Annotated in this window: 104 protein-coding genes, 3 tRNA genes, 1 other RNA gene and 1 riboswitch (2 of these 109 only partly in view); of the genes, 70 read left to right on the forward strand and 38 right to left on the reverse strand. The window is 60.9% G+C overall.

What is annotated here, in order from left to right; translation table 11 throughout:
* From AACZ26_RS09220 to AACZ26_RS09230, 3 genes are all read left to right on the forward strand, one after another.
* On the forward strand, positions 1-616 hold the final stretch of the coding sequence (locus AACZ26_RS09220) for an ABC transporter substrate-binding protein (RefSeq protein ID WP_339620962.1). 656 nt of this gene lie to the left of the window's left edge; the window shows 616 of its 1,272 coding nt (coding positions 657-1,272); its start codon lies beyond the left edge, outside the window; its stop codon occupies positions 614-616.
* Between the two features lie 77 nt (positions 617-693).
* Entirely contained in the window at positions 694-1,584 is an 891-nt protein-coding gene (locus AACZ26_RS09225; protein ID WP_339620964.1) for a sugar ABC transporter permease, read from the forward strand.
* Positions 1,581-2,522: a carbohydrate ABC transporter permease gene (locus AACZ26_RS09230; protein WP_339620966.1), complete on the forward strand. Its 942-nt coding sequence runs from the start codon at positions 1,581-1,583 to the stop codon at positions 2,520-2,522. Before AACZ26_RS09225 ends, AACZ26_RS09230 begins: the two co-directional genes overlap by 4 nt.
* 100 nt (positions 2,523-2,622) lie before the next feature.
* On the opposite strand, the gene AACZ26_RS09235 is transcribed toward AACZ26_RS09230, so the two are convergent.
* The gene (locus AACZ26_RS09235) at positions 2,623-3,276 is read right to left on the reverse strand and encodes a hypothetical protein (RefSeq protein ID WP_339620967.1); all 654 of its coding nucleotides are present in this window, start codon (positions 3,274-3,276) and stop codon (positions 2,623-2,625) included.
* Positions 3,277-3,323: 47 nt separating this feature from the next.
* A tRNA-Ser gene (locus tag AACZ26_RS09240) sits at positions 3,324-3,408 on the reverse strand.
* Positions 3,409-3,564: 156 nt separating this feature from the next.
* On the opposite strand from AACZ26_RS09240, the gene ffs reads away from it, so the two are divergent.
* The 14 genes from ffs to AACZ26_RS09310 all read left to right on the forward strand — a co-directional run bounded on the left by ffs (position 3,565) and on the right by AACZ26_RS09310 (position 19,560).
* Positions 3,565-3,661, forward strand: an RNA gene (gene ffs / locus AACZ26_RS09245) — signal recognition particle sRNA small type.
* A 39-nt stretch (positions 3,662-3,700) separates the two neighbouring features.
* Positions 3,701-5,809 (forward strand): phosphate acetyltransferase, encoded by a 2,109-nt coding sequence (gene pta / locus AACZ26_RS09250; RefSeq protein ID WP_339620968.1) that lies wholly within the window; start codon positions 3,701-3,703, stop codon positions 5,807-5,809.
* Positions 5,806-6,927 carry an acetate kinase gene (locus AACZ26_RS09255; protein ID WP_339620969.1) on the forward strand — a complete coding sequence of 374 codons (1,122 nt, stop codon included), beginning with the start codon at positions 5,806-5,808 and terminating at the stop codon, positions 6,925-6,927. Before pta ends, AACZ26_RS09255 begins: the two co-directional genes overlap by 4 nt.
* A 574-nt stretch (positions 6,928-7,501) precedes the next feature.
* A complete protein-coding gene (locus AACZ26_RS09260) occupies positions 7,502-9,664 on the forward strand; it encodes a DNA polymerase III subunit gamma and tau (RefSeq protein ID WP_339620970.1) in 2,163 nt (720 codons plus the stop codon).
* A 3-nt stretch (positions 9,665-9,667) separates the two neighbouring features.
* The gene (gene recR, locus AACZ26_RS09265; RefSeq protein ID WP_339620971.1) at positions 9,668-10,267 is read left to right on the forward strand and encodes a recombination mediator RecR; all 600 of its coding nucleotides are present in this window, start codon (positions 9,668-9,670) and stop codon (positions 10,265-10,267) included.
* A 92-nt stretch (positions 10,268-10,359) separates the two neighbouring features.
* Complete coding sequence (locus AACZ26_RS09270) at positions 10,360-11,625, forward strand: aspartate kinase (RefSeq protein WP_339620972.1); 1,266 nt, start codon at positions 10,360-10,362, stop codon at positions 11,623-11,625.
* Between the two features lie 89 nt (positions 11,626-11,714).
* Positions 11,715-12,779, forward strand: coding sequence for an aspartate-semialdehyde dehydrogenase (locus AACZ26_RS09275; RefSeq protein WP_339620974.1), 1,065 nt, complete (start codon positions 11,715-11,717; stop codon positions 12,777-12,779).
* 77 nt (positions 12,780-12,856) lie between these two features.
* Positions 12,857-13,489, forward strand: coding sequence for an SGNH/GDSL hydrolase family protein (locus AACZ26_RS09280; protein WP_339621619.1), 633 nt, complete (start codon positions 12,857-12,859; stop codon positions 13,487-13,489).
* A 57-nt stretch (positions 13,490-13,546) separates the two neighbouring features.
* Positions 13,547-14,218, forward strand: a complete 672-nt coding sequence (locus AACZ26_RS09285) for an SGNH/GDSL hydrolase family protein (RefSeq protein WP_339620976.1) — start codon at positions 13,547-13,549, stop codon at positions 14,216-14,218.
* A gap of 20 nt (positions 14,219-14,238) precedes the next feature.
* Complete coding sequence (locus AACZ26_RS09290; RefSeq protein ID WP_339620978.1) at positions 14,239-15,714, forward strand: malate:quinone oxidoreductase; 1,476 nt, start codon at positions 14,239-14,241, stop codon at positions 15,712-15,714.
* Between the two features lie 139 nt (positions 15,715-15,853).
* Positions 15,854-17,074, forward strand: a complete 1,221-nt coding sequence (locus AACZ26_RS09295) for an ATP-binding protein (protein ID WP_339620980.1) — start codon at positions 15,854-15,856, stop codon at positions 17,072-17,074.
* Positions 17,071-18,225: a hypothetical protein gene (locus tag AACZ26_RS09300; protein WP_339620981.1), complete on the forward strand. Its 1,155-nt coding sequence runs from the start codon at positions 17,071-17,073 to the stop codon at positions 18,223-18,225. The genes AACZ26_RS09295 and AACZ26_RS09300 overlap by 4 nt, the downstream gene beginning before the upstream one ends.
* The gene (locus AACZ26_RS09305) at positions 18,212-18,895 is read left to right on the forward strand and encodes a response regulator (RefSeq protein WP_339620983.1); all 684 of its coding nucleotides are present in this window, start codon (positions 18,212-18,214) and stop codon (positions 18,893-18,895) included. Before AACZ26_RS09300 ends, AACZ26_RS09305 begins: the two co-directional genes overlap by 14 nt.
* Complete coding sequence (locus AACZ26_RS09310) at positions 18,895-19,560, forward strand: thymidine kinase (RefSeq protein WP_339620984.1); 666 nt, start codon at positions 18,895-18,897, stop codon at positions 19,558-19,560. The genes AACZ26_RS09305 and AACZ26_RS09310 overlap by 1 nt, the downstream gene beginning before the upstream one ends.
* Before the next feature lie 127 nt (positions 19,561-19,687).
* On the opposite strand, the gene AACZ26_RS09315 is transcribed toward AACZ26_RS09310, so the two are convergent.
* From AACZ26_RS09315 to AACZ26_RS09340, 6 genes are all read right to left on the reverse strand, one after another.
* A complete protein-coding gene (locus AACZ26_RS09315) occupies positions 19,688-20,419 on the reverse strand; it encodes an amino acid ABC transporter ATP-binding protein (protein ID WP_339620985.1) in 732 nt (243 codons plus the stop codon).
* Entirely contained in the window at positions 20,416-21,282 is an 867-nt protein-coding gene (locus AACZ26_RS09320) for an amino acid ABC transporter permease (protein ID WP_339620986.1), read from the reverse strand. Before AACZ26_RS09320 ends, AACZ26_RS09315 begins: the two co-directional genes overlap by 4 nt.
* Before the next feature lie 10 nt (positions 21,283-21,292).
* Positions 21,293-22,141: an ABC transporter substrate-binding protein gene (locus tag AACZ26_RS09325; protein WP_339620988.1), complete on the reverse strand. Its 849-nt coding sequence runs from the start codon at positions 22,139-22,141 to the stop codon at positions 21,293-21,295.
* A gap of 89 nt (positions 22,142-22,230) precedes the next feature.
* Entirely contained in the window at positions 22,231-22,707 is a 477-nt protein-coding gene (locus tag AACZ26_RS09330) for a cupin domain-containing protein (RefSeq protein WP_339620989.1), read from the reverse strand.
* Entirely contained in the window at positions 22,700-24,058 is a 1,359-nt protein-coding gene (locus AACZ26_RS09335; protein WP_339620990.1) for an amidohydrolase family protein, read from the reverse strand. Before AACZ26_RS09335 ends, AACZ26_RS09330 begins: the two co-directional genes overlap by 8 nt.
* Entirely contained in the window at positions 24,055-25,599 is a 1,545-nt protein-coding gene (locus AACZ26_RS09340) for an adenosylhomocysteinase (RefSeq protein WP_339620992.1), read from the reverse strand. Before AACZ26_RS09340 ends, AACZ26_RS09335 begins: the two co-directional genes overlap by 4 nt.
* A gap of 261 nt (positions 25,600-25,860) precedes the next feature.
* Between AACZ26_RS09340 and AACZ26_RS09345 the strand changes: the two genes are divergently transcribed.
* The gene (locus AACZ26_RS09345; RefSeq protein ID WP_339620994.1) at positions 25,861-27,051 is read left to right on the forward strand and encodes an IS481 family transposase; all 1,191 of its coding nucleotides are present in this window, start codon (positions 25,861-25,863) and stop codon (positions 27,049-27,051) included.
* 56 nt (positions 27,052-27,107) lie between these two features.
* Here the strand turns inward: AACZ26_RS09345 and AACZ26_RS09350 are convergent.
* The 3 genes from AACZ26_RS09350 to AACZ26_RS09360 all read right to left on the reverse strand — a co-directional run bounded on the left by AACZ26_RS09350 (position 27,108) and on the right by AACZ26_RS09360 (position 30,727).
* Positions 27,108-27,181 (reverse strand) — tRNA-Pro (locus tag AACZ26_RS09350).
* A 28-nt stretch (positions 27,182-27,209) separates the two neighbouring features.
* Positions 27,210-28,184: a metallophosphoesterase gene (locus AACZ26_RS09355; RefSeq protein WP_339620996.1), complete on the reverse strand. Its 975-nt coding sequence runs from the start codon at positions 28,182-28,184 to the stop codon at positions 27,210-27,212.
* Positions 28,175-30,727, reverse strand: a complete 2,553-nt coding sequence (locus AACZ26_RS09360) for a transglycosylase domain-containing protein (RefSeq protein ID WP_339620997.1) — start codon at positions 30,725-30,727, stop codon at positions 28,175-28,177. Before AACZ26_RS09360 ends, AACZ26_RS09355 begins: the two co-directional genes overlap by 10 nt.
* Before the next feature lie 54 nt (positions 30,728-30,781).
* Here AACZ26_RS09360 and AACZ26_RS09365 point away from each other — a divergent pair, with 54 nt between their 5' ends.
* From AACZ26_RS09365 to AACZ26_RS09375, 3 genes are read left to right on the forward strand one after another with little or no spacing between them, the layout of a single operon-like run.
* On the forward strand, positions 30,782-30,943 hold the full coding sequence (locus tag AACZ26_RS09365; protein ID WP_339620998.1) for a hypothetical protein: 162 nt from the start codon (positions 30,782-30,784) through the stop codon (positions 30,941-30,943).
* A complete protein-coding gene (locus AACZ26_RS09370; protein ID WP_339621001.1) occupies positions 30,943-31,404 on the forward strand; it encodes a RidA family protein in 462 nt (153 codons plus the stop codon). The genes AACZ26_RS09365 and AACZ26_RS09370 overlap by 1 nt, the downstream gene beginning before the upstream one ends.
* Positions 31,401-32,918 (forward strand): UDP-N-acetylmuramoyl-L-alanyl-D-glutamate--2,6-diaminopimelate ligase, encoded by a 1,518-nt coding sequence (locus AACZ26_RS09375; protein WP_339621003.1) that lies wholly within the window; start codon positions 31,401-31,403, stop codon positions 32,916-32,918. Before AACZ26_RS09370 ends, AACZ26_RS09375 begins: the two co-directional genes overlap by 4 nt.
* A 73-nt stretch (positions 32,919-32,991) precedes the next feature.
* On the opposite strand, the gene acs is transcribed toward AACZ26_RS09375, so the two are convergent.
* A complete protein-coding gene (gene acs, locus AACZ26_RS09380) occupies positions 32,992-34,956 on the reverse strand; it encodes an acetate--CoA ligase (RefSeq protein WP_339621005.1) in 1,965 nt (654 codons plus the stop codon).
* A 353-nt stretch (positions 34,957-35,309) separates the two neighbouring features.
* Between acs and AACZ26_RS09385 the strand changes: the two genes are divergently transcribed.
* The 19 genes from AACZ26_RS09385 (at position 35,310) to AACZ26_RS09475 (ending at position 53,607) form a co-directional block, all read left to right on the forward strand.
* Positions 35,310-35,801: a MarR family transcriptional regulator gene (locus AACZ26_RS09385; protein ID WP_339621006.1), complete on the forward strand. Its 492-nt coding sequence runs from the start codon at positions 35,310-35,312 to the stop codon at positions 35,799-35,801.
* Entirely contained in the window at positions 35,801-36,223 is a 423-nt protein-coding gene (locus tag AACZ26_RS09390; RefSeq protein ID WP_339621008.1) for an organic hydroperoxide resistance protein, read from the forward strand. Before AACZ26_RS09385 ends, AACZ26_RS09390 begins: the two co-directional genes overlap by 1 nt.
* 121 nt (positions 36,224-36,344) lie before the next feature.
* Positions 36,345-37,436 (forward strand): TadA family conjugal transfer-associated ATPase, encoded by a 1,092-nt coding sequence (locus tag AACZ26_RS09395; protein ID WP_339621009.1) that lies wholly within the window; start codon positions 36,345-36,347, stop codon positions 37,434-37,436.
* On the forward strand, positions 37,433-38,350 hold the full coding sequence (locus tag AACZ26_RS09400; protein ID WP_339621012.1) for a type II secretion system F family protein: 918 nt from the start codon (positions 37,433-37,435) through the stop codon (positions 38,348-38,350). Before AACZ26_RS09395 ends, AACZ26_RS09400 begins: the two co-directional genes overlap by 4 nt.
* Positions 38,351-38,454: 104 nt before the next feature.
* Positions 38,455-38,736, forward strand: a complete 282-nt coding sequence (locus tag AACZ26_RS09405) for a DUF4244 domain-containing protein (protein ID WP_339621014.1) — start codon at positions 38,455-38,457, stop codon at positions 38,734-38,736.
* A gap of 4 nt (positions 38,737-38,740) precedes the next feature.
* Positions 38,741-39,106, forward strand: a complete 366-nt coding sequence (locus tag AACZ26_RS09410) for a TadE family type IV pilus minor pilin (protein ID WP_339621016.1) — start codon at positions 38,741-38,743, stop codon at positions 39,104-39,106.
* 32 nt (positions 39,107-39,138) lie between these two features.
* On the forward strand, positions 39,139-39,504 hold the full coding sequence (locus AACZ26_RS09415) for an Rv3654c family TadE-like protein (protein ID WP_339621018.1): 366 nt from the start codon (positions 39,139-39,141) through the stop codon (positions 39,502-39,504).
* 82 nt (positions 39,505-39,586) lie between these two features.
* Complete coding sequence (gene topA, locus AACZ26_RS09420) at positions 39,587-42,409, forward strand: type I DNA topoisomerase (RefSeq protein ID WP_339621020.1); 2,823 nt, start codon at positions 39,587-39,589, stop codon at positions 42,407-42,409.
* A 1-nt stretch (position 42,410) separates the two neighbouring features.
* Positions 42,411-43,040, forward strand: a complete 630-nt coding sequence (tmk, locus tag AACZ26_RS09425; protein ID WP_339621022.1) for a dTMP kinase — start codon at positions 42,411-42,413, stop codon at positions 43,038-43,040.
* Between the two features lie 9 nt (positions 43,041-43,049).
* Positions 43,050-44,216, forward strand: coding sequence for a DNA polymerase III subunit delta' (locus AACZ26_RS09430; protein WP_339621024.1), 1,167 nt, complete (start codon positions 43,050-43,052; stop codon positions 44,214-44,216).
* The gene (locus AACZ26_RS09435; protein WP_339621026.1) at positions 44,213-45,754 is read left to right on the forward strand and encodes an alpha/beta hydrolase; all 1,542 of its coding nucleotides are present in this window, start codon (positions 44,213-44,215) and stop codon (positions 45,752-45,754) included. The genes AACZ26_RS09430 and AACZ26_RS09435 overlap by 4 nt, the downstream gene beginning before the upstream one ends.
* A 16-nt stretch (positions 45,755-45,770) precedes the next feature.
* A complete protein-coding gene (locus tag AACZ26_RS09440) occupies positions 45,771-47,339 on the forward strand; it encodes an alpha/beta hydrolase (RefSeq protein WP_339621028.1) in 1,569 nt (522 codons plus the stop codon).
* A 79-nt stretch (positions 47,340-47,418) separates the two neighbouring features.
* A tRNA-Thr gene (locus tag AACZ26_RS09445) sits at positions 47,419-47,491 on the forward strand.
* A 319-nt stretch (positions 47,492-47,810) separates the two neighbouring features.
* The gene (locus AACZ26_RS09450; protein ID WP_339621031.1) at positions 47,811-49,079 is read left to right on the forward strand and encodes a GDSL-type esterase/lipase family protein; all 1,269 of its coding nucleotides are present in this window, start codon (positions 47,811-47,813) and stop codon (positions 49,077-49,079) included.
* 216 nt (positions 49,080-49,295) lie between these two features.
* Positions 49,296-50,117, forward strand: a complete 822-nt coding sequence (locus tag AACZ26_RS09455) for a hypothetical protein (protein ID WP_339621034.1) — start codon at positions 49,296-49,298, stop codon at positions 50,115-50,117.
* Between the two features lie 45 nt (positions 50,118-50,162).
* On the forward strand, positions 50,163-51,587 hold the full coding sequence (locus AACZ26_RS09460; RefSeq protein WP_339621036.1) for a D-alanyl-D-alanine carboxypeptidase: 1,425 nt from the start codon (positions 50,163-50,165) through the stop codon (positions 51,585-51,587).
* Positions 51,588-51,627: 40 nt separating this feature from the next.
* Positions 51,628-52,212 (forward strand): isochorismatase family protein, encoded by a 585-nt coding sequence (locus AACZ26_RS09465; RefSeq protein WP_339621038.1) that lies wholly within the window; start codon positions 51,628-51,630, stop codon positions 52,210-52,212.
* An 8-nt stretch (positions 52,213-52,220) separates the two neighbouring features.
* Positions 52,221-52,805 (forward strand): hypothetical protein, encoded by a 585-nt coding sequence (locus AACZ26_RS09470; protein ID WP_339621039.1) that lies wholly within the window; start codon positions 52,221-52,223, stop codon positions 52,803-52,805.
* A gap of 1 nt (position 52,806) precedes the next feature.
* Positions 52,807-53,607: an RNA methyltransferase gene (locus AACZ26_RS09475; RefSeq protein ID WP_339621041.1), complete on the forward strand. Its 801-nt coding sequence runs from the start codon at positions 52,807-52,809 to the stop codon at positions 53,605-53,607.
* Between the two features lie 3 nt (positions 53,608-53,610).
* On the opposite strand, the gene AACZ26_RS09480 is transcribed toward AACZ26_RS09475, so the two are convergent.
* The 10 genes from AACZ26_RS09480 to AACZ26_RS09525 form a co-directional block, all read right to left on the reverse strand.
* Positions 53,611-55,482 carry an ABC transporter ATP-binding protein gene (locus tag AACZ26_RS09480; protein WP_339621042.1) on the reverse strand — a complete coding sequence of 624 codons (1,872 nt, stop codon included), beginning with the start codon at positions 55,480-55,482 and terminating at the stop codon, positions 53,611-53,613.
* 159 nt (positions 55,483-55,641) lie between these two features.
* Positions 55,642-56,115, reverse strand: coding sequence for a 6,7-dimethyl-8-ribityllumazine synthase (gene ribH / locus AACZ26_RS09485; protein ID WP_339621044.1), 474 nt, complete (start codon positions 56,113-56,115; stop codon positions 55,642-55,644).
* Positions 56,112-57,407: a 3,4-dihydroxy-2-butanone-4-phosphate synthase gene (ribB, locus tag AACZ26_RS09490; protein WP_339621046.1), complete on the reverse strand. Its 1,296-nt coding sequence runs from the start codon at positions 57,405-57,407 to the stop codon at positions 56,112-56,114. The genes ribH and ribB overlap by 4 nt, the downstream gene beginning before the upstream one ends.
* Entirely contained in the window at positions 57,404-58,027 is a 624-nt protein-coding gene (locus AACZ26_RS09495; RefSeq protein ID WP_339621048.1) for a riboflavin synthase, read from the reverse strand. The genes ribB and AACZ26_RS09495 overlap by 4 nt, the downstream gene beginning before the upstream one ends.
* Positions 58,028-58,029: 2 nt before the next feature.
* Positions 58,030-59,082 (reverse strand): bifunctional diaminohydroxyphosphoribosylaminopyrimidine deaminase/5-amino-6-(5-phosphoribosylamino)uracil reductase RibD, encoded by a 1,053-nt coding sequence (gene ribD / locus AACZ26_RS09500; RefSeq protein ID WP_339621050.1) that lies wholly within the window; start codon positions 59,080-59,082, stop codon positions 58,030-58,032.
* Positions 59,083-59,180: 98 nt separating this feature from the next.
* Positions 59,181-59,335, reverse strand: a riboswitch (FMN riboswitch).
* Positions 59,336-59,432: 97 nt separating this feature from the next.
* Positions 59,433-60,242 carry an HAD family hydrolase gene (locus AACZ26_RS09505; RefSeq protein WP_339621052.1) on the reverse strand — a complete coding sequence of 270 codons (810 nt, stop codon included), beginning with the start codon at positions 60,240-60,242 and terminating at the stop codon, positions 59,433-59,435.
* A complete protein-coding gene (locus tag AACZ26_RS09510; protein WP_339621054.1) occupies positions 60,208-60,774 on the reverse strand; it encodes a GNAT family N-acetyltransferase in 567 nt (188 codons plus the stop codon). The genes AACZ26_RS09505 and AACZ26_RS09510 overlap by 35 nt, the downstream gene beginning before the upstream one ends.
* Positions 60,774-61,784, reverse strand: a complete 1,011-nt coding sequence (trpS, locus tag AACZ26_RS09515) for a tryptophan--tRNA ligase (RefSeq protein ID WP_339621056.1) — start codon at positions 61,782-61,784, stop codon at positions 60,774-60,776. The genes AACZ26_RS09510 and trpS overlap by 1 nt, the downstream gene beginning before the upstream one ends.
* 12 nt (positions 61,785-61,796) lie before the next feature.
* Positions 61,797-62,657, reverse strand: coding sequence for an exodeoxyribonuclease III (locus AACZ26_RS09520; protein ID WP_339621060.1), 861 nt, complete (start codon positions 62,655-62,657; stop codon positions 61,797-61,799).
* A 70-nt stretch (positions 62,658-62,727) separates the two neighbouring features.
* Entirely contained in the window at positions 62,728-63,792 is a 1,065-nt protein-coding gene (locus AACZ26_RS09525) for a YihY/virulence factor BrkB family protein (protein ID WP_339621062.1), read from the reverse strand.
* 55 nt (positions 63,793-63,847) lie between these two features.
* Here AACZ26_RS09525 and ptsP point away from each other — a divergent pair, with 55 nt between their 5' ends.
* Positions 63,848-65,494 (forward strand): phosphoenolpyruvate--protein phosphotransferase, encoded by a 1,647-nt coding sequence (ptsP, locus tag AACZ26_RS09530; RefSeq protein WP_339621064.1) that lies wholly within the window; start codon positions 63,848-63,850, stop codon positions 65,492-65,494.
* 441 nt (positions 65,495-65,935) lie between these two features.
* Complete coding sequence (locus AACZ26_RS09535) at positions 65,936-67,567, forward strand: sigma-70 family RNA polymerase sigma factor (RefSeq protein WP_339621067.1); 1,632 nt, start codon at positions 65,936-65,938, stop codon at positions 67,565-67,567.
* A gap of 205 nt (positions 67,568-67,772) precedes the next feature.
* Here AACZ26_RS09535 and AACZ26_RS09540 read toward each other — a convergent pair whose 3' ends face one another.
* The 5 genes from AACZ26_RS09540 to AACZ26_RS09560 all read right to left on the reverse strand — a co-directional run bounded on the left by AACZ26_RS09540 (position 67,773) and on the right by AACZ26_RS09560 (position 72,582).
* Positions 67,773-68,531: a succinate dehydrogenase iron-sulfur subunit gene (locus tag AACZ26_RS09540; protein ID WP_339621069.1), complete on the reverse strand. Its 759-nt coding sequence runs from the start codon at positions 68,529-68,531 to the stop codon at positions 67,773-67,775.
* Positions 68,531-70,345, reverse strand: coding sequence for a succinate dehydrogenase flavoprotein subunit (gene sdhA / locus AACZ26_RS09545; RefSeq protein WP_339621071.1), 1,815 nt, complete (start codon positions 70,343-70,345; stop codon positions 68,531-68,533). The genes AACZ26_RS09540 and sdhA overlap by 1 nt, the downstream gene beginning before the upstream one ends.
* Entirely contained in the window at positions 70,346-70,792 is a 447-nt protein-coding gene (locus AACZ26_RS09550; protein ID WP_339621073.1) for a succinate dehydrogenase hydrophobic membrane anchor subunit, read from the reverse strand.
* A 2-nt stretch (positions 70,793-70,794) separates the two neighbouring features.
* Positions 70,795-71,178 carry a succinate dehydrogenase, cytochrome b556 subunit gene (gene sdhC / locus AACZ26_RS09555; protein ID WP_339621621.1) on the reverse strand — a complete coding sequence of 128 codons (384 nt, stop codon included), beginning with the start codon at positions 71,176-71,178 and terminating at the stop codon, positions 70,795-70,797.
* Between the two features lie 273 nt (positions 71,179-71,451).
* Positions 71,452-72,582, reverse strand: coding sequence for a glycosyltransferase family 1 protein (locus AACZ26_RS09560; RefSeq protein WP_339621075.1), 1,131 nt, complete (start codon positions 72,580-72,582; stop codon positions 71,452-71,454).
* A gap of 89 nt (positions 72,583-72,671) precedes the next feature.
* Between AACZ26_RS09560 and AACZ26_RS09565 the strand changes: the two genes are divergently transcribed.
* The 8 genes from AACZ26_RS09565 (at position 72,672) to AACZ26_RS09600 (ending at position 82,509) form a co-directional block, all read left to right on the forward strand.
* Positions 72,672-73,793, forward strand: coding sequence for a mannose-1-phosphate guanylyltransferase (locus tag AACZ26_RS09565; protein WP_339621078.1), 1,122 nt, complete (start codon positions 72,672-72,674; stop codon positions 73,791-73,793).
* 88 nt (positions 73,794-73,881) lie between these two features.
* The gene (locus AACZ26_RS09570; RefSeq protein ID WP_339621080.1) at positions 73,882-75,021 is read left to right on the forward strand and encodes a BMP family ABC transporter substrate-binding protein; all 1,140 of its coding nucleotides are present in this window, start codon (positions 73,882-73,884) and stop codon (positions 75,019-75,021) included.
* 123 nt (positions 75,022-75,144) lie between these two features.
* Positions 75,145-76,659, forward strand: coding sequence for an ABC transporter ATP-binding protein (locus AACZ26_RS09575; protein WP_339621082.1), 1,515 nt, complete (start codon positions 75,145-75,147; stop codon positions 76,657-76,659).
* The gene (locus AACZ26_RS09580) at positions 76,656-77,927 is read left to right on the forward strand and encodes an ABC transporter permease (RefSeq protein WP_339621085.1); all 1,272 of its coding nucleotides are present in this window, start codon (positions 76,656-76,658) and stop codon (positions 77,925-77,927) included. Before AACZ26_RS09575 ends, AACZ26_RS09580 begins: the two co-directional genes overlap by 4 nt.
* Positions 77,927-79,207 carry an ABC transporter permease gene (locus AACZ26_RS09585; RefSeq protein WP_339621087.1) on the forward strand — a complete coding sequence of 427 codons (1,281 nt, stop codon included), beginning with the start codon at positions 77,927-77,929 and terminating at the stop codon, positions 79,205-79,207. The genes AACZ26_RS09580 and AACZ26_RS09585 overlap by 1 nt, the downstream gene beginning before the upstream one ends.
* A 4-nt stretch (positions 79,208-79,211) precedes the next feature.
* Positions 79,212-79,628 carry a cytidine deaminase gene (locus tag AACZ26_RS09590; protein WP_339621089.1) on the forward strand — a complete coding sequence of 139 codons (417 nt, stop codon included), beginning with the start codon at positions 79,212-79,214 and terminating at the stop codon, positions 79,626-79,628.
* Positions 79,585-80,937, forward strand: coding sequence for a thymidine phosphorylase (locus AACZ26_RS09595; protein ID WP_339621090.1), 1,353 nt, complete (start codon positions 79,585-79,587; stop codon positions 80,935-80,937). The genes AACZ26_RS09590 and AACZ26_RS09595 overlap by 44 nt, the downstream gene beginning before the upstream one ends.
* 81 nt (positions 80,938-81,018) lie before the next feature.
* A complete protein-coding gene (locus tag AACZ26_RS09600; protein WP_339621091.1) occupies positions 81,019-82,509 on the forward strand; it encodes an MFS transporter in 1,491 nt (496 codons plus the stop codon).
* On the opposite strand, the gene AACZ26_RS09605 is transcribed toward AACZ26_RS09600, so the two are convergent.
* Positions 82,506-83,453 (reverse strand): nucleoside hydrolase, encoded by a 948-nt coding sequence (locus AACZ26_RS09605; RefSeq protein ID WP_339621092.1) that lies wholly within the window; start codon positions 83,451-83,453, stop codon positions 82,506-82,508. The two genes, AACZ26_RS09600 and AACZ26_RS09605, sit on opposite strands and share 4 nt — an antisense overlap.
* Before the next feature lie 48 nt (positions 83,454-83,501).
* Here AACZ26_RS09605 and AACZ26_RS09610 point away from each other — a divergent pair, with 48 nt between their 5' ends.
* From AACZ26_RS09610 to AACZ26_RS09630, 5 genes are read left to right on the forward strand one after another with little or no spacing between them, the layout of a single operon-like run.
* Complete coding sequence (locus AACZ26_RS09610) at positions 83,502-84,680, forward strand: adenosylhomocysteinase (protein WP_339621093.1); 1,179 nt, start codon at positions 83,502-83,504, stop codon at positions 84,678-84,680.
* Entirely contained in the window at positions 84,680-85,378 is a 699-nt protein-coding gene (locus AACZ26_RS09615; protein WP_339621095.1) for an IclR family transcriptional regulator, read from the forward strand. The genes AACZ26_RS09610 and AACZ26_RS09615 overlap by 1 nt, the downstream gene beginning before the upstream one ends.
* 57 nt (positions 85,379-85,435) lie before the next feature.
* The gene (locus AACZ26_RS09620; RefSeq protein WP_339621097.1) at positions 85,436-86,557 is read left to right on the forward strand and encodes an adenosine deaminase; all 1,122 of its coding nucleotides are present in this window, start codon (positions 85,436-85,438) and stop codon (positions 86,555-86,557) included.
* Positions 86,558-86,559: 2 nt separating this feature from the next.
* Positions 86,560-87,009, forward strand: coding sequence for a PTS sugar transporter subunit IIA (locus AACZ26_RS09625; protein ID WP_339621098.1), 450 nt, complete (start codon positions 86,560-86,562; stop codon positions 87,007-87,009).
* Entirely contained in the window at positions 87,006-87,278 is a 273-nt protein-coding gene (locus AACZ26_RS09630; RefSeq protein WP_339621099.1) for a PTS sugar transporter subunit IIB, read from the forward strand. Before AACZ26_RS09625 ends, AACZ26_RS09630 begins: the two co-directional genes overlap by 4 nt.
* Here AACZ26_RS09630 and AACZ26_RS09635 read toward each other — a convergent pair.
* Both AACZ26_RS09635 and AACZ26_RS09640 read right to left on the reverse strand, forming a co-directional pair.
* The gene (locus AACZ26_RS09635) at positions 87,275-88,942 is read right to left on the reverse strand and encodes a phospho-sugar mutase (protein ID WP_339621101.1); all 1,668 of its coding nucleotides are present in this window, start codon (positions 88,940-88,942) and stop codon (positions 87,275-87,277) included. The two genes, AACZ26_RS09630 and AACZ26_RS09635, sit on opposite strands and share 4 nt — an antisense overlap.
* Positions 88,939-89,775 (reverse strand): purine-nucleoside phosphorylase, encoded by an 837-nt coding sequence (locus AACZ26_RS09640; protein WP_339621102.1) that lies wholly within the window; start codon positions 89,773-89,775, stop codon positions 88,939-88,941. The genes AACZ26_RS09635 and AACZ26_RS09640 overlap by 4 nt, the downstream gene beginning before the upstream one ends.
* Positions 89,776-89,939: 164 nt before the next feature.
* Here AACZ26_RS09640 and AACZ26_RS09645 point away from each other — a divergent pair, with 164 nt between their 5' ends.
* A complete protein-coding gene (locus AACZ26_RS09645; protein WP_339621103.1) occupies positions 89,940-91,376 on the forward strand; it encodes an NAD(P)H-quinone dehydrogenase in 1,437 nt (478 codons plus the stop codon).
* Here AACZ26_RS09645 and AACZ26_RS09650 read toward each other — a convergent pair.
* On the reverse strand, positions 91,373-92,413 hold the full coding sequence (locus AACZ26_RS09650; protein WP_339621104.1) for a sugar-binding domain-containing protein: 1,041 nt from the start codon (positions 92,411-92,413) through the stop codon (positions 91,373-91,375). The genes AACZ26_RS09645 and AACZ26_RS09650 overlap by 4 nt on opposite strands.
* Positions 92,414-92,555: 142 nt before the next feature.
* Between AACZ26_RS09650 and AACZ26_RS09655 the strand changes: the two genes are divergently transcribed.
* The 4 genes from AACZ26_RS09655 (at position 92,556) to AACZ26_RS09670 (ending at position 99,117) form a co-directional block, all read left to right on the forward strand.
* Entirely contained in the window at positions 92,556-94,328 is a 1,773-nt protein-coding gene (locus AACZ26_RS09655) for a glycerol-3-phosphate dehydrogenase/oxidase (RefSeq protein WP_339621106.1), read from the forward strand.
* A 68-nt stretch (positions 94,329-94,396) separates the two neighbouring features.
* Positions 94,397-95,914: a glycerol kinase GlpK gene (glpK, locus tag AACZ26_RS09660; RefSeq protein WP_339621108.1), complete on the forward strand. Its 1,518-nt coding sequence runs from the start codon at positions 94,397-94,399 to the stop codon at positions 95,912-95,914.
* A gap of 86 nt (positions 95,915-96,000) precedes the next feature.
* Complete coding sequence (locus tag AACZ26_RS09665; RefSeq protein WP_339621110.1) at positions 96,001-97,851, forward strand: CocE/NonD family hydrolase; 1,851 nt, start codon at positions 96,001-96,003, stop codon at positions 97,849-97,851.
* Positions 97,852-98,076: 225 nt separating this feature from the next.
* Positions 98,077-99,117 carry an LLM class flavin-dependent oxidoreductase gene (locus tag AACZ26_RS09670; protein WP_339621111.1) on the forward strand — a complete coding sequence of 347 codons (1,041 nt, stop codon included), beginning with the start codon at positions 98,077-98,079 and terminating at the stop codon, positions 99,115-99,117.
* Here the strand turns inward: AACZ26_RS09670 and AACZ26_RS09675 are convergent.
* Positions 99,114-100,109, reverse strand: a complete 996-nt coding sequence (locus AACZ26_RS09675) for a DUF4349 domain-containing protein (RefSeq protein WP_339621113.1) — start codon at positions 100,107-100,109, stop codon at positions 99,114-99,116. The genes AACZ26_RS09670 and AACZ26_RS09675 overlap by 4 nt on opposite strands.
* 242 nt (positions 100,110-100,351) lie before the next feature.
* Between AACZ26_RS09675 and AACZ26_RS09680 the strand changes: the two genes are divergently transcribed.
* The 3 genes from AACZ26_RS09680 to AACZ26_RS09690 are packed head-to-tail and all read left to right on the forward strand — an operon-like array spanning position 100,352 to position 102,751.
* Positions 100,352-100,564, forward strand: coding sequence for a hypothetical protein (locus tag AACZ26_RS09680; RefSeq protein WP_100389586.1), 213 nt, complete (start codon positions 100,352-100,354; stop codon positions 100,562-100,564).
* Positions 100,565-100,615: 51 nt separating this feature from the next.
* On the forward strand, positions 100,616-101,443 hold the full coding sequence (locus AACZ26_RS09685; RefSeq protein WP_339621117.1) for an alpha/beta hydrolase: 828 nt from the start codon (positions 100,616-100,618) through the stop codon (positions 101,441-101,443).
* A gap of 60 nt (positions 101,444-101,503) precedes the next feature.
* Complete coding sequence (locus tag AACZ26_RS09690; protein WP_339621119.1) at positions 101,504-102,751, forward strand: FAD-dependent oxidoreductase; 1,248 nt, start codon at positions 101,504-101,506, stop codon at positions 102,749-102,751.
* A gap of 67 nt (positions 102,752-102,818) precedes the next feature.
* On the opposite strand, the gene AACZ26_RS09695 is transcribed toward AACZ26_RS09690, so the two are convergent.
* Positions 102,819-103,526: a M50 family metallopeptidase gene (locus tag AACZ26_RS09695; RefSeq protein ID WP_339621120.1), complete on the reverse strand. Its 708-nt coding sequence runs from the start codon at positions 103,524-103,526 to the stop codon at positions 102,819-102,821.
* Positions 103,527-103,681: 155 nt separating this feature from the next.
* Here AACZ26_RS09695 and AACZ26_RS09700 point away from each other — a divergent pair, with 155 nt between their 5' ends.
* The 3 genes from AACZ26_RS09700 (at position 103,682) to AACZ26_RS09710 (ending at position 106,214) form a co-directional block, all read left to right on the forward strand.
* The gene (locus AACZ26_RS09700; RefSeq protein WP_339621121.1) at positions 103,682-104,344 is read left to right on the forward strand and encodes a DUF4956 domain-containing protein; all 663 of its coding nucleotides are present in this window, start codon (positions 103,682-103,684) and stop codon (positions 104,342-104,344) included.
* The gene (locus AACZ26_RS09705; protein WP_339621122.1) at positions 104,341-105,117 is read left to right on the forward strand and encodes a VTC domain-containing protein; all 777 of its coding nucleotides are present in this window, start codon (positions 104,341-104,343) and stop codon (positions 105,115-105,117) included. The genes AACZ26_RS09700 and AACZ26_RS09705 overlap by 4 nt, the downstream gene beginning before the upstream one ends.
* A 98-nt stretch (positions 105,118-105,215) precedes the next feature.
* Complete coding sequence (locus AACZ26_RS09710) at positions 105,216-106,214, forward strand: aldo/keto reductase (RefSeq protein WP_339621123.1); 999 nt, start codon at positions 105,216-105,218, stop codon at positions 106,212-106,214.
* A 36-nt stretch (positions 106,215-106,250) separates the two neighbouring features.
* Here the strand turns inward: AACZ26_RS09710 and AACZ26_RS09715 are convergent, their stop codons facing one another.
* A complete protein-coding gene (locus tag AACZ26_RS09715; protein ID WP_339621125.1) occupies positions 106,251-107,459 on the reverse strand; it encodes an MFS transporter in 1,209 nt (402 codons plus the stop codon).
* Positions 107,460-107,706: 247 nt separating this feature from the next.
* Here AACZ26_RS09715 and AACZ26_RS09720 point away from each other — a divergent pair, with 247 nt between their 5' ends.
* The 4 genes from AACZ26_RS09720 (at position 107,707) to AACZ26_RS09735 (ending at position 112,408) form a co-directional block, all read left to right on the forward strand.
* Positions 107,707-110,145, forward strand: coding sequence for a ribonucleoside-diphosphate reductase subunit alpha (locus AACZ26_RS09720; protein ID WP_339621126.1), 2,439 nt, complete (start codon positions 107,707-107,709; stop codon positions 110,143-110,145).
* 185 nt (positions 110,146-110,330) lie between these two features.
* On the forward strand, positions 110,331-111,329 hold the full coding sequence (locus AACZ26_RS09725; protein WP_339621128.1) for a ribonucleotide-diphosphate reductase subunit beta: 999 nt from the start codon (positions 110,331-110,333) through the stop codon (positions 111,327-111,329).
* Positions 111,326-111,805 carry a GNAT family N-acetyltransferase gene (locus AACZ26_RS09730; protein WP_339621129.1) on the forward strand — a complete coding sequence of 160 codons (480 nt, stop codon included), beginning with the start codon at positions 111,326-111,328 and terminating at the stop codon, positions 111,803-111,805. The genes AACZ26_RS09725 and AACZ26_RS09730 overlap by 4 nt, the downstream gene beginning before the upstream one ends.
* Before the next feature lie 75 nt (positions 111,806-111,880).
* Positions 111,881-112,408, forward strand: coding sequence for a hypothetical protein (locus AACZ26_RS09735; protein ID WP_339621130.1), 528 nt, complete (start codon positions 111,881-111,883; stop codon positions 112,406-112,408).
* Here AACZ26_RS09735 and AACZ26_RS09740 read toward each other — a convergent pair.
* The 4 genes from AACZ26_RS09740 to hrpA form a co-directional block, all read right to left on the reverse strand.
* A complete protein-coding gene (locus AACZ26_RS09740) occupies positions 112,405-113,160 on the reverse strand; it encodes a 3-hydroxyacyl-CoA dehydrogenase (RefSeq protein ID WP_339621132.1) in 756 nt (251 codons plus the stop codon). The two genes, AACZ26_RS09735 and AACZ26_RS09740, sit on opposite strands and share 4 nt — an antisense overlap.
* On the reverse strand, positions 113,160-114,314 hold the full coding sequence (locus AACZ26_RS09745) for a thiolase family protein (protein WP_339621133.1): 1,155 nt from the start codon (positions 114,312-114,314) through the stop codon (positions 113,160-113,162). The genes AACZ26_RS09740 and AACZ26_RS09745 overlap by 1 nt, the downstream gene beginning before the upstream one ends.
* 55 nt (positions 114,315-114,369) lie before the next feature.
* The gene (locus tag AACZ26_RS09750) at positions 114,370-115,224 is read right to left on the reverse strand and encodes a CoA ester lyase (protein ID WP_339621135.1); all 855 of its coding nucleotides are present in this window, start codon (positions 115,222-115,224) and stop codon (positions 114,370-114,372) included.
* Positions 115,225-115,322: 98 nt separating this feature from the next.
* Positions 115,323-115,343, reverse strand: partial view of an ATP-dependent RNA helicase HrpA gene (gene hrpA, locus AACZ26_RS09755; protein WP_339621136.1) — the 3' end only. 3,909 nt of this gene lie beyond the right edge of the window; only the last 21 of its 3,930 coding nucleotides appear in the window; its start codon lies beyond the right edge, outside the window; its stop codon occupies positions 115,323-115,325.

Consider the following 115,343-nt stretch of genomic DNA (forward strand, 5'->3'; position numbering starts at 1 on the left):
GGGCTACTCGGGCCTCTGGACCGGTGACACCGCATGGGATGACGCTGGAGTCGAGACCGCGATCGGCCACTACGGCGAGCTGCTCGAATACACCAACAGCGACTTCGCTGGCCTCGACTGGGATGCTGCAACGCAGATCGTTCTCGACGGCAACGCCGGGTACAACGTCATGGGTGACTGGGCTGAGTCTGCATTCCAGCAGGCTGGCTGGACCTACGACAACGAGTACACCACCTGGGCTACCCCCGGCACCGACGGAGTATTCGACTTCCTCGCTGACTCGTTCACTCTTCCGGTAGGTGCTCCTCACGAGGCTGCTTCCATCGACTGGCTGACGACGATCAGCTCGGCTGAGGGCCAGAAGGCGTTCAACCTTGCTAAGGGTTCGATCCCGGCTCGTACCGACACGGTTGCTGCTGACTACCCCGCGTACCAGCAGACCGCGATCACCTCCTTCGGTGAAGACACCGTAGTGAGCTCGCTTGCTCACGGTGCAGCCGCAAGCATTGCCTGGTCGGGAGACATCTCCTCGGCTATCGGCAAGTTCGGCGCTGACCGCGATGCTGCTTCGCTGCTTTCTGGCCTCGTTGCCGCAGCGGACAAGGCTCAAGGCTAACTAGCACTACGAGATATCAGTGGGTGGGGGCGTACAGCCCCCACCCACTACTACCGTGCAAACCAAGGAGCTCGCGCGTGAAAAAAGGATACAAAAACTGGGGGCCACCGCTCCTGTTGATAGCCCCCACGATTGTTGTTCTTGGGATATTTGTGTACGGCCTGATCGGCGCCAACATCTCGGTGTCGCTCAGCAATAGGAGCAGCCTTGTTCCTGCAACCGAGTTCGTAGGTTTCGACAACTACTTCGCGCTCTTCGCTGAGGAACGCTTCATCCACTCGCTTCAGAACCTTGGTGTATTCACCGTGTTCTTCATCGGCGGCACCATGATTTTCGGATTCTTGTGGGCGTGGATGCTCGACAAGGGTGTCACCGCTGAGGGCGTTTTCCGCTCTGTGTTCTTGTTCCCCATGGCGATCTCGTTCGTGGCATCCGGTGTCGTGTGGCGCTGGTTGCTCAACAGCGCTGAAGGCGATCGGGCATCCGGACTCAACCGCGTCTTCGAGAATCTGGGTCTCGACTTTCTGCAGAACGCTTGGTGGAACGAACCCGGCTGGGGCATGGCGGCGATCGCCCTACCCGCCATCTGGCAGCTTGCCGGCTACGTTATGGCCCTCTTCCTTTCGGGCTTCCGCGGCATTCCCGAAGAGCTGCGTGAAGCCGCCCGCATGGATGGCGCAACCGAATGGAAGCTCTACCGCTACGTGATTTTCCCGCAGCTCAGCCCCGTTGCGCTCTCCGCCCTCATCATCGTCGGTCACATGTCGTTGAAGGTATTCGACCTCATCATGGCCATCACGAAGTCGATCTACCAGACCGAGGTTCCCGCAACCTACCTCTGGGTCGCTTTGACCTCTAACGATTACGCCAAGTCGGCCACGATTGCGACGATCCTGTTGCTCTTTGTTGCCGTCGTGATCGTTCCTTACCTGATCTACACTGCCCGCGCAGAGAAGAGGCAACGATGAGTGTCGACACTGGACTCGATAAGAAGCCCGGCACATCCGCGAACTCCCGCTCTTCGGGAATGCCGCAGCAGTCGTCGATTCGTGTTCGCGCCGGAATGACGCGCACTGTCAAATACGTACTGCTCATCCTGTTCCTCGTTATCGTGCTTATGCCCGTCTACGTGCTGATCGTGACGAGTCTCAAGCCGCCGCAGGACGTGAACCCCGCCACCTCGTGGGGGTTGCCCGTTCGTTGGCCATGGGAGCCCGCGCTCGAAGGCGGGCCCACTGGCTTCGACAACTGGTCGCTCGCCTGGAACGCCCTGTCGGCATCCATCGGTCGCACGTTCTTGCTCGCGATTCCGGCCGCTCTCATCGCCTCATTCTTGGGCGCGATGAATGGGTTTGTCCTTGCACGCTGGCGCTTCCCCTACGCGGATGTCGTCTTCACGTTCATCCTGTTCGGAATGTTCATTCCTTACCAGGCGATCATGACGCCGCTCGTGCAAATGAAGACGAGTCTGGGCCTGCCGAGCGATGTGTCGACGCTGTTAGTTGTGCACGTGATCTATGGTTTGCCGATCTGTACGTTGATTTTCCGCAACTACTACGCTGGCATTCCTCATGAGCTCATGGAGGCGTCTCGCATGGATGGCGCGGGGATGCTGCGCACGTTCGGCAGCATCGTTTTGCCGCTGTCGCTTCCGGGCTTTGTCGTGACGATTATTTGGCAGTTCACCTCGGCATGGAACGATTTCTTGTTCGCGCTGTTCTTGTCGAACCAAAACGAGGGGCCCGTCTCGCTCGCGCTTAATAACCTTGCTCAGGGTGCCCAGCTCGCCAACTACGGTGCGGCAATGGCGGGTGCTCTGCTGGCATCGCTACCCACGCTTGTTGTGTACATCGTGCTTGGCAAGTACTTCATCGGTGGCCTGATGAGCGGTTCGGTCAAGAGCTAAGTTCCCCGTACGGCACTGAGCCGCGTCTTCCCGATCCGCTTTGACGGTGACGGATGGCGCGGCTCGTGTGTTTGCGGGTGCTAGCTAGTGGCCCCGAGGCCTACGTGCTGAGCATCCGCACAAGGGCTAGTGCGAGCATGAGGGTTGCTGCAGTGCCGGCGGTTGCTCCAATGGCGGCCACAACAAAGGCGGTGGGATGCCGTTCGAAGAAGTAGAGAGACTCGGGGTAGTCTTCACGCACTTCGCTGATCCATACCGTGCCGGGTATGCGCGTCGCGGGAATCGGCAGACCGGCGGCAACGGTATCGAGATGCTCGGGAGCCCAGTACTGACCCCGCATTCGGAGGAGGCGACGATTGTCGGCCCCCATCACGGTGAGCTGAGGGCGCGATTCTGAGCCGTCGCTGGTGTAGACCTCGGAGAGAAGAATGTATTCAGCTTCGGCTTTGTTGAAGTGAGTGACGCGCCCAAAAAATCCACGCTCGCTAATCACATCAGCGTCGGGGGATAGCCAGATTCCGACGCGGAAAAAGGCGATGCTGGCGCAGACAGCGACCACTACGGCGACAATCTGTGTGACAACAACTGCAAGCCACTGCCCGTCGGGGAGAACTATGAGGTAAAGAACACCGAAGACCGGGCCAACAAAGAGGATAGCTGCGGTGATACCGCGATGAAAGAGACTGCGTGGCGGAATAACCCGGTGACGAGGATCTCGTGGTGACAGATCGTAAGGATTGCCGTTCCGTGACAACGGCAATCCCTTCGTCAGTTCGCGCCGTGCGACATCATCGTTCAGTGCGGAGAATGGGGGATTCGAACCCCCGAGGGCTTGCACCCAACACGCTTTCCAAGCGTGCGCCATAGGCCACTAGGCGAATTCTCCTGACAGGTTTGCTACGCGCTAACGCAAACAACCTCAAGTGATCATAACGGGGTCGGAGGTTCAGCGGTAATCGGCGCGACGATCGGCGCGACGATCTGTGCGGATGGGCGCACTCTGGCAGCCGCGCAGTGGTGCCCAATTTTTGGGTAGACTGGGAGTGGCTCCTCGCGTGGCGCCATCCAGGCCAACTCCCCCAGGACGGAAACGTAGCAAGGGTAACCGGGCTCTGGCGGGTGCGCGAGGGGTCTTTTCTTTTGTGCTGATCAGCATGTTCGACGCGTAGGCTGAACGCGTGACGCGGAACATTTACATCACCTCCATCGAGGGCCACGCTGGCAAGTCCACGATTGCCCTCGGTCTGCTCGACACGCTCAGTCGTGAAGCGAAACGGCTGGGGGTGTTTCGACCTGTGGCGCGCACGAGTGACGAACGCGACTACGTCTTAGAGATGCTGCTTGGTCATGAGGCTGTAAACCTCAACTATGACGATGCCGTAGGCGTCGGTTATGACGATGTTCATGCCGACCCCGACTTGGCTCTGAGTCGCATTATCGAACGGTTCAAGGCTGTCGAGGCGCAGTGCGATGTCGTGGTGATCGTGGGTTCTGACTACACGGATGTTGGCAGCCCAACCGAACTGTCGTACAACGCGCGAGTGGCAGCGAATCTGGGTGCCCCGGTGCTCCTTGTCTTAGGCGGTCAGTCTGAGGATGGTGAAAGCCGCAGCCCCGACGACATGGCTCAGGTGTATTCGATCGCGCATCAAGAGTTGGATGCCGCTCACGCCCAATTGGTCGGCGTTGTAGTTAATAGGTCAGACCCCGATCATCTCGACGACATCATCGGGGGAGTGAGCGCTGCGGTCGGCGACGATACTCCGGTCTGGGCTATCCCCGAAGACCCCTTCCTTATTGCTCCGAGCCTTGGCTCGCTACTGGCCGCTGTCGATGGCGAATTGCTGCGCGGTGATGCTGACCTGCTGCAGCGTGAAGCGCTCGGCGTCGTCGTGGCCGGCATGACGATGGAGAACGTGCTGCAGCGTCTCATCGAGGGCTCGGTCGTGGTGGTTGCCGGTGACCGATCGGATGTGCTGCTTGCGACACTGATGGCGCACGCGTCGGAGACGTTTCCTTCGCTCGCGGGGATCATCCTGAACGGTGGTTTTGATCTCTTGCCGCAGATTGAGCGCCTGATGGATGGACTGGATGTCTCACTGCCCGTGATTCGTACGTCATTCGGCACGTATGACACCGCTCGCACCATTACGAAGACGCGAGGCCGCTTGGCCGCAGAGTCGCCCCGTAAGTTCGATACCGCGCTTGCGCTGTTCGAGCAACATGTGGATGCCGCCGAGCTCATGCGCCGCCTCGACTTGCATCCGCCCACGGTCGTGACACCGCTCATGTTTGAGTACGGCCTGCTCGATCGAGCCCGCCAACGCCCGCAACACATCGTGTTGCCGGAGGGCAGCGACGATCGTATTCTCCGGGCATCAAGCACGCTGCTGCGCCGTGGCGTTGCCAAGCTCACGATTCTGGGAGACGAGGGTGAAGTGCGTGGCCGCGCGGCTGAGCTCGGTCTCGATATCTCGGAGGCGAGCATCCTGAGCCCCTTTGATGAAGAGCTACGCGACCGATTCGCTACCGAGTACGTGAAGCTGCGAGCCCACAAGGGCATGACGATGGATGTCGCCCGCGAGACCGTCACCGACGTGTCCTACTTCGGCACCATGATGGTGCACTTGGGACTTGCCGACGGCATGGTCTCGGGCGCCGCGCACACCACGGCGCATACAATTCGGCCCAGCTTCGAGATCATCAAAACGAAACCTGATGTGTCAATCGTGTCAAGCGTGTTCCTCATGTGTCTTGAAGACCGCGTGCTCGTGTACGGCGACTGTGCGGTGAACCCTGACCCGGATGCGGCCCAGCTGGCTGACATCGCGATCTCGTCGGCCGCAACGGCCGAAGAGTTCGGTATTGAGCAGCGCATTGCCATGCTGTCGTACTCCACCGGAACCTCGGGCAGCGGAGCGGATGTCGACAAAGTTCGCGCTGCGACCGCTCTCGTCATGGAGCGTCGTCCCGATCTTGCTGTCGATGGCCCTATTCAATATGACGCTGCCGTGGATGCTGCGGTTGGCAAATCAAAAATGCCCGATTCAGAGGTTGCCGGCCGCGCCACCGTTTTTGTTTTTCCCGACCTCAACACCGGAAACAACACCTACAAAGCGGTGCAGCGCAGTGCAGGTGCCGTCGCGATTGGGCCGGTACTGCAGGGACTCCGCAAACCCATCAATGACCTCTCGCGCGGAGCCCTCGTGCAAGACATCGTCAACACTGTCGCGATCACCGCAATTCAGGCGCAAGCCGTGGCCGCACAAGCTCAGGAGCAAGCATGACCACCGTCTTCGTAGTGAATTCTGGTTCGTCATCCATCAAGTGGGAACTCTTGGATGCCGAATCCGGCTCCGTCTATAGCGGCGGCATCGTGGAACGCATCGGGGAACCCGGCGGAGGCGCAGCGGACCACCACGACGGAATGCGTCAGATTTTGGCTGAACTGGGAGACGAGCATCCGGCCGTTGTCGGACACCGGGTTGTTCACGGGGGAGCGGAGTTCACGGCCGCTACCGTCATCACCGATGAGGTCGAAGATCGGCTTAAAGAGATCTCGGTGCTCGCCCCGCTCCACAACCCCGCCAACCTTGAGGGGATTCGGGCGGCGCGAGCAACCTTCCCTACGGTCCCTCATGTGGCAATCTTCGATACCGCATTTCATGGCACTCTCGCGCCAGCGGCCTATACCTACGCGATCGACACGGAGCTGGCTCGTACTCACGGCATCCGTCGTTATGGCTTTCACGGCACCTCGTACCGCTATGTTGCCGAGCGTGCAGCAGAGGTGCTCGGCAAAGATCTTGCCGATCTCAAGCTGATTGTGTTCCATCTTGGCAATGGGGCTTCCGTGTGTGCCATTGATGGCGGGCGCAGCGTGGAAACATCGATGGGGATGACGCCGCTTGAGGGCCTCGTGATGGGCACGCGTTCCGGCGACATTGACCCTGGCGTGCTCTTTCATCTCGGTCGATCTGGCATGGATCTTCCCGGACTCGACCACCTTCTCAACAGAGAGAGCGGCCTGCTTGGCCTGACGGGAACGGGCGATATGCGTGACGTTCAGTCGAAAGCGGATGCCGGAGACGAACGAGCCCAAGCAGCGCTCGCCGTCTACTACCACCGGCTTCGTCACTACCTCGGTGCTTACCTCGTGGCCTTGGGCGGAGCCGACGCGATCGTCTTTACAGCCGGGGTGGGAGAGAACAACGCCAACACACGTCTCGCGACGGTTGAGGGTCTTGAATCGTTTGGCATCGTGATGGATGCCGCCGCCAATGCTGAAGCTCGACGAGATGAACGCGTGGTGTCGGCATCTGATTCCCCGATAAAGGTTCTTGTGGTACCGACGAACGAGGAGCTGCAGATCGCTCGAGAATCGGTGGGCGCAGTAACCCGATAGTTCGGCCTCTTGACCCCCTTTGTGGACTCTTGCTTTGCGGCACAGCGACGATTTAGTGTGAAGTCGAGGTCGGATCCATGCGGCATCAGCTCGGGCTAACCACTCTGCGAGTCTCTCGCAGCTACTCGAGTTGAGATGTGTGCGCAGCGCGTTCGTTGACCTTGCGGTGAGGGGGCAATTGTGGTCATCGCGAAAGTAGTTGTTCGTAGATCCGAGCGGTCTATGGCTCCTACTGGCTCCGGGCGGGCTGCTGCAAGATTTCTCGACGTCCATAGGCGGTATCGCGTGTGAATAGGGGTGACAGCGCACTGGAGCGCTGCCACCCAACCACTCGCCTCGAGAGCAAAGTGCGTGCAGGGTTTTCCATCCCCCCGGGGAGCCCTGCACGTCTATTCGGGTAACGCTTGCCACGGATCAGGTGTGGCGATGGTCGGTAACCAGCCGACCAGAGATGATTCGGAGGTGTGCGGCGAACGGTTTGGTTGAGATCAAAAATTCTGAACTCTGCCTCTGAGCTTCGCTTGTTTGCTCCGGGCGCGTTGGGATCGTCAGCGGTCACGACTACGCTAGGGGCGTGGTTGCTGCCCTATATCGCCGATACCGGCCCGAGACTTTTGCTGAACTCATCGGCCAATCTCAAGTGACCGATCCGTTGCGCACAGCGCTACGCACCGATCGGGTCAATCACGCCTATCTCTTTAGCGGTCCTCGAGGCTGCGGCAAGACGACATCCGCCCGCATTTTGGCTCGCTGCCTCAACTGCGCAGAGGGCCCGACCGACACTCCCTGTGGTGTCTGTGCGTCGTGTGTTGAGCTCTCGCGAGATGGTGGTGGGTCGCTCGATGTTGTCGAGATTGACGCTGCAAGCCACAACGGTGTTGAAGATGCCCGTGACCTGCGCGAGCGGGCTGTGTTCGCTCCTGCCCGCGACCGTTTCAAGATCTTCATCCTCGATGAGGCTCACATGGTGACGCCCCAGGGCTTCAACGCAATGCTCAAGATTGTGGAAGAGCCGCCGGAGCACGTGAAGTTTATTTTTGCGACGACCGAGCCAGACAAGGTGATTGGCACGATTCGTTCGCGCACTCATCACTACCCTTTCCGTTTGGTGCCTCCAGCCCAGATGCTCGACTACGTTCAGCAGCTGTGCGAAAGCGAAAACGTTTCTGTCGAGCCAGGAGTCTTGCCGCTCGTCGTTCGTGCCGGCGGCGGTTCAGTGCGCGACACTCTCTCGCTGCTCGACCAACTCATCGCTGGTTCTGAAACTCAGACCGTTATCTACGAACGTGCGGTTGCACTGCTCGGCTACACGCACGCTGAGCTGCTCGACGAAGTGATCGATGCCCTCGGTTCTGGTGATGCCGGGGCCGCTTTTTCGTCGGTTGACCGCGTCATTCAGACGGGTCAAGATCCCCGCCGTTTTGTTGAAGATTTGCTCGAACGGATGCGCGACCTCATTGTCGTGGCAGCAACCGCGGGCAGCGCCGCCGAAGTGCTTCGCGGCATCCCTCATGACCAGCTTGAGCGCATGGGGCAGCAGGCACACACTCTAGGCGCCGCCGAGCTGTCGCGCGCAGCCGATGTGATCAACGCGGCACTCTCGGACATGACGGGTGCCACGTCGCCGCGGCTGCACCTTGAACTCATGGTGGCCCGCATTATGGTCCCCGCGAGCGATGACACCCAGCGGGGTGCTCTTGCGCGTGTTGAACGCCTTGAGCGTCGCATTGGTATCGAAGGTGACGGATCGGCTGCTGCGCCACCAGTGACGCCCTCAGCGCGCGCAACCACTGTGCCTGCGGCACCGGCAGCTGCTGCGTCCGCACGTGTTTCTGCCCCAGCGTCCGTTTCAGAGCAGACAGCGTCTGCCGCTCAGGGTGACGCTGCTGCGGCCCCGGCAGCCAGCTCTGGGCTCTCGGCTCCCGCCGAGCCACGAACCACTCCCATCTCGATTCAGCAAGTCAAAGATGCTTGGCCTGAGATTCTTGAGGTCGTTGAGACGCTCAAGCGCTCGGCTTGGATGGTTGTCTTCACTGCCAAGCCTCTCGAACTGCGTGACGACAAAATTCTTGTGCTCTCGTTCCCGAGTGAACGAGATGTCGAAGCTCTTAAGCAGCGCAGCGCGCCAGGCGAAGGCGTTGGAGACTACCTCAAGAAGGCTTTCGTGCACGTTCTCGGCTTCGAGCCCGCGTTCATCGCCAAGGTAGAAGGAGCACCATCCACGCCGTCTTCGGGCCCGCAGACGGCTGTCGCTCCGGCACCATCGAGCCCTGAATCAGCCGCAGCAACTGCACTACAGGCCGCTGCACAGCCACGCACGCCACAGCAGACAGCGCCGGCCGTCGATGAGGGCCCTGAACCAGAAGAACCCGCGCCGGCCGAAGACCGTGAACCCGGCGGATGGGCCGTAGCCGCCATTCCGGAATCAGAGCCAGAACCCGAAACCGATCCTTCGATGGCGCGCGGTGGTGCGGCCACGAACGAAACTGTCAAGCAACAAGCGCAACGAGCCCAACAATCCAGTGTCGATCCGACAGTTGACCGCCTTGCGGCGGCAGCTGCGGCGGCACCCCCGGCGCCGCCGGAGTCGCAGGCTCGCGCAACGATGTCGGCAACCGCCGCACAAATGGACCGCTCCCGCTATGGCGAAGCGGTCGTGCGCGAACTGCTGAACGCCACCTTTATTGAAGAGCAGCAAGTGGCGCCAAAAGTAGTGCCCCAGCCGAGAGACGAGTAAGCCGTGTACGACGGAATTGTTCAAGAACTGATCGACGAACTCGGTCGGCTGCCCGGTATCGGCCCCAAATCGGCACAACGAATTGCGTTCCATATTTTGCAGACCGAAAGCTTCGATGTGCGCCGGCTGGCAGAACTGCTCAATGACATCCGCGACAAGGTGCATTTCTGCGCAATCTGCGGCAACGTCACCGAGCACGAGACGTGTTCAATTTGTCGTGATGCGCGCCGCTCGCCGGCAACGATTTGTGTCGTCGAAGAAGCAAAAGACGTCGTTGCGATCGAGCGCACCCGGGAATTCCACGGGCTGTATCATGTACTCGGTGGGGCCATCAGCCCTATCGATGGAATCGGACCTGACCAGTTGCGGATCAAACAACTGCTTGGCCGGTTGGCTGACGGCGTCGTCACAGAAGTCATCATCGCGACCGACCCCAATCTCGAAGGTGAAGCAACCGCGACCTACCTCACGCGGCTTCTCGTTCAACCCAACCTTCGAATTTCCCGCCTCGCATCCGGTCTCCCGGTCGGCGGAGATCTTGAATATGCCGATGAGGTAACCCTCGGTCGTGCATTTGAGGGTCGTCGAACGATCGACAACTAGCACTCCCGTAACGAACTTCGGCGGCAGTGCGCGCACCGTTAGACTCGCACTTCGGGCAGCATTCGCCCGCAAACACACGCTTCAGGAGAACAATGAGCCTCATCGTTCAAAAGTTCGGTGGCTCGTCCGTTGCCGACGCTGAGAGTATTAAGCGCGTCGCGAAACGAATCGTCGAGACCCGCAAGGGCGGCAATGACGTAGTCGTCGTGGTCTCTGCCATGGGCGACACCACTGACGAGCTTCTCGACCTTGCCGAGCAGGTGGTGCCTGTGCCCACCGGCCGCGAGCTCGACATGCTGCTCACCGCTGGCGAACGAATTTCGATGGCGCTCCTGGCGATGTCGATTAAAAGCTTGGGTGTCGATGCCCGCAGTTATACAGGTAGCCAGGCCGGTATGGTCACGGATGCTCAGCACGGCGCAGCTCGCATCGTTGAAGTTTCTCCTCGCCGTGTGAAAGAAGCTCTCGATGACGGCGCTATCGCCATCGTTGCGGGCTTCCAGGGCTTCAACCGGGGAACAGGGGACATCACGACCCTCGGTCGCGGCGGTTCCGACACCACGGCCGTAGCCTTGGCTGCCGCCCTCGGCGCTGAAACCTGCGAGATCTACACCGATGTTGACGGAATCTTTACGGCGGATCCCCGCATCGTAAAGTCAGCGGGCAAAGTCGATGTCGTCACGAGCGAAGAGATGTTGGAGCTTGCTGCCGCGGGCGCCAAGGTTCTTGATGTGCGTGCGGTCGAATATGCGCGCCGGCATGGCGTAACAATTCACGTGCGGTCGTCGTTTAACAACAACACGGGCACGTTAGTGGTCAATCCGAAGGATGGAGAGAGCGTGGAAGAAGCAATCATCACAGGTGTTGCCTCCGATCTGAGCGAAGCGAAGATCACGGTGGTGGGAGTTCCTGACGTTCCCGGCAAGGCTGCGCAGATCTTCACGATCGTGGCCTCCGCCAATGCCAACATTGACATGATCGTTCAGAACGTTTCTCTGGCATCCACGGGTCGCACCGACATCTCCTTCACCCTGAAGAAGTCGGATGCCGAAGACGTGCTGCGTGCACTGACCTTCCGTCAAGAAGAAGTCGGCTTCGAGTCGCTGCAACACGACGACCAGATCGGCAAGCTGTCGGTTGTCGGCGGCGGTATGCGTACCAACGCCGGAGTGTCGGCTCGACTGTTCACGGCGCTCTTCGAGGCTGGCATCAACATGGAAATGATCTCCACGAGTGAGATTCGTATTTCTGTAGTGACGCGTGCCGACACTGTGGCTGAAGCTGTTCGCGTTGTTCACACCGCGTTCGGGCTTGATGGTGACGAAGAAGCTGTCGTTCACGCGGGAACGGGCCGCTAGTTTCCCGTTGGCCTCACGGCCACCGCTTGTCGTAGATTGGGCCGTTCGGCGCTAGTGTTGCCGAACGCAGACTGTAGGTAGAGGTTTTCATGGGTAATGCAGGCATCCGTATTGGTGTTGTTGGGGCGACCGGTCAGGTCGGTGCTGTTGTGCGCCGTCTGCTCGAAGAGCGCGATTTTCCGGTAGCGGAGATTCGCTACTTCGCGTCATCGCGCAGCGCCGGCACGACTTTGCCGTTCAAGGGTGAGCAGATCACCGTTGAAGATGCCGCTGTTGCCGACCCCACGGGGCTCGACGTTGCAATATTCTCTGCGGGAGCGACGACCTCGAAGGCTCAGGCACCGCGCTTCGCTGCTGCCGGTGTCACCGTCATCGATAACTCGTCGGGCTGGCGCATGGATCCCGAGGTTCCCTTGGTCGTCAGCGAGGTCAACCCGCACGCGATCGACCAGGCCGTCAAGGGCATCATCGCGAACCCGAACTGCACCACGATGGCGGCGATGCCCGTGCTGAAGGTTCTGCATGCCGAGGCGGGCCTCGAGCGCCTGATCGTCAGCACTTACCAAGCCGTATCGGGCGCAGGCCTTGCCGGTGGCGAAGAGCTGCTCGAGCAGGCTGCGGCCGCAGTGTCGCAGAACGCGATGGGCCTTGTTGAAGATGGCGCTGCCGTCTCGATGCCCGCTCCCAATAACTTCCCCAAGAACATTGCCTTCAATGTGGTTCCGCTCGCCGGCAGCATCGTCGACGATGGCCTCAACGAGACCGACGAAGAGAAGAAGCTGCGCAACGAAAGCCGCAAGATTCTCGAGCTGCCCGACCTTCTGGTGAGCGGCACGTGCGTTCGCGTGCCCGTCTTCACCGGCCACTCGCTGTCGATCAACGTGGAGTTCAGCAAGCCCTTGAGCCCCGAGCGTGCCACGGAACTGCTGGCGGATGCTCCGGGTGTGAGCCTCAGCGACATCCCGACGCCTCTCGAAGCCGCCGGTGCCGACCCCAGCTTTGTGGGCCGCATCCGTGCGGATGAGGGCGTGCCGAACGGTCGCGGTCTCGCGCTGTTCATCAGCAACGACAACCTGCGCAAGGGCGCCGCTCTCAACGCGGTGCAGATTGCAGAACTCGTCGCAGCGAAGATCATCGCGAAGGCTTCGGTGTAGCGGGAGCCTTCTCCCCGCACTCCGCTTTCACCGCGATGCGCTTCTCCTCGATAGTGCGCGCGTTCCTGACAACCGTGATGGTTGCCGTGACGCTCGGACTTTCGGCGTGCGTATCGACGGCCGTTGCGGTGGATGATCGTGACCCTGACGCCGTGCGCGTCGCGTTCTACGGTGACTCCTACACGCGCGGTTCCGGCGCCACCGTGCAAGCACTGCGCTGGTCGACGCTGCTCAGCGAGCAGCGCGAATGGAGCGAGTTCAATCCGAGCGTGAGTGGTCTCGGTTACGCCCGCAACCGCACGATCGTGGGCGACGGAGACCTGCCGAGCCTCATTATTGCCGACAATCCCGATGTGGTGATTGTGACGATGGGCTTGAACGACAACTTCACGTTCGACTCTCAAGCCGACGAGATCCGTGCGAACATCGCGACCGATCTCACTCGGTTGGCGACAGAGCTTCCGGAGGCGCGCCTCATCGTGGTCGAGCCATTCTGGTTCAAGGATGAGCGCCCGGAGTCGGTCGAGACGATCATCTCCTGGGTGCGCGAATCTGCTGAGGCGGTCGACGCGGAATACATCGCCCACGCCTCGTACTGGCTTGAGGGTCATCCCGAATGGATGGCGAGCGATGAGCTTCACCCCAACGACGAAGGCCACGCCGCTATCGCGGGACACATGAACCGAGCGCTGCGCGTTCTGGGGTTGTAAGGCAACTGGCGGGGGAGTTCTCCCTACCGATCGGGGCACCCGCACCGAACCCTAGACATGAAGTTCGATTCTGTAACCCGCACCATTGCCGCAACCGTCGTCGTGGCGGCGTCGTTTGGCCTCGCGGCCTGCAGCACGCCCGAGCCAGCGGAAGAGCGTGATCCGAACGACGTGCGCGTCGCCTTCTACGGCGATTCCTACACGCTCGGAACAGGAGCAGCGGATGCCGACAACCGCTGGTCGACGGTGGTGAGCGAGCAGCGCGACTGGAGCGAGTTCAATCCGAGCGTCAATGGCTTGGGGTTCATCAACAATCGCACGACATTCGGTGATGGCGATCTGCCCAGCCAAATAATCGCGGATGGCCCCGACATCGTGTTTGTGACGATGGGGCTGAACGACAACTTCAGTTTCGGTGCGCGAGCAAGCGACATCCAAGCGCAGATCACGGACGACTTCGATCGTTTGACGACCGCGCTGCCGGATGCCCGCTTCATTGTTGTTGAGCCGTTTTGGTACACGGATGAGCGGCCCGACTCGGTAGAGACCATCATTTCGTGGGTCGAAGCTGCGGCCGCGGCCAGCGGTGCCGACTACATTCCGGGAGCCTCGCACTGGATCGAAGGGCACCCCGAGTGGATGGCCAGTGACGGGCTGCACCCCAACGATGACGGTTACGCCGAGATGGCAACACAGATGGATCAGGCTCTTCGCACGTTAGGGCTTTAACAGACGGCTAAAGTGGAGTTGTGAAGAAAACCGTCGACGTCGCGCTTATCGGCGGCGGAATCATGAGTGCCACCCTGGGAACGCTGTTGAAGCAACTGCAGCCTGACTGGGAGATCCAAATTTTCGAACGCTTGGGCGATTTGGCTCAAGAGAGCTCGAACCCGTGGAACAACGCTGGCACCGGACATTCCGCGCTGTGTGAGCTGAACTACACCCCGCAAAAGAGCGATGGCTCTATCGAAATTTCGAGCGCGGTAAAGGTGAATGAGCAGTTCCAGGTTTCGCGTCAGTTCTGGTCGTACCTTGTCAACGAAGGGTCGCTGCCCGAGCCGAGCTCGTTCATCAACCCGACCCCTCATATGAGTTTCGTGTGGGGCGAGACGAACGTCGACTACCTGCGCAAGCGGTTTGAGGCGCTCAAGGATCACCCGCTGTTTGCAGGCATGCAGTACAGCGAAGATCCTGCAGTGATTCACGGCTGGGCGCCTCTGATGATGCCGGGCCGCCGCAAGTCGGAGCCTGTCGCCGCAACTCACATTCCTTCGGGAACTGACGTCGATTTTGGCGCTCTTTCGAAGTACCTCGTGAGCAATCTCGTCGAGTCGGGCACCGAACTCAACACGGGAATTGTGGTCAAGAATCTTAAGCGTCAGAGCGATGGTTCATGGGACCTCAAGCTCCGCCATGATGTGGGCGGCACTCCTGTTGAACCTATCAACGCGCGTTTCGTCTTTGTGGGCGCTGGCGGTTACGCGCTCAACTTGCTGCAGAAGTCAGGCATCAAGGAGATTCGTGGTTTTGGTGGCTTCCCGGTGAGCGGTGAGTTCCTGCGCACTGATAATCCGGACGTGGTCGCGGCGCACAGCGCCAAAGTCTACGGCAAGGCTGCCGTCGGTTCGCCTCCGATGTCGGTTCCGCATCTTGACCTCCGCGTGGTCGATGGCACGGGCAGCCTGATGTTTGGTCCGTACGCCGGATTCAGTCCCAAGTTCTTGAAGACCGGTTCTGTTCTCGATCTGTTCGCCTCCATCCGCTGGCACAACCTGTTGCCGATGGTCGCGGCCGGTATCAGCAACCTCTCGCTCGTCAAGTACTTGGTGAGCCAGCTCTTGGCGAGCCCCGAGACCAAGTTCGAAGAGCTCAAGCAGTTCGTGCCGAATGCGAAGCCAGAAGATTGGTACCGCATTACCGCCGGACAGCGTGTGCAGGTCATGAAGAAAGACCCGAAGAAGATCGGTGTCTTGCAGTTCGGTACCGAGGTTGTGTCGTCGGCTGACGGCACCATCGCGGGTCTTCTCGGCGCATCACCCGGAGCATCCACGGCTGTGCCGATCATGCTCGGGCTCGTCGAAAAGTGCTTCCCCGAACGCATGAATGACTGGCGTCCGAAGATCGAGAAGATGGTTCCGAGCTTCGGTCAGCAGCTGTCTGATTCGCCCGAGCTTGCTCAGGCCACGCTCGAGCGCACGGCTAAGACGCTTCACATTAACCCGTAAGGTCGGCAATAAGGGTCATTTTGTACCCTGATTAACCGGATATTCCAGCAAACGTACCCCGTCTGCGGGGTACACCGCGTACCCCGAATGCTGCCATACTGGAGCAGTTGCATCTGCGACACGGCGAAGGGGAGCACGCATGTCTATCGGCCTGCCTGCCCACCTGCGCAAAGAAAGCGTGAGTCGAGCGTTCGCCCGAACGATCAACACGGTGGCCTTCGTCTGTTTCAGTATCGCGTTGCTGGGCGTCATCAGCCTGCAAGCGAGAGATATCGGGCTTGTCATGTGGCCGGCAGCACTCGCATTAGTGCCGCTGCTCGTCACCGTCACTCTCGTCAATCGCTACCGTACGACCTATTTCACGGTGGCCCACCTCATCATTGGAGCCCCGGCGCTCTACTGGTACACCCTGACCGTGGTTTCACAGCTCAGTCCGCTGGGACCGGTGGGGGGCTATCTCCTCAACTTGCCCGTTGTCGGCCTCATGCTGGTGGGCGGGGCAGCGCGCACTGTTCCCTGGAGCGTGCTCTGGGTCACGCTCGGGCTCGTTGCGGCGCAAGGTACATCTGCGCTGGCTGCGTGGCAGCTCACCGGCGACCCTCACTGGCACCCCACTGGCTACATCGTCTTTGCCGCCGTAGTCGTGGTTCTCTTCATCCTTCGGTCGAGCCAACGCGGCGTGCGCCGAGTGCAGTCTCACTTGCACCGGGCGGCTCGCGATGATGAATTCGCAAGTCTGCGCTACGGAATTGAGGCGACCTCGGCTGCAGTCATGCACGACACCGTGCTCAGCCATCTCGCGGCCATCGCGAACGCACCCTTCGGCGCGATGAGCGAGCAACTCCAGCGCGAGATCAAGCGTGACCTTGAAGTGCTCATCGGTGAGGAATGGCTCTCCACCGCGGCGTCGGACGAGGTCGACGATCCGCGTTTTGACTGGCAGGGCAGCCCGCTGTACACCGCCATCAGTGAAGCTCGCGCGCTTGAACTTGGAGTCGAGGTGACGGGCGACCTCGCCGCACTGTCGCGGTTGGATGCTCGAGGCGCGGCCGCGCTCGGACCGGCCGTGAAGCAGTGCCTCGTGAACGTGATCAAGCACTCGGGTGTGATGCAGGCCGAGGTCGCCGTCTTCGGTTCTCCCGACGAAGTTAGCGTGCTTGTTGTCGATGGGGGCAAGGGCTTTCATGAGGCTGAAACCGGGGATGATCGTCTGGGCCTTCGGCAGTCGGTTCGTCGCCGGATTGAACTGGTGTCGGGCACTGTTCAGGTCTGGTCCACGCCGGGCCTTGGGACCTCGGTAATGATCCGAGTGCCTACGTCGGAGAATCAGCCGGCGCTTACCGGGGCGGTGAGCGAATGAGGTCAATCGTCGACACCACCACCGTTCAACAGCTAGATCCGCTCGGAACCCTCGATGGGCGTCCCGCGGGAATCGTCGCCGTCGTCGGCTCTCTGGTCTTTAGCGTCGTGGTTACCTCTAACCGGGCGGGGCAGATTGAGGATCCGTTCCTTGCGAACGCGGCCTTGTTCTTCATCGCCGTATCCGCCGTGCTCTACATCGTGACGACGAGCCCGATTCGTCCGCCGTTCAGTGGCGGCCTGCATGCCCTCATCGTCGGTTTGCTGATCATCGCCTTCGCACTGAGCTCGGCATCCATCGGTTCAGGGGGAGCACTGCTCACCGACTTCTGGGGCCCGCTCGTCATTGGGGTGATGTGTATGGCGCTCGCGCCCTATCGTCCCATTGCCGAACTGGTGACTCTCGGAATTGTGGCGTCGATCTTCACCGGGTTTATTGGTCTAGTACAATCGTCGGTGGCCGACGTCGCAGCACCGCCGATGATCGTGGTGCTGTTCACGATGACTCCCGTGCTCACGATGTCGCTCGGCGGTGCAGCCTTCGCTCGTTCCTTGGCAAGCACTCACAAGCGCTGGGAAGCGCGTGCCCGGCGGGCAGCGCGTCGTCAATTAGACCGTGAACACGACAGCGTCGCCCGTTCTGTGCAGCAAGACCGCGTCACGATCCTCAACCGCGACGTTGTGCCGCTGTTCACCGAACTTGCTCAGCGCAGAATCGTCTCGCCCGAAGATCGCGCTCGCGCCGCTCAGTACTCGGAATCCATTCGCAGTCTGATGGTGAGCGAAGTGAACCGCAGCTGGCTCGAATCTGTGGTTGCCACTTCGTTCGGCGCTCTCGATGACGGGCGGCGAGTGCAAGACCCGCAGCGTCTTGCCGCGGCCATGACGCCTCACCAACGCACGGCGCTCCGCGCGGCCGTTCTCGCCGTTGCTTCGGGCACCGATTTGATCGCAGACACTGTGCGTTTGCGTATCGAGAAAACTCCCACGGGTGCCGCGATCACCGTAACGGGCAGCGTGGGTTCGAACGAATCCTCCTGGCGTTCGACGCTGGCGCCCTACATCGCCGTTTTGCGCGTAGTTTTTACTGGACTGCGCATTTCCTATCGATCGCCCTCCCTCACTGTTAGGTTCACGTATGACACCCCCTGAGACCCACCTCAGCGCTCACCTCGGTGACCGTCCGCCGATTCGGCTCGCCATCCTCGACGATCACGAAGTGCTGCTCGATAGCCTCAACAGCTGGATCACCAACAACGCTCCCGACTTCGACGTCGTGCTCACCGCGAGCACGTGGCTCGAGCTCGTGCACAGCGACAAGTTCCCGACCGAACTGGTATTCCTTGACTTCCAACTCAAGGAGCCCGTCTCGATCGAGGCGCGCGTGCGCACGTGCCGGGCAGCCGGAGCAAAAGTGATCGTACTCTCCAGCCTCGACAGCCGCGAAGCGCGCGATCGGGCGCTCGCTGCCGGCGCAGCAACCTTCCTCTCCAAGTCGCTTCCCATGCATGAAGTAATGGATGCTGCACGTCACATCATGGGCGTCGAAGCGGAGGGTGCGCAACAGCACGACTGGCGCCCGCTGCCCTCGGGCTCGGCCGATCAATCCAAACCGAAGCTGAGTGCTGGTGAGGCAGATGCTCTCACCCTGTACGCTTCTGGACTAAGCACACCGCAGGTCGCTGAGCGCATGAATGTTCAATACGAGACCGCGAAAACGTACTTGCGGCGAGTGCGGGAAAAGTACGCAAAGGCCAACCGGCCGGCTAGCAAAAAGGCAGACCTGATTCGTCGGGCCGCTGAGGATGGATTTCTACGCTGATGAGCAAACTGTATTTTCGCTACGGAGCAATGAACAGTGGCAAGAGCACCGCATTGTTGCAAGCGGCTTACAACTATGAAGAGCGTGGTCAACAGGTTTTGCTTGCCAAGCCTCACATCGACACCAAGGGCGACAATGCGATCGTCTCGCGACTGGGAGTCACCCGTCAGGTAGATTTCACGATCTCGCCCGTCGATGAGGTGTACGACGTTTTTGCGCGGGAGCGTGCGAAAGTCTTTGAGAAGACCGGCTTGCCCGTGAGCTGTCTCCTCGTGGATGAGGCCCAGTTCTTTAGCGAGGCTCAGGTCGATGACTTGCTGCGTATCGCTATCGTGGAGAAGGTTCCGGTGCTGGCGTACGGCATCCGCACTGACTTTCAGACTGTTGCGTTCCCCGGCAGCCGTCGTTTGCTCGAGATCGCGCATTCGCTCGAAGAGCTCAAGACCATTTGCCGTTGCGGCCGCAAGGCTGTGTTCAATGCGCGCACTGTCGGCGATGACTTCATCTTCGATGGCGACCAGGTTGCCATCGATGGTGTGGATGTCGGTTACAAGTCGCTCTGCGGAGCCTGCTACCTCGAAGAGAGCGGTGGCGTTCTCAACAGTGGCTGGCGCCCCAAGATCGAGTTCAGCTACGGAAGCGCGCCCGACGCCGACTTCTCCTAGGCACTGTTTGCCGCAGCCGCTGCCGGTGCGCCTGTAAGTTTGAGCTTTAGCGTGGGCTGCCGCTGCCGCTGCCGCTGCCGCTGCCGCTGCCGCTGCCGCTGCCGCTGCCGCTGCCGCTGCTCGCGTCCTAGTGGCGAACGCGCGAGAGAAACTGCACGGTCTCAGGCTCTTGAGGTGAGTCGAAGATCTGGGCAGGGGTTCCTTGCTCAACGATGCGGCCACCCTGCATGAAGACGATGCGGTCAGCGACTTCGCGCGCGAAGGACATCTCGTGGGTCGCCATGAGAATCGTCGAGCCGTCGGTCTTCAAGCGCCGTACGAGGTCGAGAACCTCGCCGACAAGTTGAGGGTCCAGAGCGCTCGTGATCTCGTCGAGAAGCAGCAGTTCAGGGTCTGTCAGCACTGCACGGATGATGGCTACTCGCTGTTGCTGGCCGCCGGAGAGGCGATCGGGGTAGTCGCGCGCTTTGTCGCCGAGGCCGAGCGAGACGAGCAGCGTCATCGCTCGCTCGGTGGCATCCGCCTTCGACATTCCGTGCACCTCGCGCGCGGCCAAGGTGATGTTGTCGATCACGCGAAGATGCGGAAAGAGGTTGAAGTGTTGGAACACCACGCCGATGCGGCTGCGGGCCGAGTCGGCATTCATGCCGGGGTCGGTGATGTCGTCGCCGTTGAGCAAGATCTGGCCGTCATCCACACGCTCGATGAGGTTGATTGTTCGCAGCAGCGTTGACTTGCCCGAGCCCGAGGCCCCGATGAGCACGACGACTTCGTGCTGGTTGACGGAGAGGTCGACGCCGCGCAGAACCTCGTGATCGTCGAACTGTTTGCGCACTCCGCGCACGTCGAGAACACTCATACGACGCCTCCGATCTGCTCGCGCTTAGCGAGTCGTGCGGTGAGCCAATCGGTGAGCCTGATCATCGGCCAACTCATGGCGACGAAAAGCAGGGCGGCAATCACGTAGGGCGTGAAGTTGTAGCTCTGGGCGACCTGAATCTGGGCAGCTCGCACGGCGTCCACGGCACCCAAAATCGAGATGAGCCCCACGTCTTTTTGCATAGAGACAAAGTCGTTCATGAGGGCGGGAACGACCTTGCGAACGCCCTGCGGGATCACGACGATGCGCAGGGTCTTGGCATGGCTCAGACCCAGCGAGCGGGCCGCCATGCGCTGCGACGGATGCACGGCTTCCATGCCCGCGCGCAGTACTTCAGCCACGTAGGCCGAGTAGGTGAGGATGAGGGCGATCGTTCCCCAGAACATGGCGGGCATGCGCGGGAAGATATCGAGCGCCGGCAGCCCGAAGCCGACCAGGTAGAGAACGATCAGCAGCGGCATCCCGCGAAAGAGGTCGGTGTAAATCGTTGCCGCTGCGCGGAGCGGAAAGAAAACCGGTCCGCGCAGCGATCGCGTTACAGCGAGCAGCGTGCCAAAAATGGCAACGCCGATCGCTGAGATAAAGAGCACCTGAATGTTGAGCCACAGCCCAGCGAGGATCGACGGAACGCTTGCCGCCCCCACCTCGAAGTTGAAGAACGATGCTTTGACGCTCTCCCAACCGGGGGTGTTGACGATGAGTAGTCCCACAATCGTGGCAAAAGCAATCGTGCTCACGATGCCGATGAGCACCGAACGACCGGTGGCGCGCCGGCGCACGTTCCGTCGTGACAGCTCAAGCTCGCTGGGGCGCCACGACGGCGTGCTCGTGGAGGTGCTCATCGGCGTGGTCTTACTTCAGAACAGGAACGTCGACGGCAGCGCTGAGCCACTCGTCCTGAATGGCCTGAAGAGTTCCGTCAGCAGCCAAAGCGTCGAGAGCCTCGCTCACAGCGGAGGTGAGCTCGGAGTTCTTCGGCAGCACGAAAGCGAACTCGTCGCCACCGGCGGAGGACTCGAACTGGCCGAGAATAACGCCGCCATCAATTTCAACGTTGGCGAGGTAGAACGCGCTGGGCAGGTCGATGACGAAAGCATCGATCTGACCGCTGGTCAGCGCAAGAACGCCGTCTTCGTTGGAGTTGAAGACCGAGAGGTCGTCGCCCAGAGCTTCAGCGGCGATCGTGTAGCTGGTGCTGCCGCTGGCAACGCCGACAACGACGTCCTTGAGGTCGTCGAGCGTGGTGGCGTCGGCTGCTGCCGAGCTCTCCGTCGCAATGATCGCCTGGGTGGTCGTGTAGTACGGGCTGGAGAAGTCAACGGCTTGCTTGCGGTCTTCGGTGATCGAGAACTGCTGCAGGTTGAGGTCCCAGTCCTTGGGGCCCGGTGCGATGGCGCTGTCGAAGCTCGAACGAACCCAGACAACGTCATCGGCGGTGAAGCCGAGTTCGTCGGCGAGAGCGTAAGCCACGGCAGCTTCGAAACCTTCACCGTTCGTGGGGTCGTTGTCGACCATCCACGGGGCGTAGGCGGGCTCGCCGGTAGCGATGGTGAGCTTGCCCGCGGTCAGGGTGGGTAGCGATCCGTCATCGACGGTCGAGCTCGTGTCAGCGGTGGTGTCGGCGGAGCAGGCGGTCAATGCCAGAACAGCTGCTGCTGCGGTGGCGACGAGGGCCCGACGAAAGTGCCGTGATGAGGTCATGGAAGTCTCCAGTTGCGGTGCGTGAGGTGGTTGAACAAACGTCACCCGAGCGGTACTGTGCTCGGGCGGAGAAAAGGATTACAGACTTGCTAGTTTACAAGTCGCCAGTCAGCGAAGTCGAAACCGGGCGACACAAAACAACTCACGAGCACCTCGCTGTCGGCGGTCAGTCGGCCCGCTTGCCAGACGCCGGCCGGAACAACGACTTGAGCGACGTGCCCGTTGGCGAGATCAGGGCCCAAAACGAAGCGTTGAACGTTCTCTTCGTCGGGCAGGTCACCGCTTCCGCCGAGCGAGAGCTCAAGCGTTCCGGGGCCGTGCCACATCCAAATTTCATCATTGGCTACGACGTGCCAGTCACTGTGCTCGCCAGGAACGAGCAGGTAATGGATGCAAGTGGCCGAGGGCCGTGCGCCGTTCGGAGTCTCGACGGGGCTAGTGCCGGCCCAGGTGCGACGGAACCAGCCGCCCTCGGGGTGCGCTTCGAGGTTGAGCAGCTGCGCGGTCGCCGGGCGGGTGTCATCGGCGGCATTAGCGGCGCCGGAGGCAGCAGTGGGATTAGTCATGGGCGGTTACTCCGGTCTGGTTCATGAAGGAGGTGCTGGCAAAACGTACGCGGCCGGAGACGAGCGTGGCAGCGGCGCGGCCGGTGCCGGACTCGACGAGGGCAACGATGGTGTCTTCGATTCCGGTGACGGGGATGTCAAAGAACGCGAGGTCGGCGAGCGCGCCCACAGCGAGGTGACCGGTGCGGTCGGGGCCGACGTCGATGCCCATGGCGTGAGCGCCGCCGAGGGTCGCTGCCCGCAGTAGGCGTTCGGGAAGGTCGCGCATCGTGTGCCCTTGGGAGTGCGCGATGCGGGAAAGCTCCGCGACATCCGCCATCAGGTCGAGTGAAGGGCTCGACGAGAGGGAGTCGGTGCCGATGGCCAGCGCGTTGCCCTCGGCCAAGTAGGCGGCCACGGGAGGCTCGTCGAGGCCGATAACAGCGTTGGAGCGGGGGCAGAGTGCCACGCTCGTGCCGCGAGCCCGCAGAAGGGCACGGTCTCGCGCGGTCATGTAGATGCCGTGGGCGATGTGGCAGTCGGGCCCGAGCACGCCGAGCTGGTCGACGAACTCTGTGGCGCCGGTGCCGAAACCGGCGGCGCGCAGTTCGCGAAAGCTTCCCAGTTCGCGGCCATGCCACGGGTCACCGTGCTCGTGGTGGAACTCGCGCTCGAATGCCGCTTCGCCTAGGTGCAAATGCAGGCGGCTACCGCGCTCGCGAACGATGTCCGGAATTTCGAGCAGCGGCACGACCTCGAGCGAATACGGGGCGTGCGGCGAGAGCCCGGTTCCGGGAGGCGAGGGCAGAGCATCCAGAGCAGCCTCGACCTGCTGACGGCCGGTGCGAGCCCAGTCGTCATTGGTCCAGCTCATTACTTCCCAGTACGTGATGCCGTGCAACCCGGCGTCGTGCAACGCAGCGGATGCCTCAACGTCGGTCACGATGTCGGCGACGGCGGTGGTGCCCGCTTCGATCATGAGCTGAGCGCCTGCCGCGGCATCCGCAGCCCAGTCGTGGGGCTGGTCGTACACGGGGTTGAACGCGGTCGACCAGTCGTCGAAACCGTTGTACTGCCCGCGGCCGACTTCAGCCATACCGGTGTACTGCAGGTGCGAGTGCGCGTTGACTAGCCCGGGCAACAGGACGCCGGGCCAGTGGATCTCGCGCGCACTGATGCCGCGGTCGGCGAGGGAGCGACGAACCCAGTCGCGCTCGCCGACGTGCAGTATGCGACCGTCGCGCACGGCAATGGCACCGTTCAGCAGCGGGGGAGCAGTGATGGGGATCACGAGGCCGGCGGTGTACAGCACGACTTGGTGGTCGGCATCCGCGGTGGTGCTCGCGGGTGCCTCGGGATGGAGGTTACTCATCGGGTTTCCTGATTCGGTGAAGAGCTGAGGTAGCGGCGGGAGCGCCAGTCGTGGGCCGCGGCGAGTTGGGCGTCGGCGGGGGTGTCGATGTGTTCACCGCGGGCGGCCAAGGCGGCACGGGCGACGGTGTCGTCGATGCTGGTGGGGAGTGCGTGCACTCCGACGGCCGGTCGGGTGACGACGAGTTCTTCGACGGCGGCGAGCTGAACAGCGAACGAGAGATCCATGATCTCAATCGGATTGCCTTCGGCTGCGGTGATATTGATGCAGCCGCCACGGTCGAGCACGAGGGTGCCCGCCGGATCAGCACGATCAACGTGGGCGCCGAGCGGCGTGAGTTGTTCGGCGGGATCGCCCATGAGCATTCCGTCGAGATCGAGTTCTCCGGGAACGCCGCCGGCCACAGCAACGGCCCGCGCTGTGCGGGCGAGGTCGGCGCTGATCGTGTGCGCAACGCCGGTGCTCGAGACGACCAGGGCGCCGGCACCGAGCTCGGCAGCCTCACCGATGTCGTATCCATCATGGGCAGCACGAAGCGCCAATACGGGGTCAACCTCGGCCACGCGCACCTCGGCTCCGAGCGCCGCAAGGTGAGCCGCAACGCCCTCACCCACCGGGCCATACCCGATCACGAGAGCGGGCTGATCACGCACGGTCACACCGACTCGGTCAAGAGCATCCGCAATCGCGAACACACACGACTGACCGGTGCCGTAACGGTTATCGAAACGCGTCTTCATCTGAGCGTCATTGACCGCAAACACAGCAGTGTCGAGGATGCCCAGAGCGCTCATCTGGCGAAGCGGCGTCAAGCCACTCGTCGTCTCCTCGTTCGCGCCAATCCACTGCTTCACGAGGTGCGGAGCATCTTCATGAGCAAGACGGATGAGGTGCGAACCATCGTCGAGAAGGATGTCGAAACCGCGTTCGAGGAACGCCAGCGCAGCAGCGCGCTCGGCTAGGCCGCTCAGCGTCTCGGAGCCGTCGACAGCAATACCGCGCGCCCGTAGTGCTTCCGCAACGGACGCATCGATTTCATCCGGGTGCGCGTACACCGCGACCTCGGCGCCCGCGGCGGCGAGCAGCAGTGCCAACTGGGCAGTTTTGGGTTCGAGCACCATGGCGATGCCGATGCGTAAGCCCTGGACCGAACCGCGCTCGCCGAGGCCTTTCGCTACGAGTCGCGAAACGGGCATGTGTTCGCCCGCGAAGTCGATGCGTCCGTCGGCGTCTCCGCGCGACGGCAGGGAAGCGCCACCCAGAAGGAGCATGGCGGTGATCTCTGAATCGGGGCCAGCGGCATCCAACTGGATGTCGAGGAGATGAGTGGATGCGGTGGTGATGGCGTCGTGGCGGCTAGCGGTGACCACGTGAGCACCCAGCGCGCTGAGCATTCGCGTCAGTTCGCGAGAAATGGCGGTGAGTTCAGCAGTTTCGGGCTGAGCTGCGATGATGCGCACGCTGCGGCCGGCGACCAACAGGTTGGTGTCGCGGGCGAAGCGGCGAATGATTCGTTCGGCTATAAGTGTTACGTCGGCCACTTGTCAAGAGTAGGGCACCGCTCGGGGGTCAATCGAACGCCGCCAGAGCGCTGCGGTGCCACCCAGCCGTGCACCGTGACCAAACACAAATCGCCCTCCCGAAGGAGAGCGATTAGTGAACTGCCTGAGACTCGCAATTCTGCGGCTCACAGCCAGTGATTTGTCGGGGTAGCGGTGTTCTGGTGCAGGACATAGGAATAGGGTGTCGCACGTCATCGGAATACCCTGTCGCAGGTCATAGGCATACGTTCAGGCTGAGGCATGAGCAAACAGCGCCTCGTGATCACCGCCGTTCTTGCCGGGCAAAGCCAGTCCGACGTCGCCCGCCGCTACGGTGTCTCACAGGGCTGGATCTCGAAACTTATGACTCGCTGGCGGCTCGAGGGCGAGGCCGCGTTCGAGCCCCGATCCCGGCGCCCTCACAATAGCCCGGCTGCCACATCACCCGAGACTATCGAGCTCGTGATCGCGTTACGTCGACGACTCGACAGCGCCGGTTTGGATGCTGGTGCTGACACTATCGGCTGGCACCTGACCCACAGCCACCACATCACCCTGAACCGAGCCACGATCCACCGCATCCTCACCCGACACGGCTTGGTCGAGGCCGAACCACAGAAACGGCCGAAGAGTTCCTACCTCCATTTCGCCGCCGAGCAACCCAACGAGTGTTGGCAGTCCGACTTCACCCACTACCGCCTCAACACCGGCGATGCGCGACCGGGCGCCGATACCGAGATCATCACTTGGCTCGATGACCATTCCCGCTACGCACTGCACCTCTCCGCACACCACCGCGTGACCGCCGCGATCGTGCTGAACACGTTCACCCAGACCGCTCAGAAGCACGGTTATCCCGCATCAACCTTGACCGATAACGGAATGGTTTACACCGTGCGCCTGGCCGGCGGCAAGAACAGTGGCGGCCGCACGAGCCTAGAAAACGAACTCTTCCGCCGCGGGATCATCCAGAAGAACGGCTCGCCCCATCACCCGCAAACGCAAGGCAAAGTCGAACGCTTCCAACAAACCCTGAAGAAATGGTTGCGAGCCCAACCTCAGCAACCAACCATGCTCACCGAGCTGCAACTACTGCTGGACAAGTTCGCAGACGAATACAACCAGCGTCGGCCACACCGATCACTGGAGCACCGTTCAACACCTGCGGCGGCCTACACAACCAGCATCAAAGCCACACCCAGCAACACACCACGCGATGATTCTCACCACCGGGTTCGTCACGACCGGATCGACAAATCTGGCACCGTCAGCCTTCGCGTTGCCGGCCACCTGCGCCACATCGGCGTCGGCCGAACCCACGCCGGAACCCACGTGACCCTGCTCATCCAAGAACTCGACGTCACCATCATCAACGCTGCCACTGGAGAGATTCTGCGGGAGCTCATGATTGACCTCAGTCGCGACTATCAACCCGTCGGCACAAAAAAATAGTCCGAACCCACAAAACGTGGGTTCGGACTATTCCGATGTCTTGCGACATCACATTGTCGGGGTAGCGGGATTTGAACCCACGACCTCTTCGTCCCGAACGAAGCGCGCTACCAAGCTGCGCCACACCCCGATCATCCGTCACTTGCGTGACGAACAAATCAAGAATAGCCGATATCTCCGGCGGTGAGAGTCACTACGACCGCTTCGGGCTTGCAGGCGAAGCGAACGGGGGCATAAATCGATGTTCCGAGGCCCGCACTGACGTTCAAGAATGCGGCGCGACGCAGGTGATGCCAGATGCTAAGCCCACTCGCTTGTTCGCGCGGAATGTCACAATTCGCGACTAGCGCCGCTGCCATGCCGGGAACTCGAACTTGGCCGCCGTGGGTGTGCCCGGCAAAGATCGCGTCTGCACCATTCGTGACGAGCGCATCAAGCACACGACGGTATGGCGCGTGTGTCACGCCGATCGCGACAGTTTCGGGGCCGTACGGGTCATCCGCCCAGCCAACGTTCTCGCGCATTTCTTCGACATTGGCGGGAAGGCGATCTAGTCGGTCCCAACCACGATGAGCATCAGCGGTGCCGAAGAGCTCGAGTCGGGATCCTCGCAGTTCGAGGGCACGCGCGTGGTTATTGAGCGACAACCAGCCGAGCTCGTCTTCAAAGAAAGTATTGAGGGCATCCGTGTCGAGATGTTCAACCGGACGGTGCCCCGAGGAGGGTCCAGTGAAGTAGGTGAAGGGGTTCTTGAACTGCGGACCGTAATAGTCGTTTGAGCCGTGCACGAAGACACCAGGGGTGCCTTCGAAAGGCTCGAAGGCACGCTTGATGCCGACGATGCCGTCGGTGTGCCCGAGATTGTCTCCCGTGTTGATAACAAGGTCAGGTTCGTACAAAGCGAGCGCGCGCACCCAGTCTTGCTTGCGGGTTTGCCACGGTGCCATGTGGAGATCAGAGATGTGTAGCACCGTAATATCGCGGGCACTCGGATCGAGGATCGGCAGAGTCTCATGCCGCACGGTGAACGCATTCCGTTCTACCAAGGCCCCCCACGCAAACGCGGCGACCCCAGCCGCAGCTACCGCACCGAGTGCGGTAGCTGCGGGGGAGACATGGTTACTCACGGACACGGAGTGGACTGAGCCACCGTCAGTGTCACGGCGGTGCTCGTTTTCGCGAAGGTGCCCGGGGACGGGTTCGACGCGGTGACCTTTCCGTCCTTGGGATCGGTGGGCATGACCTCTTCACAGGCCTGACTCACGTTGTTGAATCCGGCGCCGTTGAGGATGCCCTGAGCTGTTGCGAAGTCATTCGACTGGCCATCGCCTACGGCATCCGGAATTTTGATCTTGTTTCCCTTGCTCGTATAGACCGTAACGGTCGCACCAGCAGCCGATTGAGTGCCGGCCGCAGGGCTGGTCTTGACGACCTGACCCGCGGGCAATTCGGAGTCGACTCCACCGCCGTCGGCGAAGTTGAAGCCGAGGCTTACGAGCACCGACTTGGCCTGCTCTAGCGTTTGCAGGGTGAGGTCGGGCACTTCAGTTCCCGCGCCAGTGAGCAGCTTCGAATCGGGCTCGGGCAAAGCACCACCCGGGTATTTGATGTTGAGAGCAGTGTCAGTTGCTCGGGTGATGTAGTGACGGAGTCGATAGCCCTGAACATCGGCGTAGGAGACCTGACTGATGTCTTGGAATCCGGAAATGTTGCCGACCCACGTTGCCGTGCCATAGCGGGTTGTTCCGCTTGCCATCCACGTGTGAACGGCGCCGTCAGTCGTTCCGGTCTTACCGAAGATCGGGATACCGTCGTTGGGGTCCGAGTACGCAGCGTTTCCGCGGTTGAGCACTTCCTTCAGCACATACGCGGTGGTTGCCGCGACCTCAGGAGAAATCGCCTGGCGGCAGTTTTTCTCTTGCCCGCCGAGGTCATTGTTGCCAGCATCGATGGCCTTATCGATGATGATCGGCTCGCACCAGAGGCCGCCAGCACCGATCGCGGCATAAGCGGACGCCATGCTGAGCGGCGTCACGTCGTTGGTGCCGATGATGGATGACGGGAAGCTCTGAAGTTCGTCGCCGTCGGCCCGCTCGACGCCCATGCTTGCTGCAACATTGCGGATGTTGCAGAGGTCGAGCTGGGTGGCCATTGAGAAGAAAATACCGTTGATCGACTCTGCGGTGCCTTCGGCGACCGAGTAGATACCTCGTTCGTTAGCGTTGTTGCCGAACTTGACAACTCCGCCGTAGGGACCGTTGCAACTGTCTGTGAACTTGGAGCCGGGGATGTCTCGAGCTGTACCTTCGAGGCGCTCGTTGATTCCCTTGCCCTGATTGAGCCACTCAATAAGGGTGAACACCTTGTAGGTCGAGCCGGGCTGGAATCCGCTCGAGCCGCCGTAGTTGTAGCTCGTGTTGTAGTTGACGGCGGTACTTTCAACTCCGCCGCCATCCGCGGTGTCATTGAAGAGCTTGTTCTCCGCCATCACGAGTACTCGCCCGGTCCCTGACTCCACCGTGGAGGTGGCACTTCCGAGCTGGAAAGCGGTTTCTGTGTTGGGAGCGTACGTCCACGTGGCTTTCTGTGATGGAATCTGAGCATCAAGGTCGAGGGTGGTGTAGAGCTTGTATCCGCCCTGTTTCCAATTCTCGTTGCGCTCATCTTTCGTTGCGCCAAGGAACTCGAAGTCAGGAACGCTTTTGACGACGTAGTCGCAGAACCATTTCGCGTAAGTGTTTGCGGCGATGCACCCGTTGTTGGGAGCAGAGGGAACCACCGTTTCCTCATCGACAGGGATGGCGACGGCCGCGTCGTACTGCTCTTGATCGATTGCCCCGACATCGAGCATGGCGTAAAGAATCACATCTCGGCGGTCTTTGTTGGCCTCGAAGTTTTCAGGATCAGAGAGATTGCGCGTGCTGGGCTTTTGCACAATGGCCACGAGGCTAGCGGCCTGCTCAAGGCTCAAATCTCTGGCATCAACGCTGTAATAACGCTGTGCTGCGGCTTGAATGCCGTAGGTCGCGTTTCCAAAGTTAGCAATATTGAGATACGCGGTGAGAATTTCTTTCTTCGTGTATCGCTTCTCGAGGCCGATCGCGAGCTTCATTTCTTTGAGCTTGCGGTCCATGGTTTCTCGAGTGGCGTCTTCGAAAGCGGCCTTGCGCTCGTCTTCATTGGGCAGAGACTCTGCTTTAGAGATGAAGGTGTTCTTGACTAGCTGCATCGTGAGGGTGGATGCACCACTCTCGATTCCCGAGGAGACGACGTTGCCGACTGCTGCTCGAACGAGCGAAGTGAGGTCGACGCCACCGTGTTCAAAGAAACGGCGGTCTTCACCAGCGACTACCGCATCGATTGCGAACTGAGAGATGTCGTTGTAGCCGACCTCTTGGCGGTTTTGGTCGTAAATTGTAGCGATCTGGTAGTAGCCGTCGACGCTTCCTCTGCCTGTGTATTTCGCATAGATCGCATTGCGTTCGGGCTGCTGGCCGATCTCGAGGTAATCAGGCAATCCATCGAAGATGCCGATGGTGCTGGAAGCGGTGATGCCGGTGACGGCGAGCGCGGGCGCAACCATGGCGGTAACGAGCACGCCGGAGAGCGCGCTGAAGCCGATCAATCCGGCTACAGCCGAGACGATGCCGCGACGCGGAGTTTTTAGGGCAGACATATGATCAACAGTAGGGGATTATTGATAACGCAATGCTGAACGGGAGCCGCAAAAATGCCCAACTGGGAGTACCTGACTACACCGCTGATGGTGCACAATTCCACCGCCATCCTCAATAACTGGGGTTCTGAGGGGTGGGAACTTGTGCAGGTGGGCACCGGCCCTGAAGGGGGACCGGTCGCTTATTTCAAACGGATCAAGGAAGAGAGCAAGTAATGTCGCAGCTCGATGAACGGCTCGCAGAGTTGGGACTGAGCGTCCCCGAGACCTCAAAACCGCTCGCTGCCTATTTGCCAGCAATGGTGTCGGGAAACCTCGTGTACACGGCGGGCCAGCTTCCGATGGTCGACGGCGTGCTTCCTGCCACAGGCAAGGTCGGGGCTGAAGTGGATGCTGCTGCAGCCCACGAATACGCCAAGACGTGTGTGTTGAATGGCCTTGCTGCAGCGAAGGGTGCGATTGGATCTCTCGACCGCATCACGCGCGTAGTGAAAGTCGTCGGCTTTGTTGCGTCTGACCCCAGTTTTACGGGCCAGCCCGGCGTCATCAATGGAGCTTCGGAACTTCTCGTGGAGATTTTCGGCGAAACCGGGAAGCATGCTCGCAGCGCCGTTGGCGTTGCTGTATTGCCTCTCGACGCTCCGGTTGAAGTCGAGTTCGTTTTCGAGTTCGCGTGATCGAAGTGTGGTACCCCGGCCAGGCCGGGGAGAACGCGCCGCTGCGCCCGCTAGATCTTGGCCAGTGGGATGCGAAGCACCGCGGAGTCACGCTTCAGGCACGCCGCCTGGTTCAAGACAGCCGAGAAGCGGGCGCGGATGACGTGTTCGTGGCGATTGGAACGAGTGCGTCGTCGGCGCTGCCATACATCGACGCGGCGCTCGCCCAGGGTGCTGTCGCGGTGCTCGTCGACGCGAAAGCGGCCGAGGGCGTTGCACTGGATGAGCGGGTGTACGCGATCGCGGACCTGCGCGACATCATCGGCGTTCGGGCAGATGCCTTTCTCGGGCATCCGTCTGCAGCGATGGCAATGGTGGGCATCACGGGGACCAACGGCAAGACATCGACCGCACATTTGCTCACTCAGGCGTGGGCGCGACTTGGCACGAGTTCGGCCACGATTGGCACTCTCGGTGCTGGCATTACCGGTGAGCGTCGCATCAACATGGGGATGACGACTCCGCAAGTCACTGCAGTTCACCAATTCTTGGACGACTTCAGCCGTGCTGGCGTCACGAATGTTGCCATGGAAGTCAGCTCCCATGCGCTCGAACAGCGTCGCGTCGATGGTGTCGAGTTCGACATCGTGGCGTTCACGAACTTTACGCGCGATCACCTCGACTATCACGGCTCGATGGAGGAATACGCAGCGCAGAAGGCGAAGATTTTCACGCTTCCCGGCGTGACAACCGCGCTGCTCAACCTGGATGATGCTGCGGCGCTCGACCACTTCCACAACACCGTTCCGGCGGCCATGCGCGCCATCGGAATGACCTCCCACGGTCACGCCGAGGCGAGCGTGCGCGCCGACAACGTGCAACTCACGACCGAAGGACTCGAGTTCGATCTCGTGATCGACGGCGAAAGCAACCACGTGTCGAGCGGACTGATTGGTCGCTTCAACGTCGACAACCTGCTTACTTGCGCAGCAGTGCTGTGGGCTCAAGGAGTTGAGCCGCGAGCGATCGCCGAGGTATTGGAACCGCTCGAGCCGGTGCTGGGTCGCATGACCCGCATCCGTGAAAATGACCAACTTCCGTTGGTCGTTGTGGATGCTGGGCACACGCCTGATGCAGTGCGTCAGGCCGTGACGGCTCTGCGCGAGTCGGGCCACACCCGCATCGTGACAGTGTTCGGGGCAACGGGCGACCGCGACCCGGGCAAGCGGCCCGAAATGGCGCGGATTGTCGAGAGCGGTTCCGACCTTATTGTGGTCACCGATGATGACGTGCATAACGAGGATGGCGATCAGATCGTGGCGCACATTCGGGCGGGCTTCGAGCATCCTGAACGGGTAGTCGAAATTCGTGACCGTGCGACTGCGATCGCCTACGCGATCGATGCTGCGAATCCGGATGACGTGGTGCTCTTGCAGGGCAAGGGTCACGAACCGTACCAAATCATCGGCGATGAGCGCGTGCCGTTCAGCGATCTTGATACGGCAATTCGCTTGCTCAAGGAGCGCGCGAAGTAGCGGAAACTCAGTGCGCAATTTATAACAAAGGCCGGGCCCAACGCGACCCGGCCTTTGTTATTGCTCCGCGGAGTTAGTTGAGCTTGTCCGAGATGATTTGCATCACTGTCGTGTCGGCGAGCGTTGTCGTATCCCCGATCTCACGACCCTCTGCAACATCCTGAAGCAGTCGACGCATGATCTTGCCCGAACGCGTTTTGGGCAGCTCGGCGACGATAAAGATCTCGCGTGGGCGGGCGATCGCACCGATTTCTTTCGCGACGTGTTGACGAAGTAGCGCGCTTGCTTCGGCAGCGGTTTGCGCGTGCTCCTGATTCGACTTGATGATGACGAAGGCGACGACGGCTTGGCCCGTTGCTTCATCCGCTGCCCCCACCACTGCGGCTTCTGCGACGATCGGGTTAGAGACGAGAGCGGACTCGATTTCCGTAGTCGACAGGCGGTGCCCGGAGACATTCATAACGTCGTCGACCCGGCCAAGCAGCCAAATGTCACCATCCTCGTCAACATGGGCTCCGTCGCCCGCGAAATACTTGGGCGTATCGAGGTGCTCGAACTTCGACCAGTAGGTTTCCTTGAAACGCTCAGGGTCGCCCCAAATGCCGCGCAGCATCGCTGGCCACGGTTCAGACACCACGAGCAGTCCGCCGTTGGGCGGATCAACACGAGTGCCATCCTCACCGAGGATGTCGATCTTGATTCCGGGAATTGGCACTTGCGCCGAACCCGGCTTGAGCGTCGTGAGCCCCGGCAGTGCGGACACCATGATCGCGCCCGTCTCGGTCTGCCACCACGTGTCGACGATCGGTGCGGAACCGCCACCGATCACATCGCGGTACCAAATCCAGGCCTCAGGGTTGATGGGCTCGCCCACCGAACCAAGCACGCGAATCGAGCTCAGATCGTACTGCTCCGGAATCTGACGCCCCGCCTTCATGAAGGAACGGATAGCCGTCGGCGCCGTGTAAAAAATGCTCACGCCAAACTTCTGGATGATCTCCCACCAGCGGCCGGGGTTCGGGGCATCGGGGGTGCCCTCGTAGAGCACTTGCGTTGCACCGTTAGCGAGAGGACCGTAGGTCACGTACGTGTGGCCGGTGATCCAACCGACGTCTGCCGTGCACCAGTACACGTCAGTTTCTGGCTTGAGGTCGAAGACGTTCTTATGCGTGAACGCCGCCTGCGTGAGGTAGCCACCACTCGTGTGGAGGATGCCCTTCGGCTTGCCCGTCGTGCCCGAGGTGTAGAGCACAAAGAGCGGGTTCTCGGCGGGGAACGCCTGTGCCTCATGCTCGGGCTCCGCTGCCTCAATCTGATCGTGCCACCACAGATCGCGACCCTCGGTCCACTCGACTTCGTTGTCGCCGCGCTTGACGACCAACACATTCGTGACGCTGGATTCCCCGTTGGCGAGTGCGGCATCCACTGCCGCTTTGAGGGGGAAGACTTTGCCTTTGCGCCAGCCGCCGTCGGCTGTGACGACAAGCTTGGCGCTCGCGTCGTCGATGCGGCTGCGGAGGCTTTCGGCGCTAAATCCGCCGAAGACGACGGAGTGAGCGGCCCCTAGTCGCACAGTGGCGAGCATCGCGATGATGGCTTCGGGCACGAGGGGCATGTAGATCGCGACGACATCGCCCTGCGTGACGCCAAGAGCGGCCATAGCGTTCGCGGCACGCTTGACCTCTGCTGTCAGTTCCGCATAGGTGATGCTGCGGCTGTCGCCTGGCTCGCCCTCCCAGTGGATCGCGACACGGTCGCCATTGCCTGCGAGAACGTGCCGGTCGAGGCAGTTGTAGGCCACGTTGAGCTCGCCATCGGCGAACCATTTAGCGAAGGGCGGGGTAGACCAATCTAGGGTTTCGGTGAATGGCTTGTGCCAGTGGATGTACTCCCGAGCTTTATCGGCCCAGAACTCCACACGGTCCTCTTTTGCTGAGGAGTAGAGGTCGGCGCTCGCCTCCGAGGCAGCAGAAAAGGCCTCTGACGGGGCAAAACGGCGAGATTCGTGCAGGAGACTGTCGATTGAATTGCTGGGCATTTGATCCTCTTCGATCGTGTGATGACGTTTCTTGATCACGTGCTTTCTGAAAGTATTCCACCGATTCTAGAACCTCCATTGCGGGCACATAGCGTTGCGTTACACTGAAAGTCGCTGGGCGCAAGTTCAGCAAGCGGCCAATACGATTCCCCCCAATCGTCGGCCGCTGCGGCGGCGCCCTTTCCCCCCACTGGGCGCCGCCCCTCTCTCTTTAACGGGACCTCTCCCTCTTGTCTCTTTAACGAGACCCCTCCCTCTTGAGCGAGACATTGTTGGCGTGTGCTGGCTGAGAGTTTGGGGTTGTGCGCTCCCAGTGTTTTGTGCACAAAGTATTTGTATGCAAAGCTATTTCTATGGATGACACACAGAGCACGAAAGAGAAGGCACCCTCAGCCCTCGACAGCATGCTCTGCTTCGGGCTTTATGCCGCAGCGAGGGCCACCAATCGCCGCTACACTGCGCTCCTCGCCCCGTGGTCACTCACCTACCCGCAGTACTTAGTGCTCATCGTGTTGTGGGAGCGACAGTCTCTGACCGTGAGCGAGCTCGCAGACAAGCTCATGCTCGATTTGGGCACGACGTCCCCGCTGGTCAAGCGGCTCGAAGACCGCGGTTTCGTGTCGCGAGTGCGTTCCGTTTCCGACGAGCGCCGAGTGGTTGTCACGGTCACCGATCTCGGGCTGGGCCTGCACGAGCAATTGGCGCACATCCCCAGGTGCATCGCCGAAGCCACAAACATCACCATCCCCGAATTTACGTCGACGCTCTCGACGCTGCATCACGTCACCTCGAACCTCTCCAACGCACCCGCTGTTGGAGTTAATGTCATCGAAAGGCAGAACTAATGGACGCCCTTTACACTGCAGAAGCTCTCTCGACCGGCGCTGGCCGTAACGGCCACGTCACCACCACATCCGGCACCGTCGACCTCGATCTGGCTACCCCCAAGGCGATGGGTGGCTCGGGCAACGGGGGCAACCCAGAAGAGTTGTTCGCCGCCGGCTACGCCGCGTGCTTCCACTCGGCGCTTCAGCTTGTGGCCCGCACAAAGAAGATTGCCATCGAGCACTCGTCAGTGGGCAGTGCCGTGCACTTGCTTCCCACCGACGACGGCGGTTTCAAGCTCGCCGTCGAGCTCGAGGTGATCATTCCGAACCTCGCACAGGATGAAGCACAAGCCCTCGCGGATGCTGCCCACCAGGTCTGCCCGTACTCCAACGCCACGCGCGGCAATATCGACGTCACCATCACCGTCGCTCAGGACTAGTCGGCCCTGAACTTAGTGTGATGCGAAGCACTCCTCCTCCCCAACGGCGAGGGGGAGTGCTTCGTTCGTTCGGGAGGGGAGTGACGTTCGCCGGCGCCGCAGCAGTGCCTAGCGTGGCTGCGTGACTGACACTTCGCGCTCCTCCGACCCTGTCCCTTTTGTCGCTCGCCGGTTGCTCACCGCCGAACCCGGAGTTCCTCGCCACCCTCGTGCGAAAAACAGCGGGAGTCCCGGCGCCGAGTCATCGCCTGCTGCGGCCGCTCCATCCGCTCCCGTATCGGCCGCGAACTCCCTGCACGACTTCGGACCGCTCGCACCCTATGTCGGTCGCCCCAACACCACCGATGTCTTCGTCAACGGTGCCCACCATGTCTGGATCGACCGCGGAGCCGGGCTCGAACCCGCCGGCGACGTCGGGATGACCGAAGCCGACCTGCGGGCGCTCGCCGTTCGCCTCATCAACCTCGGTGGCAGGCACATTGACGAAGCAACACCGTGCGTGGATGTTCGGCTCGCCGGTGGGGTGCGCGTGCACGCCGTGCTGCCCCCGATCTCCTCCACGGGCACATTGCTCTCCATCCGGGTGCCCAGTCGAGAACCTTTCGGGCTCAAGGAACTCGACTTCGCTGGCTTCTTCAACGACGTGCCGCTCGAGCGCATTCAGACACTCATCGAACAGCGCGAGAACGTGCTTATCTCTGGCGCTTCAGGAGCAGGCAAAACAACCTTCCTGGGCGCTTTCCTCGCCGCAGCATCCGCAACAGAACGTATCGTCGCCATAGAAGACGTCGCGGAACTCCGCGTCGAGCACCCCCACTTCGTCTCGCTTGAAGCTCGTCAAGCAAACCTCGAAGGTGCCGGAGGTTACGGGCTGCCCGCCCTCGTGCGCGAGGCGCTCCGCATGCGCCCTGACCGCCTCGTCGTCGGCGAGTGTCGCGGAGCAGAAATTCGCGAACTCCTCAGTGCCCTCAACACCGGCCACGACGGTGGCGCCGGAACCCTGCACGCCAACTCCCTGCGCGACGTCCCCAGTCGGCTCGAAGCCCTCGGAGCGCTCGCCGGACTCGATGCCACCGCCATCGCACGCCAAGCGGTCAGCGCCATCGGAGCCGTACTCCACATCGACCGCGTCGACGGCCGCCGCAGGCTCACCCACCTCGGCCACCTCGAACTCGACGACAACGACCGCCTCACCATCGCCGAAACCGAATGAAAACGCCACCGAGTCAACTGCCCGACGTTGCCAGCACCACCCAACGTCTTGCCGTACTGCTGCACGCAGGCCTGACTCCCACTTCGGCATGGCGGCACGTCGCGCGCGGCAAAGCCAAGAACAGCATTGCCGCGGCGGTAGCGGTGGAAAGCAGTGAATCAGCAGGCGCACCAGAACGGATCTATCGGGCATCCGCCGACCTGCCGCTACTAGACAGGCAGGCGTGGAACTCACTCGCGGCAGCCTGGTTCGTTGCCGGGCAAGTCGGGGCTCCGTTAGCCAGCGCGCTGCGTACCCACGCGCGCGCTTTGCGGATGCTCGTGCACATCCAGCGCGAAGTGGCCACCGCCTTAGCCGCCCCCGTCTCAACCGCGCGCATGGTTCTCGCGCTGCCCGCAATCGGCCTCCTCTTTGGAGCGCTTCTCGGGTTCGACACCCTCGGGGTGCTCTTCACCACCCCGATCGGCTGGGGCTGCATTGTGGTTGGCGGTGCCTTGATTCTCGTGGCCGTGCGGTGGAACCGGCGACTCGTGCGCTCGGCGACGCCCACGCGGGCAGCGCCGGGGCTCGAGTGCGAACTCATGGCGGTTGCGGTTTCAGGTGGCGGCTCGCTCGTGCACGCCCGCGACATAGTCTCCTTGGCACTCGAGCGCTTCGAGTTGCCCGGTGATGGCGACCATCTCGACGAAGTCCTGCAGCTCTCTCACGACGCAGGCGTGCCCGCTGCCGAGCTCTTGCAGGCCGAAGCCGATGAGCTGCGACTTCACGCCGATGCGGATGCCCGGGCTGCCGCCGCCGCGCTCTCCGTGCACCTCATGCTCCCGCTTGGGCTGTGCGTGCTGCCCGCCTTCATGGTGCTCGGAGTGCTGCCGCTCATGGTCGCGGTCATCTCATCCACCGTTGAGGGGTTCTGACCGTGTTCCACACATTAGACGCGGCTGGCCCGCCTGAGGCGGGCTATCGGCAGGCTGGAAGCACTCGGCCGCAGACTGCGCGAAAGCGCGTGAAGGAGTACCCCATGAATGATCCGTACCTCGTTCCCTTGCCGACTCTCACACCGGGCCGTGTCCGTCGCCACCATTTCTTGGGGGATAAGGGGCCGGCGATGCGAGCGCGGCAGGCTCGCTCGTTCGTTCGCGGCCGACTGCGCTCCGAACGCGGTGCAGCAACCGCCGAGTACGCCATCACGACCCTTGCGGCGGTGGGCTTCGCCGGACTGCTCGTGGTCGTGTTGCGCTCCGGCGAAGTACGCGGAATGCTCACCGACATCGTTCGCAGTGCACTCTCCATCCCCGCGTGAGGACGTGCCAAATCGACGGCCCGCGTCACTGCTGATCAACGAGCGTGGCAGCGTTACCGCAGAATTTGCGCTGGCGCTGCCCGCCGTTGCTCTCGTACTCGTGTGTTGCCTCAGCGGCGTGCAACTCGCCGGGCTGCAAGTCCGCCTGCAGGATGCGGCAGCCGCGTCGGCGCGGAGCCTCGCTCGAGACGAAAGCCCCGGAACCGTCGCGGCAACCGCATCCGCCCTCGTCGCTTCTGCCCAGCTCAGTTCCTATCAGCGCGACAACCTTGTATGCGCCACTGTCAGGGCTCCCGCGCGCAATGCGCTGCTCGGGCTGTTGCCAATCACTCTCAGCGCCAGCAGTTGCGCACTCGCGGGCGGCAAGTAATGGGCGCAAGGCAAGCGCACGCAAGGGTGCTGGTGTGTAAATGGCGCGAGCTACTGCGAGAGCAACGTGGTGCGGGAACACTCCTGATGGTCGGTCTCGTTGCCACCGTGATTGCGATCGCCGCACTCGTCATTCCTCTTTACTGGGCGCTCAGCGTTCGCCACGCGCTGTCTGCTGCCACCGATGCCGCGGCTCTCGCCGCCGCCGATACCGCCAGTGGCCTGGTCGGCGGCTACCCGTGCGAGAACGCCGCACTGCTCGCACGCGTAAATGACGCCCATATAGAGGAGTGCACAGTAGATGGGCGTATCGTGACAGTTACCGCAAGTCGCCGCATCCTCGGCATACTGGTCACAACGAGCGCGACAGCAGGCCCACCCCCAACCGGGGCGGATTAGGCAACTGAGCGGTCGGTGTGTGTATTGTGTCGCTGACAGTGGCGCTGCCACCGGTCTAGTGCGTCATCATTCAAGGAGTCCCGTGTCTGGCACCAAAAAGCTTGTCATCGTTGAGTCGCCCACCAAGGCCAAAACGATCTCAAAGTACCTCGGTGACGACTACGACGTGCTGTCCTCCGTCGGCCACATCCGTGACCTCGTCGAACCGCGCAACCTGCCGCCCGAACTCAAAAGGGGATCCCTCGGCAAGTTCTCCGTCGACGTCGAAAACGGCTTTGAGCCCTACTACGTCGTCTCCGACGCCAAAAAGAAAACGGTCAGCGAACTCAAGAAAGCACTCAGCGGGGCCAACGAGCTCTACCTCGCAACTGATGAGGACCGCGAAGGAGAAGCCATCGCGTGGCACCTCCTTCAAGTGCTGAAACCCAAAGTTCCCGTCAAGCGCATGGTGTTCCACGAGATCACCGAAGACGCCATCGAAGCGGCCATCAACAACACCCGCGACGTCGACACCGCCCTCGTTGACGCTCAAGAAACCCGCCGCATCCTCGACCGTCTCTACGGCTACGAAATCTCCCCAGTGCTCTGGCGCAAAGTCGGCCCCGGACTCTCGGCAGGCCGCGTGCAGTCCGCCGCAACCCGCCTCGTCGTCGAACGCGAACGCGAACGCCTCGCCTTCATCACCGCCAACTACTGGGACCTCATCGCCCAGCTCTCGCCCGACACCGAAACCAACGGCTTCGAATCAAAGCTCGTTCGCCTCGACGGCAAGCGTGTCGCTGCTGGTCGCGACTTCGATGACCGCGGAAACCTCAAAGGCGACGCGGTAGCCCTCGACGAAAAAGCCGCTCACACCCTCGCAGACGCCCTGCGGATGCCGAGCACCACCATCACCGTAAAAACGGTCGAAACCAAGCCATACACTCGTCGCCCCGCAGCACCCTTCACCACCTCAACGCTGCAGCAGGAGGCGGGCCGCAAGCTGCGCTACTCCGCCCGCCAAACCATGAGCGTTGCACAATCGCTCTACGAAAACGGTTACATCACCTACATGCGAACCGACTCCTCGTCGCTTTCGCAGCAAGCCATCACCGCCGCTCGCACTCAAGCTGTCGCGCTCTACGGTGCCGATGCCGTGCCAGACAAGCCGCGCGTTTACGCGAGCAAAAGCAAGAACGCTCAAGAAGCCCACGAAGCTATTCGTCCCTCGGGCGACACCTTCCGCACGCCGAGCGAACTGCAGTCCACGCTGCGCGGAAACGACTTCAAGCTCTACGAACTCATCTGGAAGCGCACCGTCGCTTCTCAAATGGCAGACGCGAAGGGGTCAACGGCATCCATCACGATCGCTGCCGGTGAAGCTCCCGTTGCCGAATTCTCGGCCAGCGGAACCATCATCACCTTCCGCGGTTTCATGCAGGCCTACGAAGAGGGCCAAGACGAAGAGCGCAACGCCACGGCAGAGCCCAAAGAGGCGAAGCTCCCTCCTCTCAAGGAAGGGCAGACGCTCACACTGCTCGACCTTGAGGCCAAAGGCCACGAGACCAGCCCGCCCCCGCGCTACACCGAAGCCAGCCTCGTCAAGAAGCTCGAAGAGCTCGGCATCGGTCGTCCGTCAACATACGCGTCGATCATCTCCACGATCATCGACCGCGGTTACATCACCCCACGCGGCCAGGCACTCGTGCCTAACTGGATCGCCTTCTCGGTCATCCGTTTGCTCGAAGAATATTTCGGCGACCTCGTGCAGTACGACTTCACAGCAGGAATGGAAGACGACCTCGACCGGATCGCTGGCGGCAGCCAGAACCGTGTCGAATGGCTGCAATCGTTCTACTTTGGTGACGAAAAGTACCGGGGCCTGCGTACCGTCATCGACAACCTCGGCGAAATCGATGCCAAAGAAATCAACTCGATGAAGCTGTCGGATGACGTGACACTGCGCATCGGAAAATACGGTCCCTACCTAGAAACCCCGAGCGACGACCCCGAAAAGCCGCGTCGAGTCAACATTCCCGAAGCGCTGGCGCCCGACGAACTCACGCTCGCCAAAGCCATCGAACTGATCGACGCACCCGTCGTCGGCGACCGTGTTATCGGAGTCAACCCGGAGAACGGCAAAGAGATCGTCGCAAAGGATGGCCGTTTCGGACCCTACGTGACCGAGCTCGAACCAGAACCCGAGCCCGCTCCTGAGCCCGTCGAAGAGATCGACCCCAAGACCGGCGAAGTGAAGAAGGCCAAAAAGCCGAAAAAGGTCGCGGCGGTGAAACCGCGCACGGCATCCATCTTCAAGACCATGGATCTCGACACCGTCGACCTCGACACCGCGCTCAAGCTGCTCAGCTTGCCTCGCGTCGTAGGAGTTGACCCCGAATCTGGTGCCGAAATCACGGCACAAAACGGACGCTACGGCCCCTACCTGAAGAAAGGCACCGACACGCGCTCGCTACCGAGCGAAGATCTCATCTTCGACATCGACGTAGCGGGAGCCGTTGAGCTCTACGCCCAGCCCAAATACGGCAACCGCGCAGCATCCAGTGCTCTCAAGGAGTTTGACGCTGACCCAGTGAGCGAAAAACCGATCAAGATCAAGGATGGTCGCTTCGGTGCCTACGTGACCGATGGCACCACCAACGCCACCATCCCCCGCGGCGAAACCGTCGAAGATATCGACTTCGAGCGTGCCGTGCAACTGCTCGCCGACAAGCGAGCCAAGGGACCGGTCAAGCGCAAGACGGCAGCCAAGAAGCCCGCCGCCAAGAAACCAGCAGCGAAGAAGCCTGCAGCGAAGACTGCGGCGGCTAAGACGACGGCAACCAAGACCACGGCAACCAAGAAGCCTGCTGCGAAGAAGCCGTCTGCGTCAAAGACTGCTGCTTCGGCGCCACCTGAAGCGCAGTAGCGTGCCTGGGCTTTTCATCACCCTCGAGGGCGGCGACGGCGCAGGCAAGACCACGCAGTCGCAGCTTCTCGTGGACTGGCTCACCGAAGCTGGCCACACCGTTGTCGTCACGCGTGAACCCGGCGGCACTGAACTCGGGCTAGAACTGCGAGAGATTGTGTTGCACCGACGCGGAGACATGGACCCGCGCGCTGAAGCGCTCATCTATGCGGCCGACCGCGCCCACCACATCGCTACCGTGGTGCGTCCGGCGCTCGAACGCGGAGACATTGTCGTACAGGATCGCTACATCGACTCTTCCGAGGCTTATCAGGGAGCCGGTCGAGTTCTCGGTGCTGACGAGGTGCGCGAGCTGTCGCTGTGGGCAACGCAGAATTTGCTGCCCGACGTGACCGTACTTCTTGACCTCGACCCTGCCGACTCCCGTAAGCGACTCGACAGCGCTCGCACCCGCTACGATCGCCTCGAAGCCGAAAAGCAAGAATTTCACACCCGAGTGCGCGATGCGTTCCTCAAGCGGGCCGCTCAAGAACCCGACCGCATTCTGGTTGTGGATGCTGCCCGCGACATCACCGAGATCGCGACAGCGATCCGTGAGCGCATCCAGAATCACCTCCCGCAACCCGCCTAGACTGAACGCATGTCGTTGTGGGAAGGCCTGACGGGTCAAGCTGAAGCGATCGCCGTTCTGGAGGCTGCTGCATCGTCATCGGCGCTGGGCAGCACAGGCGAATCGTCCATGACGCATTCGTGGCTGATCACGGGACCACCCGGGTCTGGCCGCTCCAATATTGCCTACGCCTTCGCGGCTGCCCTGCTCGGCACCCGCGGTGAAGAGACCGAAGAATCGGTCTACAAACAAGTGGTCGCCCGCACGCACCCCGACCTGAGCGTACTCAGCACCGAACGAGTCATCATCTCCATCGATGAAGTACGCAAACTTGTCGCCTCCTCGCAGTTCTCACCCTCCGTCGGCCACTACCGCGTGATGATCATCGAAGATGCCGACCGCATGGTTGAACGCACCTCCAACGTGCTCCTGAAAGCCCTCGAAGAGCCGCCACCGCGCACCGTGTGGATCCTCTGCGCCCCCAGTGAAGCAGACCTCATCCCTACTATCCGCTCCCGGGTGCGCAGCGTGCGACTTCGCACACCCGCTATTGAAGATGTCGCCCAGCTGCTGCAGGACCGCGATGGCGTCGCACCCGATATTGCCCTGCGTGCCGCGCGAGAAGCGCAAAGCCACATCGGCATGGCACACCGTCTCGCCACCAATGCGGAGGCCCGTGAACGACGTGAACTTGCGCTCACCACGGTGCTCAATATCCGCACCGTGTCTGATGCCGTGATTGCGGCGTCGTCGCTGCTCGAACTGGCGAAAGCGGATGCTGCAGCCATCACCGAAGAGAAAGATGCGCAAGAGCGTGAGAGTGCTCTGCGCTCGCTCGGTGTCGCCCCCGGAGGAACAGTTCCTCCAGCGCTGCGCGTGCAGTTGAAGAACCTCGAAGAAGATCAGAAACGCCGCGCGACACGCAGCTTGCGTGACGGTATTGACCGCATCATGGTCGACCTGTTGTCGCTGTATCGCGACATCCTGTTGACTCAGATCGGCGCCCCAGGAGAACTCATTAACCTCAGCATTGTCAACAATCTCATGTCGGTCGCGAACCGCACCACTGCGCCGTCGACGCTAGCCATCATGGATGGCATCGCAGAGGCGCGTCGTCGTATCGAAAGCAACGTTGCACCAGCGCTTGCCCTTGAAGCGATGCTCGTGAAGGTGGCCGTGTCGGGGCGTGGTGCATGAGCCGTCGTGGTGTCCGCATCACGGCGATAACGGCGGCGGCGCTCTCCGTTTCGCTGCTGCTGAGCGGGTGCGTTTCGTGGTTTATGCCCACGGAATCGTCGACCACGTCGACGCCGACGGGCGAGGCCGTTGCGCCGGGCTTGGAGAAGTTCTATGCGCAGGTTCTTGACTGGTCGACCTGCGGGGACAACCTGCAGTGCGCCACGGCGATCGCTCCGGTGGATTGGCAAGCTCCCGAGGGCGACACGATCGATCTTGCTTTGGTGCGGCAAACAGCGCGCGGCAGTGACCGTCTTGGTTCTTTGTTGGTAAACCCGGGTGGGCCTGGGGGCTCTGGGTTCGACTTCATTGCAGACAGCGTGGATTACGCCACGAGTGAGGCTGTGCAGTCTCAGTTCGATGTGGTCGGTTTCGACCCTCGTGGGGTTAACCGTTCGACGCCGGTGTCGTGTTATTCCGACCCGGCTGAACTCGATGCCTACATTTATGGCATCACTCCGGGGGAGAGGGGCAGCGATGAATGGATTGCTGCCTCAACCGAAGCGTCTGCCCAGTTCGCTCAGCGATGCAGTGAAGAAACGGGTCCGCTTCTAGGGTTCGTTGATACCCCGAGTGCTGCTCGAGATATGGACATGCTGCGCGCTGCGCTCGGCGATGAGACGCTCAACTATTTGGGCTACTCCTATGGAACGTTGCTTGGGCAGGTCTACGCCGAGTTGTTCCCGGAGAAGACGGGGCGACTCGTTTTTGACGGTGCGGTCGACCCCGCGGCATCCGAATTTGAGGCAACTAAAGCGCAAGCTCAAGGTTTCGAGGGCGCCCTTGATGCGTTCCTTGCAGACTGTGCTGGCGCGAGCGATTGCCCTTTCGCCGGATCGGTTGAACAATCTCGAGCCACCATTCGCACGCTGCTTGAGCGGCTCGACAAGAGCCCGCTCACAAACGCCGATGGCCGCAAGCTTGGCAGCGGCACGATGTTCACGGCAATTATTCTGCCGCTGTACAGCCAGGCCAACTGGGCTTACTTGCGTCAGCTCTTCACCACGGTGATGCAGGGCGATGCGTCTATCGCTTTCGATCTGGCCGATAACTACAACGGTCGCAGTGATGACGGCACCTATGCCGAGAACCAAACCGAAGCCTTCATCGCTATCAATTGTTTGGATGCCCGAGAGCCAGCAGACAACGAAAGAATGCGTGAGCAGGCCGCCGAGCTTGCCGTCGCGGCTCCGATTTTTGGGCCGCAGATGTCGTTTGGCGACCCGGGTTGCGCAAACTGGCCTGCTGAGGCGAAGCGGGACCGCACTTCGATTGCTGCTCCCGATGCTGCGGACATGCTGGTTATCGGCACCACTAACGATCCAGCTACCCCGTACGAGTGGGCGGTCACAGTCGCCGATAATCTCGACTCTGGTCACTTGATCACGTATAACGGTGAGGGCCACACCGCGTACAACAAGTCGAATGAGTGCGTGAACGGTGCGGTGGAAGACTTTCTCCTCAGGGGCGAAGTTCCGGACTCCGATCCGAACTGCTAACCGCTAGGCTCAGGCCGTGAACTCCATCGCTGCTGCCCCCGCCTCTCGCGCTCGCAGGCTCGCCCTCGTGGTGCCGGCTCTCGCCCTGACGGTGTTGCTGAGTGGATGCGCGAACCTGTTGCCGGGGCTCTTTGGAGAGAGCTCGGAGCCTACGGGCGAGGCTGTTTCTGCCGAGCTGGCTCCCTACTACGGGCAAGTACTAACGTGGATTGATTGTGACAATGGTGCTGAGTGCGCGACGGCGAAGGCGCCGATGGACTGGGCAAATCCGTCGTCCGAGACCGATATCACCTTAGCGTTGGCTCGTCACAAGGCGACCGGTAAGAGTCAGGGCTCGCTGTTTGTGAATCCTGGCGGGCCGGGCGCCTCCGGTTTCGATCTCATCCACGATGACGTCGATTTCGCGGTGAGCGCGAACTTGCGCGAGAACTTTGACGTGATCGGGTGGGACCCTCGCGGTGTTGGGCGGTCTACTCCCGTGACGTGCTTCGACGATGCTGGCCTCGATGACTTCATTTTTGGCATTCCGGATGCCGCGGTGGGCAGTGATGAATGGCTTGCGGAGAGCGAGCAAGCGGCGATCGATTTCGGTCAAGCGTGCCTCGAGAACACTGGTCCGGTTCTACAGTTCATTGATACCCAGAGCACCGTGCATGACCTCGACATGTTGCGCGCGATCGTCGGCGACGAGAAGTTGCAGTACCTGGGGTACTCCTATGGCAGCGACATCGGGACGTACTACATCGAGAACTTTCCCCAGAACGTTGGCCGTATTGTGCTCGACGGCGCGACTGATTCCTCCATTTCGGTCTTCGAAGTAGGGCGCGTGCAGACGATGGGTTTCCAGCGTGCGCTGGAGAACTATCTGGCTGCTTGTCCCTCCGAGTTCGATGACTGTCCTTTCACGGGCGGTGTGGATGCTGCGCTGGCTACGATTCGCGAACTGTATGACCGTTACGATGCCTCGCCGGTTGCTGCCCCGGACGGTCGGCTGATGGATGCCGGGGTGCTCGATATTGCGATGAGCACGGCGCTCTATTCTCAAGAGTCGTGGCCGTTCCTTAATGATTTGTTCTCTGAGGCGGCGCGGGGCGAGACCGAAACAGCGTTCTTCTTGGCTGACTTCTACTACAGCCGCGACGTTGACGGCACGTACACCGACAACTCTCTAGAGGCATTCATCGCTATCTACTGCGTGGATTATCCCGTTGAGACAGACGCGGCTGTACTCAGAGAACAGCAAGAACTCATGCGTGAGGCCTCGCCTACGACCTATCGTGATTTTCCGCCGACGGGTGACCTCACCTGTCTGAACTGGCCCTACAAGTACATCGGGCCCGAGATCACCGAACTGACAGGTGAAGGCGCTCCGCCTGTGCTGATCATTTCGACAACGGGCGACCCTGCCACCCCGTACGAGTGGGGCGTCGCGCTCAGTGAGCAACTTCAGAGCGCCCAGTTGATCACCTACAACGGCGAAGGACACACCGCCTACAACGGCGGTGTTGACTGCGTTGATGGTGCGGTCGACGCCTATTTCATCAACGGTGTTGTGCCGAGCGGAGACCCGAATTGTGGCGCATAAGGCTCAGTTCGCCGAGTGGGTCATAGAACCGCAAAACTTCGGCTAAGCTTTCATGCTGTGCCTCATGAAAATGTGGCCGGCCGCCTTAGCTCAGTCGGTAGAGCATCTCACTCGTAATGAGAAGGTCATCAGTTCGATTCTGATAGGCGGCTCAATTCATCGGTCAACGTGGTGAGAGTAACCACTCCCACGGCCAAAAATTGGGTTATCGGAATGCGCGTCGTCACGAGCGCCATTGCCCGCAGAAATGCCGGTTTTTATCATGCATTATTGTGGTGCGCTGGCCGGGCTGAGCATCGCGGCTATGATAGGCCCCATCGCCAGCGCTGGCTGTCCTGTGACGGTGGTCAGCGCATCGAAAGTAGTTGAAGCATGCCCCCAAACTCATCTGAACCGTTGTTTCACCCCCAACGAATGAGAATCGCTCGGTTTCTATCGACCTATCTCTCAACATCGTTGAGCGAGGGCAACGTGCCGCGATGGCCGCTGATGCCCCTCATGCGTGCCGGAGTGGCAGCGGGAGAGGAGCGTGCGCGAAACCTTCCACGTCCCCGTGGTTATCCCAGCGGGCATGCTCCCGGAGAGGGAGTTCGGCGCCTCCTGCTCGTGGGATCTGGTCCCGCAGTGGGATGGGGTGTTGTTAGCCATGAACTTGGACTTGCCGGAGCCTTGGCGCGGGAGCTGGCCGCTCATACGAAGCACGGTTACCAAGTAGATGTTGATGCCGAGCCTGAGATGGGCACGCAGGGAGTTCTGGAAGCCATGTGCGCCGATGGGGCTGAGCGATACGACGCCGTCATTGTCACGGTCGGGGTAAATGATGCCCTCGCATTGACGCCGACTTCTGAGTGGCGTGATCAAGTGAAGTCGATGGTTGGTGGCTTTAGGGCCAATTTCCCTCGCCCCACGCCGCTTTTCGTTGTCGGAATCCCGAATTTTCAGATGATCGGCGCTTTTGGCCCATTTGTGCGAATGGTCGCTGATGATCACGCGCGGCTGCTTAACGCTGTGACGCAAGAAGTGATCAACGGTGATTTGAGGGTCACCTACCTGCCACTTTCGGTTGAGTCGCTAGAGACGCGTGATGACTCGGGCGACGCATACCGTACTTCACAGCAATATCGAATGTGGGCATCACTGTTAGCGGGCGGGATGCTGCCGCACTTGGCGGACAGGCCCAGGGAAAATAACGTCAGTGAGTTGCGCATCGCGAGTGACGAACACGAGCGACAGCATTCAGCAAAGATACTTGCGATAGATCGCGTGCGCGAGCAGCTAACCCCTCGTCTTGAGCGAATCGTGTCGCAGCTGAATAGGGCCTTCGGTTCGAGGAGCGCCCTTGTCACAGTGCTAGACGGGGAGCGCCAGTGGACTCTGGCGCATGCGGGCCTAGAGGCGGGAGAGGTTCCTCGTCATCTTTCTTTTTGCAACACGACGGTCGAGAACGACGTTGCTCTGGTTGTTCCTGATACCACGCAAGATTCGCGATTTGCGAATAGCCCTTTCGTGACTGATGGGCCCAAAATTCGTTTCTATGCTGGGTTCCCGATCGAGGCGCCCTCCGGGGTCAAGATCGGGGCGTTGTGCATTCTCGACACAGAGCCGAGAGGTGGACGGCGGGAATTTAACGAGGTTTTCCTTCGTGAGATGGCGCTACGTGCTCAACGAGAAATCTGGAGCTTGTGGAACGATATGGGCCTACCTCGAACCTCTGGTACCTCGACGGCCGAAGACGGATAGCCGCCGACACCGCGCCCCTAAACAGAGGCTCTATCTGTAGCCCGCACCCCCCCATTGACGGGTATTTCCGCATGTTTCCGCAGTTCTTTGCTTGTGTAACCGCCGCTTCGCCCCTAGCTTTGGCGATAGGAAGCAGTGGGGTGTGCATCCGATCTATTCGTCTGGGGGGCGATTTTCATGGGGAGAGTTCCGTTTTTAACGGCCTTAGTTACCGTCGTGATAGTTGGAGTAGTACCGTTCGTCGGGGGAGGCGGGCCCGGGCTCACTGAGAGTGCAACCGCTAACTCAGCGGCACGTTCGCCGCTTTTTGCTTCTACCGCTACTGGTCCGGTCGAGAAAGCTGTCGACGTCGTTGCTGTCGCCAGCGTTGAGCGCATCACAGAAGAGTCGCTCGCGGCAGACCTTAGGGCACAAGCTAAGTCACTGACGTCTGACTCTGAACACTTGGCTCAAAAAGCGGTGCCCAAGCCGAAGCCGATCGTTGTCGCTTCGCCCACCGGCGGTACGGCATCCGTTGCTCAGATTCGCGCAGCATATGCCGCGGCAGGCCAGTCGTGCCCGGGCAATGTCGGTGGTGGCGTGCCGGGTGCGCCGAGCCGCAGTTCCTCGCAGGGTGTTCCTGGAACGACATCGGGTGACCTCTCATCTTTTGCTTACGCCTACAACTCGATTCGTGTTGCAAACTGCTTGCAGCCGATTCCGCTCTCTAATTTCCGTTGGGATTCCTGCATGGAAGATCGCCTCTTCTGGATGGCGGAGTCACCCAGCTCGAACCCGCTTGACGGGTGGGGGCACAACGGCACTACGCGCTCTGATGGTGTTCCCGCTCGCGGTTGTGACGGAAACCTTGCCGGAGGCTCGGGAAACAGCGGAGCCACCGTTGCATCCAAGTGGTGGGAATCCGGTGCCCACCGCGCATCTCTTTATCGCCCCGGCGCGAGCACTGCCGGAGCGTGCATTGCTTTCGCCATGACGCACGGTGGAATCGATGAACCCTATAGCTTTACCCGCGCTGCAGCACGTTGGACGTACTGCTAGGTCGCATGCGGGCGCTGAGTGCAGTCACCCGGGTACTATAACCGGGTGACTGATTCAGCCAGCAGCGAGCCGAAAGCGCCGGGAGGAATACGCGCGTTTATAGCCCAGCACCCCACCGCATCCGCGGTAACGGTTGCAGCGGTTCTATTCGCACTACTCGCAGGAGTAGCAGTATTCGCCGGAATTTCGGTTGGCTCCGCTAACTCGGCAGCTGATGTCCCCCCAGACGAAGTCACTGCAGAGCAGCGGAGCCAACCGGATGCTATCCCCGGGGCAGTTGCTGTGCGCACCTGTTCGGTAGACCCTCTCGCTACGGCCGCAAGCTTTCCGTCGCTGGTGGGTGTGGTGACGGATGTCGCTTCGGGTGATGTGCTGTGGGGCCGTTCTGCAGATAAGGCCTCAAGTCCCGCCCACATTGTGACCGCCTTCACTGCTGCTGCTGCGCTGCAGACGTTGGGGGCAGATACTCGCATCAGCACGAAAGTTGTTGATGGTTCAAAGCCGGGTTCGATTGTTCTGGTCGGGGGTGGAGACCCCACTCTGGCGACGACGAATGCGTCGTTCTACCGGGATGCACCGCAGATTTCAGATCTTGCGTCGCAAGCGATGACTCGTTATGACGAGCTTCATCCCGGTGTGCTTCTGACGGAAATTGTGCTCGACTCTACGCTGTGGACTACCGCTGATGCGTGGGACGCGAGCTGGCCTGAGCGCGAACGTACCGGTGGCTATCACTCGTATGTCACCGCACTCATGGTGAACGGTGATCGTGCCGACCCTACTCTTGCGATCAGCCCGCGCGGCACCGATCCGGTGAAATCGGCGGGTCAAGCATTTGCCCAAGCTGCTGGCTTGCCCGCGGTCACTTTCTCAACAGGGGCAGCGGCCGGCAGCACGGTGCTGGCTGAAGTGAAGTCGCAGCCGGTGAGTGTGCTCGTGGAACAGATGTTGATCAGCGGTGACGATTCGATTGCTGAATCGTTGGCCCGCCTAGTATCCAAGAAGGCCGGATTGAGCGGTGCGGCAAGCACTCTAACGCAAGCAATGCAGGGGGCGCTATCGGATGCCGGACTCTCCGACACTGACGCGATCACTATCGCCGACGGCTCGGGTCTCAGCCCCAATAATCAGGTTCCGCCTCTTGTCGTCGCTCAGTTCATGGCGAAGGGTGCCGACGGCGACGGAGCAATTGGCGCGGCATTCTCTATGCTCCCGATCGGTGGCAAGAGCGGCGACCTCTACAACCGCTTCGAGGGGGATGCTGCTGCGGCATCCGGTCAGGTTGCAGCAAAGTCGGGTTGGACAAATCAGGAGCATTCGCTCGGTGGGGTCGTGAACGCGGAAGATGGCACGAAGCTTGCCTTTGCGTTCTATGCCATTGGCGAGGGTATCTCCACTGATGCTCGCACGGCCCTCGATAACCTCGTCGCAGGGGTTTATGCCTGCGGTGGCAACCTCTCTAACTATTAGCGCTGTTTCTGTCGGGGCCACTGCGACTTAGACTTGCCGTGTGGTTGCTGCACTCTTCATCATTGATGTCCAGAACGATTTCACCGAGGGCGGCGCGTTAGGCGTCGACGGCGGTGCCGCTGTTGCGGCCGGAATCAGCGATTATCTTCGCGCGAATCCCGAACGCTATGACGTCGTGATCGCGTCGCGTGACTGGCACGATGGCGACAACAGCAACGGCGGTCATTTTGCGACAGATGCCGCCCCTAATTTTGTTGACACTTGGCCGGTTCACTGCGTGGCTGGCACGCCGGGCGCGGAGTACCACTCCGCTCTCGATACCTCGCTCATTGGGATTCAGGTGCGCAAGGGGCAGGGCGTTCCTGCCTACTCCATTTTTGAGGGCACTACCGATGACGGCGAAACTGTGCCTGCTGTGTTGGATCGATTGCGGGTCGACACGATTGACGTAGTCGGACTCGCCACCGATTATTGCGTGCTTGCTTCTGCTCTGGATGCTGCAGGCAGCGGCCGTCACGTCTCGGTTCTCACGGGGCTCGTCGCTGGTGTCGCGCCCGATTCGAGCGACGCGGCTCTCGCCACGATGGCGCAGACGGGCATCACGCTGGTCTCTAGCGAAGCGTGATGTCGCCGATGACCGAGTCTGCTGACGCGGATCGCATGGGCGCGGGAGAACCGGATGCCGAGGAGCTTCAGCTCGCAGGTTTCGGAAGCGAGTCAGAAGTATTGCCGCCCGGGAAGGGTTTGGGCTGGCGGCTTTTGGCTCTCTTGGTCGGGCTTGGACTCGTCGTTGGAATTGCTGTGGCGGGCGGTGCCGCGGTCTTCACCGCGATCTGGCCGACAAGCGACTCGCTGTGCGATGGGTCGGTAGAACCCTGTAGCGATGTTTCGGCTGAACAGATTGCGGAATTTTCTCGAATAGCCCTTCCGGAAGGTGTCGAGGTTGAGACGGTGCAGTACGCGACCGTCGACGGCTCGCTCGGGCTGCTGTATGCCACCGTCGTGCTTCCCGATGATGCCGTCGATCCTTTGCGTTCTGGCGATTATCGTGTGGCGCCGACGCTCTCGTGGGCGTCGGAAGTGGATGTACTCATGCTCGACAATCTCGTGTTGTATGAGGGCGTCGAAGCGGTGACCGGTCCCGGTTTCGAGGCGGCAAGTGGCCAGCGTGCCGATGGACGAACCGTGATTCTCATTCGCGTGAGTCGGGACATTTAGCGTGCCCGTCATCCCCATCACCGAGCTCAGTGACCCACGGCTCGCTGACTATTCGCATCAGACCGACGTCGCGTTGCGCAAAGCTCAAGCAACCGAACACGGTCTTTACCTTGCTGAATCGGCCCTCGTGTTGCAGCGCGCCTTGCGCTCCGGCCACCGGGTGCGCTCGGTGCTCGCCCTCGGAACCTCTGTTGACGAAATTGTCGAACTCGTAGGCGATGACGTCCCGATTTTCACGGGCGACGGATCGTTGCTCGCCGAGCTGACCGGCTACGTATTGCATCGCGGAGTGATCGCGTCGATGCACCGCCCGCCGCTGCTGACGCCCGAAGCGTTATTGGTGGATGCTCGCCGAATCGTCATTCTCGAAAACGTCGTCGATCCCACCAACGTTGGCGCGATCTTCCGCTCGGTCGCCGGAATCGGGGCGGATGCGGTGTTCGTCACCGAGCAGTGCTCCGACCCGTTCTACCGCCGCGCGATCCGCGTCTCGATGGGAACTGTGCTGCAGGTGCCGTGGACCCGCATCGGCAACTGGACGGACACCCGTGCTCTGCTGGCGGCATCCGGATTTCAGATTGCTGCGCTCGCGCTTGAAGACGGTGCGGTGTCGCTGCGTGATTATGCGGCGGATGCTCCCGAAAAGGTTGCTCTCGTGCTCGGCACCGAGGGCCACGGTCTCACTCGCGAGGCCATCGATGCTGCTGACACGATTGTTCAAATCCCGATGCGTCACGGCATCGACTCGCTGAATGTTGCTGCGACCGCTGCGGTGGCGATGTTCGCGCTCGCGGTGGAGTGACCGCTACACGAGCAACTGGTGCTTGGCGAGGTCCTTATAGAGCGGGGTTGACTTGACGAGCTCGGAGTGCGTGCCCACGCCCACGACCTTGCCCTTGTCGAGTACGACGATCTGGTCGGAATCGACGACCGTCGAGAGTCGGTGCGCGATCACGATGAGCGTGCGATTCTCGGCAACAGCGTCGATGGCTTCGCGGAGCATTTGCTCATTGAGGCCGTCCAGGCTGGAGGTCGATTCGTCGAGCAGCAGAATCGGGGGAGCCGCGAGCAGCGTTCGGGCGATAGCGAGACGCTGACGCTCACCACCGGAGAGCATCACGCCGTCTTCGCCGACAGCGGCATCCAGACCAGCGGGGTTGCGTTCGAGCACACCGGTGAGGTTCACCGAAGCAAGCACAGCGATGCATTCCTCGTCGGTCGCGTTCGGCGCGCCGATGAGAAGGTTCTGGCGCAGCGTACCGGCGAGAACCGGGGCATCCTGCTCGACATAGCCAATCTGGGACCGTAGGGCTTCGCGGTTGAGCCCTCGGAGGTCAGCTCCGCCCAAGCGCAGAACACCGCTCGTGGGGTCGTAGAAGCGTTCGATGAGGGCGAGGATGGTGCTCTTGCCGGCACCCGAGGGGCCGACGATCGCGGTGCGCTCGCCGCGTTTCACGGAGAAGCTGACTCCGCGCAGCACGGTGAGGTCGATTTCCTCGGCGGCAGCTTCTGAGCCGCCGTGCTTGAGTTCGGCCAGTTCGGTTTCGACCTTCACGAGAACTGAATCGTCGGGGTAGGAGAATTCGACGTTCTCGAAAGTGATCGCGGCATCCGATTCGATGTCTGGAACGGCAACGACATCGACGTCGGATTCGAGCTCGCTGGGCAGCTTGATGATCTCTTGGATGCGACCGAGCGCACCGAGCGCTTGGTTCACGGCCGTGACCGCGCCGAAGGCTTGGCCGAGCGGCATGATCATGAGGAACAGGAAGAGGATGAACGCGACGAGGTCGGCGATCTCAATGGCGCCGCTGGCAACACGGTAACCACCTACGCCGAGCACGACAAGGAACGACACCTGCAGGGCAATTCCGGCGATCGGAACAACGAGTGCCGAGATCTTGGCAACGCTGATGCCCATCTTCCACGCGCCGAGAGCGTCATCGTTCACGGCCTCAATTTCACGCTCGGTGGCGTTGGATGCGCGCAGCGTGCGCACCGCAGAGATGGCTCGTTCTACAGCAGCAGCCAGGTCACCGACCTTGCGCTGTGCCTTCTGGCTCGCCACCCGGATGCGCTTCGACAGAGTCGTGACAGTCACGATCGCGACGGCGATGACGAGCACCGTGAGGCCCAGCAGTACGGGGTCGATGATGAGCATCGCAATGAGGGCGCCGATGAAGGTGATCGAACCACCGATAGCTTCGACGAGTCCCTGCGTGAGCACTGCGCGCAGCAGGGTCGTGTCGCTGCCAACGCGCGAGACGAGGTCACCGGTGCGGCGACGGTCGAATTCTGAGATAGGAAGGTTGAGCATCCGGCTCACCAAACGACGACGGCTCGAGAGCACGACGCCCTCGCCGGTGCGCTGGAGCAGGTAGTGCTGGTAGCCACTTATGACGCCCGAGACGACGACAAGGCCGACGAGTAGCCACACGAGGGTGCCGAGAGATTTGCCGGCCTCAACGATCGTGATGACCTGGCTCACGAGCAGCGGCTGCGCGAGCGAGGCGCCAGCACCGAGGATGCTCAAGATGATCACAAAGATCATGACCTTGCGGTGTTCAAAGAGGTAGGGCAGCAGCTCGCTGAACTTAGCGCGGGGGCCGTCGTCGGGGTTGTCGCGTGATCCGGAACGTCCGCGACGAGGAGCAGAGGTGTGTGAAGTCGAGCTCATGAAGTTTCTCGTTGTCCCAAAACTGTAGGGCGAAGGTGCCGCGAATGTTCAGCGACATCGGCATCAGCAATCAGCCTCTAAAACACTAAGCCTTTCCGCTGGATGCTGCGTACAACATCCGGGGTATCTGGTGGGGCTGAAGGTACACCGCTGAGAGTGTTACTCGCCGCGCAGCTGCCGCAGCAACACCGCGGTCGCGATGGCAGCGTTGGCTGCCTCTTCACCCTTGTCCTCTTTCGAGCCCTCTAGCCCGGCACGATCGAGGCCCTGCTGTTCGTCGTCGAGCGTGAGCACGCCGAAGCCCACCGGTTTGCCGGTCAGGATCGACACCTGCGTGAGGCCGCTGGTGGCGGCATCCGACACGTATTCAAAGTGGGGTGTTCCGCCACGGATGATGACGCCGAGAGCAACAACTGCATCCGCCCCAGCATCCAGGGCTGCCTTGCTCGCGACGGGCAGCTCGAAGCTGCCGGGAACCCGCACCTCGGTCACGTCGGCATGCGCTGCCTTGAGGGCGCGGTGGGCTCCGGCGAGCAGGCCATTGGTGATGACTTCATGCCACTGCCCGGCGATGATCGTGACCTTGAGGCCGGTTGCATCGGTAACAATTTCGGGGGATCCTGCGCCACTCATGAGAGGCCTTTCGCGGTAAGTCGTGCTTCATCGAGCACGGCGGTGGAGGGGAGTTGGTGACCCATGCGGTCACGCTTGGTTTCGAGGTAACCCTCATTGCTGGCGCCGACGCCCACAACTAGCGGCACGAGGTCGCCGACAACAACGCCACGCTCTTCGAGCTGACGCTTCTTTTCGGGGTTGTTGCTGAGCAGGCTGACCGTCGAAATGCCGAGATCCTTGAGGATGCCGACGGCAGCCCCATAATCGCGGGAGTCAGCAGGCAGGCCCAGGGCCAGGTTCGCGTCGAGGGTGTCGAGCCCATCTTCTTGCAGGCGGTAGGCCCGCAGCTTGTTGATGAGCCCGATGCCACGCCCTTCGTGGCCGCGCAGGTAAATCACAGCGCCGCCGTCACGCTGGATGGTCTCCAGCGCAGCATCCAGCTGCGGGCCGCACTCGCACTTGAGGGAGCCGAACGCTTCGCCCGTGAGGCACTCAGAGTGCACGCGCACGAGAGTAGGCCCGTCGCCCGTGTGGTCGAGGGTTCCGGGCGCAATGAACGCAACATGATCGGCGCCGGTCGAGTTGTCACGGTACGCACGAACCGTGAACGAGCCGTGCACGGTCGGGATCGTGGTTTCGACCTCGAACGTCACCCGGCTCATTTCGGGGATTGGCTCAATCGGAGCCGGGATGGTGTCGCAGCGGTTCTCTTCGAGCCAGCGCATGAGATCCAGAATCGTGATGACGAGAACGCCTTCGCGCGCGCCAAACTCGATCAGTTCGGGAAGGCGCATCATCTCGCCCGAGTCGTGCACGATCTCCGAAATTGCCGCCACCGGGCGAAGACCGGCAAGCTTCATGAGATCGACGGATGCTTCGGTGTGACCGTCGCGCTCACGAACGCCACCATCGACCGCGCGCAGCGGCAGGATGTGGCCAGGGCGGTGCAGGCTCGACGGCATCGAGAGAGGGTCGGCAAGCACTCGCAGGGTGTGAGCCCGGTCAGAGGCACTGATGCCGGTGCTGAGACGGTTCGCGGCATCCACCGAGACGGTATAGGCGGTGCCGCGGGGATCTTCGTTCACCGACACCATCGGCGGAAGCGCGAGTGCATCAGCGATTTCGTTCGTCATGGGAGCGCAAATGAAGCCTGAGGAGTGGCGCACCATCCAGGCGATCCACTCTTGGCTGGCGAGTTCGGCGGAGATAATGACATCGCCCTCGTTCTCGCGACCCTCATCGTCGGCAACGATGACGGGCCGACCGGCGCGGATCGCCTCAATGGCATCCGGGATTGTGGCGAGGCTCATGACTCGGTCCTTTCGTGACGCACGGGTGCGTCGGTGAACTCGGCCATCCGGGCCACATGGCGCGCCAGAATGTCGGTTTCGATGTTGACGGAGTCGCCCACAGCGAGCGCTCCCAACGTTGTTGCGGTGAGAGTTTCGGGGATCAGTGAGACCTCAAACCAGTTGCGGCCTACAGCGCTCACGGTCAGCGAGACGCCGTGCACCGCGATCGAACCCTTGCGCGCGACGAGCGGAGCCAGCTCTTCGCTGAGGCTGAACCGAAGGATGCTCCAACTACCCTCGTCGGTGACGCTCAACACGGCGCTCGTGCCATCAATGTGACCCTGCACGATATGGCCGCCGAGACGATCGCCGACCTGCATCGCGCGCTCGATGTTCACGCGAGCACCGGCCGCGAGCGAACCGAGCGTGCTCATGTCGAGAGTGACGCCCATGACGTCGGCCGTAAACCAGTCCGGGCCCTGTTCGACAACGGTGAGGCACACGCCGCTGACGCTGATCGAGTCGCCGTGAGCGGCATCCGATACCGCCTGCGGGGCGCGAACCGTGAGGCGAGCGCCATCATCGGTCGCGGCCAGTTCGACGACGTCGCCGAGCTCTTCAATGATTCCGGTAAACACGGTTACGCTCCTGTCTCTGCCGCCGGGCGGGCGACAATCAGTACGTCGTTGCCCAGTGGGCGAAGTTCAGTGACGCTGAGGTCTTTTGCCTCAGCCATGGTCATTACCCCGAGCTCGCCGAGCGCCACCTGGGGGCCGCCCAACAGTTTCGGGGCCAGATAGATGAGCAGTTCATCCGCAAGGCCCGCAGCGATGAAGGCGCTCGCGATAGTCGGGCCACCTTCAACGAAGACGCGACGGATGCCCGCCTCAAACAGTTCGTTCAGTGCGGCGTTAAGGTCGCTGCCGTCAATCTGACGCAGTTTCTCGGGGTGCTGGCGCAGTTGTGCAGCCGCCGGAATCTCGCGCCGACCGAGCACCACCGGCTGCGGTTGCCACTCCAGCAGTTCGCCGGCGTCGCCCCGCGCGGTCAGGCTAGGGTCATCGGCGAGCACTGTGCCCGTGCCCACGACGATTGCATCGGCGCGCGCTCGTTGCTCGTGCACGTGCTGGCGGGCGGCGGTGCCGGTGATCCACTGGCTCGTGCCATCGGCGGCGGCAGCGCGACCGTCGAGGCTGGATGCCCACTTCACTGTCACATGCGGACGCTGCAGTCGAGCAGCGGTCAGCCACGAATGCAAAAACTCTTCGGCCTCAGCCTGAGCAACACCGGCGATCACGTCGACGCCACCGGCGCGAAGTCGTTCGCTTCCACCACCAGAGTGCGGGCCCGGGTCGGACACGGCGTACACGACCCTGCTCACGCCAGCATCGAGCAGGGCTTGAGCGCAGGGGCCGGTGCGTCCGTGGTGGTTGCAGGGCTCGAGAGTCACGACGGCGGTGAGGCCCTCAGCATTGCCGCTTCGTTCGGCGGCTCCGAGTTTGGCGAGGGCATCCACTTCGGCGTGGGGAGTGCCGGCGCCATGGTGCCAGCCTTCAGCCACAATCTCGCCGGTGGCATCCACGAGCACGCAACCAACTTGGGGGTTGCCGCCGGTGATGGGGCCGTGGCCCGCCAGTGACAGCGCGTGGCGCATCAGCTTCTCCAGCTGTGCCTGCTGTTCTGGTGTGGTCATCCGGCTCTCGTCTCGTGGGACGCGCTCCGGGAAAATGGGTTCAGAAACCCGCCGTCCCGTTCTGGGAGCCCGCAATTTGGGCACCACAGAGGGTTCGGCTCGTGCTTCCTCTTATCCGGACTGAGAGATCATGCGATCTCATTACCGTCGGTCCCGGAGTTTCACCAGGTCAACCGTTTCGAAGTTTTCGCTTCGGCGCGGGTCGCGGACTATAACCGCCGGTTCGGATTCTCACCGAGCCCCGGAGCACGTTTTGCTTTGCTTAGTCTACTCAACGCGTTTCGCCGCCAACTATTCCCGCCCCAACCTCTCAGTTTGTTACGCGTCTCGGCTGAGCGTGGAGGAGCTCCTCAGTCGAGCAGCGCCGCCAATTCATCAAGCGAGTGGATGACGCTGACGCCGGACGCGCGCGCTTCGTCGAGTTGGTCGGTGGTTGCGCTGCGCTCGCGGTCGAGCCACACTCCGGTGAGTCCGGCGTTCGCGGCTCCCAGCGCATCCGTCGCTAGTCGGTCGCCGATGTAGACGGCATCGGCGGGCTCGACGCCGAAGAGTTCGCAGGTGTGGTGAAAGATGCGCGGGTCGGGTTTGGCGTGCCCGAATTCGCCGCTCGCGACGAGGTGCTCGATTCGGTGGGTGAGGCCGACCGTCTCAACTTTGCGCGTCTGAAAGTCGAGTTCGCCGTTGGTGATGATGCCGAGGCGGGTAGCAGGGGAGCGGGCCTCGAGTGCGTCGAGACAAGCGAGGGTGTCGTCGTGCAGGTGCCACGCTGCGCGATACGCCTCGAAGTAGGTGTCGAACCAGACGCTCGATTCGGCGTCGTTGAGCATCACACCATAGGGCTCGACGAATCCGCGGGCGCGCGCTTGGCGTTGGCCTTCGAAGGTCAGTTCGCCGTTGAGGTAGCGGTGATAGTGGTGTTCTTCGAGCTCCGTCCAGCGCAGGCTTTCACTGGCGTCGTCGGGCCAGATCGCGCTGCCGTCGGCGCTGGGCCCCGCAGCAAAGGCCGCGCCGAGCGTGCGCCGGTGGTTACGAATGCCGAGATCGACGGATGCCCGGTGGGCAAACAGGGTGTCGTCTAGGTCGAAGAGCGCGACGGTGATCGTCATGGTGACGGCGAGGCGGGCGCTAAACCGGCCACGGCTGGCCGGACTCGACCTCATAGCTGGGGTTCTCATCCGGGGCGGTGAGGGTTGCCCACCACGACGGCGGATGCGTGCCGCCGCGGTATTCGCTCGAGGCAGGCTCGATGCCGGTGTAGGTGAACCCGAGGCTCTTCGCGATGGCGGCAGAGGCTTTGTTGCCCACGAGGGCTTCCCAGCGCACTTCGGGGCGGCCGGTGGAGAACACCCAGCGGCAGACCTCAGCGACGGCTTCTTTCATGAAGCCTTTGCCGCGGTGGGGCGCACCCATCCAGTAGCCGATGGTGTCGTTGTAGAGACGAAAGCTGATGACGCCCAACAGTTCTGGCTTGCCGGTTTCACGGATCGCCCACGTGTATTCGTCGTCGTCTTCCCACCACTGAGCCACCAGGTTGTTGATGAAGAACTCGGCGTCTGACTGTGCGTAGGGCCAGGGGATCGTGAGGGTGTGCTCAAAGATGGGATCTTGGCAGTAGGCAGTCATGAGCTCGACATCATCGCCGGTGAGGGCGTCGAGAGTGAGACGTTCGCTGGTGAGGGTGAAGACCTGCATTAGCTCACCCGCGGCAGGAAGCCGATGCGGTCGTAGACGCGGGCCAGTGTGGCTTCGGCCATCTCGTTGGCGCGCTCAGCGTTCTTGCTGAGCACACGGTCGAGCTCGGCAGGGTCATCTAAGAGCTCGAGCGTGCGTGCGCGCACGGGCTCGAATTCAGACACCACAACCTCGGCAACCTCTTTCTTGAGGTCGCCGTAACCTTTGTCTTCGAATTGTGTTTCGAGATCAGCGATGGATGTCCCGCTAAAGGTCGAGTGCAGAGTGAGCAAGTTGGAGACGCCCGGCTTTGCTGCGCTGTCGAAACGAATCTCGCGGTCAGCATCCGTCACGGCCGATTTGATCTTCTTTGCCGTCTTGGAGGGCTCGTCGAGCAACCACAGCACGCCAGAGTCACTCGTGGCTGACTTGCTCATCTTCGACTCCGGGTTCTGCAGGTCGTAAATCTTGGCGGTCTCTTTCTGAATCTGCACTTCGGGCACCACGAGGGTGTCGCCGAAGCGAGAGTTAAACCGAGCGGCCAGGTCACGCGTGAGTTCAATGTGTTGACGCTGGTCTTCGCCAACCGGAACAACAGCGGCGTCGTAGAGAAGGATGTCGGCTGCCTGCAGAATCGGGTAGGTGAAGAGCCCAACCGAGGCGGAATCATTACCCTGCTTGGCTGACTTGTCTTTGAACTGAGTCATGCGAGACGCTTCGCCAAAACCGGTGATGGTGTTGAGCACCCATGCCAGCTGCGCGTGGGCAGGAACTTGCGACTGCACAAAGAGCACCGAGTGCTCGGGGTCGATTCCGCCCGCGATGTACTGAGCGGCGGTGCGACGAGTTTGTTGGCGTAACAGGGCAGGATCTTGCGGAACAGTAATCGCGTGCAGGTCTACAACGCAGAAGACAGCGTCATAGTTTTGCTGCATTTCGCGCCACTGCAGCAGCGCGCCAATGTAGTTACCCGCGTGAAGCGAGTCGGCAGACGGCTGCATGCCTGAAAACAGGCGAGGTGTGGGGCTCATGGGCTAATTCTTTCAGATGGAATAGTCAACAACGACGGGAGCGTGATCGCTCCAGCGCTCATCCCAGGCGCCGGCCTTGTCGATGCGGTAGTCCGCAACGGTGGCCGCAAGCGCGGGGGTGGCGACGTGGTAGTCGATACGCCAACCAGTGTCGGTGTCAAAAGCTTGGCCGCGCTGTGACCACCAGGTGTACGGGCCGTCGACTTCGCCAGTGAACTGGCGGCCGACATCCACCCAGCCGAGTCCGGGCGCGGTCGTGCCATCAACGCACTCGATCGTCTCTCCGGCGGCGCCAAAGAAGCGATCGAAGTAGGCGCGTTCTTCGAGCAAGAAGCCAGCCTTCTTGCGATTGCCGCGCCAATTCTTGATGTCGAGTTCGCGGTGACCAACGTTGAGGTCGCCGACGATGAGAGCGTGGTCGCTGTGGGCGGCAAGCTCGGGCAGACGCACGAGCATGGCCTCTAAGAATTTGTACTTCTCCACCTGCTTCGGGGTATCAACGACTCCCGAGTGAACGTAGGTGCTCACTACGGTGACGGTCTTGCCGTTGACGTCGAAGTCGGCCTCAAGCCAACGGCCAGCGCTATCGAAGTCGTCGGCACCGAGAGCCACGCGATGGGCAAGAGGCGCGGATGCCGCAGAACCCTTGCGTGAGGCCAGAGCGACTCCCGCGCGGCCCTTTGCCGTCGCGGCGTCGTGGAGGATGTTCCAGCCGTCGCCGAGCAGCCCTTCTACGTCGGCGTCGACGGCGCGAACCTCTTGCAACGCGAGAATGTCGATGTCACGGGCATCCAGCCAGTCGCCCATGCCCTTGCGGTAGGCGGCGCGAACACCATTGACGTTGACGGATGCGATGCGAAGACGTGTTGCCATGCTTCAAGACTACCGACGCGCACTGACGACAGCGCACCGGGCGCAGAATCGCGCAAAGAGCGCCAGCACACTACTTCTTCTTAGTGCGCTTCAGCATTCGAGAGAAGGTGCGTTTGAACTTCTTTTCGTCCGCGCGCGCTTGCTCGCGAGCGTTGACCTCCGCAGTTTTAGCCGCTTCCTTAGCCTCTTCGCTGGCCGGAGTCGGGGTAACCGCTCGCGGTGCATTCTCGTCACGTTTTTCGCCACTGACGTCGAGTTCAGCATCGTCAGCAGTGACAGCAATCCACGCAGCACCAATCAGAATGATTTGACAGATCAGGTTGAACCAAATCAGTAGACCGATGATTACCGCGAACGAGGCGAGCAGGGGGTTGCGGGTAGCGCCCTCAAGGAGGAAGCCTCCTCCGAATTTGAGGGCGCCAAGAGCGAGCGCCGCGATAATCGTTCCCTGAGCGAGCATCCGGAATGGAATCTTGATTCCCGAGATCACACGGTAAAAGATTCCGAGAGTTGCCGTATCGAGAATGAGAACAATGACAAGGGCAATGACTTGCGCCCCTGCCCGCGAAGCGAACGAATTTTCGTCGATCGAGAGAAGCCCAAGTACCCAGTTCAGCGCGGCCGAGCTGGCGATTGACGCTGCTGCGGAGGCCACAATGGCCAGTCCGAAGCCGATAGCGAGCCCAGCATCCTTCAATTTCAGAAGAAAAAAATTGGTCTCGGAACTTTCGAGCCCAAACATTGTGCGGATAGCGCTGCGCCCTGAAGCGATCCATCCCAGAGCGGTAAATGCCAAACCTCCAGCGGCTATTACACCGGTGATCCCTAGGATTTGGGTATCTGCAAGGGTCTCTCGAGTGATGGCGCCGTTGCCGCTCCCGTCGCCGATCAGCCCCGGAATGTTCGTCGAGATGAAGTTATAGACGGCATTCAGCAGTATTGGATCGCCCTGCACGATGAAGCCGGCGACAGCGAATCCGACCCAAATGGCCGCGAACACAGCGAAGATCGCTTGGTACGAAAGTCCGAACGAGAGCAGCGGCCCGAGCTTGTCGGAATAGTGCAAAAACACCCGTACGGGGCGCAGTCTGAGCACCCAATCGATAGCTGGCTTCAGTCGTTGCGCAAGCTGCATCCCTTAAGGATAGCTAGGCTGTCTGTGCGTAACGCATAAGAGAGGGTCACACTACATGGAACTTCAGGGTGTTGGAGTTGGACGATCGGTTGCAATGGGGAAGGTCGTGCGTATGCCCGACCCGCTTCCAGAGCCGAAAGACGCACGCCACTCGGGCGATGCCGCAGCAGAGAAAGAAGCCGCAGCGTCAGCGCTGACATTTGTGGCCGCTGATCTGCGTTCGCGTGCCGAGAAGGCGGATGCCGAAGCTAATGAGGTGCTCACAGCTACGGCGCTGATGGCGGAAGACCCGTCGATCCTCGACAGCGTGAATGAACTCATCGATGGCGGCAAAGCTGCCGAGCGTGCTGTCTTCGAGGCCTTCGCTTCATTCCGTGAGATGTTGATCTCTCTGGGCGGCATGATGGCCGAGCGCGCAACAGACCTCAGCGACGTGAGCCAGCGAGTGGTTGCTCGCCTCCGTGGCGTTGACGCCCCCGGCGTTCCGCAGCGCGACGAGCCTTTCGTGCTCGTTGCTGACGATCTCGCGCCAGCCGACACCGCGCTTCTTGAACTCGACAAGGTTCTCGCGCTCGTCACTCGCCAGGGTGGACCCACAAGCCACACGGCAATTCTTGCTCGCTCGAAGGCGATCCCGGCGATCATGGGTGTTGCCGAGGCCCTCGACCTCGCCGACGACACCGAAGTGATCGTGGATGCCGGTGCCGGCACCATCACGACAGACCCCACCGCAGAGCAGCGCGCCGCCGCCGAAGCCCGCATTGCCGAGCTCGCCGCCGCCGCGAACGCCCCCATCACCGACGGAGCTCTCGCCGACGGAACCCTCGTTCCTTTGCTCGCCAACCTGGGTAGCCCCTCTGAGGCGGCACAGGCCGTTGAACTCGGCGCAGAAGGTGTTGGGCTGTTCCGCACAGAACTCATGTTCCTCGATGCGAAGACCGCACCGACGGTTGACGAGCAGACCAAGGAATATACCGAGATGCTGCAGCACTTCTCGGGCAAGAAGGTTGTTGTTCGTGCCCTCGACGCTGGGGCTGATAAGCCGCTGAGCTTCATGGATATGGGTGAAGAAGTGAACCCGGCCCTGGGTCAGCGCGGACTCCGTTCACTTCGCGTGAACGAGCACATTCTGCGCGACCAGCTCACCGCTCTCGTCAACGCTCAAAACGCCACCGATGCCGACCTCTGGGTGATGGCCCCGATGGTGTCGGATGCCGAAGAGACCGAATACTTCGTCTCCCTTGGTCGCGAACTTGGCCTCAACACCGTCGGTGTGATGGCGGAAGTTCCTTCGCTCGCAGTGCTCGCCGATCAGGTCGCCGAACGTAGCGACTTCGTCTCCATCGGTTCTAACGACCTCACCCAGTACACGCTGGCTGCGGACCGGATGCTCGGCACCCTCGCCAAGTTCCAAGACCCGTGGCATCCCGCGGTGTTGCGTCTCGTCAAGATGCTCGGCGAGGCTGGAGCAGCTGCGGGCAAGCCTGTCGGAGTCTGCGGCGAAGCTGCTGCGGACCCTCAGCTTGCAGTTGTGCTCGTCGGTCTGGGCGTCACGAGCCTGTCAATGACCCCTGCGGCGCTCGCCGATGTGCGCGCAGAACTGAAAACAGTGACGATGGAGCAGGCTCAGGCACGCGCCGCAGCCGCGATCAATGCCACCACCGGACCGACTGCCCGCGAAGCTGCCGCTCAGGTGGGCTAAGGCAGCCCTCTGGCTGTGAGCGGATGCTTTCGAGGTACAAATACGGCGGATGACGGATCGCGGCAAATTTAGTAAGCGTCCACCTGATCGGCACAACTGGTCGACTGCTTTCCGTGAGGAAGTGGTTAAGCGCACCGAGTACGCGACCGGAATGTGGCCTGCGAGTAAGCGCTTTCGGTGCCTTCAGCACGAACAAGTGGTCTAGTGGTCGAACCGTTCTGCTGTCCGTCGCGCTCACCGGGAACCGCTAAAACGCGGGACCGTTTGGGACAGAACGATCTGTTGCCCCCAAATGGGGGCACAAATTTCTCAAAAAACTCGCTAGTCTGCGTCATAGAAAACGGGTTCCTTGGTCTCTTGAGTAAGAAGGTTTTCATTTCATAGCCTTCTCCTCGCAGGGACAGAGAGGCCCGGGAATGGATCAGGGGAATGAGCGGGATTGTGGCTTCGAAGCTAACCACTTCGGACGAGCAGCTGCTGGCGCAGGCGCGTACGGGGGTACAAAACGCCTTTGCCGAGCTCTGGAGTCGCCACTACCGCTCGGGCATCTGTGTCGCTCGTCAGTACACGTCGATAGACGCGGACGACCTCGTGTCTGAGGCGTTCGCGCGCATCTATCAGCGCGTGCTGGCGGGCGGCGGGCCACAAGGAGCATTCCGCCCCTACCTCTACACGACCATCCGCAATCTCGCCTCGACCTGGGGTGCAGCGTCCCGAGAAGTGCAAGTGGATGAGATCGCCGACTTTGAAGACCCCAGCACCCTCGATGACCCGATAGCGATCGCACTCGACCACACCCTCACTGCGAGAGCATTTCGGGAACTGCCGGAACGCTGGCAGTCAGTGCTGTGGTACACCGAAGTGGAGGGCATGGACCCTCATGAAGTGGCCCCGCTGCTCGGCATGAGCGCAAACGGCGTCGCAGCGCTGTCGTATCGCGCGCGGGAAGGTCTCCGCAAAGCATGGCTTCAGGCACACATTAACGACGCCACAGCATCCGGCGAATGCCAGTGGGCGATGTCAAAATTTGGCGAGCATGCCCGTAAGAGCCTGAGCGCTCGTGATGCCAAGAAGATCGACGCCCATCTCGCCACGTGCACGCGGTGTGCAATCGTGTGTGAAGAGGTGGATGAAGTTGGCTCGCGCCTCGCACTTGTAATGATCCCGCTGTTGCTGGGCGGAGTCGCTGGCGGCGGCTTCCTGAGTGCCTTCGGACACGGCGGCGCAGCATCGTTGACCGCAGCGGCAGCTCCTGCGATGCCCGCTGCGGTAGTGGCGTCGACCCAGCTTGCCGGAGCGGGAACGGCGGCAACGGTCGCGGTCGGCGGAGCGGGCGCAGGGGCATTGCCTGTCGCAGTTGCCGGCTCCTTAGCTGCGGCACTCGCTCTGGGCGGCACGGTCATTGCGCTTGCCCCTAGTTCCGCAGATTCTCCGCACGCGGAGGGCACTTCATCGAGCCAAGCGACAGACTCCTCCGGCAGCGCTTCCGCGAATGCGTCGCTCGTGGATGATAACTTGGGCGGCGGTCGCGACGACCCCAGCAATTTGACGATTCCCACCGTTCCCGAGTTGGGCGTTGCAACGGAGGCGAGCGGCGATGGCTCTGGCGCTCTCGGCGGCGTCGTCGATGGAGTCGGTGGTGTCGTCAATGGTGTGGGTGACGCCGTCGAGGGGCTCGTGGACGGCATCGTTGGCACCGTTACCGGGGGAGCGCCTCCTGAGGGGCATATCGCGTCGGGTGGCGTCGCAGCCGCCGATATCGATCTCCATCTTGTGGGCACGGCAACGCCGGGAGCCCATCTCTCGCTTCAAGCTGGAGGCCTGGTTTACGCAACAACCACCGTCTCAAGCAATGGAACGTTCGCTCTCAACGTCACTGGCATTCCTGGGGGTCTCTCGTCGCTCGATCTTGTGCAGACAGTTGATCGCGACTATCTCGCAGGAATCGTCGGAGACGGCGGATTGCTTGGCGGGATTGTGGGCACCCTCGACGGTCTTATCAATGACCTCATCAAGCCACTGAGTTTGTCATCGGGCAATACTCAGGGCCTCAACATTCGACTCCTGAACTAAACCCCACTTCTAGGGTAAACAGCTCGTTCTTGCGTCATAGCTGCGCCACTTTTCGGTCTCTTTACGTGGAGCAACTCGAATGCTCACTGAGCAACCCGAATGCTCGTCGTGCGCGGCCGCGTGAATCACAGTTGGCCGCAAACAAGTCGCCCCCGTCACGACCGAAGTCGTGACGGGGGCGATCTCAACTAGTGCTGGAGAGCTGTTACGGCTTTCCCTTAATGATTGCTTGCTTCACTTCAGCGATCGCCTGTGTGACTTGGATGCCTCGGGGGCATGCGTCGGTGCAGTTGAAGGTGGTGCGGCAACGCCACACGCCCTCTTTGTCGTTGAGGATGTCGAGGCGAACCTGCGAACCCTCGTCCCGCGAGTCGAAGATGAAGCGGTGAGCATTCACGATCGCGGCAGGACCAAAGTACTGTCCGTCAGTCCAGAACACCGGGCAGCTCGACGTGCACGCTGCACACAGGATGCACTTGGTGGTGTCGTCGAAGCGCGCGCGCTCAACGGGGCTCTGCTTGCGTTCCTTGCCGCCCTTGGTGGCGCCAGCCATCAGGAACGGGTTGATCTCCTTGTAGGAGTCGAAGAAAGGCTCCATGTCGACGATCAGGTCCTTCTCTAGCGGCAAACCCTTGATGGCTTCCACATAGATCGGCTTGGTGATGTCGAGATCCTTGATCAGGGTCTTGCAGGCCAGGCGGTTGCGGCCGTTGATGCGCATTGCGTCTGAACCACAAATTCCGTGAGCGCACGAGCGACGGAAAGTCAGCGACCCATCCTGTTCCCACTTGATCTTGTGCAGAGCATCGAGCACGCGGTCGGTCGCGTACAGCTCGACATCAAAGTCTTCCCAACGCGGCTCTTCGTCAACATCCGGGTCGAAACGACGGATGATGAGCGTCGCAGTAAAGGTCGGGATGACCTCGGGTGCGGTGGGCTTGGTGTCAGCGACAGCAGTGCTCATTAGTACTTTCTCTCCATCGGCGGGTAGTTGGTGATGACTACCGGCTTCCAGTCGAGACGGATGTGGTCACCCGCCTCCTCTGATTCGGGGTCGCCCGTAAGGTACGCCATCGTGTGAACGAGGAAGTTCTCGTCATCACGGTTGGGGTAGTCCTCACGCATGTGGCCACCGCGGCTTTCCTTGCGCGAACGTGCCGAAAACACGAGGACCTCGGCGAGGTCAAGCAGGAAGCCAAGCTCGACTGCTTCGAGCAGGTCGGTGTTGAACCGCTTGCCCTTGTCGTGCAGTTGGATGTTCTTGTAGCGCGCGCGGAGCTTTTGGATGAGCTGAGTGACCTCTTCAAGGCTCTCGTCTGTGCGGAAGATCTGCGCGTTGCGGTCCATCGAGTCTTGCAACTCTTTACGGATCACGGCGATGCGCTCAGTGCCATCTCCGGAGCGAACCATGTCAAGAATCTTCTGCACTCCGCCAGCGGGATTCTCGGGCAGCGGCACAAACTCCGCCGTCTTGATGTATTCGACGGCCGACTTGCCTGCACGCTTTCCGAAGACGTTGATGTCGAGCAGGGAGTTGGTGCCCAAGCGGTTGGAACCGTGAACGGAGACACACGCACATTCACCAGCGGCGTAGAGGCCCTTGACGACGTCGGTGTTGTTGCGCAGAACTTCAGCCTGAACGTTCGTGGGGATGCCGCCCATGGCGTAGTGCGCGGTAGGCAAGACGGGAACCGGCTCGGTGTACGGTTCCACGCCCAAGTAGGTGCGAGCGAACTCCGTGATGTCGGGCAGCTTCTCGTCAATGACGGCCGGTTCGAGGTGGGTGATGTCGAGGAACAGGTAGTCCTTTTCTGGACCAGCTCCGCGCCCTTCGCGAATCTCGGTCGCCATGGAACGCGCAACGATGTCTCGCGGAGCAAGGTCCTTGAGCGTCGGCGTGTAGCGTTCCATGAAGCGCTCGCCCTCGGCGTTACGGAGGATTGCACCTTCGCCTCGTGCCGCTTCAGAGAGCAAGATACCGAGACCGGCCAAGCCTGTGGGGTGGAACTGGAAGAACTCCATGTCCTCAAGCGGCAAGCCCTTGCGCCAAATGATTCCAACGCCGTCACCCGTGAGCGTGTGAGCATTAGATGTGGTCTTGAAGATCTTGCCGAATCCACCGGTGGCGAAAATGATCGCCTTCGATTGGAAGACGTGCAGCTCGCCGGTCGAGAGTTCGTAGGCAACGACTCCGGAGGGCTCTTCAACACCATTGACCTCGGTCATGACCAGGTCGAGAACGTAGAACTCGTTGAAGAAGTTGATGCCGAGCTTGACGCAGTTTTGGTAGAGCGTCTGAAGGATCATGTGGCCCGTGCGGTCGGCGGCGTAGCAGGCGCGGCGAACCGGCGCCTTGCCGTGCTCACGAGTGTGACCACCGAAACGACGCTGGTCGATCTTGCCGTCTTCGGTGCGGTTGAAGGGCAGGCCCATGTTCTCGAGGTCGATTACGGCGTCGATTGCCTCTTTGGCGAGGATCTCAGCCGCGTCTTGGTCGACGAGGTAGTCGCCGCCCTTGACGGTGTCGTAGGTGTGCCATTCCCAGTTGTCATCCTCAACGTTGGCGAGGGCCGCAGCCATGCCGCCCTGCGCTGCGCCCGTGTGCGAGCGAGTGGGATAGAGCTTGGAGATCACCGCGGTCTTGGCATGTGGGCCGGCTTCAATAGCGGCTCGCATTCCGGCGCCTCCAGCACCCACGATCACGATGTCGAACTGGTGGTAATGGACTCCGTCAATGACGGTTCCGTCGGCGATATCGCCGGTGTTGATCGTAGACAATTAGCGTCCCTCACAGATACTGGCGAGCAGGGCTGGGTCAGCACCGGCTGGGCAGGGGTCGAAGGTGGTGATCACGAGGGTTCCCAGCGTGATCAGGATGATGGTGGAAGCAGCGATTCCGATTAGCAGAACCCTGCGCACCTTGGGGTTGCTTGCGTAGTCGTTCACGAGCGTGCGCATTCCGTTGCCGCCGTGAATGAGGGCGAGCCACAACATGAGGCCGTCCCAGACTTGCCAGAACGGGTCAGACAGCTTTCCGCCAACAAATGCGAAGTCGATTGCCTTGACGCCCTCGCCCAAGTACATGTTGACGAGAAGGTGGCCAAAGATCAGAACGAGCAATACGACGCCAGAGGCGCGCATGTAGATCCATCCCCATTTTTCCCAGTTGATTCCGCCGGTGCGGCGACCACGGGTGGGGGTGCGGGGGGCTTCGATGAGACTCATGCTCAACCTCCGAAGACGTGCATTAGCTGGCGGGGAATGAATCCGGCAAGCAGCACTAGCCAGATTCCAACGACAACCCAGAACAGCGTGCGCTGGTGCTTGGCGCCGAAGGCCCAGAAGTCGATGAGGATAATGCGCAGTCCATTGACCGCGTGGAACCCGATCGCTGCGACGAGGCCGATCTCAGCAAGACCCATGAGCGGTGTCTTGTAGGACTCGATGACGATGTTGTACGCCTCGGGGCTCACGCGAACGAGGGCAGTGTCCAAGATGTGCACGAGGAGGAAGAAGTAGATGGCGACACCCGTAATGCGGTGCAACACCCACGACCACATGCCCTCTTTACCCCGGTACAGGGTGCCAGCAGGTCTCTTGGGTGAGCGAATCTTGGGCGGCGACTGCGGCTCCGCCACTAGGTTGCTCGCCGACTTCTCTGGCACGAGGACCCTCCTTGCGGTATTGGGTCGCGTCCACCGCGACCGATGAGTGTCCGCACAGCGGACCTACCCATTCTATTCCCGTGTGGAGACGCCCGCTTCCCAGCCGACCCTAAATAGCAAGAAATCGCGAAGGTTTTCGTGAATATTGCCGAACTTAAAGACACGAATGAGCACCCGGAGTGAATTTCACCGGCTGACGAACGAGAACCCGAGAATCTTCTACAGCGCGAGAGGTGCAGGAACCCCCGCAATGGTCGCCTCGTAGTGCTTGACCAACTCGGCGCAAACGCCACTCCACGATTTGCTCAGCACGGTGCGGCGCCCGGCTTCACCCATGCGTGCTCGCAGCGCGGGATCGAGGGCAAGCGCTTCTACATAGGCGCGCAGCTGACTCTCGTTGTCGGCTTCACAAAGAAAACCATTCGTACCGTGATCAATTAAATCGATTGGCCCGCCTGCGCGGGGAGCTACGACGGGTAACCCTGCCGCGTGCGCTTCTTGAAGAGTCTGCCCAAAAGTCTCCTCGGTGCCCGTGTGCACAAACACATCGAAAGCGGCATAGGCGGTTGCCAGCTCTTCACCCCCAAGTTTGCCTAACCACGTGACGGGGATGCCGGCGAGTTCCTTCTTGACAAGAGGCACGGATGATCCGTCGCCCACGATTGCGACGCGGACCCCGTCAAGGCCGCGAAGTGCCCGCAGGCGCTCCACTTGTTTTTCCGGAGCGATCCGTCCGACATAGCCGACCACCACTTCGCCGTTGGGAGAAAGACGCTTCCGAAGCCGGGCCGTTGAGGGGGAGAGCTTCTTGGCGGGGTGATACATCGCGAGATCGACGCCGCGCCCCCAACGTTCCAACTTCGTGAGTCCGATAGCGCGCAAATCTGCCATGGCTGTGCTGGAGGGCGCGAGAGTCAACTGCGCACCATCATGAATCCAGCGCACAATGCGCCACGCCAGTTTTGTTGCCTGGCCGAGTCGATGGCGACGGGCGTAACCCGCGACATCCGTCTGAAAAATCGCGACCGTGGGGATGCCGAGACGATTCGCTGAGGAGATTGCTTGGGCGCCGAGCAAGAACGGAGCTGCTGCATGAACGACATCGGGCCGGAAATCCGCGATCAGCCGGTGTACTTGCGGATTGGGGAGACCGACAGGAAATTGACGATAGGCCAAGGCAGGGACCGCGTGAACTGCGAAACCCGCGTACGTTTTCGGGGCCCCGGCAGACGGGCAAATGACGATTGCTTCGTGCCCCTCGGCGCTCAAAAAATCAAGAACCTTGAGCACGCTGTTCGTCACTCCGTTGACGGTGGGAAGAAAGCTCTCGCTCACAACGACGATTCGCACAATCAGCACCTCAATCGATCTCGTGTTGCTCAGGCTACGAGGCGTGGATAACCGGCGAGTTAACGGGTGCTGAAGTCTAAGGTGGATGCATGAGCCAACATGAGGGATCGTTCGACAACTTCTACAGCGTGATCCCCGCCGGCGGCATCGGATCACGGCTCTGGCCGCTTTCACGCGCAGACGCCCCGAAGTTTCTGCACGACCTCACCGGGTCGGGTCAAACCCTGCTGCGAGACACGTGGGATCGCCTCGCTCCACTCTCAGGCCCCGACCGCATCATGGTTGTCACGGGGCGAGCGCATCGCGCTGCCGTCGAAAAACAACTTCCCGAGCTCAGCGACCCCAACGTCGTCCTCGAGAGTGAGCCCAAAGACTCCTCAGCAGCCATCGGGCTCGCAGCGGCGATTCTGCTCAAGCGCGACCCCGACGTCATCATTGGGTCGTTTGCCGCTGACCACGTGATTCGTGACATCCGCGGCTTTCGACGCAGCGTTCGTGAGTCAATCGCAGTTGCCAACGCTGGCTTTATCGCGGCGATTGGAATTACCCCCACCGAACCAGCGATTGGGTTCGGGTATATCCACTGTGGTGCCGCTCTCAATATCGAGGGCGCTCCGAGTGCCATTGGGGCAAAGTCGTTCGTCGAGAAGCCCAACTTTGAGACGGCGCAATCGTATGTGGCGAGCGGTGACTACCTGTGGAATGGTGGCATGTTCATTTCTCGAGCCGATGTGCTGCTTGAGCAATTGGGCAAGGCCGAACCAGACTTGCTCGACGGGCTGACCCAGCTTGCTGAAGCATGGGACACCCCGCAGCGGGGCGCTGTTGTCGATGCTGTCTGGCCCCACCTGGCCAAGATTGCTATCGACTACACCGTCGCAGAACCGGCGGCCGCTGAGGGCAAACTCGTCGTCGTGCCTGGCGACTTCGATTGGGACGATGTCGGAGACTTCGCTTCCATCGCCAAACTGCACTCGGGAGGTCGCAAATCTGACCTCGCGATCCTTGGCGAAAATGCTCGTGTCTTGGCCGATAAATCAACGGGAGTCGTCATTAGCCAGACTGACCGGCTTATTTCCCTTATTGGGGTAAACGACATCGTCGTGGTCGATACTCCAGACGCTTTGCTGGTTACGACAACTGCAAACGCTCAGCGCGTCAAATCTGTAGTGGATGCTCTAAAAATCTCGGGTCGGAGCGATGTGTTGTGACGTCACGATTTCGTGATTGTAACCATTCGGCTTCAGCGCTCATATTCGCACAATCGTTTACTTGATTCTTAGGTACCGTAGGTGAATCATGTTTCGACAAATTCTGTCGAACAGCATCTTGGAGGACACCTTGAGAATCAGCACTCACGGCCGCGCACTCAGCGGCATGGCGCTCGTTGCGACTAGCGCACTCGTACTTGCCGGTTGCGCAGCTGCACCCGAAGAGACCGACGCGGGATCGGGCGAAGCGCTTGATTTCCTTCCCTGCATGGTTTCTGACTCGGGCGGATTCGACGACAAGTCGTTCAACCAGCTCGGCTACGAAGGCATCGAGGCCGCAGCAAACGAGCTCGGCGTCGAGTTCCGCACTGTTGAATCGACCAGCGACGCAGACTACGCGCCCAACATCGAGAGCCTCATTGCCGAGGGTTGCGACTTGATCGTTACTGTTGGATTTAACCTCTCCGCAGCAACCGTTGAGTTTGCTCTTGCAAACCCTGACATCAACTTTGCAATTGTTGACGACGCAGCTGACAACGACTTCGACGGCACGACTGACGCAGAGAACATCAAGCCGATCCTCTTCGACACTGCTGGTGCAGCATTCCTCGCCGGATACGCCGCAGCAAGCTACTCGGAGTCAGGCGTTATCGGTACCTACGGTGGAATGAACTTCCCCACCGTTTCCATCTTCATGGACGGTGCTGCTCAGGGCGTCGAGTACTACAACTCCGAAAAGGGAGAGAACGTTACAGTTCGTGGTTGGGACACCGCAGCTCAGGACGGTACCTTCATCGGTAGCTTCGCGCCTGGAACTGACTCGCGCGCAGCAGCTCAGAACCTGATCGACCAGGGTGCAGACGTTCTGCTCCCCGTTGGTGGACCCATCTTCCAGAGCGCGGTTGAGGCAATTCGCGACTCCGGTAAGGACATCGCCATGATCGGCGTCGACGCCGACCTCACCGAGACTGAGACCGCAGCTGCGGACCTCTTCCTCACGTCTATCCTCAAGCAGATCAGTGTTGCAGTTGAAGAAGTTGTGACCGAGGCTTCCACCGGAACGCTCGACACCACGCCTTACGTGGGAACCCTCGAAAACGGCGGAGTTGGCATCGCGCCGTTCCACGACTTCGAGTCGAAGGTTGACGGCGGCCTCGAGGCTGAACTCGTCACCGTCAAGGACGGCATCATCTCCGGCGACATCGCCGTGAAGTCGTACCTCAACTAGTTAGATACCACTGAGGGGGCTGGCTCGAGAGGGTCAGCCCCCTTCGTCTTGAATTAGTCTTCTGAGGCTATTCTTGTGAACCCCACGATGGCGAGGACGCCATCACAGCAATGAGGAGAGATTGTGAAGCTTGAGCTGCGAGGTATAACCAAGCGCTTTGGTGACCTAATCGCGAATGATCATATTGATCTCACGATCGAAGAGGGCGAAATTCATTGCCTCCTTGGTGAGAATGGCGCGGGCAAGTCAACGTTGATGAATGTGCTCTACGGCCTGTATCAGGCTGAAGAGGGCGAGATCCTCATCGATGACGAAGTGCGCCACTTCGCTGGCCCCGGAGACGCTATGCGCTCCGGAATTGGCATGGTCCATCAGCACTTCATGCTGATTCCCGTCTTCACCGTCGCTGAGAACGTGGCGCTGGGCCACGAGCAGGTGTACGGTCCTGGTCTCCTCAACTTGGATGCCGCCCGCACCCTCGTGCGTGACATTTCCGCGCGATTCGGCTTCGACATCGACCCCGATGCTCTTGTCGAAGACCTCCCCGTCGGAGTGCAGCAGCGAGTAGAGATCGTCAAGGCACTCTCTCGAGAAGCGAAGGTGCTCGTGTTCGACGAGCCCACCGCTGTGCTCACCCCTCAAGAAACTGATGAGTTCATGGCCATCATGCGTCAGCTCAAGGGCGAGGGAACATCTATTGTCTTCATCACGCACAAGTTGCGTGAGGTTCGCGAAGTCGCGGACCGCATCACTGTAATCCGCCTAGGAAAGGTCGTCGCTGAAGCCGACCCCACTGCAGGCAAAGAAGAACTCGCATCGCTCATGGTTGGCCGTGCGGTTGACTTGACAATCGACAAAGCGCCGGCGCAACTGACTGACAACACGCTTGTTATCGAGAACCTCACGATTGCCGATGAACTCGGCCACCGTGCCGTGCAAGACCTCAGCGTCACGATTCGTGGTGGTGAGATTCTCGCGATCGCAGGCGTGCAGGGCAACGGGCAGACGGAGCTGGCAGAAGCACTGCTCGGACTGCGGGAGCGCGCGTCGGGATCAATTTCACTCAACGGTACCGAACTGCTCGGGCTCAATGCTCGTCAGATTCTCGACAACGGCGTCGGCTACGTACCAGAAGACCGCACGGTTGATGGTCTTGTTGGTGGCTTTAGCGTCGCTGAAAACCTGATGCTCGACCGCAGCGACGGAGAACCGTTCGTGAAGCTCGGTACGCTGCAGACTGATGCGCTCAATGAGTTCGCGACCGAGAAGCTCAAGTCTTATGACATTCGTTCGCAGAGCATCCATGAGCACGTCTCGAAGCTCTCGGGTGGTAACCAGCAGAAAGTTGTGCTGGCACGCGAAATGAGCCGCGAACTGTCGTTGCTTGTCGTCTCGCAGCCGACCCGTGGGCTCGACGTCGGTTCGATCGAGTTCGTGCACGAGCAAATTGTTGGTGTGCGCGATCGTGGAGTACCCGTCATTGTCGTCTCCACTGAGCTCGACGAAGTCGTATCCTTGGCCGACCGCATCGCGGTCATGTACAAGGGGCAAATTGTTGGAATTGTGCCTGCGGATACCCCCCGCGAAAAACTCGGCCTCATGATGGCTGGCGAACGCATTACGGAGGAGGCAGCATGAGCGAGCCAACGCCCCAAAAACCTGAAGAGCAGAAACCGGAGGATGTCGTCACTGTGAACGACGCCGAGAGCTCTCAAACTAATCCAGACAGCGCGCGTTGGACGAATGCATTCCGAGAAATTACCTCGGGTAACGCCCTGCTTTCCGTTCTTGCAGTCGTGCTCGCCATCCTGATCGGTGGCGTTCTCATTGCCTTCACTGATCCGGGAGTTCAAGAAGCGGCTGGATACTTCTTCGCGCGTCCAGGCGACCTTTTTGCCGCCATTGGCAGCGCTGTCGGTGGTGCCTATCTTGCGCTCTTCCAGGGTTCGATTTACGACTTCCGTCGTGATGACTTCCTTTCCGGGATCAAGCCGCTGACCCAGACGCTCGTCTTTGCAACGCCGCTGATCGCAGCAGGTCTTGGAGTCGCTATCGCGTTCCGTGTTGGACTGTTCAACATCGGTGGCCGTGGTCAGATCATCGTGGGTGCCGCTTTCGCTGGTTATGCCAGTTTTGCGTGGGACTTGCCCATCGTCATCCACGTTGTGGTTGCCGTGATCATGGGAATCATCGGTGGTGCTCTCTGGGGCGCTATCGCGGGTCTTTTGAAGGCTCGCACAGGTGCCCACGAAGTGATCGTGACGATCATGCTCAACTACGTTGCTTACTACCTGATCAGCTTCCTGCTGCGCACGGATCTGCTCAAGAACCCTGGCTCCAACAACCCGAAGACTCCGCCAGCGGCCGACACAGCAGTATTGCCGCCGATTTTTGGCGACGGCTTCAAGCTCCACTGGGGATTCGTTGTCGTCGTGGCTGCGACCGTCTTGGCTTGGTGGCTCATTGACCGCTCGAGCCTCGGTTTCAAATTCCGCGCTGTCGGGCTCAACCCGCACGCAGCTCGCGTCGCTGGTATCAAAGTTGAACGTCTCTACGTTTACGTCATGTTGATCGCCGGCGGTTATGCGGGTCTCGCTGCGAGCACTGAGGTGCTCGGAACAACAACCAGCGGTTTCACTTCTGGGGTGGATGCCGGCATCGGATTCGACGCCATCACCGTCGCACTCTTGGGCCGCTCTACACCGTGGGGCACTTTCGCCGCCGGAATTCTCTTCGGTGCCTTCAAAGCTGGTGGGTTCACGATGCAGGCTTCGCAAAGCATCCCGATTGACATTGTTCTCGTTGTTCAGTCACTCATCGTTCTGTTTATCGCAGCTCCGCCGCTCGTGCGCGCTGTGTTCCGATTGCCGCAGCCCGGCGCTCGCGCAAAGAAGGTGCTCAGCTAATGACTTTCACAAAAAACACTGAAAAAAGTGCCGTCTCGGCATCGACGATCGATCGTCGTAGTTGGAAGCTGCCCATCGCTTTCGCTTTTGTTTCGCTGATTTCTGGCGTGCTCTTCATCGGTTTCGCTGAGGATGCCCCGACCGGGTTCGACCTCTCGACCGGTAGCGATCTCATCCAATTGCCTGTGGTGCATTTGCCGGCGCTTGCGACGGGTGTCATCGTTACGATTCTGACGGCACTAATTGCGGTTGGATCCGCGTTCATGATCTCTCAGAACCGCGCTGTTCCCCGGTGGATCCCCATCGCCGGTGCGGTCTTCGCGCTCACAGGCTTCCTCACCTGGGCTGCTGCTGACGAAACACTCCGTGTTCCCGAGCTGTTCGCGGGCTCGCTCGTGCTCGCGGTTCCTCTCGTGTTCGGTGCTCTCGGTGGCGTCATCTCTGAGCGTGTCGGTGTGGTCAACATTGCGATCGAAGCCCAGCTCTTGGCTGGTGCCTTCGTCTCCGCTGTCGTGGGAACCATTACAGGCTCGCCGTTCGCTGGACTCTTTGCTGCGGCTATTGCTGGCATGCTCGTCTCATTCCTCCTTTCGGTATTCGCGATCAAGTACCTCGTCAACCAGATCATCGTGGGTGTTGTCATCAACGTTCTGGTTTCGGGACTCACCGGCTTCCTGTACTCACAGTGGCTCACCGAAAGCCCCGAGCAGTTGAATAATCCGGAAGGGTTCTCAACGCTGCCGATCCCGATTTTGAGCGGCATCCCGATCATCGGGCCGGTCTTTTTCGAACAGACGCTCATCGTGTACTTGCTGTACATCATCGTTGCGGCTGTCGCGTTCGCGATGTACCGCACCCGCTGGGGCCTTCGCCTGCGTGCAGTAGGCGAGCACCCCAAGGCGGCAGACACGGTGGGAATCAACGTGACGCGCACGCGATTCTGGAACGTTGCTCTTGCCGGAGCGATCGCGGGTCTCGGTGGTGCGTTTATCACGCTGAGCCAGACGGGACAGTTCGGCAAAGATGTCACGGCAGGCGCAGGCTTTATCGCCCTCGCCGCGGTGATCTTCGGTCGCTGGGATCCCATCAAGGCAACACTTGCTGCGCTGCTGTTCGGGTTCGCCAGCAACTTGCAGAACGCCTTGAGCGTCGTCGGATCATCGGTGCCGAGCGAGTTCATGCTCATGCTGCCCTACGTCGTGACGATCATTGCCGTTGCTGGTTTGGTCGGAAAATCTCGGCCGCCAGCAGCATCCGGAACACCATATATAAAGGGGTAGCGCTATGACGATTGAGTCGCAATCAATTGACTGGGATGCGCTCAGGCTCGTCGCCACAGAGGCCCTCACTCACGCCTATGTTCCCTATTCGAAGTTCCCGGTTGGTGTCGCAGCAATTGTCGACGACGGCCGGGTAATTTCGGGGGCAAATGTGGAGAATGCGTCGTATGGGCTCACTCTGTGCGCCGAGTGCGCTTTGGTGTCGTCGTTGCATATGACGGGCGGCGGAAAGCTCGTTGCTTTCACGTGTGTCGATGGCAAGGGCAACGCCCTGATGCCCTGCGGCCGCTGCCGTCAGTTGCTCTTCGAGCACTCTGCTGAAGGAATGTTGCTCGAGACTGTGTCGGGCATCAAAACGATTGACGAAGTAATTCCCGATGCTTTCGGGCCACGCACGCTTGAGGAGTACCACGGTGAATAACAGCCAAGACGCTACGCAGGTTGAACGTTTCGACGTCGTTGACCTTATCCACACCAAGCGTGACAAAGGTACGCTCACGACGGACCAGATCAACTGGCTCGTGGATGCCTACACTCGCGGCTATGTTGGCGACGAGCAGATGGCTGCCATGACAATGGCCATCTTCATCAACGGTATGGAGCGCGAAGAGATTCGCGACCTCACACTCGCGATGATCGCCAGCGGTGAGACGCTGAGCTTTGAGGGTCTCGGCAAGCCGACAACCGACAAGCACTCCACGGGCGGTGTTGGTGACAAGATCACTCTGCCCCTCGCTCCTCTCGTGGCGTCATTCGGTGTTGCTGTGCCGCAGCTTTCTGGCCGTGGCCTCGGCCACACCGGGGGAACGCTCGACAAGCTGGAGAGCATTCCTGGCTGGCGTGCTGACCTCACAAACGAAGAGTTCTACGCGCAGTTGCGTGGCGTTGGCGGAGTTATTTGCGCCGCAGGCTCGGGCCTCGCTCCGGCAGACAAGAAACTGTATGCCCTTCGCGACATCACCGGAACCGTTGAAGCAATCCCGCTCATCGCATCCTCGATCATGAGTAAGAAGATCGCAGAAGGCACTTCGGCTCTCGTGCTCGACGTCAAATTCGGTTCTGGCGCCTTTATGAAGGATGCTGCGCGCAGTCGTGAGCTTGCGGAAACTATGGTGCGATTGGGTAAGGACGCCGGCGTCAAGACGGTCGCTCTTCTCACTAATATGAACGTGCCTCTTGGCCTCGCTATCGGAAACGCCAACGAAGTACGCGAATCGGTCGAGGTGCTCGCGGGAGGTGGCCCCGCCGACGTTCGTGAACTCACGATCGCGCTTGCTCGGGAAATGCTCGCGCAAGTTGGTCACGAAAACGCCGATGTTGAGGCTGCTCTCGACAACGGGCAGGCAATGGATGCCTGGCGCGGCATGATCAGCGCCCAGGGTGGAGACCCGGATGCGGCCCTTCCGCAGCCCAAGGAAAGCCACGTTGTTGTCGCGGACCGCGATGGTGTTCTCGTTGAACAAGAAGCGCTACCCTTCGGTGTCGCTGCGTGGCGTTTAGGCGCTGGTCGAGCGCGCAAGCAGGACCCTGTTCAGCACGCGGCAGGCATCGATCTTCATGCGAAGCCGGGCGATACGGTGCGCAAGGGCGAGCCACTCTTTACGATGCACGCTGACGAGCCTGCTCGTTTTGAGCGCGCGCTTGAATCGCTTGAGGGTGCTTACCGCATCGGTGATGAGGGAGATGCTGTGCACGATGGTGGTCCGCTGATCGCCGGACGCATCGACTAGCACGAGCATGGAGCCTGCGCAGGGGTCACGCCCCGCACAGGCTGAACGAGGACTCTCATTTGCTGACGTAAAGTTGGACAAATGACTACAGCGGATGAGTCCACCGCGGGTGCTGCCGAGGCCCTAGACGATAAGAACAAGTGGCGTGCCTTTTGGGTGTGCGTTGTCGTTGCAGCAATTACGATTCTCGACCTGTCGAAGGTCAATGTCGCATTGCCGTCGATCGAGAATGCTCTGGGAGCAAGCTCCACTCAGCTGCAGTTGATCGTTTCTGGCTACGTATTGACGTTCGGGCTGATCTTGGTTCCCGCTGGCCGACTGGGGGACCAGCGGTCGCGCAAGACGCTGTTCCTGATCGGTCTGACACTCTTTACGCTAGCCAGTGTTGCCTGCGCGGTTGCGCCGACGGCCGAGCTGCTGCTGGCAGCGCGCCTTCTGCAGGGCGTTGCGGCGGGCATCCAGATGCCTCAGGTTATTGGTCTTATTCAGCAGTTGTTCCGCGGTCCAGAGCGTGGTCGTGCCTTTGGTTTGTTCGGCGCGATGATCGGTATCGCGACCGCATTCGGTCCCACTCTCGGTGGCCTCATGATTGCTCTCGGTGGCTCCCAGGATGGCTGGCGCTACATCTTCTGGATGAACGTACCGCTCGGCATCATCGCGCTTGTACTCGCGTGGCGCATTCTCCCTGCGACGTCGAAGTCAGGCTACGGCCGCCTCGATCTCGACCCGATCGGTATTGCCATCTTTGGCGTCACAGTGTTGGCACTCATGTGGCCCTTCCTGTTCACGACGGGAGCGCCGACGGATGATCCCAACCGCTGGTGGTTACTCGTGGTCTTTGTGCTCGCCGCTGCAGCATTTGTCGCGTGGGAGCGTCGCTACGCGGCTGGAGGCCGCGCACCTCTCGTTCCGCTGAAGCTCTTTCGCGTGGGCTCATTCCGCAATGGAACTCTGCTCGCCACCGTCTACTTTGCCGCCATGCCCGCGATGTTCCTGCTGACGACTCTCTACTTGCAGCTCGGTCTCGGTCTCGAGCCCGTATTTGCCGGAATGGTGACAATCGGTTTCGCCCTCACGAGCGCATTCTCATCCTGGCGGGGTGGTCTCCTGGTCGAGCGGTACGGTCGCTCGCTCGTCGTCGTCGGCCTAGCAATCTTGCTCGTCGGGCTCGGCCTCCTCATGGCCGCCGCCATTCTTACCCCGCCATCGATTACGCCGTTCGTGATGGCCGCAGCCTTCCTTATCGGTGGTACCGGCGGCGGGCTGGTGATCTCGCCCAACCAAACCCTCACGCTTCATGACATCCCTCCCGTTGAGGGTGGGCTTGCTGGATCCGTGGGTCAGCTTGGCCAGCGCATCGGCACCGCAATCGGCACCGCCGTAGCGCTTTCCCTGTTCTACTCCACGCTCTACAACGAGAGAAACAGCGGCCAAGGAACGGTCGAGCTCTACCACCACGCTTACGGCGTCGGGATGCTCTCGGCCACCCTGTTCTTCGCCGTCGCGATGTTCATCGGCGTCGTTGACCTGGGCGCGCGAAAGCGTCGCGCGCGGCAGGCCGCTCAGGCCTAAAGTTGCGGATCGCCGATGCGCTCTAGGGCATCGACAACGAGCCCCCAGAACTTGGCGTGGTCGAGGTTGCGGGCTACCTGAGTGGTGCAATCGGCGGGAGCCGGCGCGCGGAAATCAGCCACCGTCATACCGAGCGTGAGGGTGCCAGCGAGTTCGACATCCAGTGGCACCGTGACGACCTGCATCACGGTCGGGTCGATAACGAAGGCGACTGCGCACGGGTCGTGAACGGGCGGGTGGTCGAATCCTTGCGCATCGCGGTAAGTTTCGCCGAAGAACTCGAGCAACTCGCCAACGAAGCGGGCAGGGCCGGTGCCGACGGCGGCGATGGATGCGGCAACTGTGTCTGTCGCGAGTGCTTCATGAGTGAGGTCGAGGCCCACCATCGTGAGCGGCCAGCGCTCGTTGAAGACGATGTGCGCAGCCTCGGGGTCGATGACGATATTGAATTCGCTGGTTGCACTCCAGTTACCGACGTTGACGCCGCCACCCATGAGAACCACCTGTTTGACGCGCTCGGCAATGCGGGGTTCTTTGCGCACGGCAAGAGCAATGTTGGTGAGGGCGCCGGTAGGCACGAGCGTTACGGTGCCGGGTTCGTGACTCATGACGGTGTCGATGATGAAATCGACCGCGTGCCGGGCATCCAGTTCGATAGTTGGTTCGGGGAGAACAGGCCCATCGAGCCCTGATTCGCCGTGAATGGACTCGGCGACTTCGATCTGGCGAACGAGCGGGCGGTGGGCGCCGCGGGCAAAAGGCACATCGGTGATGCCGGCGACGCGAGCGATGGCCAGAGCGTTGCGGGTGACTTTCTCGATGGTTTGGTTGCCCATGACCGTGGTGACGCCAAGCAGGTCAATGTCGGGGTTGCCGTGGGCGAGCAACATCGCAATCGCGTCATCGTGCCCAGGGTCGCAGTCGAGAATGATTTTTTCAGCCATACCGGAGAGCATATATGAAAACTGTCTTCATATATGTAGAGTGGCGTCATGACCGACGAATTGATCGCCCGCGCCGCCGCCCGCTTGACGTGGGTTCGATCCCGCATGGCCCTGCTCGCTGAAGTGCGCGAGCAGTTCGCCATCAGCAGGCCGTTCGCTGGTCACCGCATCGGCATGTCCTTGCATCTCGAACCCAAGACTGCCGTGCTGCTCGAAACTCTTGCGGCAGGCGGAGCGGAAATCGTCGCGACGGGAAACCATGGCTCAACCCAAGATGACGTCGTAGCTTTCTTGCGCGACCAGGGGATGACTATCTTCGGCGCGCGCGATGACACTCTTGAGCAACACCGTGCGAACGTCGCGAGTGTCGTGGCGGCCGAGCCAGACATTCTCCTCGACAACGGGGCAGACCTCGTTGCGGGAATTGTGGCGGCCGGGCGCGGTGCCCAGATTGTAGGTGGCACAGAAGAAACCACCTCCGGAGGTTACCGATTGCGTGACGAACTTGCTGATCAGGTGCCCTATCCGGTGATTGTGATCAACGACAGCCCACTCAAGGCAATCGGGGAAAACAAGCATGCGGTTGGCCAATCAGTGGTCGAGAGCTTTATGCGCATCACTAACTTGATGATTCCTGGGCGTCGCTTCGTTGTTGCCGGATACGGCTGGTGCGGCCGTGGAGTCGCTCACTATCTCCGGGCACTCGGCGGCAAAGTCGCGGTCGTCGAAGTTGACGAAATCAAGGCCTTCGAAGCGGCACTCGATGGCTACCGTGTGGCTGATGTGCTCGACCTTGCCGAGTGGGGCGAGGTGTTCATCACCGCCACCGGGCATCCACAGGTCTTGGGCACGGAATTCTTTGAGCGCGTAGCTGATGGCGCGATGCTCGTGAACTGTGGCCACTTCCCGTGGGAAATTGACGTTCCAGCACTGCGCGAGCTCGCTACGGGTAGCACAGAAATTGACACCGCAATCGAGCGACTTGATCTTCCGGGCGAGCGCCATGTCACTCTTCTCGCCGATGGCCGCATGATGAATCTCGCTGGCCGTGAACCCAAGGGCAACTCGATTGAGTCGATGGACCTCGGATTCTTGTTGCAAGCGCTCTCCCTTGAGCGCGTTGCCACCGCAGCCGACACCCTTGTCGCTGGTGCGCAGCCCGTGCCTGACGCGATCAACCGCGAAATTGCACGGCGGATGCTCGCCACGATGAAAGCTGATCGCTAATGTCGAAGGCTCCTGATAGCGCAGCGCCGGGCTATTCCGCACCCGCGCTCGACAAGGGGCTCGACATTCTCGAATTGCTCGCGGAGACCTCCGGTTCACTCAGTCAATCGGAGATAGCAGAAGCAACCGGGCGCAGCACCGGCCAGATCTTTCGAGTGCTCTCCACGCTTGAGCGGCGGGGCTACATTTTTCGCGACAGACAATCGGGGCTCTATGTTCTCGCGATGAAACTCTTTGAGCTTGCGCATCATCATCCGCCATTGCGTGGGCTCGTCAGTGTCGCTCTCCCGATCATGCAGAATCTCGCGGAGGCGGCGCGACAATCGTGCAACCTTGCCGTACTTGACGGCACAGAAGTGCGGGTCATCGCCCAAGTGGAGTCGCCTGCCGACTTCGGTTTTCGGGTGCGAGTGGGAGCAGGCTTCGACATCGCAACCACTGCTACCGGCGGCGTACTTTCGTCACCCGCCGCGCAATCGCCAGAAGCGTCAATGCACGCAGACACGTTGCAGCCGGGAATTACGGATGTCGTGGCACCAGTATTCGGTGCGAACGACATTGTCGTCGCGGCTCTGACGGTGCCATATGTCGCCACAACGTTCAGCGAAGTTGACCCGGAGAGTGTGCGGCTTTTGGCTACCGCTGCGGCAAAAGAAATCTCTCTACTTCTGAACGAGGAAGCTGTCACAGGAACGTAACGTCATGCAGCAGAACCTCAGGGCGCTTTCAGCGATTGGCACGGTAGATTTGTAGGCATGAACGCCGCTGTTGAGAATCTCGTAATGCCCGGAGGCGGCGCAAGCATCACCGCGCTACCCAAGATCTCCTTGCATGATCACCTTGATGGTGGACTTCGCCCTCAGACAATTATTGAGTTGGCCGACGAGATCGGGTATCAACTTCCCGAAAACGACGTCGCGAAACTGACGTCGTGGTTCGCGGACCAGTCCGACTCGGGCTCGCTTGTCGACTACCTCAAGACGTTCGATGTCACGATTGCCGTCATGCAAACCGTTGATGGTCTCAAGCGGGTGGCGAGCGAATTCGTTCACGACCTCGCGGCCGATGGAGTCATCTATGGCGAAATCCGTTGGGCACCCGAACAGCACCTGCAGCAGGGCCTCGATCTCGATCAGGTTGTCGCTGCGGTTCAGCAGGGACTCGAAGAGGGAGTGGATGCCGTGCGCTCAAGCGGGCGCAGCATCCGAGTTGGTCAGCTTCTTAGTTCTTTGCGCCACACTGAACGCGGCACCGACATCGCTGAACTGGCCCTCCGCCACCGCGATCGCGGTGTTATCGGCTTCGATATTGCGGGACCGGAAGCAGGTTTCCCGCCTAGTCGCCTGCGCGGCGCTTTTGATTTGCTCGCCCACAACTACCTGCCCGCCACTGTGCACGCGGGCGAAGCGGATGGTCTCGACAGCATCCGAAGCGCGCTCTTTGATGGCAGGGCGCTTCGCCTTGGTCACGGTGTGCGGTTGGCAGAAGACATCACGATCGCCAACGAAGACGACGAAAACACGTATGTCACGCTCGGTGATCTGGCCCAGTGGGTGAAGGATCGCGAGATCGCCCTTGAACTGAGCCCGTCGTCGAACCTGCAGACGGGGGCGATTGAGCAGTGGGGCGACGAAATGATCGATCATCCATTCGACTTGCTCTACCAGCTCGGATTCCGGGTGACGGTCAACACCGACAACCGCCTCATGAGTGCAACAACTCTCAGCCGCGAGCTCGCGTTGCTCACTGAAGCCTTCGGCTATGACCTCACGGACCTTGAGGTTTTCCAGATTAACGCCGCTGCGGCAGCATTCTTGCCTATTGAAGAACGCGAAGAGCTGTCCGAGGCCATCAGCGTCGGTTTTGAGAGAGCGTAACTATGTCACTTCCTCCGCTGCCCGAGTCAGCGATTGAAATCGGCGCCGTCGCCAAAGATTGGCGCGCCGCAGTGGCGCTGTCGGGTGAAGCCCTCGCCCGCTCTGGTTCGGCTCGCCCCGGCTATGCCGACGAAATGATTCGCATGATTGAAGATCACGGCCCGTATGTCGTGATCGCGCCGGGTCTCGCACTGGCTCACGCTCGCCCCGGTCCGCAAGTGATCACCAATGGCCTGTCGATCGTCACTCTCAAAGAACCCGTGCGGTTCGGCCACGCGCACAATGATCCCGTTCGGGTAGTGCTCGGTCTCGCGATTTCAGAAGCCGGCGCACACTTGGCTGCCGTTGCGGCTGTCGCGAATATTTTCAACGACTCTTCGGCAATCGACCAGTTGGCTGCCGCGACGACTGCCGCTGAAATCCAACGCATTATGGGAGTGAGTCCGGAATGAAAATTGTGACCATCTGTGGTGCTGGTATCGGCAGTTCTGGTGTTCTCAAAGTCAACGCCGAGCGGGCATTGCGGGCCCTTGATCTCGAGGCGACCGTTGTCGCCGCCGACGTCAGCACAGTGCGCACCGTCGCTGCAGATGCGCAGATCATTCTCACGAGCCAAGAGTTTGTCGAAGCAATCGGCAAAACCAACGCTGACGTCATCGTGATCGTCAACCTTTTCGATACCTCAGAGTTGGCGCAAAAACTCGAGGATGCGCTCGGCTAAACGAGAAGCTCCCGCATTCCCGCCTCTAGCGCGCTTGCTACCGATTCTGCGGCGGCCTGTCGATCGGCACCGTCACCTTCTGTGCTCGACGCATCGACGTAAAACTTCAGCTTGGGTTCGGTTCCGCTAGGGCGAACGATTACACGAGATCCGCCCGCAATCTGAAGACGGATGATGTTGCTCGGCGCGAAACCGTCAATACCATTCTCGAAGTCATCAAACGACTCCACCGCAAGCCCCCCGACGCTGCTGGGGGCTGCAGCCCGCAATCGAGTCATTGTCTCGCCAATTTCAGAGATCTGGGCGAAGCGCAGTGAGACCTGACGCGAAGCGAAGGCTCCGAAGCGTGCAGTGAATTCGTCAAGGCGATCAAGAATTGTTGAGCCCTGCGCCTTGAGCTCGGCGGCGAGAGACAGAAACTCGACCGAGGCCGAAATGCCGTCTTTGTCGCGAACCTTGTCGGGGTCGACGAGATACCCCAGCGCCTCTTCGTAGCCGAAGACGAGGCCATCAATGCGAGAGATCCACTTGAACCCCGTGAGGGTGTCGGTGTAATCCATGCCGTAGTCGGCGGCGATTGCGCGCAGAGCAGGAGACGAGACGATGGATGCCGCGAGCACTCCGGTGCCGTTCGCGCGTTCCGCTGCCCGCCACCCGAGCAGCATGCCCACTTCGTTGCCGCTCAAGCGACGCCATTCGCCATCCCGGCCCGGAACGGCGACAGCAAGACGGTCGGCGTCAGGGTCGTGGGCGATAGCGAGATCGGCTCCCACTTCGCGTGCCTTCGCGAAGCTGAGATCCATAGCGCCTGGTTCTTCAGGATTAGGGAATGCGACCGTGGGGAAGGCTGCGTCGGGGTTCGCCTGCTGCTCCACGAGGGCGGGCGCCGGGAATCCGGCCTTCGCATACACAGCCTGAGTGGTTTCCCACCCGACACCGTGCATTGCCGTGTAGGTATATACGACATCAGTGACAGAGCCAGCGAGAGCCGAAGTGCGGGCGATGTATTCGTCAACAACACCATCGTCGGTGGTCACGAAGTCGGTGGAACGAGGCAACTCAGAAATGGAGCTCTTAGCGACCACATCGATAGCGTGCGCGATCTCGGTATCCGCCGGCGACACAATCTGCGAGCCCTGATTGTCGCCGCCCAGGTAGACCTTGTAGCCATTGTCGATGGCAGGATTGTGGCTCGCGGTGACCATCACGCCGGCGCTCACCTTGAGGTGACGTACCGCGAACGCCAACACGGGCGTCGGCAGCAGCCGCGGCAAGAGAATGGCACGCACACCCGCACCGGCCATAATCGTGGCGGTGTCGCGCGCGAAGACTTCGGAATTCACTCGACCGTCGTAGCCGATCACGATGCTCGGGCTCTGCTCATGAGTGAGTAAATAGGCGGCAAGTCCCGCAGCCGCCTGAGTGACCAGAACCCGATTCATGCGATTGGGGCCGGCACCCAACTCGCCGCGCAACCCGGCCGTGCCGAACGCGAGTCGCGAATCGAAGCGGTCATGCAGGCCGGAGATTGCGGCCTCGTCGCCGTTGACGGCATCCGTAATCAGAGCTTCAAGTTCAGTGTGCGTAACGGCGTCAGGGTCTTGCTCGAGCCACGCGTTGGCAGCGGCAATCAGGTCGTCGGTGGTGAGTGCGTTGTCGCTCATAGTGAGGTCACAATCCGCGCGAGGAGGTCGCTAATCTGCACTTCAGCATCTTTTCCTGCCTGAATTACTTCTTCGTGGCTGAGGGGAGTGGTCTGGATGCCGGCGGCGAGGTTCGTGATGAGCGACATTCCCAAAATTTCCATGCCGGCTTGACGCGCAGCAATCGCTTCGAGAGCCGTGGACATTCCGACGATGTGCCCGCCCATGGTCTTGGCCATTTGCACTTCGGCCGGGGTTTCGTAGTGGGGGCCGCGGAACTGCGTGTACACACCTTCATCGAGACTGGAATCGATCGACTTGGCGATCTCGCGCAGTCGCTTGCTATAGAGATCAGTGAGGTCGATGAACGTCGCGCCTTCGAGGGGCGAATCTGCCGTGAGATTGAGGTGATCGCTGATCAGCACGGGGGTACCGGGCTTCCACGTCTCTTTGATGCCACCGGCACCGTTGGTGAGGATCATGGTTGCGGCGCCTGTCGCGGCAGCGGTGCGAACGGAGTGCACAACGCGACGAACGCCGTGGTTCTCGTAGTAGTGCGTGCGGGCGCCGATGACGAGGGCGCGTTTGCCGCTCGGCAAGAGAATTGAGCGCAGTGTTCCGACGTGGCCCTCGAGCGCTGGCTTAGAGAAGCCGGGGATGTCCGAGGCAGGAATTGTCGCGGTAGTTTCACCGATCAGGTCGGCAGCTTTGCCCCACCCGCTTCCGAGGGTGAGGGCAATGTCGTGCTTCTCGACTCCTGTCGCGGCTGCGATTGCGGCAGCGGCTTCTTTCGCGACCTCAAACGGGTCTGCGGTGGGGTCGTCGAGGGGGTTTGTGATGGGCGACTGTGACATGGAATCCACTCTAAACGGTGAGTCAGTCAACGCGCCGAGGTATCCGATGCGAATCTGAGCACAGGAGTGCGCGTGTCGCTGCTGTTGAGGGGCGATCGGAAGCTGTGCTCACATCTGTGCGTCGACGGTTTGTCGCTGGGGCAGAAGAGCGAGAGAATGTTCGCATGGCCTATGAGTTCGAGCGCACCCAACGAATTGCAATTCTCGGTGGTGGCCCCGGTGGCTACGAAGCAGCCCTTGCGGGCGCTCAGCTGAGAGCCGACGTTACTCTCGTCGAGCGAGCGGGTGTCGGTGGTTCGGCAGTGCTGACCGACGTCGTGCCGTCAAAGACGCTCATCGCGACCGCTGAAGCGACGAACGCGATTCGGGATGCCGCTGACCTGGGCGTGCAGTTCTACTCGCGTTCTGAATCCGGTCGCGCGGTGCGTCCCGAGATCACGGTGAACTTGGCCGCGGTCAACGCGCGACTTATGCGCCTCGCCCGTCAGCAATCAGACGACATGAAGTCGCAGCTCATTAAAGCGGGCGTGCGCATTATCGAAGGCGAGGGTCGCCTCGATGGCCCCCAGCGCCTTGTCGTCTCGACCGGCAAGGGCAAGGCCGGTACCGATTTTGACGAAGTGGATGCCGACACGGTCATCGTCTCCGTCGGGGCCCGTCCCCGCGTGCTCGAATCCGCGATGCCTGACGGCAAGCGCATCCTCACGTGGACTCAGCTCTACACGCTCGACGAAACCCCCAAGCACCTCATCGTGGTCGGTTCGGGTGTTACCGGTGCCGAGTTCGCTTCGGCCTACACGGCTCTCGGCGCCAAAGTCACCCTTATTTCTTCGCGCGATCGTGTGCTGCCCGGCGAAGACGAAGACGCTGCTCGCGTGATTGAAGACGTATTCAAGCGCAACGGCATGACCGTTCTCTCAAAGTCGCGGGCAGAATCCGTGAAGACCACCAAGGATGGCGTTATCGCCACTCTGCAAGACGGCACGACAGTTGAAGGATCGCACTGCCTCATGGCGGTTGGCTCGCTGCCGAACACAGAGGGCCTCGGTCTCGAAGAGGCGGGCGTGCAACTCACGGAATCGGGTCACATCCGCGTCAACCGTGTCGCGCGCACGTCGATGCCGTCGATTTACGCTGCCGGTGACTGCTCCGATTTCTTCCCCCTCGCTTCTGTCGCCGCAATGCAGGGCCGCACCGCCGTTTTCCATGCGATGGGAGACGGTGTTACTCCGATTGAACTGCGCAACGTGGCATCCAACATCTTTACCCAGCCGGAGATCGCCACTGTCGGCTGGTCGCAAAAGCAGATTGAAGATGGCCTCGCCCAGGGCACTATTTACAAGTTGCCGCTCGCCTCGAACCCACGCGCAAAGATGATGGGCATCAAGGACGGCTTCGTGAAGCTCTTCGCTCGCACCGGCTCCGGCACCGTGATCGGTGGCGTGGTTGTGGCACCGAACGCTTCTGAGCTCATCATCTCGATGGCGCTCGCGGTAGAACACCGCCTCACGGTCGACCAGATTGCGCGCGCTTTTTCCGTGTACCCGTCACTGACGGGCAGCATTACGGATGCCGCACGCGCAATGCACGTCGTCCACTAGCCTGCGGGCGCTGGCTCTGCCGCGCTCTGGCGTTCTTGGAAGGCTAGCTCTTCGGCTGACGCTGCTCCTTCTTTCAGTTCCATGACGTGTTCAACGAGCTTCGTGGCGGTCTGTTCATCGATCACGAGGTCGGTGATGACGCCCGCCCGCAGCGCTGCGAGCAGCGGAACGACCTTGTTATCGCCGGCCACACCACAGATGCGGCGGGGGATCGCACGCAGTTCTGCCGGGGTGGGGCCGGTTGCACGTGCGTTCATCGAGAGGTCTTCATAGCTGCCATCTTCGCGAAGGAAGATGGTGCACACGTCGCCCACAATGCCTTCACTGTCGAGCGTTTCGATGTCGCCCGCTTCGAGGTAGCCGGCGGAGTAGACGTGGCTGGGCACTTCACCGGCGATGGCGCCGATCGAGAAGAGCGCAATATCCGCGCGACGCTGGTATTCGAGCACGCGCACAATTGACCGCTCTGACCACATGGCATTGCGTGTTTCGGCGTAATCGAAGAACGCCGGCACTGGGAATAAGTGCACTTGGGCGTCGAACGCGTCGCCGAAGTTGGCGATGAGGTTGCCGGCATATTCCACGCCCGAGGTACGAACGTTGGCTGCTCCGTTGAGCTGCACGACGGCGCTTCCGCGGGTGGGTTTTTTGCCCAAATGGCGCGAGATTGCGGCCAACGTGGTGCCCCAGGCCACGCCCATGATCATGTCGGAATCGAACCAGCCGGTGACCATTCGAGCGGTGGCTTTCGCTACCTGCTCGAGCCGTTCTGTCTCGTCGGCAAGGTCAGCGACGGGCACGACATGGGTGGCGATTCCAAAGCACGTTTCGATCTTTTTCGCCAGGCCCGGGCCCCGCGTGGGGGTGGGGCGAAGCGTGATTTCTACGAGGCCGCTATCGCGGGCATCCCGCAGCAATCGGGACACGCTTGAGCGGGACATGTGTAGGTGGTTCGCAATGGTGTCCATCTTGATGTCTTGCAAGTAATACATCGACGATGCGGCCAGCATTGCCTCTTCGCGTTCCATAACGTCCATCCTTGCACGTTCGTGCAGATGTGCTGCTCAGTTTGTCATTGACCCTAGCTAGCGTAATACGCTGCTGAGCAGTGGATCATCCCAGAAGATTCACAGCCGCCCTCGGCGGTAACCACCACCACACGATAGAAGAGCAGTGTTCATGGCTGACCAGTCCCTCACCCGCGAAACCCGCGACAGCGCCATCCAGCGTCTTATGGAGAGCGCAGAGCCGGGGCGTGAACTTGACGTTCTCGTCATCGGTGGTGGAATTACCGGCGCCGGAATTGCTCTGGATGCCGCCACGCGTGGTCTCGACACCGTCGTCGTTGAGTCCCAAGACTGGGCCGCCGGCTCTTCCAGCCGCGCCAGCAAGCTCATCCACGGCGGGCTTCGCTACCTGCAGATGCTCGACTTCAAGCTCGTGCACGAAGCACTCACCGAGCGCGACCTGTTGCTGAACAATGTGGCACCGCACCTCGTGCGTCCGCTGCCGTTCCTGTACCCGCTGCGCCACCACGTGTGGGAGCGCGCCTTCGTCGGCGCCGGAATTGCTCTCTACGACTTCCTCGCTTCGGTTACCGTCAAGAGCACCTCGGGCAAGCGCAGCGTTCCGTGGCACCGCCACATGTCGCGCAAGCAGCTCGCTGCTCGCTTCCCCGGCCTGGCTCACGATGCGGCTGTCGGCGCGATCGAATACTGGGACGCCAACGTCGATGATGCTCGCTACGTCGTGAGCGTCATCCGCACCGCTTCGGCTCACGGCGCCGGCGCCGCTAACCGCATGCAGGTCGTCGAGATCACGAAGAACGATGAGGGTGTCGTCAACGGCGCCGTCATGGTTGACCTCGAAACGGGAAAGACCTTCCCCGTCCGCGCCAAGGCCGTCATCAACTCCACCGGCGTCTGGACCGGCGAGACTCAAGCTCTCGCCCACGAAAGCGGCGGACTCAAAGTTCTGGCCTCCAAGGGCATCCACATTGTTGTTCCTCGCGAACGCATCAAGGGTGAAGCCGGCCTGATCCTGCAAACTTCCAAGAGCGTGCTCTTCGTGATTCCCTGGTCACGCTATTGGGTCATCGGCACTACTGACACTCCGTGGAAAGAGAACCTTCTCAACCCTGCGGCAACCGCCGATGACATTGACTACGTCATTGCCGAAGCCAACGCAGTGCTCGCAAACCCCATCGACCGCACCGACGTTATCGGCACCTGGGCGGGACTTCGCCCCTTGCTGCAGCCGGGCACGATGGAGGGCACAAACTCGGCCAAGGTCTCGCGTGAGCACACTGTGGCGTCGCCCATCCCGGGCCTCACGGTTATCGCTGGTGGAAAGTTCACCACGTACCGCGTGATGGCGAAGGATGCTGTTGACTTCGCGATCGGTAAGGACGCGGCCAAGGCCAACCCTTCCACCACCGAAACTGTCGCACTGTTGGGCGCTGAAGGACTCGAGGAAGCAACCGCCGGTGCCGCAGCACTCGGAGCGACGTTTGGCTGGAGCGATCAGATGATCGACCACCTGCTGCACCGTTACGGCGCGAAGATCTCCGAGATCGCCGCCATCGCTGAAGCCGAGCCGGAGATGGCCAAGCCGCTGGCGCAAGCCTCCGCTTACCTTCGTGCCGAAATCGCCTACGCGATCACCCACGAAGGTGCCTTGCACCTCGAAGACCTCATGGTTCGTCGCACCCGCATGAACTACGAGTACCTCAACGAGGCAATGGCCGCTGTGCCCGAAGTGGCAGAGATTGCCGCGAAGCTCCTCGGCTGGGATGAGCAGACCACCGCTCACGAAGTCGCGGTCTACACCCAGATGGCGGAGGCCGTAGCTGCTGCTGCGCTCACCCGCGATGACGAAAGCGCATCAGACGTGCGCGAAGCAGCACCGCAAATCGTGCCGCTCGTCACCCCCGCAGCACTCGAATCAAAGTAACCGAACTACTGGATTTGGGCGCGCAAGCGCCTCACAAAGTACAGACGATCAATGGAGATACGCCGACGATGACACAGTACATACTGTCGATTGACCAAGGAACGACGAGCTCGCGCTCGATCATCTTTGATCACGACGCGCGTATCGTTTCGAGCGGTCAGCTCGAGCACGAGCAGATTTTCCCTCGTGCCGGTTGGGTCGAACACGACCCGATGGAGATCTGGGACAACGTTCGAGAGACCGTCGGGCTGTCACTCTCGCGGGCAAACTTGACCTACCAAGACATTGGCGCGGTCGGCATCACCAATCAGCGTGAAACCACGGTGGTCTGGAACAAGACCACGGGTATCCCGGTCACGAATGCGATCGTCTGGCAAGACACTCGCACCCAGCACATCATTACCGAGCTTGCGGGCTCCGAGGGGCTCGAAAAGTACAAGGCCATCACGGGCCTGCCGCTGGCACCGTACTTCGCCGGCCCCAAAGTCACGTGGATCTTGCGCTACATCGACGGAGCTCAAGAAGCCGCTGACCGCGGCGAGCTACTCTTCGGCACGATCGACACCTGGCTGCTCTGGAACCTCACCGGCGGTGTCGACGGGGGAGTGCACGCGACCGACGTGACCAACGCCTCTCGCACCATGCTCATGGATCTCGACACTCTCCAGTGGCGCGAAGACATCGCAGCAGACATGGGCATCCCGATGTCGATGCTGCCCGAGATTCGCTCCTCGAGCGAGATCTTCGGCCACTGCCGCGACCACGGTTCGCTGCCTGGAGTGCCCATCGCGGGCATCCTCGGCGACCAGCAGGCGGCGACGTTCGGCCAGGCCTGCTTTAGCGAGGGAATGGCCAAGAACACGTACGGCACTGGCAACTTCTTGCTGCTGAACACCGGCAACAAGCGCGTTCACAGCAATAACGGCCTGCTCACCACCGTCTGCTACAAGATCGGCGACGCCGCCCCCGTGTACGCGCTTGAGGGTTCGATCGCTGTCACGGGGTCGCTCATCCAGTGGCTGCGAGACAACCTCGGCATGTTCTCCGACGCTCCCGATGTCGAGCGCCTCGCGCTCGAAGTCGAAGACAACGGTGGCGCCTACTTTGTGCCCGCCTTCTCTGGACTCTTCGCCCCCTACTGGCGACCGGATGCTCGGGGAGCCCTCCTCGGCCTCACCCGTTACGTCACCAAGAACCACATCGCTCGTGCAGCGCTCGAAGCCACCGCGTACCAAACGCGCGAGGTCATGGACGCCATGAATGCGGATGCCGGAGTCGACCTCGCGGAACTCCGCGTCGACGGCGGCATGGTGGCCAACGAACTTCTCATGCAGTTTCAGGCTGATCAGCTGGGCGTGGATGTCATCCGCCCCCGCATCACCGAAACCACCGCTCTCGGCGCGGCATTTGCCGCCGGCATCGCGGTCGAGTTTTGGGGCAGCGAGCACGACGTGCTCTCCACCTGGAACGAAGACAAGAGGTGGAAGCCGCAAATGGCTCGCCTCGAGAGAGATCAGCTTTACCGCAACTGGAAAAAAGCGGTAACCAAGACCATGGGCTGGGTTGATGAGGACGTGGAGACCTGATCTGCCTGATTTACCCATGACGGGCGTGCTGTCAGTCACGTCCATAACCACACAGCAATCGATACCCACGAAGGGGTAGGGAATCAATGAAAACCTCGTTAGTAAAGAGGAACAGCTTTTGGCTCGTTCTCTCGCTAGTCATGATGTTGGTCACATCTATCGGTGCATCCATCGTTCAAACCGGTGCAGGCTCAATCAGCGTGAAGGACATGCGCTGGGAGACCTCGTCGGGCCAGATGATGAGCGCACTTCTCTTCAAGCCAGACACCGCGACCGTCGACAACAAGGCTCCGGCCATCGTGGTCAGCCACGGTTGGTGGAACAACCGCGAAATGCAAGACGCCAACTACGTTGAGCTTGCACGCCGTGGGTACGTTGTTGTATCGATCGACATGTACGGTCACGGCAACTCATCGCCGCTGACCACCGACCTCACGCTCGGCGGAACCGGTATGTACGACACCGTGAAGCTCGTTGCTGACTTCCCCTACGTGGACACCGACAAGATTGGTGTGAGCGGTCACTCGAACGGTGCGCGCGCAGCAAACTTCTCGACCGTGATCGACAACGCCGCTGACGAACAGCTCATCTCGGCCATCCTGCTCGTCGACAACGACGCTGTGTACACGGATGCCGAAGCTGAGAACGCGTACTTCAACCTGTACGGTGCCCGCGATGTCGGCATCGTTGCTGACCAGTACGACGAGTTCTTCTTCCGCAGCTACAGCCCCGAGGGCGAAGTTCTCACGCCGCCGCGCGAGTACATCGGAACCCCGAACGCACAGTCGTTCCTCCACTTCGGTGCAAACCCGGAAGAAGTTTCCTCTGACGTTCGCGAAGCGAGCGAGTTCTACACCGACTCTGTCGAGGGTGAGGATGCTCTCCGCATCGTTTACACGCCAGCAGAGAACCACCCGTGGGGAACCATCTCCAAGACGACAGTCGGCAGCCAGATCGAGTTCTTCCAAGAAGCATTCGGCGCTCCCAACGAGATCGCAGCCGGTTCGCAGGTGTGGCAGGTCAAGGAGACCTTCACGCTCTTCGGACTGATCGGCTTCGGAATCTTCCTGCTCGCCTTCACGCGTGCACTGCTCTCGACCCGCGCCTTCACTGGACTGCGCGCTCCTGCCGCAGCAGTGGTGCCCGCAACCCGCAAGGGACTCGCCTGGTTCTGGGGCGGACTGGTTGTTTCGGCAATCATCTCCGGTTGGAGCTGGTTGATCCTCGCTAACACCCCGTGGGTGGGCGCGATCGCGTTCAACGCTGTTCAGTTCTTCATGCCTCAGGGCGCCGTGTTCTTCGTAGCCTTCTGGGCCGCGGTCAACGCGATTGCCGCGATCATCATCATGGTGATCTCGTACCTTGTCTTCGGACGCAAGAACGGTCTCGACCTTCGCGCATCCGGAGTACTGCCTGGCTGGAAGAAGTTCTTCCACGGCCTCGGTCTGTCGTTTGTCGTCGTTGTTTCGGCCTACGCGATCGTCTTCGTGCTCGACTACTTCTTCAAGACGGACTTCCGCTGGTGGGTTGTCGCCGTCAAGGCCTTCACTCCTGACAAGGTCGGCATTGCGCTCATGTACCTGCCGCTCTTCGCGATCTACTTCGTTGCGAACTCGGTTGCGGTCAACGCCTTCAACCGCTTCTCCATCCGCGGCAAGGAGTGGATCAACACGGCACTGCTCGCGTTCTTCAACGCTCTGGCACCCATCGTTCTCGTCGTTGCTCAGTACACCAACTTCTTCACCACGGGGTACACGATCGACGGCTTCGGCGGAATCTTCAGCATCTGGCTCTACCCGGTCATCCTCATCCTGGCCGTAACCGCAGTCATCTCGCGCAAGATCTACCGTGAGACGAACAACCCGTACATCGCCGGCTTCATCAACGCGGCAATCGTTACCCTCATCTCGGTAACGAACACGCTCACCGCAGCGTAAGTACACCCACTCCGATCAACTGATCGGCTCCAGCAGCGCCCCGGTCTCCATCGTGACCGGGGCGCTGTTGTGTGCGGCGCGACTCGGTCTAGCTCGCCTCGACCGCGAGCCCCGCATCCGCCCCACCGCCATCTGGCGGGTGGCTGCCTCAGAATCGTGGAATAGCGGATGCCCGGCTACGGTTTTGCCTACAGACGCGATCGGCGTCTCAGCGAAAGGGAGCTCGTGAATCAGCAGGTTCAGTTTGGACTCGGCACATTTGGCGACGTCACAGTAGATGACAACGGTGCGCCACTCAGTCAGGCGCAGGTCATCCGCAATGTGGTGGCCGAGGGAGTGCTGGCCGACAAGCTCGGCATCGATTACTTCGGTGTGGGCGAGCACCACCGCGATGATTTCGCGATCACTGCTCCCGAGACAGTCTTGGGCGCGCTCGCTGCTGCGACCACGAACATCCAGCTGGGCTCGGCCGTCACGGTCTTGAGCTCGGATGACCCCGTGCGCGTTTACGAACGCTTTGCCACCGTGGATGCTCTGTCGAACGGCCGCGCGGAGATCATTCTCGGTCGCGGCTCATTTACCGAATCGTTCCCGCTCTTCGGCTACAACCTCGCCGACTACGAAACGCTCTTCTCCGAGAAGCTCGACCTGTTCTCTGAACTCATCAAGGAAGAGCCGGTTACGTGGTCGGGCACTCTTCGCGCCGGCCTGAAGAACCAAGGAGTCTTTCCGCGCACCGAATCTGGCTCGCTCAAGACCTGGATCGGCGTCGGCGGCAGCCCCGAATCTGTCGTGCGTGCGGCTCGCTACGGGATGCCTATGGTGCTGGCGATCATCGGCGGCCAGCCCGAACGGTTCGCGCCCTATGCGCAACTGTTCCACAACGCCCTGGCCGAGTTGGGGCAACCCGACCTGCCCATCGCTGTTCACTCGCCCGGCTACATCACCGACTCCGACGACAAGGTAGTGGAGGAGATGTGGCCGCACTACAAGACCATGCGTGACCGTATCGGCCGCGACCGCGGCTGGCCCGAGTCGAGCGTTGATGAGTTCATCGGCGAAGTGAAGCACGGCTCCATGTACGCCGGATCGCCGGAGACCGTGGCGCAGAAGATAGCGAACACTGTCTCTGCCCTCGGCATCCAGCGATTCGACATGAAGTACAGCGCAGGAACCCTGCCTCACGAACGCATGATGCGCAGTATTGAGTTGTACGCCACCGAGGTCATTCCTCGGGTGCGAGAGTTGCTGGCTGAGAAGGCCTAGTCGGCCTTCGACTCCTCGGGGGTAGTGGTGGCGGCTGCGTCGGCGTTTGCCGTCGCTGTCTCAACCGTGCCTGTCTCAACCGGTGCGGATGTCGCGGCCGGTGCTGCGGAGGTCGAACGTCGGCTTGAACGCAGTGCCGTTCGCACGATCACTACGATGGCACCGCCGACGATCGCGAGAAGAACGAGCCACGGCAGCAGCACTCCGAGCAACACGAGTAGGCCGGAGAAGAAGGCGACGAGTGCTGCCCATCCGGCCGCGAGTCCGTCAAGGAACGTGTTGGGCTCGGTGGTGGGGGCATCCGCTTCGGAGACGAGGCTGAGCGTGAGCGTTGACATCGCAACCTGATCATCGAAGTACCGCTTCTGCGATTTCAAGCTCTCGAGTTCCCCCTGGCGGCTAGAGATTGCGGTCTCCAGTTGGATCAACGTTTCGGTGTCGCTTGCCTTCGTGAGCAGAGCGAGCAAACGGTCGACCGACGCTTCGAGAGCCGTGATGCGCGCTTCCAGATCGCGCGACTGCATCGTGACGTCCTGGGCGTTGGTGGAGACCTCTTGCAGTTCTCCCAGTTCCTTGAACTTGTCGAGCGTGGCGGTGAGGTCGGATGCCGGAATGCGCAGCGTAAGGGTGGAGCTGCCCCGGTTGCCTTCCGACGGCGCATACTCGTTGCGGCCGTCAACGCGACCACCCACAGATTCGGTGATGCGGATGGCTTCGGCGGTCGCTTCATCGGGGCTCACTACTGTCACGGCCATGTAGCCCGTAGTAATGACCTCGCGGCTGATGTCGGACTCATTCGCGAGAGCGCCGTCGGCGGCGGGGGCGCCAAGCTCTTGAACGTCGCCGGACGTGCCGGACCGCCCCTCGATCGCCTCGTCAACGAGATACTCCGACGACTCGCTCGTCGAGAGATCGCTCATCCCGGCAGAACAGCCCGAGAGAACGAGTGCGGAAAATGCCAGTGCTGTGGTGATCTTTAGTGTGCGCCTCATGTTTTCAATGTAGGGCTGCGGGATGCGGAAAAACTACCCAACGTTTGTCACGATTCGAGCGTCACCACCTGATCGTTATCGTTCGTGAGCTCCGCGCGCGGTGGGCGTGAGCTTGACGTTTTCTGAGAGCACACTTGGGGTTCTATGGAAAATTCGATGCCGCTGGCACGCCGCAGATATCGTGAAATGGTGCCTCACAGCGAGGCACTGAAAGACACGGATTACTTACACAAGGAGGAATCATGGGTCTCATCGATAACGCAAAGGATGCCGGCGAAGCCACCGCAAAGAAGGTCGGAGAGTTCGTCGACGACACCAAGGAGCGCGTCAGTGACGCAGCCGACCAGGCTGAGGCCGATGCCGAAGTGAAGAAGGCAGAAGCCGACCTCGAGCGCGCGAAAGCCGAGAGCGAAGCCACCGAAGCGAAGAACGAGTACAAAGAGAACCTTCGCTAAATTGGTTCGCTAACTCAGCATCCACCCGTCTGGGACTGGGATACTGAATACATGGGTTTATGGGCGGCATTTCGACGGTGGGTTACCCCGTCAAAGGCACCGCTGCTGAATATTGCTGCGGATGAGGGCGAAGGCCCCGTGATTATCTTTCTTCACGGGATCGCCTCATCCGCGGCGACATTCACCCACGTCATCCCGCAGCTTTCAGATCACTACCGCTGCATCTCATTCGACCTACTCGGTTTTGGCGAATCGCCCAGCCCTGTGGATGCCACTTTCACCATCGAAGAGCACGTGGATTCCATCCGGGCCACGATCAATTCGCTCAAGCTCGACGCCCCTTTTATTCTCGTGGGGCATTCGCTCGGCAGCCTTCTCGCTGCGCGTTACACGGCGATGCACCCCAGCAAGGTCAGTCGCCTCGTTCTGGTGAGCCCACCCATCTACGTGCCACCGAACCAGATCGGCGATCCGCTCGTGCGTGCCCGCGTCGGTGCTTACATGCGGGCCTACGAGTTCTTGCGCGACAACAAAGATTTCACGATGGCGACCGCCGAAACGTTAGGCCGTCTCTTTCAGCTCGAGGACATCCTCGATGTATCTGAGCGCAACTGGCAAGCCTTCGTGCTGAGCCTCAAGAACTGCATCGAAACACAGACGACCGTGAGTGACATCGCCTCGGTGCGAGTGCCGATCGATGTTGTCTACGGCTCCCTCGACCAGTTCATCGCACCGGGAACGATGCGCATCGTCGAGCAGATGCGGCAAGTGACGATGCATCGCGTCGAAGCGAACGACCACCTCGTGCGCAAACGCCTGGCCAAGCGACTGGTCTCCGTGATCGATAGCGGCGCCGAACTGGCGCAGAAGGCCCGCTAGCCGCGAGCGGTTCCCCGCGCGAGCGGCAGGAGTAGCGTTGAGCTAACGGAGGGAACTCTCATGGCCCAGCTACTCGACACCACCGTCTGCATTGCAGGGGGAGGCCCGGCCGGAATCGTGGCCGGCCTCATTCTGGCTCGCGCCGGCATCGATGTCGTAGTACTTGAGAAACACGCCGACTTTCTGCGCGACTTTCGCGGCGACACCGTTCACCCGTCCACGCTGAATCTGCTCGACCAGCTCGGTTTGGGCGAGGCGGCGGCGAGGATTGATCACAGCGAGCTTTCCGTTCTCGATGCGGTGATCGACGGCATCCGGCTTCGTGCCGTTGACTTCACGACGCTGCCTGGGCCACACCGCTACGTGACGCTCATGCCGCAGTGGGATCTGCTGAACATGCTGGTGGAAGAAGCCCAGCGGCAACCCACATTTCGCCTGGTGCTCGAGGCCACAGCCCATTCGGAAATTCAGGAAAACGGGCGCGTGGTCGGAATCGAAGCGACGACGCCTGACGGGCCGCTTCGCGTGAACGCGGCGCTCTCGGTGGCCGCCGATGGGCGCGCTTCAGCGGTGCGCGATGCCCTTGGCCTAGTGCCGGCAGACTATGGCGTTCCCATTGATGTGCTGTGGTTTCGGGTGCCGCGCCCCACGAAACCGATGCGCGACACCCTCGCCAATATCCGCGGCGGTTCCGCTCTCGTCACGATCCCGCGACCCGGCTATTTTCAGTGCGGGCTTCTCATTCGAAAAGGCAGTTTTCCTGAATTTCAGAAGGCGGGCATCGAAGCGTTCCGCAACAAGATTGCGGCGACCGCACCACGCCTACGCGACGTGACCCACGAGATCGCGAGCTTCGACGACGTGAAACTGCTGTCGGTGCAAATCAATCGTCTGCCTGAATGGTCGGTGCCAGGCGCGATCTGTATTGGCGATGCCGCCCACGCGATGTCGCCCGCGTTCGGCGTGGGCATCAATTACGCGATTCAAGACGCCGTGGCCCTCGCGAATACTGTCGTTCCCGTGCTGCGCGAGAAGGGGACGGATGCCGCAGCAATCGATGCTGCATGCGCCGCGGTGCAGCGCCGCCGCACCTTGCCCACGGTGCTCATGCAGCGCATGCAACGAGTGGCGCACCGGCTCATCAATCGCGCCACGAGTGGAGTCGTTCTGCACAACCCACCGCGCCTGCGCGAGCGCTTCGTGATTGCGGTGGTGTTGCCGCGCGTGCGCCCGATTTTGGCGCGAATCGTGGGATACGGCTTCCGGCCGGAACGCATTGCTCCGGGCATCCTAAAACCGCGCGCCTAGGCCGAACCGGAGCCACGTCAGCCCGGGGTCAACCTCTGCTGTCCGCTGCGCCCTAGCGCCCGCGCGCCTAGTACGTTTCGAGCACCATCGTGACGGCCCAAACAACGCTCGCACCGATGAGGGCGGCGAAAACGAGGAGCCAGAACGCCGAGGGAATTCCGGTGCGCTTGAAGAGGAGGTAGGCATCAGAAGTGTTCAGCTGGTCACGTCTGCGAGTGTGCACGCCAATCACTGTCGCGAGCCCGCGCACGCTTCCCACGAGTAGGGCGATCGCAATGACGAGGAGCACGTAGCTCTGCTGTTCGGGCGTTGCCCACACCCAGAGGGCGGCGCTCGCGGCGGCGGAAACGGCCACGACAAGGAAGCCGAAGAGGTTGCGAATCACGAGCAGCGTGAGCACGAGGATGATGCCGCCGATGAACAGTGCCATGGCGGTGTAGCCCTGGGTGACGCACCAGAGTTGCACGGCTCCGACGATGGCCGGCGCCGGATAGCCGAGCGAACCGCTGATCACGGAGCCCAGTTTGCCGCGGCCGCTACTGACGGCCTCGCCCGAGTGGTTCATCCGAATCTTCATGCCGTGCACGAAGCGACCGGTGAGAATCGCGCCGACAGCATGGCCGAGTTCGTGCACGAGGGTCGTGAAGAGTCCGAACCATTTCCAGATCGGCTGCGGGATGCTCAGCACGGCCGCTGCGGCCACGATCACGATCAGCAGGGTCGGCGAAATGTCGACCGGGGTCGTGCGGGCGAGGGAGTCGAGAAGGGCATCCATTCGGGAATTCTCTCACCTCGAAGCCACGAGTGAGGTCTTTTTAGGACTCCCACGCCGCGTCGAGATTGTTCATAGAAAGTCCATAGAGTTCTCGGGCTCAATGGGGACCAGCGTGAAAGCACGACCACACTTCGCAACAACTTTGGAGCCCCGCAATGAGCCAACTCACCATGATCGCCCTCGACCTTGTCGCCGTCGGTCTTCTCACTTTCGCTCTGTACTTTGCGCGCCACCGCCGCCGCGACCTGCTCGTCGCCTACCTCATCGTGAACGTTGGCGTGATGGCCGTTACGGTCATGCTGGCCGATAGCGCCGTCGGTGTTGGCCTTGGTCTCGGCCTGTTCGGAGTTCTCTCGATCATCCGCCTCCGTTCTTCGGAGATCGCGCAGCACGAAGTGGCGTACTACTTCGCCTCACTCGCCCTCGGCCTCATCGCGGGCCTCGGCGCTGCCGGCGTCGCCAGCGAAACCACCTCACTGGTCTCGGTTTACGTCGCCCCGGCGCTCATGGCCATGATCGTGCTCGTGATGACCTTCGGCGACCACCCACGACTGTTCCGCGCCTACCGTCAGCAGACGGTGACGCTGGATGCCGCGATCGCCGACGAGTCCACCCTGCGTGTGCGTCTCGAAAACTTGCTGGGCGCTCGCGTTCACTCGCTCACGGTCTCGAAGCTCGACCTCGTCAACGACACGACGGTGGTGGATGTTCGCTACCGCCTCGTTGAGGGGGCTCGCTCGGCCCGCAACACCGGAACCGCTGCGCCCGCAGCTACCGCCGACGGTGCGCACGACAACCTTGAGGCAGCACAGCGATGAACACGCCAAACACCACCCGCTTCGCATCCATCTCGCTCGAGGAGCTGGCCGAACGCGCCTCGCTGCTGACGCGGGTCGACCACAAGTACTTGGTGCCGGCATCCGACCTGGAAGCACTGCTCGCCGAGCTCGAGTCTCAAGCTCGGGTGCTCGAGATCAACGGGCAGCAGCACTTCGACTACGAGTCGGTGTACTTCGATACTCCGGAGGCGGCGAGCTACCTGTTGGCCGCGCATCCGCGACGCCGTCGCTTCAAGGCCCGCACTCGCAGCTATCTGGACACGGGGGATTGCTACCTCGAGGTGAAGACGAAGGGCTCGCGCGGCACGACCGCCAAGCAGCGCCTGCCATACAGCTTCGACGAGCGCGACCGTCTCACGGTCGAGGGTCGCGAGTACATCGACGAATTGCTGCACGATGCTTCGGTGGTCGGCATCGACTCCGACAGCATGGAGCCGGTGCTCACGACGCGCTACACCCGCACGACTCTGTTCTTGCCGGGGAGCGGCAGCCGGTGCACGATCGACAGTGCTCTCGCCTGGGAGTGTGACGACGACGCGCTTCGCTTCGACGACACTGTCATTGTCGAAACCAAGTCGTCGGGCCAGGCCAGCGAGGTCGACCGCCTTCTCTGGAAGATGGGTCACCGACCGGATCGCATCTCCAAGTTTGCGACCGGCCTTGCCGCCCTTCGCCCAGAACTGCCGCACAACCGGTGGTCGCGGGTGCTCCGTCAACACTTCGCTCCGGCGCTCGAGAGCGTCGCTGCCTAAGCACTACACACTCGTCGCCCGTTCGTGACTGCCCTCACGGACGGGCGACGTTTGTTGCGTGGTCGAACTTTGTCGCCGCGGAGGCGTAGCGTTGAGTCATGGACATTCGCACTCTGGGCCGCACCGGCCGTTCTGTTTCCGCAATCGGTCTTGGCACGTGGCAGTTGGGCGCCGACTGGGGTGACGTCAGTGAGGCGGATGCCCGCAGCGTGCTCGATACCGCGGTGGATGGCGGCGTCACGTTCTTCGATACCGCCGACGTCTACGGCGACGGTCGCAGCGAAAAGTTCATTGGCAGCTACCTCGCCGACCGCCCCGAACTCGACATCACCGTCGCGACCAAGATGGGCCGCCGCGAAGCGCAAGATCCCAGCAACTTCACCCTCGCCAAGTTTCGCGAGTGGACAGACCGCTCCCGCCAGAACCTCGGCGTTGACACTCTCGACCTCGTGCAGCTGCACTGCCCACCCACCGCCGTCTTCGGAATGGACCGTGTCTTCGATGACCTCGACACGCTCGTCGCCGAGGGCGCGATCGCTGCCTACGGCGTGAGTGTGGAGACCGCGGATGAAGCGCTCGCCGCAATCGCGCGACCGAACGTCGCCAGCGTGCAAATCATCCTCAATGCCTTCCGCCTCAAGCCGCTGGATGCCGTACTGCCAGCCGCGCTCGACGCCGGTGTAGGAATCATCGCCCGCGTTCCGCTGGCCTCTGGTTTGCTCAGTGGCAAGTACCGCGTTGACACGACGTTCGCGGAAAACGACCACCGCACATACAACCGCAACGGCGAAGCGTTCGACGTGGGGGAGACCTTCTCGGGCGTCGACTTCGAGACCGGTGTCGCCGCGGCTCAGGAGTTCGCGGCGCTTCTCGCCGCCGAGCCTTCCGTCGCCGACTTCTCGACGCCGCAGGTTTCGCTCGCGTGGGTTGCTCAGCAGCCCGGCGTGAGCTCGGTGATTCCGGGAGCGCGCAACGTAGCTCAGGCTCAGTCCAACGCCGGTGCCGGCGAGGTGCCTGCCCTGAGCGAAGGCTTCATGGCCGGGGTGCGCGACATTTACGATCGCCACTTCCGCGCTGCCGTGCATCCACGCTGGTAGTTACGATCGCTGGCACAGGGCTTACTGGCACAGGGCTTACTGGCGCAGAGTGCTGATCGGCTCGGTGTCGGGGATGGGGCTCGCATCTTTGCCACGCAGGTCAGGGTGCCAGCCGCGCAATAGTGTCGGCACGAGCACGCCGAGGGCAGCGATGACGGTAGCAGCCCAGAATCCGCCAATGGGGCCGTTGGCGTCAATGAGGAACCCTGCGACGGCGGAGCCGAGGGCTGCACCGATGAGTTGACCGGTGCCGACCCATCCGTAGGCTTCGGCGGTATCGCTGAACTTGACGCTGGCTGACACGATTGCGAAGATCACGGCGAAGGCGGGAGCGATGCCGATGCCGGCGACGAGCAGCATTATTGCGAGCCACCAGAAGTCAAGGTAAATCATGGCCAGTGCCATGCCGACAAACACTATGAGCATGCGTCGTGCAAGAGCCCAGGGGCCGATGGGCAAGTGGCCCAAGAGCAGACCGCCAAAGAGCGAGCCGATTGCCCAAATGCCGAGCACGATGCCGGCTTGAGGGCCACCATGGCCAAAGACGGCGACAACGGATGCTTCTACCGCAGCGGCGGCGCCCACCAGCAAGAAGCCGGTGATGGTGGCGAGCATGACGGGCGGGCGGCGCAACACGGTTCCGAAGGAGCGTTTGCTGCGCGGGATGCGCACTTGACCGACTTCGGGACTCGCGATGAACCAGATTCCACCGAGGATGAGGAAGGTGCCTGCAACAACGATCGCCAGTGTTGTGGAGATTTGTACGGCAATGAAGGTGGCGGCAACGGGGCCTGCGACCCAGATGATTTCTTGGGCTGAGGCGTCGAGAGAGAATAGCGGGGTCAGTTGTTTCGAGTTGACCATCTTGGGATAGATCGTGCGCACGGCGGGTTGCACCGGTGGGTTGCTGAGGCCGGCGATGAGGCCAACAATCATGAACATTCCGACGCTCATGGGCACAAGGGCAATCGCGAAGATGGCTGCAGCACAAATGACGAGGGTAAGAATGAGCACTTTGCGCATTCCCCAGACACCCATCCAGCGGCTCGTTAGAGGACCGGCGACAGCTTGGCCGACACTCGTGGCGGCGAGCACGAGTCCGGCTGCGCCGTACGAATCGTGGATCTGTTCGACGTGAAGAAGGATCGCCAGAGAGAGCATTCCGCTCGGTAGTCGCGCAGTAAGTTGCGCGGCAATAATTCTGGCGATGCCCGGAGTTTTCAACAGGTCGATGTATGCGTTCACAAGAACTCCAGCTTAGCTGTGGAGTCGGGCCAATTTTGTGCTGGGTTGGGCCGTATTTATGCGGTTTTTTCGGGTGTCAGAGGTTATCCATAGGCTGTGGAAAACCCCGCGAAGTTATGCACACCTGTGGATGACACGCCCACTACATCTAGGGTTGGCGGAGGGTGGCACCCACGATATATAGTGGTGTCACCGCTTGGCCGGGGGTCACGGTTTTGAGTGTTTTCGGGGATTTTAGGGAGTATTTGTGGCAATCACAGTCGTCAAGCGCAACGGTCAGCGAGAGCCGTACGATGCGAACAAGATCAACATCGCAATCGAAGAAGCCGCAGCTGGCCTCGACGAGAACATTACGTGGGTTACTCAGATCGCTTCCGAGCTCGAATTGACGCTGTTTGACGGCATCACCACCCAGCAGCTCGACGAAGCTGTCATCCAGGTTGCGCTCCAGAATGTTAAAGACGACCCGGCTTTCGATACCGTCGCCGCTCGACTACTCCTCAAGACCATCTACAAGCGCGTTCTCGGTGACTACACCGACGCGGCTGACCTCAAACGCCTCCACAAAGAGCACTTCGGCCCGAACGTTGTTCGCGGCGTTGAAGAGGGACTCCTCGACCCTCGCCTCACGAGCATGTTTGACCTGGATGCTCTCGCCGAGCACCTAGAGCCCGCTCACGACGAGCTGCTCAAGTACATCGGTGTTGTCACACTCAACAACCGCTACGGCATCAAGGGTCGCAACGGCGACGCTCTTGAGGTTCCGCAGTACTTCTGGATGCGCATTGCCATGGGGCTCTCGCTTAACGAAGCAAACCCCAACGAGGCCGCACTCAAGTTCTACGAAAAGATGTCGAGCCTTGAGTACCTGGCTGCAGGCTCCACTCTCGTAAACGCGGGCACGATTTACCCCCAGCTTGCCAACTGCTTCGTCATGGAAATGCAAGACGACATGGAGCACATTGCGAAGACGACGCGCGATGTCATGTGGCTCACCAAGGGGACTGGTGGCATCGGTCTCTCGGTTACCAAGCTGCGCGCTCAGGGATCGCCTATTCGCTCTAACAACACCACGTCCACCGGCCCCATCCCGTTCATGCACACGATCGACTCGATCCTGCGTGCAGTTAGTCGCGGCGGCAAGAAGTTCGGCGCACTGTGCTTCTACATGGAGAACTGGCACATGGACTTCCCGGAGTTCCTCGAACTCCGCAGCAACTCGGGTGACCCCTACCGCCGCACGCGCACCGCCAACACGGCAGTGTGGATTAGCGACGAGTTCATGAAGCGCGTTCAGAATGATGACGCGTGGTACCTCTTCGACCCGCTCGAAGTTGCTGATCTCAACGAGCTCTACGGCAAGGCGTTCTCGGAGCGCTACAACGAGTATGTTGCGAAGGCCGAAGCTGGCGAGATGCACATGTTCAAGAAGATCGGTGCTCGCGAGCAGTTCAAGTCGATCCTCATTTCGTTGCAGACCACGAGCCACCCGTGGTTGACGTGGAAAGACACCATCAATAACCGTGCGCTCAACAACAACACAGGCACGATTCACCTTTCCAACCTCTGCACCGAGATCACGCTTCCGCAGGATGAAGACAACGTCTCCGTCTGCAACCTTGCGTCGATCAACCTCTCGCGTCACCTTCTGCCTGAAGGTGGAGTCGACTTCGTCAAGATCGCCGAGAGCGCTCGACTGGCTGTCCGTCAGCTCGATAACCTCATCGACATCACGCGCTCGAGTGTGAAAGAGGCCGACTTCTCTAACGAGCAGAACCGCGCCGTTGGTCTGGGCGTTATGGGATTCACCGACATCATCGAGAAGCTCGGCTACAGCTACGAGAGCGAAGAGGCCTACGACCTCATCGACGAAATCATGGAGCACGTGTCATACGCTGCGATCGACGCCAGCACCGAGCTGGCTAAAGAGCGTGGCTCGTACACGAACTTCGAGGGTAGCCGTTGGTCAGAAGGCCTCGTACCGCTCGACTCCATCGCGCTCACCGAAGCCGACCGCGGCATGGAAATCAAGGTCAACCGTAAGACGCGCCTCGACTGGGATGCCATGCGCGAGAAGGTCAAGGGCGGAATGCGTAACGCAACGCTCATGGCGATTGCTCCCACCGCATCCATCGGACTCGTTGCCGGCACGACGCCCGGTCTCGACCCGCAGTTCTCGCAGATCTTCAGCCGCTCGACCTCGAACGGCAAGTTCCTTGAAGTGAACCGCAACCTCGTTGCGACGCTTCAGGAGCAGGGACTTTGGGAGCAGAACCGTGAAGCAATCCTGCGCAGCCAAGGTGACGTGCAGAACATCGCAGGTATCCCCGATGACGTCAAGGCCGTGTTCAAGACGAGCTTCCAGCTCTCTCCATACGCGTTCCTTGAGGTTGCCGCTCGTGCCCAGAAGTGGATCGACCAGGCCATCAGCCGCAACATGTACCTCGAGACGCGTGACCTCGGCGACATGATGGATATCTACTTCGATGCGTGGTCGCGCGGAGTGAAGACCACCTATTACCTGCACATGAAGCCTCGCCACCAAGCCGAGCAGTCAACGGTGAAGGTCAACAAGTCAGAAGAAATTACGTCAAGCAAGGCTGCAACAGCCTCCGCTTCGACATCCACCGCGGGCGCAGCTCCCGCACGCCGAGGTTTCGGCGGATTTTCAAAGAAGGCAGAGTAATCATGAACCGCGAAAACACCGTAGAGGACTACTTCGTACCGGTCGACCCTATGGATGACCTGCAGTGCGATAGCTGCCAGTAAGAGCAGCCCTCAGTAGCCTTACCCGGGAAACGCGACACCACACCGTTGTGTTCTCCCCACCACACACATCGAGCACCAATCGAGAGAGAAGAAGTAACCGGAATGGGAATTCTAGGTACAGGCCTGCAAGATGGCCTCCTGCTGAAGCCAATTAAGTACCAATGGGCGATGGATCTGTATGACCAGGCTGTGGCCAACACGTGGTTCCCTAACGAGATTCAGCTCGGTGAAGACATTGCTGACTTCAAGAAGATGACCGATGAAGAACGTCACGCTGTGACCTTCCTCATGAGTTACTTCAACCCCAATGAGCTGCTTGTCAACAAGGCGCTGGCCTTCGGTGTGTACCCGTACGTCTCGGCCGCAGAGTGCTCGTTGTATCTCGCGAAGCAAATGTGGGAAGAGGCAAACCACTGCATGAGCTTCGAGTATGTTCTCGAAACTTTCCCCATCGATCGCGAAGCGGCCTACAACTCTCACGTCGATGTGCCATCGATGGCTCGCAAAGAAGAGTTCGAGATGAAGTACATCCGTCGCATGACGGAACAGACTCTCGACATCAACACCATCGAGGGCAAGCAAGACTTCATCCGCAACCTTGTGGCCTACAACGTGGTGCTTGAAGGCATCTGGTTCTACTCGGGCTTCATGGTTGCCCTGTCCTTCCGCCAGCGCAACCTGCTGCGCAACTTCGGTTCGCTCATGGACTGGGTCGTTCGGGATGAGAGCCTGCACCTCAAGTTTGGTATCAACTTGATTCTCACGGTGCTTGAAGAGAACCCTGAGTTGCAGACCGAAGAGTTCGCTGACGAAATTCGCCAGATGATCTTGGATGCTGTGGAGATGGAAGAGGCCTACAACCACGATCTGCTCCCCGGTGGCATCCTCGGCCTCAACGCTAACTACATCAACCAGTACGTGAAGTACCTGGCTGATCGTCGCCTTGAAGAGCTCGGCTTCGAGCCGCACTACAAGGTGTCGAACCCGGCCAAGTGGATGGCAACAGCCAACGACACTCTTGAGCTCGTCAACTTCTTTGAGTCGACCAATACCTCCTACGAGGCAAACGCGTCGGCAACCACCAAAGTAAAAACGGAGTGAGCCTGACCGTTGAGTGGGTCAACTGGCTAGACCCACGAGCGGTTGCACAGCGTGAACTGATGGAGGTCGAGACGACTGCGATGTACGCAGATCGTCAGGCCGCCCTCGATGAGGCGGGCCGCAACGCAGTAAATGCTGCGTTGACGGTGTCGCCTGACGACATCAGTCACACGCTGCTCGTGCTCGATGACGATACTGTTATCGGCCACGCCGCGCTTCGACCTTTCGGTGAATCCCTCGAAGTAAAGAAGGTGTTTGTCGATTCACGCCATCGTGGCAAAGGCGCGGCCCGGCGACTGATGAATGAGCTGGAGGGTGTGGCCCGCAAGGATTCCGCCCGGTCGCTCATGCTGCAGACGGGTCATGCTCAACTGCCGGCAATGGCGTTGTATGAGAGCCTTGGATATCAACGTATCGAGGCTTTTGGCCACTACGCTGACATCCCGTTCGGCGTCTGCTATGAGAAAACCTTGTAGCTCGTTCAGGCGGGCACTCTAAGCTTCATCGGATGGGGGATAGCCTTCATCCACTTAACTCGAAACAATTGCACTGTGAGACTTTTCCGGCGGCGCCCGCGCCTTAACTTGGGCAAATTTAGGGCGCCCGAGCCTGTTGAAGAGGCCCCCATCGAACGTGTTGTCGAGGAGGGCGTGCTCATTGCGCGCAACGCGGTGCGCATGGCAGTGAAAAACCGCATTATTGTGGATGCCGCTCGTGATCACCTTGACTACGACGACGGTGCTTTGGCCGGTCTTGTTCATGTCGAGTTCGATCACCTCGCTGACCAAGCCGAACGACTGCTCAAGGTCACGCGCACGGAACGCAACCGTGACGTGCAGGAGGGCCTCACCGAGGGGCTTCGCCAAGCATCCATGGACGGCGAGTTAATTTCGAACATCATCGATGAAGCCCGCGAGTTGGCGTGGAGTGAAATCGGAACAGCCATCATTGCCAAGCTTCGTGATGCGTACATTCCTGCCGCTGATCCGCAGTACCAAAAAAACCGTGAAACTAGGCTGCGTGAGTTGCGTACTATCAACCTCGCCGAGCTGCAGGAATCGGCCGAGGGTGAGTACTAGCGCGGCTGCATACGGATTGCACCGTCGAGCCGAATCACTTCGCCATTGAGCATGGGGTTCTCGACGATGTGCTGCACGAGAGCCGCGTACTCATCCGGTCGACCAAGGCGCGACGGATGTGGAACTTGCGCGCCGAGCGAATCCTGCGCTTCTTGCGGTAACCCCGCCATCATCGGAGTCTCGAAGATGCCTGGCGCGATTGTCATGACGCGCACGAGGGAGGCGGCAAATTCACGCGCGAGCGGCAGCGTCATCCCGGCCACTCCTGCCTTGGAGGCAGCGTAGGCGGGCTGGCCGATCTGGCCGTCAAACGCTGCCACCGATGCCGTGTTCACGATCACACCGCGTTCGCCCTCGATAGGCTCGGTTTCGACCATTGCGGCGGCCGCAAGGCGAATGACGTTGAAGGTGCCTGTGAGGTTGATACCGATGACGGTCTCGAAGGTGTCGAGTGGCAGCACACCCTTGCGGCCGAGGGTCTTGCCCGGAGTCGCAACCCCAGCGCAGTTGACAACAATGCGCAGCGGAGCGACCGACGCTGCGAGGTCGACGGCAGCCTGAACGTCAGCTTCCGAACGCACATCGGTGGGAGCGAAGCGGAAGCCATGTTCGGCGGCGATCTCGACTCCAGGAGAGCTGCGCAAGTCGGCGATGGTGACCTGCGCACCGTGCGCGGCGAGAGCGCGAGCGGTGGCCAAGCCGAGTCCACTGGCGCCACCGGTGATGAGCGCTGCGGCATCCTGAATTTTCATTAAAACCTTTCGATGAGGGTTGCATTAGCCATGCCGCCGCCTTCGCACATCACGTGGAGTCCGTAGCGGCCGCCGGTGGTGTCGAGGTGATTGACGAGAGTGGTGAGCAGTCGAGTGCCTGAGGAGCCGAGAGCATGGCCGAGGGCAATGGCGCCTCCTCGGGGGTTCACGAGTGCCGGATCGACCGGAAACTCGTGTAACCAGGCGAGAGCGACAGAGGCGAAAGCCTCATTGACTTCAATGCTGTCGAGTTGGTCGAGCCGGATGCCGCTGCGCGCAAGCACACGATGCGTTGCAGGAATGATCCCGGTCAGCATCTCGATCGGATCCGATCCCACGACGGCGAAAGAGTGGAATCGTGCTCGCGGTGTGAGGCCGAAAGCGGCCGAACGCTCCTCGCTCATGATGAGCACTGCCGAGGCACCGTCAGTGAGGGGCGATGAGTTTCCGGCGGTCACGCGCCACGTGATCTCAGGAAATCTGTCGGCGATCTGCTGATCAAAAAAGGCGGGACTGAGACCGGCAAGCCCGTCGGCGGAGGTTCCCGGTCGGATCGTCTCATCAGTGCTGAGGTTGCCGATGGGCAAAATTTCGCTGCCGAAGTCAGCAGCGGAAGCGCGGGCATGGGAGAGGGCGGCGTAGACATCGAGATCGTCTCGGTCGAGCCCCCAGCGAGCGGCGATGAGCTCGGCAGAGATTCCTTGATGCACGAGGCCTTCGGGATAGCGTTCGTGGAGCATCGGGCTGAGCCCGGCCTGCCCGAGCGTTGCTTGGCCGATGGGGTGAGAACTCATGAGTTCGACGCCGCACGCGATGACGACATCGTTGACTCCGGCCATCACCGATTGGGCCGCAAAATGTGCCGCCTGTTGGCTAGAGCCGCACTGGCGGTCGATCGTGGTTCCCGGAATTGACTCGGGTAGTCCTGCCGCCAGGATGGCGTTCCGCGCGATATTTACTGCCTGCTGCCCCGACTGGGTCACGCAGCCCGCCATGACATCGTCGATCGTGGAGGGATCGAGATCGTGACGACTCAGCAGCCCCTGAAGCACCGTGGCGAGCAGATCGACCGGATGCTCAGCAGAGAGTGCTCCGCCGGGCTTTCCCCGGCCCGAGGGCGTACGAATTGCGTCAACAATGACTGCCGTTGTCATGGCTCAACCCTAACCGCGGGTGCAGATGCGGGGAAGAGCCACAACAACTACGGGCTTACGCGGGTTCGACACCAAACGCGCGAGCGAGCTTGTCGATCTTCTGCGCGCGACCTAGGCGGGGCAAGTCGCTGCCGTCACGGATGACGCGGCCACGAGCCTCGAAGTCGTTCAAGAATTCGCGAGCCCACGCAACATCTGAGCGAGTGGGGCTGATTACTTCGTTGATGATCGGCAACTGCTCAATGTCGAGGCAGAGCTTGCCGGTCATGCCGAGAGAGACGGCCATGCCACCCTGCTCGCGCAGGACCGGGTGACTTGTACCGACGGTCGGGCCATCGATGGGGCCGGGCAGGTTGCCCACGCGGCTGGCGATAACCAGGCGCGAGCGCGGATAGGCCATGGCGAGGTCGTCTGCGCTCGTGCCAGTGTCGCGACGGTAGTCGCCGCTGCCGAACGCGAGGCGGTAGGCGCCGCGAGCACGAGCGATCGATACGGCTTCTTCTATCCCCAGTGCCGACTCGACAAGTGCAATCACGGGCGTGATTCCTTTGAGGCGGTCAAAGGTCTCTGACACATGAGCTGCTGCTTCGGCCTTGGCGAGCATGACGCCGCGCAGGCCAGGAAGACCGGCGAGGGCATCCACATCGTCTGACCAGAAATCGGAGGCGCGGTCGTTGATGCGCACCCAACCACTGCCACCATTGCTCAACCATTCGACAACCGAATCGCGCGCTGCGGGCTTGAGGCGCGGGTCAACAGCATCTTCAACGTCGAGGATGATCTGGTCGGCGCGCGAACGCTCGGCAGCATCAAAACTTTCGGGGCGAGTCGCGGCGACCAAGAGCCACGAACGCGCAATCTCGGCGGAAACCTCGTGGGTGGTCGGGTGGTCGGTGGTGCTTTCGGACACGCGTGAGCTGCTTTCTTTCAGTAGAGAGGCCACGATTTCGTGCCACTCGCAGCCTCAAGAGTAACTTGTGGCGGCGGTCTGCTGCTGAAAATGCGGCTTTAGGAAGCGAGCACTTTCGC

The organism is uncultured Salinibacterium sp. (assembly GCF_963974405.1).
Taxonomy (GTDB): domain Bacteria; phylum Actinomycetota; class Actinomycetes; order Actinomycetales; family Microbacteriaceae; genus Rhodoglobus.

Bases quoted from the DNA above. Each gene is read 5' to 3' on its own strand.
- AACZ26_RS09230 (WP_339620966.1), top strand. From the start codon at position 1,581: ATGAGTGTCGACACTGGACTCGATAAGAAGCCCGGCACATCCGCGAAC.
- AACZ26_RS09255 (WP_339620969.1), top strand. From the start codon at position 5,806: ATGACCACCGTCTTCGTAGTGAATTCTGGTTCGTCATCCATCAAGTGG.
- AACZ26_RS09270 (WP_339620972.1), top strand. From the start codon at position 10,360: ATGAGCCTCATCGTTCAAAAGTTCGGTGGCTCGTCCGTTGCCGACGCT.
- AACZ26_RS09275 (WP_339620974.1), top strand. From the start codon at position 11,715: ATGGGTAATGCAGGCATCCGTATTGGTGTTGTTGGGGCGACCGGTCAG.
- AACZ26_RS09280 (WP_339621619.1), top strand. From the start codon at position 12,857: ATGGTTGCCGTGACGCTCGGACTTTCGGCGTGCGTATCGACGGCCGTT.
- AACZ26_RS09285 (WP_339620976.1), top strand. From the start codon at position 13,547: ATGAAGTTCGATTCTGTAACCCGCACCATTGCCGCAACCGTCGTCGTG.
- AACZ26_RS09295 (WP_339620980.1), top strand. From the start codon at position 15,854: ATGTCTATCGGCCTGCCTGCCCACCTGCGCAAAGAAAGCGTGAGTCGA.
- AACZ26_RS09300 (WP_339620981.1), top strand. From the start codon at position 17,071: ATGAGGTCAATCGTCGACACCACCACCGTTCAACAGCTAGATCCGCTC.
- AACZ26_RS09305 (WP_339620983.1), top strand. From the start codon at position 18,212: ATGACACCCCCTGAGACCCACCTCAGCGCTCACCTCGGTGACCGTCCG.
- AACZ26_RS09310 (WP_339620984.1), top strand. From the start codon at position 18,895: ATGAGCAAACTGTATTTTCGCTACGGAGCAATGAACAGTGGCAAGAGC.
- AACZ26_RS09315 (WP_339620985.1), bottom strand. From the start codon at position 20,419: ATGAGTGTTCTCGACGTGCGCGGAGTGCGCAAACAGTTCGACGATCAC.
- AACZ26_RS09320 (WP_339620986.1), bottom strand. From the start codon at position 21,282: ATGAGCACCTCCACGAGCACGCCGTCGTGGCGCCCCAGCGAGCTTGAG.
- AACZ26_RS09325 (WP_339620988.1), bottom strand. From the start codon at position 22,141: ATGACCTCATCACGGCACTTTCGTCGGGCCCTCGTCGCCACCGCAGCA.
- AACZ26_RS09330 (WP_339620989.1), bottom strand. From the start codon at position 22,707: ATGACTAATCCCACTGCTGCCTCCGGCGCCGCTAATGCCGCCGATGAC.
- AACZ26_RS09335 (WP_339620990.1), bottom strand. From the start codon at position 24,058: ATGAGTAACCTCCATCCCGAGGCACCCGCGAGCACCACCGCGGATGCC.
- AACZ26_RS09345 (WP_339620994.1), top strand. From the start codon at position 25,861: ATGAGCAAACAGCGCCTCGTGATCACCGCCGTTCTTGCCGGGCAAAGC.
- AACZ26_RS09360 (WP_339620997.1), bottom strand. From the start codon at position 30,727: ATGTCTGCCCTAAAAACTCCGCGTCGCGGCATCGTCTCGGCTGTAGCC.
- AACZ26_RS09365 (WP_339620998.1), top strand. From the start codon at position 30,782: ATGCCCAACTGGGAGTACCTGACTACACCGCTGATGGTGCACAATTCC.
- AACZ26_RS09370 (WP_339621001.1), top strand. From the start codon at position 30,943: ATGTCGCAGCTCGATGAACGGCTCGCAGAGTTGGGACTGAGCGTCCCC.
- acs (WP_339621005.1), bottom strand. From the start codon at position 34,956: ATGCCCAGCAATTCAATCGACAGTCTCCTGCACGAATCTCGCCGTTTT.
- AACZ26_RS09385 (WP_339621006.1), top strand. From the start codon at position 35,310: ATGGATGACACACAGAGCACGAAAGAGAAGGCACCCTCAGCCCTCGAC.
- AACZ26_RS09390 (WP_339621008.1), top strand. From the start codon at position 35,801: ATGGACGCCCTTTACACTGCAGAAGCTCTCTCGACCGGCGCTGGCCGT.
- AACZ26_RS09400 (WP_339621012.1), top strand. From the start codon at position 37,433: ATGAAAACGCCACCGAGTCAACTGCCCGACGTTGCCAGCACCACCCAA.
- AACZ26_RS09405 (WP_339621014.1), top strand. From the start codon at position 38,455: ATGAATGATCCGTACCTCGTTCCCTTGCCGACTCTCACACCGGGCCGT.
- AACZ26_RS09430 (WP_339621024.1), top strand. From the start codon at position 43,050: ATGTCGTTGTGGGAAGGCCTGACGGGTCAAGCTGAAGCGATCGCCGTT.
- AACZ26_RS09435 (WP_339621026.1), top strand. From the start codon at position 44,213: ATGAGCCGTCGTGGTGTCCGCATCACGGCGATAACGGCGGCGGCGCTC.
- AACZ26_RS09470 (WP_339621039.1), top strand. From the start codon at position 52,221: ATGACCGAGTCTGCTGACGCGGATCGCATGGGCGCGGGAGAACCGGAT.
- AACZ26_RS09480 (WP_339621042.1), bottom strand. From the start codon at position 55,482: ATGAGCTCGACTTCACACACCTCTGCTCCTCGTCGCGGACGTTCCGGA.
- ribH (WP_339621044.1), bottom strand. From the start codon at position 56,115: ATGAGTGGCGCAGGATCCCCCGAAATTGTTACCGATGCAACCGGCCTC.
- ribB (WP_339621046.1), bottom strand. From the start codon at position 57,407: ATGAGCCTCGCCACAATCCCGGATGCCATTGAGGCGATCCGCGCCGGT.
- ribD (WP_339621050.1), bottom strand. From the start codon at position 59,082: ATGACCACACCAGAACAGCAGGCACAGCTGGAGAAGCTGATGCGCCAC.
- AACZ26_RS09505 (WP_339621052.1), bottom strand. From the start codon at position 60,242: ATGAGGTCGAGTCCGGCCAGCCGTGGCCGGTTTAGCGCCCGCCTCGCC.
- AACZ26_RS09510 (WP_339621054.1), bottom strand. From the start codon at position 60,774: ATGCAGGTCTTCACCCTCACCAGCGAACGTCTCACTCTCGACGCCCTC.
- trpS (WP_339621056.1), bottom strand. From the start codon at position 61,784: ATGAGCCCCACACCTCGCCTGTTTTCAGGCATGCAGCCGTCTGCCGAC.
- AACZ26_RS09520 (WP_339621060.1), bottom strand. From the start codon at position 62,657: ATGGCAACACGTCTTCGCATCGCATCCGTCAACGTCAATGGTGTTCGC.
- AACZ26_RS09525 (WP_339621062.1), bottom strand. From the start codon at position 63,792: ATGCAGCTTGCGCAACGACTGAAGCCAGCTATCGATTGGGTGCTCAGA.
- ptsP (WP_339621064.1), top strand. From the start codon at position 63,848: ATGGAACTTCAGGGTGTTGGAGTTGGACGATCGGTTGCAATGGGGAAG.
- AACZ26_RS09540 (WP_339621069.1), bottom strand. From the start codon at position 68,531: ATGAGCACTGCTGTCGCTGACACCAAGCCCACCGCACCCGAGGTCATC.
- AACZ26_RS09550 (WP_339621073.1), bottom strand. From the start codon at position 70,792: ATGAGTCTCATCGAAGCCCCCCGCACCCCCACCCGTGGTCGCCGCACC.
- AACZ26_RS09565 (WP_339621078.1), top strand. From the start codon at position 72,672: ATGAGCCAACATGAGGGATCGTTCGACAACTTCTACAGCGTGATCCCC.
- AACZ26_RS09570 (WP_339621080.1), top strand. From the start codon at position 73,882: ATGTTTCGACAAATTCTGTCGAACAGCATCTTGGAGGACACCTTGAGA.
- AACZ26_RS09580 (WP_339621085.1), top strand. From the start codon at position 76,656: ATGAGCGAGCCAACGCCCCAAAAACCTGAAGAGCAGAAACCGGAGGAT.
- AACZ26_RS09585 (WP_339621087.1), top strand. From the start codon at position 77,927: ATGACTTTCACAAAAAACACTGAAAAAAGTGCCGTCTCGGCATCGACG.
- AACZ26_RS09590 (WP_339621089.1), top strand. From the start codon at position 79,212: ATGACGATTGAGTCGCAATCAATTGACTGGGATGCGCTCAGGCTCGTC.
- AACZ26_RS09595 (WP_339621090.1), top strand. From the start codon at position 79,585: ATGCTTTCGGGCCACGCACGCTTGAGGAGTACCACGGTGAATAACAGC.
- AACZ26_RS09600 (WP_339621091.1), top strand. From the start codon at position 81,019: ATGACTACAGCGGATGAGTCCACCGCGGGTGCTGCCGAGGCCCTAGAC.
- AACZ26_RS09605 (WP_339621092.1), bottom strand. From the start codon at position 83,453: ATGGCTGAAAAAATCATTCTCGACTGCGACCCTGGGCACGATGACGCG.
- AACZ26_RS09610 (WP_339621093.1), top strand. From the start codon at position 83,502: ATGACCGACGAATTGATCGCCCGCGCCGCCGCCCGCTTGACGTGGGTT.
- AACZ26_RS09615 (WP_339621095.1), top strand. From the start codon at position 84,680: ATGTCGAAGGCTCCTGATAGCGCAGCGCCGGGCTATTCCGCACCCGCG.
- AACZ26_RS09620 (WP_339621097.1), top strand. From the start codon at position 85,436: ATGAACGCCGCTGTTGAGAATCTCGTAATGCCCGGAGGCGGCGCAAGC.
- AACZ26_RS09625 (WP_339621098.1), top strand. From the start codon at position 86,560: ATGTCACTTCCTCCGCTGCCCGAGTCAGCGATTGAAATCGGCGCCGTC.
- AACZ26_RS09630 (WP_339621099.1), top strand. From the start codon at position 87,006: ATGAAAATTGTGACCATCTGTGGTGCTGGTATCGGCAGTTCTGGTGTT.
- AACZ26_RS09635 (WP_339621101.1), bottom strand. From the start codon at position 88,942: ATGAGCGACAACGCACTCACCACCGACGACCTGATTGCCGCTGCCAAC.
- AACZ26_RS09640 (WP_339621102.1), bottom strand. From the start codon at position 89,775: ATGTCACAGTCGCCCATCACAAACCCCCTCGACGACCCCACCGCAGAC.
- AACZ26_RS09645 (WP_339621103.1), top strand. From the start codon at position 89,940: ATGGCCTATGAGTTCGAGCGCACCCAACGAATTGCAATTCTCGGTGGT.
- AACZ26_RS09650 (WP_339621104.1), bottom strand. From the start codon at position 92,413: ATGGACGTTATGGAACGCGAAGAGGCAATGCTGGCCGCATCGTCGATG.
- AACZ26_RS09655 (WP_339621106.1), top strand. From the start codon at position 92,556: ATGGCTGACCAGTCCCTCACCCGCGAAACCCGCGACAGCGCCATCCAG.
- glpK (WP_339621108.1), top strand. From the start codon at position 94,397: ATGACACAGTACATACTGTCGATTGACCAAGGAACGACGAGCTCGCGC.
- AACZ26_RS09665 (WP_339621110.1), top strand. From the start codon at position 96,001: ATGAAAACCTCGTTAGTAAAGAGGAACAGCTTTTGGCTCGTTCTCTCG.
- AACZ26_RS09675 (WP_339621113.1), bottom strand. From the start codon at position 100,109: ATGAGGCGCACACTAAAGATCACCACAGCACTGGCATTTTCCGCACTC.
- AACZ26_RS09680 (WP_100389586.1), top strand. From the start codon at position 100,352: ATGGGTCTCATCGATAACGCAAAGGATGCCGGCGAAGCCACCGCAAAG.
- AACZ26_RS09685 (WP_339621117.1), top strand. From the start codon at position 100,616: ATGGGTTTATGGGCGGCATTTCGACGGTGGGTTACCCCGTCAAAGGCA.
- AACZ26_RS09690 (WP_339621119.1), top strand. From the start codon at position 101,504: ATGGCCCAGCTACTCGACACCACCGTCTGCATTGCAGGGGGAGGCCCG.
- AACZ26_RS09695 (WP_339621120.1), bottom strand. From the start codon at position 103,526: ATGGATGCCCTTCTCGACTCCCTCGCCCGCACGACCCCGGTCGACATT.
- AACZ26_RS09700 (WP_339621121.1), top strand. From the start codon at position 103,682: ATGAGCCAACTCACCATGATCGCCCTCGACCTTGTCGCCGTCGGTCTT.
- AACZ26_RS09705 (WP_339621122.1), top strand. From the start codon at position 104,341: ATGAACACGCCAAACACCACCCGCTTCGCATCCATCTCGCTCGAGGAG.
- AACZ26_RS09710 (WP_339621123.1), top strand. From the start codon at position 105,216: ATGGACATTCGCACTCTGGGCCGCACCGGCCGTTCTGTTTCCGCAATC.
- AACZ26_RS09725 (WP_339621128.1), top strand. From the start codon at position 110,331: ATGGGAATTCTAGGTACAGGCCTGCAAGATGGCCTCCTGCTGAAGCCA.
- AACZ26_RS09740 (WP_339621132.1), bottom strand. From the start codon at position 113,160: ATGAAAATTCAGGATGCCGCAGCGCTCATCACCGGTGGCGCCAGTGGA.
- AACZ26_RS09745 (WP_339621133.1), bottom strand. From the start codon at position 114,314: ATGACAACGGCAGTCATTGTTGACGCAATTCGTACGCCCTCGGGCCGG.